Origin of the sequence: Candidatus Vicinibacter affinis, from assembly GCA_016714365.1 — a bacterium.
Taxonomy (GTDB): domain Bacteria; phylum Bacteroidota; class Bacteroidia; order Chitinophagales; family Saprospiraceae; genus Vicinibacter; species Vicinibacter affinis.
Genome location: JADJNH010000005.1, coordinates 346,029 through 461,371, shown reverse-complemented (window position 1 = coordinate 461,371; position 115,343 = coordinate 346,029). Strand labels below are relative to the sequence as shown.

At 36.0% G+C, this 115,343-nt stretch carries 76 protein-coding genes and 1 tRNA gene (2 of these 77 cut by a window edge); 36 read left to right on the top strand and 41 right to left on the bottom strand.

All coding sequences use genetic code 11. The features are described from left to right. The 3 genes from IPJ53_02150 to IPJ53_02140 all read left to right on the top strand — a co-directional run. Window positions 1–534, top strand: partial view of an insulinase family protein gene (locus IPJ53_02150; protein MBK7797891.1) — the end only. It extends 2,244 nt beyond the left edge of the window; the window shows 534 of its 2,778 coding nt (coding positions 2,245–2,778); its start codon lies beyond the left edge, outside the window; its stop codon occupies window positions 532–534. A 171-nt stretch (window positions 535–705) separates the two neighbouring features. Beyond that, a complete protein-coding gene (locus IPJ53_02145) occupies window positions 706–2,100 on the top strand; it encodes a Gfo/Idh/MocA family oxidoreductase (protein ID MBK7797890.1) in 1,395 nt (464 codons plus the stop codon). A 16-nt stretch (window positions 2,101–2,116) separates the two neighbouring features. Continuing rightward, the gene (locus IPJ53_02140; GenBank protein MBK7797889.1) at window positions 2,117–3,133 is read left to right on the top strand and encodes a tetratricopeptide repeat protein; all 1,017 of its coding nucleotides are present in this window, start codon (window positions 2,117–2,119) and stop codon (window positions 3,131–3,133) included. Between the two features lie 518 nt (window positions 3,134–3,651). Here the strand turns inward: IPJ53_02140 and IPJ53_02135 are convergent. From IPJ53_02135 to IPJ53_02120, 4 genes are all read right to left on the bottom strand, one after another. Further along, on the bottom strand, window positions 3,652–13,683 hold the full coding sequence (locus IPJ53_02135; protein MBK7797888.1) for an HYR domain-containing protein: 10,032 nt from the start codon (window positions 13,681–13,683) through the stop codon (window positions 3,652–3,654). A gap of 356 nt (window positions 13,684–14,039) precedes the next feature. Continuing rightward, a complete protein-coding gene (locus IPJ53_02130) occupies window positions 14,040–22,424 on the bottom strand; it encodes an HYR domain-containing protein (GenBank protein MBK7797887.1) in 8,385 nt (2,794 codons plus the stop codon). Between the two features lie 476 nt (window positions 22,425–22,900). Beyond that, window positions 22,901–31,894 (bottom strand): M36 family metallopeptidase, encoded by an 8,994-nt coding sequence (locus tag IPJ53_02125; protein MBK7797886.1) that lies wholly within the window; start codon window positions 31,892–31,894, stop codon window positions 22,901–22,903. Window positions 31,895–32,135: 241 nt separating this feature from the next. Continuing rightward, window positions 32,136–33,638 carry a polysaccharide biosynthesis C-terminal domain-containing protein gene (locus IPJ53_02120; protein MBK7797885.1) on the bottom strand — a complete coding sequence of 501 codons (1,503 nt, stop codon included), beginning with the start codon at window positions 33,636–33,638 and terminating at the stop codon, window positions 32,136–32,138. Window positions 33,639–34,121: 483 nt separating this feature from the next. Here IPJ53_02120 and IPJ53_02115 point away from each other — a divergent pair, with 483 nt between their 5' ends. Beyond that, on the top strand, window positions 34,122–34,355 hold the full coding sequence (locus IPJ53_02115) for a hypothetical protein (GenBank protein ID MBK7797884.1): 234 nt from the start codon (window positions 34,122–34,124) through the stop codon (window positions 34,353–34,355). Window positions 34,356–34,358: 3 nt separating this feature from the next. Continuing rightward, window positions 34,359–34,607 (top strand): 4a-hydroxytetrahydrobiopterin dehydratase, encoded by a 249-nt coding sequence (locus IPJ53_02110; protein MBK7797883.1) that lies wholly within the window; start codon window positions 34,359–34,361, stop codon window positions 34,605–34,607. A gap of 76 nt (window positions 34,608–34,683) precedes the next feature. On the opposite strand, the gene IPJ53_02105 is transcribed toward IPJ53_02110, so the two are convergent. From IPJ53_02105 to IPJ53_02080, 6 genes are all read right to left on the bottom strand, one after another. Further along, window positions 34,684–35,442 (bottom strand): hypothetical protein, encoded by a 759-nt coding sequence (locus tag IPJ53_02105; protein MBK7797882.1) that lies wholly within the window; start codon window positions 35,440–35,442, stop codon window positions 34,684–34,686. A 2-nt stretch (window positions 35,443–35,444) separates the two neighbouring features. Next, a complete protein-coding gene (locus IPJ53_02100) occupies window positions 35,445–36,239 on the bottom strand; it encodes a Nif3-like dinuclear metal center hexameric protein (GenBank protein MBK7797881.1) in 795 nt (264 codons plus the stop codon). 67 nt (window positions 36,240–36,306) lie between these two features. Continuing rightward, on the bottom strand, window positions 36,307–37,386 hold the full coding sequence (locus IPJ53_02095) for a flippase-like domain-containing protein (GenBank protein ID MBK7797880.1): 1,080 nt from the start codon (window positions 37,384–37,386) through the stop codon (window positions 36,307–36,309). A 2-nt stretch (window positions 37,387–37,388) separates the two neighbouring features. Further along, window positions 37,389–37,742 (bottom strand): aspartate 1-decarboxylase, encoded by a 354-nt coding sequence (locus IPJ53_02090; protein MBK7797879.1) that lies wholly within the window; start codon window positions 37,740–37,742, stop codon window positions 37,389–37,391. A gap of 59 nt (window positions 37,743–37,801) precedes the next feature. Then, complete coding sequence (locus IPJ53_02085) at window positions 37,802–38,659, bottom strand: pantoate--beta-alanine ligase (GenBank protein ID MBK7797878.1); 858 nt, start codon at window positions 38,657–38,659, stop codon at window positions 37,802–37,804. Between the two features lie 168 nt (window positions 38,660–38,827). Continuing rightward, a complete protein-coding gene (locus IPJ53_02080; protein MBK7797877.1) occupies window positions 38,828–39,433 on the bottom strand; it encodes a hypothetical protein in 606 nt (201 codons plus the stop codon). Between the two features lie 141 nt (window positions 39,434–39,574). Here IPJ53_02080 and IPJ53_02075 point away from each other — a divergent pair, with 141 nt between their 5' ends. Together IPJ53_02075 and IPJ53_02070 are read left to right on the top strand one after the other, a co-directional pair. After that, window positions 39,575–41,875, top strand: a complete 2,301-nt coding sequence (locus tag IPJ53_02075; protein MBK7797876.1) for a beta-N-acetylhexosaminidase — start codon at window positions 39,575–39,577, stop codon at window positions 41,873–41,875. A gap of 210 nt (window positions 41,876–42,085) precedes the next feature. Continuing rightward, window positions 42,086–42,529, top strand: a complete 444-nt coding sequence (locus IPJ53_02070; GenBank protein ID MBK7797875.1) for a DUF417 family protein — start codon at window positions 42,086–42,088, stop codon at window positions 42,527–42,529. Window positions 42,530–42,931: 402 nt separating this feature from the next. On the opposite strand, the gene IPJ53_02065 is transcribed toward IPJ53_02070, so the two are convergent. Beyond that, window positions 42,932–43,720 carry an SDR family oxidoreductase gene (locus IPJ53_02065; GenBank protein MBK7797874.1) on the bottom strand — a complete coding sequence of 263 codons (789 nt, stop codon included), beginning with the start codon at window positions 43,718–43,720 and terminating at the stop codon, window positions 42,932–42,934. A gap of 143 nt (window positions 43,721–43,863) precedes the next feature. Here IPJ53_02065 and IPJ53_02060 point away from each other — a divergent pair, with 143 nt between their 5' ends. The 3 genes from IPJ53_02060 to ppsA all read left to right on the top strand — a co-directional run bounded on the left by IPJ53_02060 (window position 43,864) and on the right by ppsA (window position 47,609). Further along, the gene (locus IPJ53_02060; protein MBK7797873.1) at window positions 43,864–44,226 is read left to right on the top strand and encodes a hypothetical protein; all 363 of its coding nucleotides are present in this window, start codon (window positions 43,864–43,866) and stop codon (window positions 44,224–44,226) included. 43 nt (window positions 44,227–44,269) lie between these two features. After that, window positions 44,270–45,037, top strand: a complete 768-nt coding sequence (locus IPJ53_02055; protein ID MBK7797872.1) for a sulfite exporter TauE/SafE family protein — start codon at window positions 44,270–44,272, stop codon at window positions 45,035–45,037. Window positions 45,038–45,194: 157 nt separating this feature from the next. Continuing rightward, on the top strand, window positions 45,195–47,609 hold the full coding sequence (gene ppsA, locus IPJ53_02050) for a phosphoenolpyruvate synthase (GenBank protein MBK7797871.1): 2,415 nt from the start codon (window positions 45,195–45,197) through the stop codon (window positions 47,607–47,609). Between the two features lie 122 nt (window positions 47,610–47,731). On the opposite strand, the gene IPJ53_02045 is transcribed toward ppsA, so the two are convergent. The 5 genes from IPJ53_02045 to IPJ53_02025 form a co-directional block, all read right to left on the bottom strand. Further along, a complete protein-coding gene (locus IPJ53_02045; protein MBK7797870.1) occupies window positions 47,732–48,262 on the bottom strand; it encodes a rhodanese-like domain-containing protein in 531 nt (176 codons plus the stop codon). Next, window positions 48,259–49,290: a diphosphomevalonate decarboxylase gene (locus IPJ53_02040; GenBank protein ID MBK7797869.1), complete on the bottom strand. Its 1,032-nt coding sequence runs from the start codon at window positions 49,288–49,290 to the stop codon at window positions 48,259–48,261. Before IPJ53_02040 ends, IPJ53_02045 begins: the two co-directional genes overlap by 4 nt. Continuing rightward, window positions 49,287–49,889, bottom strand: a complete 603-nt coding sequence (locus tag IPJ53_02035; protein MBK7797868.1) for a DUF4294 domain-containing protein — start codon at window positions 49,887–49,889, stop codon at window positions 49,287–49,289. The genes IPJ53_02040 and IPJ53_02035 overlap by 4 nt, the downstream gene beginning before the upstream one ends. Window positions 49,890–49,988: 99 nt before the next feature. After that, complete coding sequence (locus IPJ53_02030) at window positions 49,989–50,297, bottom strand: rhodanese-like domain-containing protein (GenBank protein ID MBK7797867.1); 309 nt, start codon at window positions 50,295–50,297, stop codon at window positions 49,989–49,991. Between the two features lie 79 nt (window positions 50,298–50,376). Continuing rightward, window positions 50,377–51,225 (bottom strand): hypothetical protein, encoded by an 849-nt coding sequence (locus tag IPJ53_02025; GenBank protein ID MBK7797866.1) that lies wholly within the window; start codon window positions 51,223–51,225, stop codon window positions 50,377–50,379. Between the two features lie 361 nt (window positions 51,226–51,586). On the opposite strand from IPJ53_02025, the gene IPJ53_02020 reads away from it, so the two are divergent. The 7 genes from IPJ53_02020 to IPJ53_01990 all read left to right on the top strand — a co-directional run bounded on the left by IPJ53_02020 (window position 51,587) and on the right by IPJ53_01990 (window position 56,264). Further along, a complete protein-coding gene (locus IPJ53_02020) occupies window positions 51,587–52,102 on the top strand; it encodes a DUF177 domain-containing protein (protein MBK7797865.1) in 516 nt (171 codons plus the stop codon). Between the two features lie 11 nt (window positions 52,103–52,113). After that, the gene (rpmF, locus tag IPJ53_02015) at window positions 52,114–52,317 is read left to right on the top strand and encodes a 50S ribosomal protein L32 (GenBank protein ID MBK7797864.1); all 204 of its coding nucleotides are present in this window, start codon (window positions 52,114–52,116) and stop codon (window positions 52,315–52,317) included. A gap of 119 nt (window positions 52,318–52,436) precedes the next feature. Then, the gene (locus IPJ53_02010) at window positions 52,437–52,817 is read left to right on the top strand and encodes a RidA family protein (protein MBK7797863.1); all 381 of its coding nucleotides are present in this window, start codon (window positions 52,437–52,439) and stop codon (window positions 52,815–52,817) included. Between the two features lie 11 nt (window positions 52,818–52,828). Beyond that, complete coding sequence (trpS, locus tag IPJ53_02005) at window positions 52,829–53,824, top strand: tryptophan--tRNA ligase (protein MBK7797862.1); 996 nt, start codon at window positions 52,829–52,831, stop codon at window positions 53,822–53,824. Window positions 53,825–53,866: 42 nt separating this feature from the next. Continuing rightward, window positions 53,867–54,475, top strand: a complete 609-nt coding sequence (locus IPJ53_02000; protein ID MBK7797861.1) for a fumarylacetoacetate hydrolase family protein — start codon at window positions 53,867–53,869, stop codon at window positions 54,473–54,475. Window positions 54,476–54,582: 107 nt separating this feature from the next. Further along, the gene (gene rmuC, locus IPJ53_01995) at window positions 54,583–56,079 is read left to right on the top strand and encodes a DNA recombination protein RmuC (GenBank protein MBK7797860.1); all 1,497 of its coding nucleotides are present in this window, start codon (window positions 54,583–54,585) and stop codon (window positions 56,077–56,079) included. Window positions 56,080–56,179: 100 nt separating this feature from the next. After that, window positions 56,180–56,264 (top strand) — tRNA-Leu (locus tag IPJ53_01990). A gap of 451 nt (window positions 56,265–56,715) precedes the next feature. Here the strand turns inward: IPJ53_01990 and IPJ53_01985 are convergent. The 14 genes from IPJ53_01985 to IPJ53_01920 all read right to left on the bottom strand — a co-directional run bounded on the left by IPJ53_01985 (window position 56,716) and on the right by IPJ53_01920 (window position 72,820). Continuing rightward, window positions 56,716–59,775 carry a glycosyl hydrolase gene (locus IPJ53_01985; GenBank protein ID MBK7797859.1) on the bottom strand — a complete coding sequence of 1,020 codons (3,060 nt, stop codon included), beginning with the start codon at window positions 59,773–59,775 and terminating at the stop codon, window positions 56,716–56,718. Window positions 59,776–59,887: 112 nt separating this feature from the next. Continuing rightward, window positions 59,888–60,607, bottom strand: a complete 720-nt coding sequence (locus IPJ53_01980) for a hypothetical protein (GenBank protein MBK7797858.1) — start codon at window positions 60,605–60,607, stop codon at window positions 59,888–59,890. A 187-nt stretch (window positions 60,608–60,794) separates the two neighbouring features. Then, complete coding sequence (locus IPJ53_01975; protein MBK7797857.1) at window positions 60,795–62,000, bottom strand: acetyl-CoA C-acyltransferase; 1,206 nt, start codon at window positions 61,998–62,000, stop codon at window positions 60,795–60,797. After that, window positions 62,000–62,425, bottom strand: coding sequence for a hotdog fold thioesterase (locus IPJ53_01970; protein MBK7797856.1), 426 nt, complete (start codon window positions 62,423–62,425; stop codon window positions 62,000–62,002). The genes IPJ53_01975 and IPJ53_01970 overlap by 1 nt, the downstream gene beginning before the upstream one ends. Before the next feature lie 3 nt (window positions 62,426–62,428). After that, entirely contained in the window at window positions 62,429–63,586 is a 1,158-nt protein-coding gene (locus tag IPJ53_01965; GenBank protein ID MBK7797855.1) for a 3-hydroxybutyryl-CoA dehydrogenase, read from the bottom strand. A 13-nt stretch (window positions 63,587–63,599) separates the two neighbouring features. Continuing rightward, window positions 63,600–64,115: a phenylacetate-CoA oxygenase subunit PaaJ gene (gene paaJ, locus IPJ53_01960; protein MBK7797854.1), complete on the bottom strand. Its 516-nt coding sequence runs from the start codon at window positions 64,113–64,115 to the stop codon at window positions 63,600–63,602. Between the two features lie 36 nt (window positions 64,116–64,151). After that, window positions 64,152–64,910, bottom strand: coding sequence for a phenylacetate-CoA oxygenase subunit PaaC (gene paaC, locus IPJ53_01955; protein MBK7797853.1), 759 nt, complete (start codon window positions 64,908–64,910; stop codon window positions 64,152–64,154). Between the two features lie 3 nt (window positions 64,911–64,913). Beyond that, window positions 64,914–65,195 carry a 1,2-phenylacetyl-CoA epoxidase subunit B gene (gene paaB, locus IPJ53_01950; protein ID MBK7797852.1) on the bottom strand — a complete coding sequence of 94 codons (282 nt, stop codon included), beginning with the start codon at window positions 65,193–65,195 and terminating at the stop codon, window positions 64,914–64,916. An 11-nt stretch (window positions 65,196–65,206) separates the two neighbouring features. Beyond that, window positions 65,207–66,142, bottom strand: a complete 936-nt coding sequence (gene paaA / locus IPJ53_01945) for a 1,2-phenylacetyl-CoA epoxidase subunit A (GenBank protein MBK7797851.1) — start codon at window positions 66,140–66,142, stop codon at window positions 65,207–65,209. Window positions 66,143–66,208: 66 nt separating this feature from the next. Continuing rightward, window positions 66,209–67,273, bottom strand: a complete 1,065-nt coding sequence (locus IPJ53_01940) for a 2Fe-2S iron-sulfur cluster binding domain-containing protein (protein ID MBK7797850.1) — start codon at window positions 67,271–67,273, stop codon at window positions 66,209–66,211. Window positions 67,274–67,448: 175 nt separating this feature from the next. Then, a complete protein-coding gene (locus IPJ53_01935) occupies window positions 67,449–67,802 on the bottom strand; it encodes a carboxypeptidase-like regulatory domain-containing protein (protein MBK7797849.1) in 354 nt (117 codons plus the stop codon). Window positions 67,803–68,711: 909 nt separating this feature from the next. Then, window positions 68,712–69,701 carry an alkaline phosphatase gene (locus IPJ53_01930; protein ID MBK7797848.1) on the bottom strand — a complete coding sequence of 330 codons (990 nt, stop codon included), beginning with the start codon at window positions 69,699–69,701 and terminating at the stop codon, window positions 68,712–68,714. Between the two features lie 145 nt (window positions 69,702–69,846). Beyond that, on the bottom strand, window positions 69,847–70,950 hold the full coding sequence (dprA, locus tag IPJ53_01925) for a DNA-protecting protein DprA (protein MBK7797847.1): 1,104 nt from the start codon (window positions 70,948–70,950) through the stop codon (window positions 69,847–69,849). Then, window positions 70,943–72,820 carry a hypothetical protein gene (locus IPJ53_01920; GenBank protein MBK7797846.1) on the bottom strand — a complete coding sequence of 626 codons (1,878 nt, stop codon included), beginning with the start codon at window positions 72,818–72,820 and terminating at the stop codon, window positions 70,943–70,945. Before IPJ53_01920 ends, dprA begins: the two co-directional genes overlap by 8 nt. Before the next feature lie 370 nt (window positions 72,821–73,190). Between IPJ53_01920 and IPJ53_01915 the strand changes: the two genes are divergently transcribed. The 7 genes from IPJ53_01915 to IPJ53_01885 all read left to right on the top strand — a co-directional run bounded on the left by IPJ53_01915 (window position 73,191) and on the right by IPJ53_01885 (window position 84,012). Then, on the top strand, window positions 73,191–73,508 hold the full coding sequence (locus IPJ53_01915) for an RNA-binding protein (GenBank protein MBK7797845.1): 318 nt from the start codon (window positions 73,191–73,193) through the stop codon (window positions 73,506–73,508). 293 nt (window positions 73,509–73,801) lie between these two features. Beyond that, window positions 73,802–75,559: a DEAD/DEAH box helicase gene (locus tag IPJ53_01910; GenBank protein ID MBK7797844.1), complete on the top strand. Its 1,758-nt coding sequence runs from the start codon at window positions 73,802–73,804 to the stop codon at window positions 75,557–75,559. 765 nt (window positions 75,560–76,324) lie between these two features. Then, the gene (locus IPJ53_01905) at window positions 76,325–77,980 is read left to right on the top strand and encodes a M28 family peptidase (GenBank protein MBK7797843.1); all 1,656 of its coding nucleotides are present in this window, start codon (window positions 76,325–76,327) and stop codon (window positions 77,978–77,980) included. 286 nt (window positions 77,981–78,266) lie between these two features. Then, complete coding sequence (locus IPJ53_01900; protein MBK7797842.1) at window positions 78,267–79,307, top strand: AI-2E family transporter; 1,041 nt, start codon at window positions 78,267–78,269, stop codon at window positions 79,305–79,307. 303 nt (window positions 79,308–79,610) lie between these two features. After that, window positions 79,611–80,984, top strand: coding sequence for a tryptophanase (locus tag IPJ53_01895; GenBank protein ID MBK7797841.1), 1,374 nt, complete (start codon window positions 79,611–79,613; stop codon window positions 80,982–80,984). Window positions 80,985–81,137: 153 nt separating this feature from the next. Continuing rightward, window positions 81,138–83,147 (top strand): M1 family metallopeptidase, encoded by a 2,010-nt coding sequence (locus IPJ53_01890; GenBank protein ID MBK7797840.1) that lies wholly within the window; start codon window positions 81,138–81,140, stop codon window positions 83,145–83,147. A gap of 124 nt (window positions 83,148–83,271) precedes the next feature. After that, window positions 83,272–84,012, top strand: a complete 741-nt coding sequence (locus IPJ53_01885; protein MBK7797839.1) for a hypothetical protein — start codon at window positions 83,272–83,274, stop codon at window positions 84,010–84,012. A 3-nt stretch (window positions 84,013–84,015) separates the two neighbouring features. Here the strand turns inward: IPJ53_01885 and murI are convergent, their stop codons facing one another. From murI to scpB, 5 genes are all read right to left on the bottom strand, one after another. Then, entirely contained in the window at window positions 84,016–84,834 is an 819-nt protein-coding gene (gene murI, locus IPJ53_01880) for a glutamate racemase (GenBank protein ID MBK7797838.1), read from the bottom strand. A gap of 3 nt (window positions 84,835–84,837) precedes the next feature. Next, window positions 84,838–85,350 carry an OmpH family outer membrane protein gene (locus IPJ53_01875; GenBank protein MBK7797837.1) on the bottom strand — a complete coding sequence of 171 codons (513 nt, stop codon included), beginning with the start codon at window positions 85,348–85,350 and terminating at the stop codon, window positions 84,838–84,840. Between the two features lie 56 nt (window positions 85,351–85,406). Beyond that, window positions 85,407–85,931, bottom strand: coding sequence for an OmpH family outer membrane protein (locus IPJ53_01870; protein MBK7797836.1), 525 nt, complete (start codon window positions 85,929–85,931; stop codon window positions 85,407–85,409). A gap of 180 nt (window positions 85,932–86,111) precedes the next feature. After that, window positions 86,112–86,636 carry a DUF2480 family protein gene (locus tag IPJ53_01865; protein ID MBK7797835.1) on the bottom strand — a complete coding sequence of 175 codons (525 nt, stop codon included), beginning with the start codon at window positions 86,634–86,636 and terminating at the stop codon, window positions 86,112–86,114. Continuing rightward, window positions 86,629–87,255, bottom strand: a complete 627-nt coding sequence (scpB, locus tag IPJ53_01860; protein MBK7797834.1) for an SMC-Scp complex subunit ScpB — start codon at window positions 87,253–87,255, stop codon at window positions 86,629–86,631. The genes IPJ53_01865 and scpB overlap by 8 nt, the downstream gene beginning before the upstream one ends. Before the next feature lie 448 nt (window positions 87,256–87,703). Between scpB and radA the strand changes: the two genes are divergently transcribed. The 7 genes from radA (at window position 87,704) to IPJ53_01825 (ending at window position 97,459) form a co-directional block, all read left to right on the top strand. Beyond that, entirely contained in the window at window positions 87,704–89,083 is a 1,380-nt protein-coding gene (radA, locus tag IPJ53_01855; GenBank protein ID MBK7797833.1) for a DNA repair protein RadA, read from the top strand. A gap of 78 nt (window positions 89,084–89,161) precedes the next feature. Continuing rightward, window positions 89,162–90,400: a fumarylacetoacetase gene (gene fahA / locus IPJ53_01850; protein ID MBK7797832.1), complete on the top strand. Its 1,239-nt coding sequence runs from the start codon at window positions 89,162–89,164 to the stop codon at window positions 90,398–90,400. A gap of 13 nt (window positions 90,401–90,413) precedes the next feature. After that, complete coding sequence (locus IPJ53_01845; GenBank protein ID MBK7797831.1) at window positions 90,414–91,436, top strand: DUF1028 domain-containing protein; 1,023 nt, start codon at window positions 90,414–90,416, stop codon at window positions 91,434–91,436. 295 nt (window positions 91,437–91,731) lie between these two features. Then, window positions 91,732–94,872, top strand: a complete 3,141-nt coding sequence (locus IPJ53_01840) for a hypothetical protein (protein MBK7797830.1) — start codon at window positions 91,732–91,734, stop codon at window positions 94,870–94,872. Window positions 94,873–95,156: 284 nt separating this feature from the next. Beyond that, complete coding sequence (locus IPJ53_01835) at window positions 95,157–96,128, top strand: GyrI-like domain-containing protein (GenBank protein ID MBK7797829.1); 972 nt, start codon at window positions 95,157–95,159, stop codon at window positions 96,126–96,128. Between the two features lie 80 nt (window positions 96,129–96,208). Beyond that, complete coding sequence (locus IPJ53_01830) at window positions 96,209–96,901, top strand: M15 family metallopeptidase (GenBank protein MBK7797828.1); 693 nt, start codon at window positions 96,209–96,211, stop codon at window positions 96,899–96,901. Continuing rightward, the gene (locus IPJ53_01825; GenBank protein MBK7797827.1) at window positions 96,902–97,459 is read left to right on the top strand and encodes a thioredoxin family protein; all 558 of its coding nucleotides are present in this window, start codon (window positions 96,902–96,904) and stop codon (window positions 97,457–97,459) included. 251 nt (window positions 97,460–97,710) lie between these two features. Here IPJ53_01825 and sprA read toward each other — a convergent pair whose 3' ends face one another. After that, window positions 97,711–105,018: a cell surface protein SprA gene (gene sprA / locus IPJ53_01820; GenBank protein ID MBK7797826.1), complete on the bottom strand. Its 7,308-nt coding sequence runs from the start codon at window positions 105,016–105,018 to the stop codon at window positions 97,711–97,713. 130 nt (window positions 105,019–105,148) lie between these two features. Beyond that, window positions 105,149–105,739, bottom strand: coding sequence for a Holliday junction branch migration protein RuvA (gene ruvA, locus IPJ53_01815; GenBank protein ID MBK7797825.1), 591 nt, complete (start codon window positions 105,737–105,739; stop codon window positions 105,149–105,151). Window positions 105,740–105,902: 163 nt separating this feature from the next. On the opposite strand from ruvA, the gene IPJ53_01810 reads away from it, so the two are divergent. Genes IPJ53_01810 through IPJ53_01800 form a run of 3 tightly spaced genes read left to right on the top strand, consistent with a single transcriptional unit; the run spans window position 105,903 to window position 109,760 of the window. Further along, window positions 105,903–107,933, top strand: a complete 2,031-nt coding sequence (locus IPJ53_01810; protein MBK7797824.1) for a BatA domain-containing protein — start codon at window positions 105,903–105,905, stop codon at window positions 107,931–107,933. Between the two features lie 2 nt (window positions 107,934–107,935). After that, entirely contained in the window at window positions 107,936–109,204 is a 1,269-nt protein-coding gene (locus IPJ53_01805) for an amidohydrolase family protein (GenBank protein ID MBK7797823.1), read from the top strand. A 13-nt stretch (window positions 109,205–109,217) separates the two neighbouring features. After that, window positions 109,218–109,760 (top strand): DUF4199 domain-containing protein, encoded by a 543-nt coding sequence (locus IPJ53_01800; GenBank protein ID MBK7797822.1) that lies wholly within the window; start codon window positions 109,218–109,220, stop codon window positions 109,758–109,760. A gap of 517 nt (window positions 109,761–110,277) precedes the next feature. Here the strand turns inward: IPJ53_01800 and yidD are convergent. Then, on the bottom strand, window positions 110,278–110,511 hold the full coding sequence (yidD, locus tag IPJ53_01795; GenBank protein ID MBK7797821.1) for a membrane protein insertion efficiency factor YidD: 234 nt from the start codon (window positions 110,509–110,511) through the stop codon (window positions 110,278–110,280). An 8-nt stretch (window positions 110,512–110,519) separates the two neighbouring features. Continuing rightward, window positions 110,520–111,878 (bottom strand): alkaline phosphatase family protein, encoded by a 1,359-nt coding sequence (locus IPJ53_01790; GenBank protein ID MBK7797820.1) that lies wholly within the window; start codon window positions 111,876–111,878, stop codon window positions 110,520–110,522. Between the two features lie 96 nt (window positions 111,879–111,974). On the opposite strand from IPJ53_01790, the gene IPJ53_01785 reads away from it, so the two are divergent. Both IPJ53_01785 and IPJ53_01780 read left to right on the top strand, forming a co-directional pair. Further along, entirely contained in the window at window positions 111,975–112,616 is a 642-nt protein-coding gene (locus tag IPJ53_01785) for a carboxypeptidase-like regulatory domain-containing protein (protein ID MBK7797819.1), read from the top strand. Window positions 112,617–112,721: 105 nt separating this feature from the next. Further along, window positions 112,722–113,624, top strand: coding sequence for an ROK family protein (locus IPJ53_01780; GenBank protein MBK7797818.1), 903 nt, complete (start codon window positions 112,722–112,724; stop codon window positions 113,622–113,624). 12 nt (window positions 113,625–113,636) lie between these two features. Here IPJ53_01780 and IPJ53_01775 read toward each other — a convergent pair whose 3' ends face one another. Next, on the bottom strand, window positions 113,637–114,488 hold the full coding sequence (locus tag IPJ53_01775) for an Omp28-related outer membrane protein (protein ID MBK7797817.1): 852 nt from the start codon (window positions 114,486–114,488) through the stop codon (window positions 113,637–113,639). A 9-nt stretch (window positions 114,489–114,497) separates the two neighbouring features. Beyond that, window positions 114,498–115,343, bottom strand: the 3' portion of a protein-coding gene (locus tag IPJ53_01770; protein ID MBK7797816.1) for a hypothetical protein. 792 nt of this gene lie beyond the right edge of the window; the window shows 846 of its 1,638 coding nt (coding positions 793–1,638); its start codon lies off the right edge, out of view; the stop codon is at window positions 114,498–114,500.

The following is a 115,343-nucleotide window of genomic DNA, read 5'->3' as shown; positions in this document are numbered from 1 at the left end:
GGATGCAATCTTCAAATTAAAGATAGTGACCCGGAATACGCGGCAATGGTCATGGGTAATTACATCCTGGGAGGCGGCTTTCTGAATAGTCGATTGGCAACAAGGATACGCCAGAAGGAAGGTATTTCCTATGGTGTTGGTTCCATGTTTTCTGCGGATGCATTAGACAAATCTGGTAATTTTACGGTTTATGCGATTTATGCTCCTGAAAACAGGGATAAATTAGAAAAAGCATTTAAAGAGGAAATTGGCAAGATGCTTAATGAAGGTTTTACTGCCAAAGAACTTGAAGATGCTAAATCCGGAATACTGCAATCAAGAAAGGTCAATAGATCTCAGGACAACAGTTTGGCAAACTCCTTGAACAGATATAACTTTTTAAATCGCAATTTTACATTTGATGAAGAGTTAGATAAAAAACTTTCTACTTTAACGGTGGAGGAATTGAATCAGGCAATGAAAAAACACATTAACCTCGACAAAATCAGCTTATTTAAAGGTGGCGACTTTGCAAATAAAATTAAAAAGCCATAAAAAGTATCATAAAAAGTAAACTTGAGAAAAGCGGCATTTGGATAAATCCAAATGCCGCTTTTCTTTTAATGTATTTTTGTAAAATGTTGAATCAGGATTGAGCCCAAAAAAATAAAATTTAATATGCATTCTTGTATTTATAATTTTTACTTTTACTAAAACTAAAGAAGTATGTCAAATCAATACAGTAGGAGAGTATTATTAAAGCTTTTTGGACTCAGCGCAGGTTCAATTACATTTCCTTTTAATGATTTGAAAAATACTGTTGACGCATGGTTTGATGCTATTGACAAGTATCCGGTCAAACCAGTCGAAAGAAAAATTACTGCCATCACCTTAGGTGCCGGAGCAAGAGGGAATACATATGGAAATTATGCCATTGATTTTCCAGATCAGATTCAAATTATTGGGGTAGCAGAACCAATTCCTATTAGAAATGAGCGATATGCGACCAAGCACAAAATTAAAGAAGAAAATAGATTTGTTACCTGGGAACATGTCTTCCAAAAACCAAAATTTGCTGATGCTATTATCATTACCACACCTGACCATTTGCACTTTGAACCATGTATGAAGGCTCTTGAAATGGGTTATGATGTTTTGTTAGAAAAACCCATGGCTCAGTCAGAAAAAGAATGTCGTGCAATTCTTAATAAGGTAAAAATGACCAAAAGGATCGTTGCTATATGTCATGTATTGAGATATGCGCCTTACTTTATAAAACTTAAAGAACTTATTCACAGTGGTGCTATCGGAGAACTGATCAGTATTCAGCATTTTGAACCGATAGAACACATCCATATGTCGCACTCATTTGTAAGAGGTAACTGGCATAATTCAAAAGAAACCACTCCCATTATTCTGGCAAAGTCCTGTCATGATTTAGACATCATGAGATGGCTTATAGGCAAAAAATCAAAACATATAGCAGCCTTTGGAAACTTAAAATGGTTCACTAAAACAAATGCTCCGGAAGGTAGTACCAATAGATGCATGGATGGATGTAAAGTGGAATCTTCTTGCCCATATTCGGCTAAGAAAATCTATTATGATAAAAGATCATGGACATATGTATTTGACCTACCCATAAAAAAAGAAGAACAGGGAAATGCCATTTTGGAATATTTAAAAACGACAAATTATGGAAGGTGTGTCTACAGAATGGAGAATGACCAACCTGATCATATAATTTGCTCAATTTTATTCGACAATGATATTACAGCAAATTTTAGCATGGAAGCTTTCACGTCCTATGGAGGACGTAGAACCAGGGTTATGGGAAGCATGGGTGACATTGTGGGTGATATGTCCAAATTTACCTATACCAATTTCAGGACTGGAAAGGCTATAGACTGGGATAACTCCCTGATAGAAGATGGAGTTTATAAACATCATGGACATGGTGGCGGTGATTACAGATTAATGAATGATTGGGTAGCAGCTGTTTCAGCACAAAATGAATCACTTTTAACTTCCACTATTGAGGATTCTATTGAAAGCCACATCATGGGATTTGCAGCTGAAAAAAGTAGGTTGAAGAAAAAAATTATTCCTATAAAACTATAAACTACCGTTCGAAAAAATGCGAAAAATAACATTTCAGATTCTGATAAGCACCTTAACCATTGCGTCTATAATAGAAATAGTTGGCTGTAGAGAAAAAAATAAGGAAAGTCAGCCACTTGGTGATAACAATGATCAAGTCTCGATTCAATGGATCAGTCAACAAATAAATCAGAATCCAAATTCTGATAGCCTTTTTATTAAGAGGGCCAACTTGTACCTGGAATCACAACATGCTGACTCAGCAATTCTTGACGCAAAAAAAGCAATCGAATTAAATCCAAAGAATCCTGAATACTATTACTTCCTTTCTGATGCTTACATTCTTGCCTTGGATTCAAAGAATGCATTGTCGGTTATGGACACTGCCATCCTACTTTTTCCGGAAAATTTGGAAACGCTATTAAAAAAAACCAGACTTCAACTTATTCTAAAGCAGTATATGAATGGTTTGGCTACTCTAGACAAGATATTTTTAATGGATCCACAAAATGCATACGGATACTATCTCGCAGGACATATATTTTATGAATCAGGAGACACTGGCAGAGCTATAAACAGTTATCAAAAAGCAACAGATATTGATCCAGAGTTGCGCGAAGCTTGGATTCAACTAGGAGACGTAATGTCCATTCTTAAAAATCCATTATCCATTCGATATTATGACAATGCAATTCGCCTAGACAGTAATGATGTTGAAACCTTGCACAATAAAGCTTTTACTCTACAAACACTCAATAGAAAAGGAGAAGCTATTCAACAATATCTATCTAATATTAAATCCTTTCCCGACTTTGAACTTAGCTATTACAATTTGGGCTTATACTACCAGAGTCTAGACTCTATCGATAAGGCAATAACATACTTAACACATTCTATAAATCTCAACCCGAGTGAACCAACAACTTATTATCAAAGAGCCAAATGTTTTTTGGCGATGAATGAAAAGACTAAAGCAAAATTGGATTTAGATGAAGCTATAAAATTAAATCCAGAATATGTTGAGGCAAAAAAGGAACAGCTAAAATTAAAATAAATTTTTTTTTACTGGCTACATGTAATTAATCCGGAGTTGTAGACATGTCTAAAAAATAAAATTTTCACACATTTAAATAGCATACTTTGCTACCACTCTTGAATAGTTAAATGTGGTAATCTTTAGTTATCTGATATTTTAAATTCCTTCATTGACAATATTTATTTCAAAAAAGGTCATACGGAAAACGAATTTTAGTATTGTCTTATATTTTAAGAATAGCAAAGTTTATTTCGGATTAATTATGCGTTTTTCGCTACTGCCTCATAGTTAAATTAACCGCTATGTCTGAAAAAATTCAAAAGCAAACGCTATACCGAACGTTCAGGTTTGTTGGCACTAAATCTCAATTTCAAGTTGCCGATCTCGAAATAAACATCGGGTATCTAACTAAGGTGGGAATAAATTATTCATTAACTTTTTTATTTAAAAAGTTAACTGAAAGCTCAACAATTAAAAGTAAATAAAAAAAGGCCTGCATTGCTGCAGGCCTTTTATTTAAAAATATTTCGTCAATATTACTCTACTGAAATCATCTTTCTGGTAGCCGTATGATCTGCGGCATCCAGTTGATAATACAATACTCCGGTGGCATTCAGGTCTCCTTTACTGATCTGCTGATGATTCAATCCTTTCTGACCTTTCATCTCATACACCCGAAGTACTTTCCCTGTTACATCGTATACTGTCAATTTCACAGCACCTGATTCCGGTAATCGATAGCTCACCACAGTCTCTTTGCTGAATGGGTTCGGTTCGTTTTGATACAATTCGAATACTCCGCTCTCTACGATACCCTTATCTGTCCTTACAAACATTACAGGCTCCAGTACATTGTCCTTCTCATCGTAGGCCTGAGCACTCGTCAGGTTGCTGTTAATTGTAAGTAGACTGCTCAGCTTTCCATTTCTGGTCGCTCTGAAGTTAACTACAAACAATTCTTCCTCCTTACCATAACTTATTCCCTTATCGGCATTCCAGCTGGTCGTCAACATTCCCTCAGATATCCTCTTTGTTCCAAAGTTGGCTTCTGTAGTCTTCAATACACCAGACTCTATTCCCTCATACATCAAACTATTCTCGTCAAACTTCAACGTAAACTGATATCCGGAAATATTTCTGAAGTCTGATGACTTGAAGCTCACCCGGTAACTTTCTCCTGCGATCACTTCCTGGTCTTTGATTTCAAAACTCAACTTGCCGCTTGTCCTGCTCTGACTGCTCTGGGCTCCGTTTGCTCTGGAATCTCCTGTTACATCTCCCATTTTTACTGAGATAAAGTCTATCACCTTACTCTTATCCAACATCAGATCAGCACTTCTTGGTGCATCCCATGGTGATTTTGGATCCGCGAATGCATAGTCTGCAGGTACAAACGTCCAGCTCTTCACATTCTTGAACTCACTGTTGATTCCCAATATCAATTTCCTCAATTCTGCCATATCCGATGCAGTGATCGTTTTACTTGCATTTACATCTGCTGCTAGCAATTTATATGGATCTGTAATCTCTGCCAGACCGAGAATGTGTTTCTGGATCTTTACGATATCCTGTGTCGTTACTCCATTTGCATGTTCATCGTTACGCTCTGGTTTAACACTGTATGTGGTATTCATGGCCAAATCTCCGAAGCTATATGGACTTCCCATCATCTGTCTCATCATAGATCCATTGTGGAACAAGCTCACCTCAACAGGTTTTGTCTCTACACCGGTCTCCGTCTTAATGTTACCGGAAATCTTTCCTTTTGCTGAACCTTTATCTGGACAAATGTCCTGATTATCCTGAACTACAATTATAGTTTTGCAATAATCTTTGTTGCCTTCTTCATCTTCAACCCAAAGCTCTACATCTATAATTAATTCATCATTTTGACCTGCATTTACAAAGTCATCACAACAAACAGTTATTGATGTTTTGGTAGGATCATTATCAAAATACAACTTCAGATTTTCCTGGCTTGTACAGTTGTCATAACTTCCCTTATCCAGATCTTTGGCCCAAATGTCCACACATCCGCTGCTCGGCATCGGCACGGTAATCACTCCGGTCAAACAATATGGTGTCGGTGCCTTACAATCCTTGATCTCAAACAAACTCTCACATACACCAACATTACCACATCCATCCTCCACAAACCATTTTATCTTATGGATTCCTATCGGATACGTACCACTCGCATTGAATGGATTATGACTGTCATCCGCAAATGGATTGTGACTATACTCCACTGTATCTCCTGCTGCATATTGTTTGCTCGTCAAGGTTCCTACACGGAAGTCATAGCCTCCATGTACGCCCTTGCCATCATTGAACGCATCGATCTTATATTCCCAGAACAACCAGTCTGCTGGCGTGCAATTATCTGTAGCACTTGCTGTCAAACTGATATGACCTACACATACGCCCAACTTGCTGTCGATCTTCGCAGGCTCACATGGTCCTACACTGCAACTTACCACCGGACGGTTTTGATCTCTCACTTTGATCACCTGTAAAGCCTCCCATCTTCCATGATCAGGATCGATGAATGGGTCATACTGACACCAGTCGATCACCACCCATCTCCTCAACACCTTGAAGCACGCATCCGGCTCTATGTTAAACTGCTCGTCAAAATATTCTATTGACAACAATGCGCAGTTGTCATCTGCATTATTGATCACCTGTGGACGTCCCAATTGTGGATTGTCCGGTGAGATATCTGCGCCACAACCATCCAAGGTTACCGGCGTCTGTGTACACACTCCGTTTGGCCACAACAAGTCCGTATATCTTGGATCGTTGCAAGCCACATCATCTATATAAAATGGATCGCAGTCTACTACCCAGATCGTCTGTATCGCCGTTACATTGATGTTGTTAGGTCCCGTCGTAGAGATGATCCTTTGGATCACACCCTGACCACATTCTCTCAGGTCATTGACCGTAATCGTAGGGGTCGATCCACATGGACTCAATACATATCCGTCAAAACCCCAGGTCAACTCATACTTCCTGTCCCAATGCGCCGTATCAAAATACTGATAATAGTATTCACACGCCTGGTTCGGTGCAGGTTTCGGTTGTGCATTCGTCTGTACATATCCAGGGTAACCTGTATAATCATTGCGCTCACAGAATTTGTAGCATACCAAATCCTTGGTCACCACTTTCCTTCTGTCTGTTAAGCTCGTTACTACTTTACCAAAGGTCGCATCATTCGGATTCGTCAACTTCGTTACATCAAACCAGAACCAACAGCTCACCACGATGTTCGGTGGTGCGATTACCGTAGGCACTGCTTTGTTTTGTACTTCTACTTCTACCATACAGTCGCTGAATCTTCCGTTCAACACACTGCTCGTACTTGTCATCCTGATCGGTGTCACCGGTCCTGCTCCCGGATCTACATCAAACACTCGCAACACGACCATCACCTTCGTACCTACATCCGCACAGCAGAAATCTGTATAATCATCAAAATAGATCTGGTTTCCTGCCAATATGCTGTTGTCATCTCCATTGCGTCCCTGACATGCTACCACATTGTTTGAATTACTTCCATTATTCGTTCCCAGTAATTCTGCCATTCTGATCACCTTGAAGTAAACATGTGGCTGACAATTGTCAAAACTTCCTTCATCCAGATCCTCTGCATGCAATCTCGCATAATTCGTCAATGGACTCTGATTTCCATTCAGGCTCACTACTGTAGCTGTTCTACATACTGCCTGCGGTGGTACTCGGTCTATCACATTCAATACTATTCGCTTCTTCGTAATGTTGCCACAGCAATCCGTCGCTACTATATAGCCATTGTATATTCCCTCAGGCATATCCAATACCACAAATCCTGCTGTCTCATCTCCCAACACTGTTCCATTGTCTACTTCTACCGTATAGTGTACCTCATTTGAACAATTGTCCAGTATCCATGGCGCAGGAACTTCCCAGCGTCCTGTACACGTCCAGCTCTCCATATTCACACGCGCACTGTCCGGATACAATACCTGCGGTCCTTCATCGTCTATCACCTTGATGATTTGGTTATGACCACCCAACTGGCTGGTACACCAATCCATCACTGTCCACTGTCTCAATACCTTGTAGCATCCTATCGGACCTGCATCACATCCCGGCGTAGCCAGGTCAAATACAATGTCCTTGTATGTTACCGTAAGGTTTGAACACTCCGCTCCTCCAGGTCTTCCTGTTCCTACCCACATGATGTGGCGGTCAGGGCCCCAGCACAATGGATTGTTCGGTGACCATTGTCTGTGTTGTGGATAATACACCGGATCAGGACTTGGATGTCCAAAGTGCGGATCATTCACATCATCTATACAATTCCAGCCCAACACTCTCGGTAACCTCCTGTTTGGATATTGGTCAGGTGCATTAGGATTGGCTAACCAGAACGCAGAGTCTAATATATAACCGTCCACGCACTCAGGGAAATCCGCCATGTGTGGGGTTACATTCTTATTCCTGTCTATCTTCTCATCACATTCCAACGCAGGCTGATCCAAATTGTCATAGTTCGCAGGCACTGTTACCTCAAACAAATCGCCAATTTTTACAGTAATCGTTTGAACACAAACTGATTTATTACCGGAGGCATCTGTAGCTGTCCAGGTTCTGGTAATTCTTCTTGCATATCCTTCCGGACATCCCCCCTGAACTTCACTGTCATGATAACCTATATTCGCTCCTCCACAATTCTCGTAAACACTTGGCTGACCTGCTACACTTGGTGCTGTACTTGATGCGCAAGACAAGCTTACATCTGGAGGGCAAGTCATCCTCGGTGCGATTTTATCTTCTACTCTTCCATGGCCCCAACAGCTGTTGCCAGTAACCGGATCTATGATCGTTATCTTTAACTCTCTTCCTATGTCATTTCCATTGATTTGTACCCCTCGTCTGTTAGGCTCACGGTCAATCAGTGGACCTCCTTTCCAATCTCTTACTTCTACTATGTAGTCATCATAGCAAGAGTATGGACCTCCTTCCAACACCATATCAGGGTAAATGGTAGCTCTGCAGCTATCGTCCAGACTGATCTGGATGTCATCATTACATGCCAATGCTCTGGTTGGATTTGCGTATTTATTCACACAAACCTCAAATTCACATGTGCCTACATTGCCCGATGCATCTGTCGCACGATAACACAGCTTTGTACATCCTATCGGAAAGAAACATCCTGGTCCATATGGCGCTCCACAAGTTTGTACCAATGGCACTCGATTCGAATTCGCCAGATTGTATCCTATCACACCCATCCAGTTGGCTCCTCCAAATCCAAATGAGCTGTTGATAAATGGCGCTGCAAACTGTCCTCCAGTATACGTCGCTCCGTTTATAGGTGTATTGATGTTTGCATCTCCCATTGGCCTTGCCGCACAGCCACTGAACAAAGATGCGTTTGTGCCGCCTGTGCCCGGTGCATGGATATAGATTCCTCTGGTCTCCCCAGGTGCCATCGTCAAACAGCCTAAGACCGTAGTCTCAGTTTGGATCGGCGCACAACGTTTAATAGTATCCGTTCTGGTGCCCGTCAACAATCTAAAGCTGTCGATCACCGTGGTGAATTGTGCTCCTGATGTCGGTGTCCGAGTAGCACACAATGTCCAAGCATTCGGCGTAGCCACTACCGGCGCGTGGCCACCAGGATTTGTTGTATAATAAATGTTGTGGGGTACGTTCGCAAATGCTCGTTCTCCCAACAACTGTAAATTTAATAAGCTTCCTGAAGTATTGACCAAGTCAAACATCACACCCCAGCTCGCAGCTCCTCCGGTAATAGACCAGTAAGAAGCAGGTGGTAAACATACAGTAGTCGTATTTCGGTTACCAAAGTATGCGCCTGCAGGACAATTGTCCATAGCCATGAATGGCGGTGCATCCCAACTGGCTTCACACTCCCCTGGGCCAAGGTTTATGGTGACAGGTGATTTCGTAGGACAACCCATAATTACCGGTGGCAAATTATCCACAACCGTAACTACAGCTAAGCAGGTGCCTACGTTTCCGCACTCATCTGTAGCCCTCAAATTAACATTGTTTGGACCTATGTTGGCACAAGTAAAGGTGGATGGAACAGCAGTTAATACGATCGCTGGAGTAGCTGTACAATTGTCAGAAACACTGGATAATAATTGCTGTGGAGTGACGGTCGCATTGCCGTTTGCATCCAGGAAGATGGTAACATTCCTGCACACTACAACCGGTGCTGTATTGTCGAATACGGTTATAATCTGAGAGCAAGTAGCCGAGTTGCCACATACATCTGTTGACCTATACGTTCTGGTAACAGTAAATCTGTTGGCACAAGTCTGACCACTGATCACATCTCCCACGTGGGTAACTACCAGACCGGCATTTCCACACAAGTCTGCGGTTATTACTGTATTTACGTCTACTGGCGGCACTGCACTGGCACACTGAACGGTAACAGGGGCAGGACAAATAACAGAAGGGGCAACATTATCAAAAACAGTAATAATCTGAGCACAAGTCGCTGAGTTACCACATGCGTCCGTAGCTCTATAAGTCCTTGTTAAAGTATATCTATCTCTGCAAGTTTGATTTGTGATTACATCCCCAACATGAGTAATAGTAGGTGTTCCTCCACAATTATCAGATGCACTTCCAGTGAAAGGAAGAGCCGGTGGAACAAACACCGCACAAGTAACAGTTGTATTTCCCGGACAAGTAATAGTTGGCGGGACCAAGTCACTTACGGTGATAATCTGAGTACAAGTGGCGGAGTTACCACACTCGTCCGTTGCTCTGTAAGTCCTTGTTATGGTTTTTCTGTTGACACAAATCACATTGCTTTCTACGTCACTTACAAAAGTAACAGTTGGTGTTCCACCACAATTATCGCTTGAACTTCCTCCTGCAAAGTTTGCTGGGGGAACTTGAGAAGCACAGGTAACGGTAACTGGCGGAGGACAAGTAATAGTTGGCGCAGTTACGTCATTTACTGTGATTATTTGAGTACAGGTGGCTGAATTTCCACAAACATCTGTTGCTCTGTATGTTCTTGTTAAGGTATATCTGTTGACACATGTTTGGTTTGAAATCACATCACTTACCCAAGTAACTGTAACAGTTCCACCACAATTGTCTGATGTTGGCGTTACTGTAGCCGGGTTAGGTGCCGGTACATCCCTGGAACAACTTACTGTTAGTGGGCCTGGACAAGTTAGAGTTGGAGGTGTATTGTCAAAAACGGTAATTATCTGAGCACAGGTGGCTGAATTTCCACAAACGTCTGTCGCTCTGTAAGTTCTTGTTATGGTATATCTGTTGGCACAAGTTTGGTTGGAAATTACATCATTTACCCAGGTAACAGTTACTGTTCCAGTGCAATTGTCAGAAACACCAGTTACTGTGTTAACATTCACCGGTGGTACATCTGCAGCACACTGCACGGTAGTATTCGCTGGGCAAGTTAACGTCGGTGGAGTGTTGTCGAAAACGGTAATTATCTGAGTGCATTGAGATGAATTTCCACACACATCAGTTGCTCTATAGACTCTTGTAACTGTAAATCTGTTTGCACAAGTCTGATTTGAAATAGTCTCAGAAATAAGGGTAACAGTTATCAAACCCGAACAATTGTCGCTGGCTGTTGCACCCGGCAAAGGAACATTCGAGGCGCATTGTACAGTTAAATTTATTGGACAATTTATAACAGGTGGTGTATTATCAAATACAGTAATTGTTTGAGTACACTGACTTGAATTACCGCATTCATCTGTTGCTCTGTATGTCCTGGTAAGTGTAAATCTATGAGTACAAGTCACATTGGATCTTACCTCAGAGATGAGAGTAACGGTAATCAAACCATTGCAATTGTCGCTGGCTGATGCACCTGGAAGAGGAATATCTGTATCACATTGTACTGTAACATTTGTTGGACAAGTTAACGTAGGTCCGGTTTGATCATTTACAATAATGATAGCAGCACAAGTTGCTGTATTTCCACAAGCATCCGTGGCTCTGTAAGTTCTGGTAATGGTATATCGGTTAGTACAAGTTTGGCCACTTATTACGTCGCCGACATGAACAACGGTTGGTGTTCCACCGCAGTTATCCGAAACCGTACCACCAAAAGGAAGTGGCGGAGGAACCTGATTTGCACAACTAACAGTAACTGTTGTTGGGCATGTAATTATAGGTGGGACAGCATCACTAAGGGTTATAATTTGTACACAGGTTGCTGTATTTCCACAGGCATCTGTGGCCAGATATGTTCTACTAATTTGACATGGTGCAGAACTGTAAACGTCTCCCACATGAGTTACCGTTGGAGTTCCTCCACAATTGTCAGATGCCGATCCGCCTGCAAAATTTGCTGGTGGTGCTCCCCCTGCACAAGCAGTAGTAACATTTGGCGGACAAGTGATGGTTGGTGGGGTTACGTCATTGACAGTTATTGTTTGGGTGCATGTTGCAGAATTTCCACAATCGTCTGTTGCTCTGTATGTTCTGGTAATTGTATAGCGGTTGGCACAAGTCTGATTACTTATAGCATCACCAAGATGAGTTATGGTTGGAATTCCATTACAATTATCAAATGCATTAACCAGGGCTCCGTTGTATATTGAAAAATTACGAATGCAACCGTTATGAGCTCTTCCATTAGAAAAGTCATTTGTAGTAAAATTTAGATTTCCACCAGTATTAAGTGGCCCTACAACTGAAGTTAAAACGGAAACACCATCTAATATTAGGGTTACACTACCAGCATCATAAGCTAATTTAGCAGAGTACCACTTGTTCAGTAAAACCGTTGTGGAGGAAAACACAAGATTACTATTGTTGTGCTTAAAACCTAATGCTCCTGAAGGTGAAACATAGATCCCAATCCAGCGAAAACTATTACCCCCCATGATTACTGGATTTCCTGGCGCGGCTCCATATCCATTTAATTGAAAATCAATATTCAGAATGAAATTATTGGTATTTAATGATCCGATATTTGGAAATGTAACATTCTGTCCATTTGGGTTACTAATATATATCCCGTTTTGGCATAATGGAGTTCCAAATGTTGGTGGAACAGGTGGTGTTGGGTTTCCAGACAAGACTGCAGGTCCAAAAGTTCCGGTGGCATCTGTTAGATTAGATATTAAAGGATAATTCGCAAGTAAAGTGGGCCCACTTACATTTGGAACTGGAACTAAAGAAGCACAGCTTACTGTAGTATTTGCAGGACAAACAATAACCGGAGGTGTTTGATCATTTACGGTAATTATCTGCGTACACTGAGCAGTATTGCCGCATACATCAGTGGCTCTGTAAGTTCTTGTTACAGTAAATCTATTCGTACAAGTTTGTCCGGAAGTTACATCACTAATATGGCTTATAGTAACAGTTCCCGGACAATTATCACTTACACCGGTTACAGAGTTTGTATTTACAGGAGGAATTTCAGGTGCGCAACTAACCGTAATTGGTCCTGGACATGTCAATGTTGGAGGTGTCTGATCATTAACAGTGATAATTTGAGTACACTGTGCGGTATTACCACATACATCAGTTGCTCTGTAAGTCCTTGTAAGTGTATATCTGTTGGCACAGGTCTGACCACTGATTACATCACTTATGTGAGAAACTGTAACTGTTCCAACACAATTGTCGCTAACCCCGGTTACAAGGGAAATATTGGGTGGAGGTACATCAGAAGAACAGCTTACGGTCAAAGGACCCGGACAGGTTAAAGTCGGAGGTGTTTGATCATTCACTGTGATAATTTGGGTACAAGTAGAAACATTACCACAGATATCGGTAGCTCTATAGGTTCTTGTCAGTGTATATCTGTTGGCACAAGTTTGTCCGCTGATTACATCGCTTACGAAAGCTCTTGTTATTGAACCACCGGTACAACCATCGGAAACGATGACAAGGTTTGTATCTGGTGGAGGTACTTGAGCAGCACAACTAACAGTGAGAGGTCCTGGACAAGTAATTGTCGGACCGTTGTTATCATTAACAGTAATTACCTGACTGCAGGTAGCAGAGTTACCACAACTATCGGTAGCTCTGACGGTTCTTGTTAATGTAAATCGGTTATAGCATGTTCTATTGGTGGTATCAGTCATAATAACCATGACCATAGCACCATTACAATTGTCACTCTCCTGAACTGAAAATAATGGAATATCTGTAAAACACTGAACCGTCGTATTTGGTGGGCAAATTACGATAGGAGGGGTTTGGTCATTAACCGTAATAATCCTCTGGCAGGTAGCTACATTGCCACACTGATCTGTTGCCCTGTAGGTCCTGGTTAAGGTATACCTGTCAGCACACGTCTGGTTGGAAATTACATCGCTTAAATGAGTAACCGTGACTGTGTTAGGAACACATGTGGTGGTTGCGGTCCCCGTAAATGGAAGAGTCGGAGGAATCTCCATAGTACAACTGACCGAAAGGTTAGGGGGGCATGTTAAGGTGATTTGGGAGAATAATGGTTTAAAGGAAAAAAATCCTAAAAAAACCACCATTACACATAACTGGACAGCCCTATGTCCTTGAAAATGGATTTTCATGAGAGAGAGTTTTGGTCTATTAAAATGCTTCGTAAATACCTAATCTGTTAAAAACGTATCTTTTTTATATTAAAAAAAATAAATATATAACTGCTTCATCATTACAAAGATAATGGGCTGATTGAATTGTGCAAAATTATTATTCCATTTTGCAACTTTTTTTTGAGATAGAAATTGAAAATACAATTAATAGGGTAATCCACTTATCAAACAAATCAATAATGTATAGGAATTATACACACATTTACTCTCAAACTTATTGAAAATCAATATTTTATGCAAAAATATAATAAGATTTGTGAATTCATAAAGGCTTATTGTATAAGCTTTAATAAGCCTTTATGAATCAATGTTAATTAGTTTAATATTACCATTTTTTTCGTCGCAGTATGAACAGGTGTATCCAATTGATAATATAAAACCCCAGATGTATTTAACTCGCCAATGCTCACTTTGTGTTGGTTGAGTCCTTTTTGTCCCTTGATCTCTTGAACACTAATGACCTTACCCGTTGCATCATAAATGGTTAATTTAACTACTGATGTCTCCGGCAATCTAAAGCCTATGCTGGTCTCTTTACTAAACGGATTTGGTTCGTTTTGTAATAATTCAAACACACCGCTTTCCACACTTTCTTTACCGGTATTAGCGGTCAATACAGCTTCAAGAATGTTATCCTTGTCGTCATACGCTTGTGCCAAGGTAGGGTTTCCGGTAATCACCATCAAATTGCTCAGTTTACCACTTTTTATAGCCTTAAATTTCAGAATAAACAACTCGTCATTCTTGCTTAAGGTAACTCCTTCATCAGCATTCCAACTGGTATTAAGGATACCATCTGATATTCTTGTCGATCCAAAATTTGATTCAGTGATTTGTAATGCTCCTGGCTCAACACCTTCATACCTTAAACTCAGCTGATCAAATTTTAAAGTAAACTGGTAACCAACAATATTTTTAAAATCTGATGATTTAAACCCTATTTTATAAATTTCACCGGATACTAAATCCAAATCATTAACTACAAAATTTAGTTTTCCAGATGATCTGGTAAAAATATTCTGAGCTCCATTGGCCTTAGAGTCCCCGGTAATGTCTCCCATTTTTATGGAAACAAAGTCAGCAATCTTATTGCGATCCAATAACAAATTAGAGCTTCTTGGCGCATCCCATGGTGACTTTGGATCTTGAAACTTATATTCCGATGGAACAAAAGTCCAACTCCTTACATGTTTAAAGTCACTATTGATTCCTAAAATCAATTTTCTAAGTTCTGCCATGTCCGAAGCTGTTATGCTTTTAGTGGCGTTTACATCAGCAGCCAACAACTTGTATGGATCTGTGATTTCTGCCAAGCCCAAAATATGTTTTTGAATTTTTACAATGTCGTTTGTTGTAACCCCATTCAAAGGATCGTCATTACGATCCGGGCTGACTTGATAGGATTGATTTAGTTTCAAATCGCCAAAACTGTAAGGACTTCCAGACATTTGACGCATCATTGAACCATTTTGATAAAGCATTACATCAACTGGTTTTGTTTCCACTCCGGATGAGGTTCTGATATTTCCAGTGATGGTACCTTTTATTGGACCTTTGTTGGGACAAATATTCTGATTGTCTTGAATAATGATTAGTGTTTTACAGAAATCCTTATTTCCCTCTTCATCTTCCACCCATACTTCTACTTCAATTACCAATTCATCGTTTGCTTCAGCTTCTATAAAATCATCACAACATACCCGAATACTTGTCTTTTTTGGATCACCATTAAAATACAATTTCAAATTTTCTTGTTTGGTACAGTTATCGTAACTACCCTTATCCAAATCCCTCGCCCAAATATCAATACATTGGGAAGTTGGCATTGGAACAGTAATGATTCCACTCAGGCATTGTGGTGTTGGTGCTTTGCAGTCTTTGATTTCAAATAACTTTTCACAAACACCAATATTTCCACAACCATCCTCCACATACCAAATAATTTTATGAATACCTAATGGATAAATACCGCTTGCATCAAATGGATTTCCATGATAATCCGCTGAAGGGTTAAAATTAAATTGAACAGTATCACCAAGTAGAAATTGTTTTCGGGTCAGAGCACCAACTCTGTAATCATGATTACCCAATACACCTCTGTTATCATTAAATAAATCAATTTTATACTCCCAGGACAACCAATCTTCCTTGGTGCACAAATCACTAGCTTCAGCTGTAAGTTGGATATGCCCTGAACATATTCCCGACTGGGATTTAATATCGGCTGGTTCGCAAGGACCCGCAAAGCATTTTACTTCAGGCTTTGTTTGATCCATTACTTCTATAACCTGAGTTTGTTCCCAACGACCTTTGCCAGGATTAAGATGAGGATCATACTGACACCAATCAATAACCACCCACTTTCTTAATACTTTATAGCAAGCATCTACTTCAGTTGTGAAAACATCATCTGAGTAATTAATTGCAATTAATGAACAATGGTCATTGGAATGATTCACCACCTGTGGTCTGCCCAACAATGGATTATCGGGGCTTAAATCTGCTTTGCAATCATTAATTCTCACAGAACTATTGTTGCAAACTCCGTTTGGCCAAATAATGTCAGAAAACAAAGTATCGTTGCAATGTTTCAGATCTACATAAAATGGGTCACAATTGACTCCCCAAATGGTTTGAGTTGCTGAGACTACAATATTGTTAGGACCGGTAATACTGAATATACGTAAAATCTTTCCTTGACCACAGTGCCTGAGATCTTGCACCGTCAGTCTTGGCGTTGCACCACAGCCTCCCCATATATAACCATCAAAACCCCATGTCAAGTCGTATTTATTATTCTTATGGGTAGGATTAAATAATTGTTGATAAAACTCACAGGCCTGATTGGATACTGGTTTTGGAAGCGGATTTCCTGATATGAACCCTTTGTAACCCGTAAGTGTATTTGGCTCACAATATTGAGCGCATACCACATCGTTTGTTTTAACTTCTCTTCTATCAATATAATTACTGACCACACGTCCAAAAAGTGAATCATTTATATTCGAAATGTTGTTCACATCGAACCAAAACGCACAACTTACGACTACATCAGGAGGAGGTATAATACTTGGAATTACTTTATCCTGTACATCAACTTCCACCATACAGTCGCTAAAATGTTTGTCCAGAAATCCACCCTGATTCATCAATCCTGGAATAACAGGTCCTGTTCCTGGATTTAAATCAAAAACTCTAAAAACAACCTGTATTCTCTTTCCGATATCCTCACAACAGAATTTGATTTCATCATCGAAATATATTTGATTTCCTAATACTCTATTATCATCATCTCCATTTAAACCACTGCAAGAAATTAGATTGGAACTCTGCGAACCATTCCGGGTTCCCAATAATTCAGACATTCTGATTACTTTAAAAAATACATGCGGATTACAGTTGTCAAAAGATCCATCATCAAAAGAAACTGCATAAGCCTTACCGATTGGATCAAATCCATGGCTTGACACAATACTCACCACTGTTCTGGTTTGACAAACAGCTTGTGGTGGAGTTTCATCCAAAATATTTAAGACAACTTGTTTTTTTGTGACATTGCCACAACAGTCAGTCGCCACAATGTATCCATTCTGAATTCCTGGTGGTAAATTCATTGCCAGATATCCAGTCACCTCATCACCGATAATGGTTCCAAATTCTACTTCTACAGAAAAATGAATTTCATTGCTGCAATTATCAGCAATCCAAGGTGTAGCTACCTGCCATTCTCCTAAACACACCCATGGGCTCATATTAACGGTGATGCTATCTGGATATATAATTTCAGGACCAATTTTATCAATAACTTTAATAATCTGATTTAATTCTTTTACCTGACCGGTACACCAATCAAGAATTGTCCATTGTCTGACAATTTTATAACAACCAGCAACACCGGCTTTACAGCCTGGAGTAGCCAAGTCAAAAAATATGTCCTGATAGGAAAGCGCAAGATTGTCACAACCGTCAACTGATGGCCGGCCAGTACCATGCCACATGACGTGTTGGTCAGGACCCCAACAAACAGGATTTTGAACATCCCACGCGTGATGAGTAGGATAAAATACATCATCAGGACTAGGGTGTCCAAAATTTGGATCCGATTGATTCTGAATCCAGTTCCATCCTAAAATTCGTGGAATTCTTCTATTTGGGTAAATATCAGGTTGACCAGCATTTGCATTCCAGTAAACTGAATCAAGCAAATACCCATCAACACATAGTGGTGCATTAACCATGTGATTTACTATCCTCTTTGATGTGTCTCTTTTTTCATTGCAAGACAAGGTTGGTTTGTCATGATCATCGTAATTATGTGGATCTTTAACTTGTGTCAAGTCCCCTAAACTTATGGTTAAGTTTTGAACACAAATTGATTTATTGCCAGATTCATCAATAGCAGTCCAAGTTCTGTGGATGATGCTTTGGTACCCATCCTGGCAAGACCCATGAATTATATCATCTTTAAAAGTAAGTGAAAAAGAGCCACATTTTTCAATGACTAACGGTGTTCCTGTATTCAATGGAATTGGCTCTACGCTGCATAAAATAACTGCATCTGGAGGGCAAATAATCTTAGGAGCCAACTTGTCTTCAACAAATGCCTTGCCCCAACAACTGTTTCCTGTTCTAGGGTCGATTATGGAAATTTTAAGTTCCTTACCAATATCCCTATAATCAATCTGTACTCCGGGTTTATTTGGATTACGGTCAATTAATGCTCCGCCATTCCAAGGTCTTACCTCAATTATATATTTGTCATAACAACCATATTGGCCACCTTCAAGTACCATGTCTGCGTTGATGGTCACTTCGCAAGAATCGTCAAGACTTATTTGAACGTTTCCATTGCATGCCAATTCTCTGCTTGCATTTGGAAACTCGTTTACAGTTACCTGAGCACAACAACTTGCAGTATTGCCTGCACGATCAATCACTATATAACATACCTGATGTACTCCTACCTTAATGGGTCTACCTATCATGTATGTATTTGAATCAATTGTATTTAAATATGGATTGGCATTACAAAAAGAATTGGTTACTAAGGGTACATAATTAAGAATTGCATCACATTCTCCGGGTGAAAGATTTATTGATTGGTTGCTACAAAATATTCTGGTAGGTGTAGTATCCAAAACTGTAATTTGAGAATTACAGACGGATTGATTTCCACATACGTCGGATACGGTTAATGTAACGCTTAAAATACCAATATCGTCGCAATTGAACATGGTATCGCTTGCCACAATTGATATTCCATTTTGGCTACAATTATCATAACTTCCCCCATCTAATTGAGAACTCAAAATTTCCACGTTACCGGAGTTGTCCAAATAAACAATCAATATGTTTTTGCAAATTGATACCGGTGCAACATTATCATTCACAGTAATAGTCTGGGTGCAAGTCTTCGTATTTCCACATACATCAGTTGCTTGATAAGTTCTTGTAACAATAAAATTGTTTACACAACTTTGATTGCTGATTTCATCACTTACATGTGAATTTACAATGCCTGAATTACCGCAATGATCTGCCGAAATAATTAATCCTGGGTCCACGGGTGGAACATCGGCCGCACAAAATACAGTCAAGGGGGCTGGGCAAATCACACTTGGTGCAGTTAAATCATTCACTAAAATAGTTTGTGAACAACTATCCACTATAATACCAGAAATTTGAATTCCATAGCGTCTCGTTAAAGTATACCTGTCACGACAAGTTTGATTTGATACAACATCTCTTAAGTGCACGACATTACCAGAGCAGTTATTGACAAAGCCTACCAAAGAAGGGTCCGGATTTAAAAGATCTACCGTACATGAGACATTTTGTATAGGTGGACAAACCGGATCCGGATTTTCTAAATTGATACTGTAAACTACCCAATCTCCTGGACACTCATCAGTATCTATCAAATTATTATTATTCGCATCATAAAAAACCTTAAACCTAAGAGTGAGTGAACCAGGAAGTAAAGGGTTTATTAAGCCAATGGTTCCAGTCGCACCACTAAATGAAGCCAGGGCAGCCGAGCAATTTGAACAAAATGGATATGAGACATTTATAGCTCCTAAAATTTCCTGGTAAGCCTTTAATGTTACACCTGAATTGTTAAGATCATTAAAGAAATTAAACGTCAGATTGTTTGTTGTACCATTGCAAAGAGTCAAACTAGCAATATCATCAATCCCGTCATTATTACTATTTACTATCACGCCGTTTAGAGACGTCTGCAATCGTGGGTTAATAACATTAACATTGTATTCCAACCAATCTCCAGCGCAATCACCCAAATCGAAAATATTGTTATCATTTGCATCAAAAAACAACCTGAAACTCATACTCAATGTTCCAGGTAATAGTTGGTTCACTAATGAAGCATTTCTACTGAACGCTGGTGAAAAGGAGGATAACGCAAATATGGAATTTACGGGGCCAAATAAAACATTATTTTTTACAAATGACTGTTCAACTTTTAGCAAGTTTGATGGAATGGTATTATTAACATCAATAAATTGAGTAAAAAATAAATTATTTGTTTGAGAATTACAGATAACTAACGTACCATTTTCATCCAAACCATCATTGTTCGCGGTGAGTTGTAATCCATTAATTGTTGTTTGTAATACTGGGGCCGGTGAAATAATATAATTAATAATTATTGGATCTCCATAACAATCAATTGAAGGGTCGAAATCGCCGTTCACATCAACATCATTATAAAATCTCATCACTTGTGTTGCCGTCCCTGTGTTAAGAGGATTTAATAAATTTAAGGAATTAGTTGATCCATTAAAATAAGCAGCATTTAATGAAGCTACTGTACCATCAAACTGTTCAATTTCAGTAGGTGGTGGACTTTGACTCAGTCCAGCAATATTTCCATTAGAAGAAACCTGTGCTATATGTACATGAGTTGCATTGGAAATAATTGAGTTCCATTGATAATTACCTCCATCACAAATATCAATAAATATTTCTTCTGCAGGATCTACTAAACCATTGTTAATAATATTTGCTATTTGAGCCGGTCCCCCATTTTCGGAAAATGTAAAACTTGCGATTGCATTTGTTTCTACCCCAAAAGGCGGCGGTCCATTTAACCATGGACAATACAATACATTAGAAGATACCATTACCCCATTACCCGCTCCAACAGAAGATGGCCCTGATGGATGATCCCAATAATTAGATTCAGCATTAATTACATTCTGGCTTAAGTTATTAACTCCAAGAATGTCCCCTGCAAACCAATTGTTGCCGGCAGCATTTACCATACCACCTGTTAGATCAATCAGGAGATCTGTCGCATTATCTTGATTATCATTAAAATTATTACCTACAACATTTCCATAACCAAGATTAATAAAACGTATTCCTGTTTCATTATTATAAATGTGATTATTGTTTATATCAGCATAGGAACCATCTACCTCTATACCGATTTGAAATCCATGAATAGAAGCATCGTTGTCCATTACAAAAACGCTGGCATTCGTTCCCGAAACATTTATACCAGTTCCTAAGTTTGAAGAACCAAAGATTTCACAATCATTTTTAATGACAGCTGATACTCCTGCATGAGAACTTAAAGGGCTATCTGTTATTCTCACCCCGACAGAAATATTATTGATACTTAAATTACTTATTTCACAATAAGCACCATTTGGCGCATCGGAACTGTATCCTTCAAAATTATTTACAAATACTCCTGTAGTCACACCCCTGACATCACCTCCACTTATAATAACCGGACTTAAAATATCAACATTCCAAACTTCAATTCCTTCTGTGGGTTTCCCCAATATTGCACTTCCGTCTATGTTATTATCAGTTACATTTGAATTTACAGATTGAGAAGCAATTAATAGTCCATCCCAAACTAATTCATCAATATGATTAATGCCGACTATTGTATTATTATTGATTGAAAAAGGTGAAGCAGTGCCATAAAATAAATTATGAAAAATTCCTCGCCTTCTTGCTGCAATAAAATTGTTAGAAATATTTTGGAAGTTTATTGAACCTGGATTTGTAAGATGAAAATTACCAGTTTGAACCCCTATGCGAACATTATCCATGCAATTATGGGTAACTTCAGCATATTGGTTATTATACAACAACACTCCACCTCCCCAATAGGCTACGCCAGAGTTAAGGTCATAGGTTCCTAAATTAATGAATTTATTATTTTCAATTAAGTGCCCGCTCGAAGGAATAGCAGCTGGAAAATCATACAACGTAACTCCAAAATATGACAAATTTTGAAAGATATTATTTGAGACTTTCAAATTATTTACTCCTGTCTCATAAACTGTCACCCCTTCTGCAGCATCTAGATCAGCACCATTGGTTCCAAGAAATCCACTCATCAAAGTAGTGTTGTCTCCATCAATTGTAAATCCTTGTATGGTAACATTAGAAGCAGCAACATGAAATATTTCAGCTGTGGAAACTGAGCTCAAGCCAGAAAAAATTATTGCCTCTGCAGCACGTATTCCACTGCATGGGTCGACGTTTGCGTTTGGTCCAAGGATTGAAACTGACTTGCTTACTACAATATTTTCTGCATAAACTCCTGCCAAAACAGTAATGGTGTGTCCATCTAGAGTTGTAACATCATCAATTGCAGATTGAATTGTGGTATAAATATTACCGGTATTGATATTTTTAATTTGTGCCTGTATTTTCATTTGTACAAGTACAATGAAAAACAAAGCATAAACCATCTTTTTACTTATTGGCAATAAGTAATTAAAGCAGGGGGTTGGTTGCAAATACGCCATATGATTAAAATTCGTTATTTTAATACAATAGGTATCTTACCAAAATCTCAGATATAAGATTATTACAACAAATTAATTTTTTGACTTAAGTCAAAAATTAATTTGGCAAATTCTTAAATTAAAATCAAGATTGGATTTGCTCCGTCTTTTGAACCTAACTCAGAATTTGGTAAAATACTCTGAGATTGAGCAATGGATGCGTAAAATTAGTACATGTTACCGAAGTTCATCCACTACATGAAACATTTATAAATATTTTTTTTTAGAACATATTTAACATTGTAACAGAAAACAATTAATACCTGATTAAAAAGTTATATTAACAAAAAAGGGTTGCATTTGTGCAACCCTTTTTAGGTAGAAATTTTTTCTGAATATTAATATTACTCTACAGATATCATCTTTCTGGTAGCCGTATGATCTGCAGCATCCAGTTGATAATACAATACTCCGGTGGCATTCAAGTCTCCTTTACTGATCTGCTGATGATTCAATCCTTTCTGACCTTTCATCTCATACACCCGAAGCACTTTCCCTGTCACGTCGTATACTGTCAATTTCACAGCACCTGATTCCGGTAATCGATAGCTCACCACAGTCTCTTTGCTGAATGGGTTCGGTTCGTTTTGATACAATTCGAATACTCCGCTCTCTACGATACCCTTATCTGTCCTCACAAACATTACAGGCTCCAGTACATTGTCCTTCTCATCGTAGGCCTGCGCACTCGTCAGGTTGCTGTTAATTGTAAGTAGATTGCTCAGCTTTCCATTTCTGGTTGCTCTGAAGTTAACTACAAACAATTCTTCCTCCTTACCATAACTTATTCCCTTATCGGCATTCCAGCTGGTCGTCAACATTCCTTCTGATATCCTCTTTGTTCCAAAGTTGGCTTCTGTAGTCTTCAATACACCAGACTCTATTCCCTCATACATCAAACTGTTCTCGTCAAACTTCAACGTAAACTGATATCCGGAAATATTTCTGAAGTCTGATGACTTGAAGCTCACCCGGTAACTTTCTCCTGCGATCACTTCTTGGTCTTTGATTTCAAAACTCAACCTGCCGCTTGTCCTGCTCTGACTGCTCTGGGCTCCGTTTGCTCTGGAATCTCCAGTTACATCTCCCATCTTCACGGATATGAAATCTATTACCTTACTTTGATCCAACATCAAGTCAGCACTTCTTGGTGCATCCCATGGTGATTTTGGATCCGCAAATACATAACCTGCAGGTACAAACGTCCAGCTCTTCACATTCTTGAACTCACTGTTGATTCCCAAGATCAACTTTCTCAATTCTGCCATATCCGATGCAGTGATTGTTTTGCTGGCATTCACATCTGCCGCAAGCAACTTATATGGATCTGTAATCTCTGAAAGTCCTAATATGTGTTTCTGGATTTTTACGATGTCCTGAGTTGTAACTCCATTGGATGGTTCATCTTCACGTTCTGGTTTAACCGTATAGTTTTCGTCCATTATTAAATCACTAAAGCTGTATGGACTACCCATCATCTGCCTCATCATTGATCCATTGTGGAACAAACTAACTTCAACTGGTCTGGTTTCAACTCCAGTCTCAGTTTTAATGTTACCAGTGATTTTACCTTTAGCTGATCCTACATTAGGGCAGATATTTTGGTTGTCCTGAACAACGATGATGGTCTTACAGTAATCTTTATTTCCTTCTTCGTCTTCAACCCAAAGTTCTACTTCAAAGATTATTTCATCGTTTAACTTCTTGTCCACAAAATCCTGACAACAAATCGTAAGTGATGGTTTGGTCGGATCTTCATCGAAATAAAATTTAAGATCTCCCTGGCTTGTACAGTTGTCATAACTTCCCTTATCCAAATCCTTAGCCCAGATATCCACACAGCCGCTGCTTGGCATTGGCACAGTAATCACGCCGGTCAAACAATATGGTGTCGGTGCTTTGCAATCCTTGATCTCAAACAAACTCTCACATACTCCCACATTGCCACAACCATCCTCTACAAACCACTTGATCTTGTGGATTCCTATCGGGTACGTACCACTCGCGTTGAATGGATTGTGACTGTCATCTGCAAATGGATTGTGGCTGAATTCTACCGTATCTCCTGCTGCATATTGTTTGCTGGTCAAGGTGCCTACCCGGAAGTCATAGCCTCCATGTACTCCCTTGCCATCATTGAATGCATCTATCTTATACTCCCAGAACAACCAGTCCACCGGTGTGCAATTATCTGTAGCACTCGCCGTCAAACTTATATGTCCCACACACACGCCTAACTTACTGTCGATTTTCGCAGGCTCACATGGACCCACACTGCAACTCACCACCGGACGGTTTTGATCCCTTACTTTGATCACCTGTAAGGCCTCCCATCTTCCATGATCAGGATCGATGAATGGATCGTACTGACACCAGTCGATCACTACCCATCTACGCAACACCTTGAAGCATGCATCTGGCTCTATGTTAAACTGCTCATCAAAATATTCTATCGACAACAACGCACAGTTGTCATCTGCATTATTGATCACCTGTGGTCTGCCCAATTGTGGATTGTCTGGTGAAATATCTGCTCCACAGCCATCCAACGTCACCGGCGTCTGCGTACATACTCCGTTTGGCCACAATAAATCCGTATATCTTGGATCGTTGCAAGCCACATCATCTATATAAAATGGATCGCAGTCTACTACCCAGATTGTCTGTATCGCCGTTACATTGATGTTGTTAGGTCCCGTCGTAGAGATGATCCTTTGGATCACACCCTGACCACATTCTCTCAGGTCATTGACCGTAATCGTAGGGGTCGATCCACATGGACTCAATACATATCCATCAAAGCCCCAGGTCAACTCATACTTCCTGTCCCAATGCGCCGTATCAAAATACTGATAATAGTATTCACACGCCTGGTTCGGTGCAGGTTTCGGTTGTGCATTCGTCTGTACATATCCAGGGTAACCTGTATAATCATTGCGCTCACAGAATTTGTAGCATACCAAATCCTTGGTCACCACTTTCCTTCTGTCTGTTAAGCTCGTTACTACTTTACCAAAGGTCGCATCATTCGGATTCGTCAACTTCGTTACATCAAACCAGAACCAACAGCTCACCACGATGTTCGGTGGTGCGATTACCGTAGGCACTGCCTTGTTTTGTACTTCTACTTCTACCATACAGTCGCTGAACCTTCCGTTCAACACACTGCTGGTACTCGTCATTCGGATCGGCGTCACAGGTCCTGCTCCCGGATCTACATCAAACACTCGCAACACGACCATCACCTTCGTACCTACATCCGCACAGCAGAAATCTGTATAATCATCAAAATAGATCTGGTTTCCTGCCAATATGCTGTTGTCATCTCCATTGCGTCCCTGACATGCTACCACATTGTTTGAATTACTTCCATTATTCGTTCCCAGTAATTCTGCCATTCTGATCACCTTGAAGTAAACATGCGGCTGACAATTGTCAAAACTTCCTTCATCCAGATCCTCTGCATGCAATCTCGCATAATTCGTCAATGGACTCTGATTTCCACTCAGACTCACTACTGTAGCTGTTCTACATACTGCCTGCGGTGGTACTCGGTCTATTACATTCAATACTATTCGCTTCTTCGTAATGTTGCCACAGCAATCCGTCGCTACTATATAGCCATTGTATATTCCCTCAGGCATATCCAATACCACAAATCCTGCTGTCTCATCTCCTAATACCGATCCATTGTCCACTTCCACTGTGTAGTGTACTTCATTTGAACAATTGTCCAATATCCATGGCGCAGGCACCTCCCATCTTCCCGTACATGTCCAGCTCTCCATGTTCACTCGTGCACTATCCGGATACAACACCTGTGGACCTTCATCGTCTATCACCTTGATGATTTGATTATGACCACCCAACTGGCTTGTACACCAATCCATCACTGTCCACTGTCTCAATACTTTGTAGCAACCGATCGGACCTGCATCACATCCCGGCGTCGCCAGGTCAAATACGATGTCCTTGTATGTTACCGTAAGGTTTGAACACTCCGCTCCTCCAGGTCTTCCCGTTCCTACCCACATGATGTGGCGGTCAGGACCCCAGCACAATGGATTGTTCGGTGACCATTGTCTGTGTTGTGGATAATACACCGGATCAGGACTTGGATGTCCAAAGTGTGGATCATTCACATCGTCTATACAATTCCAGCCCAACACTCTCGGCAACCTCCTGTTTGGATATTGGTCAGGTGCATTAGGATTGGCTAACCAGAACGCAGAGTCTAATATATAGCCATCCACGCACTCAGGGAAATCCGCCATGTGTGGGGTTACATTCTTATTCCTGTCTATCTTCTCATCACATTCCAACGCAGGCTGATCCAAATTGTCATAGTTCGATGGAACTGTTACTTCAAATAAATCTCCGAGTCTAATCCGGATACTTTGAATGCATTCTGATCTGTTTCCTGAACCATCAATTGCAATCCAGGTACGCTGAATGATGCTTGAGAATCCAGCACCGCAACTACCGTAAGTTGTCAAATCCCTGTATGTCAAACTATATCCACCACAATTTTCTTCGACAGTTGGTAATCCAAGTGGTCCCCCAGGATTAGTATTTGTTCCACATGATACATCATTGGTAAGCGGACAAGAAATCTTCGGAGCGAGTTTATCTTCTACTCTTCCATGGCCCCAACAGCTGTTGCCGGTAACTGGATCTATGATCGTTATTTTTAACTCTCTTCCTATGTCATTTCCATTGATTTGTACCCCGCGTCTGTTAGGCTCACGGTCAATCAGTGGTCCTCCCTTCCAGTCTCTTACCTCTACTATATAATCGTCATAACATGAATATGGACCTCCTTCCAATACCATATCAGGGTAGATTGTAGCTTTGCAGCTATCGTCCAGACTGATCTGGATGTCATCATTACATGCCAATGCTCTGGTTGGATTTGCGTATTTATTCACACATACCTCAAATTCACATGTTGCTACATTACCCGATGCATCTGTCGCTCGGTAACATAGTTTCGTACAACCTATAGGGAAAAAACATCCCGGTCCATATGGCGCTCCACAGGTCTGTACCAATGGCACCCGATTTGAATTCGCCAAATTGTATCCAATAACACCCATCCAGTTGGCTCCTCCAAATCCAAATGAGCTGTTGATAAATGGCGCTGCAAACTGTCCTCCAGTATACGTCGCTCCGTTTATAGGTGTATTGATGTTTGCATCTCCCATTGGCCTAGCCGCACAGCCACTGAACAAAGATGCGTTTGTGCCGCCTGTGCCCGGTGCATGGATATAGATTCCTCTGGTTTCTCCTGGTGCCATCGTCAAGCAGCCTAAGACCGTAGTCTCCGTTTGAATCGGTGCACAACGTTTCAGCGTATCTGTTCTTGATCCAGTCAATAATCCAAAACTGTCTATCCTGGTGGTAAACTGCGCTCCAAACTGTGGTGTACGTGTCGCACACAGCGTCCACGCATTCGGCGTAGCCACTACCGGCGCATGCCCACCAGGATTCCTAGTATAATATATGTTGTGGGGTACGTTCGCAAAAGCTCGCTCACCCAACAATTGTAAATTCAATAAACTTCCTGAGGTGTTTACTAAGTCAAACATCACTCCCCAACTGGCAGCTCCTCCGGTAATAGACCAGTAAGATGCCGGTGGTAAACATACAGTAGTCGTATTTCGGTTGCCAAAGTATGCGCCTGCAGGACAGTTGTCCATAGCCATAAATGGCGGTGCATCCCAACTGGCTTCACACTCCCCTGGACCAAGGTTGATGGTAACAGGTGATTTCGTAGGACAACCCATAATCATTGGAGGTAAATTATCTGCCACCGTAACTACTGCCAAGCAGGTGCCAACATTTCCACACTCATCAGTGGTTGATAAGGTCACATTATTAGGTCCAATGTTGGCGCAAGTAAATGCTGTCCTACTTGCAGTTACAACAAGTGAACTCGTTGGAGTACAATTATCCGATATGCTTTGAGTAATCTGTGAAGGAGTTATTACTGCATTGCCTGTCTCATCCAAAAGGACGGTAATATTTCTGCACACGACTAAAGGAACTGTATTATCAAATACAGTTATGATTTGAGTACAGGTTCCAGAATTACCACATGCATCAGTTGATCTGTATGTCCTTGTTATAGTAAATCTGTTAACACAGGTTCGGTTGGTAATTACATCCCCTACATGGGTAACAACAAGCCCAACATTTCCACAATGATCAGCGGTGATTACACTACTTGTGTTTACAGGTGGCACAGCACTTGCACACTGAACATTAACCGGCGCAGGACAAACAACAGATGGAGCAGTTACATCATTCACCACAATAAGTTGGATGCACTCTGCAAAATTCCCGCACGGGTCTGTCACTCTATAAATTCTGTGTACATTATATCTGTTCGGACAGGTTTGATCTGTTATTGAATCTTTTCTGTGTGTCACAACCAAAGTCCCTTGACAAGTTCCATTAGAAACTCTTGGGGCTCCAATATTTACAGCAGGTATATCAATTGCACATCCCACTGTAACATTGGCTGGGCAAGTAATTGATGGACCAGTTCCATTGGTCGCTCCGAAAGTGATACATACGCGACCATTACCTAAATTTACCCCCGGAGTAGTATTACCACCGGTTACTCCACCAATATAAGAAGACCCTCCTCCACCATGTGCATCAACAGAACCTGCTCCTCCTCCATAATATCCTCCGCCCCCAGCTCCCGAATGCAATGAACTACCTGCAACTAAACTAGAATTACCACCTTGACCGAGGGTTCCATTTTGACCTCCTCCGTTTGGCCAACCACAATTAGCTCCAATGCCGCCAATTCCACCTGCAGATTGTGTACCCCCAGTTGCATCACCAACTGAACAATCACCACCGAGTCCATTGGAACCAACAAGTCCGCCTCCTGCTCCTCCTCCTTGATTTCCACAAGAAAACTCAGCTCCACCTCCACCACCTGCAACAATAACTCTGTTTGCAAGTCCTGAACCTCCTTTTCTTACGTCAGAAGCTCCACCTCCACCACTACAAGTACTGGGGTCGTTGCATCCGGATCCACCACCATTAAAGGCATTTCCAGGACCATTAAATCCCTTTTGGCCAACAAAAATATTTAAAGTTTCTCCAGGTGTCACAGCCAATGTTCCTGTAGCAAGTCCTCCTCTTCCTCCTCTGTCTGGAGATCCTCCACAAACATTTATACTTGACGGTGCAGTTGCACCCTCAGCACCATTTGCCTCTATTGTAACAGATGTGACCCCTGCAGGAACTATCCAAGTCTGCATTCCGCCAGTAAAGTCAAAACACACAGTCTGTGGTGCTTGAGCCATACAGGCAGGCGGAATATCAAAAGCCTGAGTTCCATCAGACCTGCTGCCAGAACTTGCCTGAAGTGCACTGTATCCCAATCCTCTTTTTGCAAAAGCTTTCCAAATCAAGCATGCATTCTGGGCATTATAAAGAACTGTGTCAGCTTTGAGTATTGCATTTCTTGCATCGACAAAACCAGGAGAACATGGTTGTAACTTCAATGCTTCTGTCACCAACTTTAACGCGCGATTATTACCACCGTTTCCGGTATAAAAATTAGGGTCAAAACCATATTGGGCGATTAAATCCCAGGTAACTTCCCAAAGCATGGCACACCAGACTGAGCCAACTCCATGTGGTACCGCAGCGGTCTTGATATTATCATAAGTATGAGGATTTACAGCCAAGTTTGTACTGTATGGGTATTGTCTAATACCAGGACCGGTGGGAGGTTGTCCAAACAACCATGTTCCAATTCCTCTTGAATTAGGACCGGCATCTCCGGTTCTCATAGTCAACATTAATCCGTACCAATCACTCCATCCTTCTCCAGGTTGTTCTTGATTGTTCAAACAACTTGAGTTAAAAGGACCACCTGTTAATCTGATGGATATCCCATGACCATATTCATGAATAATAACTGCATTGTCAAGGTCACCATCACGATTTCCACATACATACATTTGCATCCTGGGTCTGTTACCTTCTATAGGAGTGGCAAAATTTGCATTACAAGTACCAGAGCCATCTTGGGCTTCAGCCATTACGTCGTCATTCCCTGTTCCCCCTCTTCCATAATTATTTACCTGAAAATTTCCAGCTGCTTCGGTAAAACCATATTGGTAAATTACATCATGAATAATGTTTGTCCAATAAAACAAATTTGTGATGGCAGCAGGTTCTGATTCATCAACCCCCATAGTATAAACTGTATTTATGGGATAGTCAAAAGTCAAACCACCACCACCATCCGGACTAAAACCTGGATTGTTTCCATCCTCGTAGGAATGGGTGTTATTTCCTCTTGTAATTGTAAACTCTGGTCCGGCTGCGCCATTCGTGTCATGCCATCCAAAGGGTGACGCTAAAGCGTTGTCTGGGTTCAGTACCAGGGTTCTGCCACCATGACCCGGAGATTCAATTGGCATGGCATATACCCTGTAACCACCTACCATAGCAGGGGTAGGAAAAGCTGGGACTGAATATTTATTGCTTTTCTCTTCGTGTAATTCAATATTGCAATGTTCCGAATGATGTGCATCACCGAATCCGCAATTCACCACCAAATTATTTTTAAATAAAATTTTCCCGGTGGTGGCATCTGCCAATATATGCCAATAGTTCAATTGGTTTGGCTCATAGATGTACATTTCCCAAGCAAGAACTATGTTATCCTTTACAGTTGAATTTGAAACGGTGCTTCTGGTTCTGAAAGGAAAGTACTTCAATTTGACTGGAATGTCCTCAATTGAAATTTGACCTCTTGCAATTATGGATTTTTGTTCTTTTCCCCCCAGATATTGCATCACGAAAAGATTACCAAGTTGCTGGTAACCTAGCTCAGCCGAAACTTTTTCTATAGCTTGGACAGGGGTTAAATCAGGAGTGCCATCTCCCTGGATAGATTCCTTTAAATCTGAAATGAACAGATTATTAGCCGTAAATAAACTTCCTGTATTTTGAAAATGTGCAGAGCTCTCCGTCGTAAAAATACTTATTCCAGCATATCGCTGAGTAAAGTAGATATGTTGAATACCAGAAACGGAGCTTACATGGTGCGAAGTAATTTCGAAATCACTCATGTCTCCACTTTTCAAACCATAATAGGCTGAAGTATTCTTTAAATAGCTTGTAACCTTCTCCTGAGGTGACTGAGCAAATAAATAATAAAAATTGGTAAACAGTAACGTGAAAACCAGTAAAAACTTTGTGTTCTTTACTGACCTTAATTTAAAGGTACAATTGCCGTTCATGAGAGCAGGTTGGTTTTGGTTATAAATCGTCTTTTCATCTAACCCACTGTCAATCAACACATAAGTGTGGTAAACTTATTTTAATATGTTGATTTATAAAGGATTAGGGTTCAAAAGTAATAAATTTTATGATTTTATAAATGTTTTTTCAAATTAGTAATAATTTATTTCTCAGTTGGACCTTCATTGCCAAGAGGAAATAGTCGAAAATAATTTTGAGGAAAAGACAAAATCAAAATTACTTAAATGATGAATTGAACATTTAATGCAGGAATTAGCACATTAAATATTGATAATCAACCTATAAAATAGAATTATGATCTATAATTTGAAATCGGTGGGACAAAACCTCCTTATGATAAACCCAATAGGTGTACATCATCAAAATTCCAATAGAAGTAATCATTCTGGTAATATTTGAAAGTCCTAATGAACTGAAAATGATATTAGTGAGATAAACTGCCAAAACGCTAAATATCAAATAAGCAAACATTCTTCCCAAATGATATGGAATGGGCATATTTCTTTGCCCTTGAAGATAGGACAATGCTGAAATAAAAACATATACCGTAAAGGTAATCCATGCAGATGCGTTGATACCATACCGAGGAATGAGAATAATAAAAAGTATTGAATTTAAAATCATACCCAGCATACTTATCATTGCAGCAGTTCCTGTCCTGTCTGACAATTTATACCATACGGACATATTCGTATACATACCGGCAAAAATATTACCCATCAGTAATATTGGCACAAGGTTAAGAGCATTCCTGTAGGAGGGACCTAACAAATTTGCAAACAGTCCCAGATTCAAACAAGTAAAAATGTATATGGCTCCTGCACAAATAATAAAAAATAATGATATCGATGCATAGGCCTCCCCGGAATTCTTTTTTCCTGCATATCGAAAAAAGAAGGGTTCTACCCCATAGTTGAAGGCCGTAACAAAAAGATTCATTATGACAGCCAGTCTTGTAGCAGCAACTAAAGAGTCGCTCATTTTTAGGTTATCTAATGATTCACCTGGAAGAATGTATTTTAAAAAACTGGTATACCCATTTTGGATAATGGTGTAACTCAAGGTAACCAATATCAAAGGCCAGGAATACTTCAAAACTGGTCTTAAAAATTGCCAATTCACTGATTGAAGTCCAGTCCTAATTTCCTTCTGAAGAAGCAACAAACTTAATAAACTAGCTATAAGATTAGCTAGGAGTACCATGTATAATTTCTGGGAACTGGTAGAAATTAAATCTATAAAGGATGGGTAAAAAAGTGGCAGGCATTCAAAAAAAAATATCACCAACACAATGTTTAACAATAAACCAGACAACTTAATCCATGCATACCTTCTGGGCCTCTTTTCATACCTCAATTTTGCAAAAGGCAGCGAACTTAAAACATCGCAAATTAATATGCCAAGCGCAATGTAAAGATGTCCACTAAAATCTCCTTCATAGTTTAGAAAATTAAGTATGTGTTTTTCCCCAACAATTATTCCTGCAGCAAAAAAAAACGAAATCCAAAACACAGCTTGAGTTGCAAGAGGATATATCGCGGCAGCATATTTATCTTCAGAGACATACCTAAAATAAGTAGTCTCCATTCTGAGGGTCAAAACTCCGAGTAGCAAGCCTATATAAAAATATAAATCCTGATATATAGCAAAATATCCATCTTCCCCAGTAAATACCCTATAAGTTAAATAAGAGGTTACCAACAGAAAATTAATTACCCTACCCAAAGAGTAGCTCAAACCATATATCATGGTTTCTTTAGCTAAAGATGCAATTATGGACACTTATCTTAGTCTATTACCTGTAAAGATTAAAAAAATTAATTGCTTTTGAAAAACCCATTAAATAATACTCCTTAATTGAACAACTTAACACTTGCCAAAAAAGGAAATTTGACAACCAATTTAATCGAATTTATTACTATAATCTGGTTGTTCAATGTAAGAATTAGTTATTTAATGCTCCTTCAATGAAGTTCTAACATCCGGAATTGTTCAAATTGAAATTTTAAAAAACTATTTGAATTGCCATATGAACAGCTATAAAAACGGACTGTCTCAATTTATTTATTCAAGAAATGAATACCAAAGGCCAAGAAATTAATAATTGTTCAAAAGAGTAATCCTTCTGTTTAACATTACCATACGCCAATTAAAAGTGATGTCTAATGAAGCCGTCAGGCAATTGTGTCAGGAATCTGCATTCAAGAGCCCGGACTCTTGTGCTTTGGATGATTTTTTAATACCAAAGTTTCATAAAATAATGAGATGGATCAAAAGAAAATATGGCAATTTGAACTGTTAGCTCAAGGAGTTCCTAAACCTGCTCCTAATGTGATTTTATTTGTTGGAAAAGCATCTCCTGAAGAGAAACTTAAATACCATCATGTCAATTTTGTTCAAGAAACAAAAATAGTTCATATATATTTTGTAAAGACTATCAAAAAATTGAATGAGGTAATGCCAAAAAATATACTTAATTTTGAAATGAAACGTACATAAATCATGTGGAAAGAAGAAAGTAACAAGTTGTCCATTCACCTCGAGTTTAAAGATTTCGCTGAGGCCATGGGTTTTATTATTGAATTAAGTATAAAAGCTGAAAAGATGAATCATCACCCAACGTGGAATAATACCTGGAATAAAGTTGATATTTACTTATGTACACATGATGCAGGCGACTCAATAACTGCAAAGGATAGAATACTTGCCAAATATATTGACGAAGTTTTAGTCAAATATCAACTTAAATAGGATAATTAGCCTACCTAGTTATTAAAATTTGTGTACTCAGGAAAATTTAAAAATAGCGGGGAAACTTGAAATCAAATTAAATTTCTACTTCCTGTATAAGGTCATCCACCAAGACTCGACCACAATGTTCGCAAGCAATAATTTTTTTACGGAGTCCAATTTCCAATTGAACTTGTGGGGGAATTTGATTGAAACAACCGCCACAAGCTGACCTTTTCACCATTACAACAGCCAAGCCATTTCTGTAACGCTTTCTGATGGTATCATAGGCATGAAGCAGTCTAACTTCAATTTTCTTTCGATATTTATCTGACTTTGCTATTAGCGTAGTTTCCTCCTTGTCAGTCTTTTCAATTATTTTATCTAGTTCCGTTTTCTTCTCTTCAAGATCTTTTTGTCTGGTAGTTTGCTTCTCAACTATTGCATCAAGAGTTAGCTTCTTAGCTTTAGCTTGCTCTGCGGATTCTTTCATTTTCTTTTCCGAAAGCTGGATTTCCAACCTTTGAAGGTTGATTTCTTTCGTCAAAGCATCGTACTCACGGTTATTTTTAACCCCATCCAGCTGTTTTTCATATTTTTTTATTGCATCTTCAGCCGCTTTTATATTAGACTTATGCGCTGAAGCCTCTTTTTCTAATTCAGTGACGGAACTTTGTAGTTTGCCAACCTTAACAGCAAGACCAGAAATTTCGTCTTCTAGGTCACTTACCACCATTGGCAGCTCTCCCTTTAGAACTTTGATCTGATCTACCTCAGAATCAATTATTTGTAATTCAAATAATTGCTTTAATTTCACCCCAATTGGTATTTCAGAAACCGGAATTGTTTTTGCCATAATCAATAATATTGTATCGGGTTTGTATTAATTTTTGTGCAATGGGTTGCAAAATTAGGAAAATTCTTTGAAATCAAGCTAAATAATAAATCTACTGTAAATTGTTCACTTTCGAAATGGCCAATATCGATTAGAAGAATTTGTCCATTAGCCTCAAAAAAATCATGATACTTGAAATCGGCGCTGATCAGTACATCGGCTTCCTGTCTGATCGATTCGCTAATAAGAAAAGATCCAGAGCCACCGCATAAAGCAACCTTATTGATGGGTCTCCCAAGGTCCATTGTATGCCGAATTGATTTGGCTTGTAATTTGTCTTTGACCAATTTGAGCAGATCCTGACAGACAAGTGGCTGGACAGTCTGCGCCAATAAACCTGCACCAACACCTTTTTCCGCGTGGTCCTTAACCAGTAATATTTTTTGATTAATCAAGCCCAACCTATTAGCAATAGTCTCATTTACTCCGTTGACCAATACATTATCTAAATTCGTATGAATTGCATAAATGGCAATATCCTCTTTTATAGCCTTGATAATTACTCTGTCTACATAATAATTGACATTTAACTTCTTGAGAGCCCTGAAAATTATAGGGTGATGGCTTACAATAAGGTTACATCCCTTTGACTTAGCCTCTTGCAGAATCTCATCAGTAACGTCCAGACAAGTTAATACACCGGAAACTTTCCAATTAGGATCACCGGTAATTAGTCCTGCATTATCATACTTTTCCTGATAACTTAAGGGAGCAATTTCCTCAAGGAAGTCAGTCACATCGGTTATTTTGTTATCCATTTTCTAATTAAATGTGATTGGTATACATATTGTAATGATTTCAAGTGACCTCTACTAAATTGCTAAGCTACCCTTGAGATTGAATTATATTATTTGCATTATCGGATGCCATTTTCTTTTTAAGTCGGCGGTTAAAAATGTACATTACTAAAAGTGCTGCAAGGCCCAGTATTACATTGTCTGCAAATTGTGCACAGAAGAAGGATATGTTCGCGAAGGAAAATGCATCAACTGGGTTTATATTGTAATAAGCCAGTACTAAAATAATCAGGTAATGATAACTTCCCATGCCTCCTGGAGTTGGTATCAACATTCCTAATGACCCGAATACGTAAATCACCAGTCCGGCTATCATCGAAAGTTGTGATGTGGGCTCAAAAGATTTTAAGGCAGCAAATAACATAACATAAAACCATATCCAAATAAGGAGGGTGTACAACAAAAATGCACGTGGTTGTTTGATTTTTTTAATCACTACCAGGCCTTCATAAAATCCTCTTATCCGGTTTTTCAAATTACTGAAAAATAATAGATTTCTCCACTTGTTTCTGGTCAAGTATAAAACCACCAAAAATAATATGGACAAGATAGGTAGTATTAGTTTTTGTGTAAGTGAAACTTCGGAAAGATATTTATCGTAAAAAACATTAAATGTGGATAATTGAGTTAAAATGGTAATAAAAATAATTATTGCCATAGAAATCAAGTCGACCATCCTGTCCAATACTACTGTGCCAAAAGCTTTATCTAATGGGATTTTCTCATATCTGCTAATTATTGCAGCCCTAACAAACTCTCCGCTTCTAGGTATTCCAAGATTGGCAAAATAAGACACTAAAACAGATCCAATTGCATTGATTTTATGTGGATGGTAGCCCAACGGCTCTAATATAATCAGCCATCTAAGTGCTCTGAAATAATTGCTCAAATAAAAGGAAAGGAATATGATAACAATGTAATACCATTTAACCTCCAATAAATCATGAAGCATTTTTTTCCAAAGTATACAGTTCTCCGGACCAATGCCATTTTCTCTACAATAAGCTTGATAAGATTTATCCTGGGTGACAAAAACCCAATACATTATTCCAACGCCCAAGGCCAGAAAAAACAGAAATTGTAAAAACTTCTTAAAAAAATGTGACAAAGCTATATATCTTTAACCCGATTCCTATCATCCACAAAAATGGATATGGGATGAAAATTTTGGGCCTCTTCAGGAGTCATGATTGCATAAGAAATTACAATGATGATGTCTCCTATTTCAGCCTTTCGCGCTGCAGCACCGTTTAGACATACCATTCCGGAATCTTTTTCACCCTTTATAACATAGGTTTCAAAACGTTCCCCATTATTGTTGTTAACTATTTGAACCTTTTCTCCTTCATACAGATTGGCAGCAGTCATAAGGGTTTCATCAATAGTTATACTTCCAACGTAATGAAGGTTGGCTTGGGTAACCGTAGCTCGGTGGATTTTGGATTTAAAAAATTGCAAAAGCATGAGGCAAAATTAATTAAATTGTCTGACAACCATAATAAGTCATTTTCAGAGAAAAAAGTTTAATTGGGGTGTCCCTTTAAGATCATATTGTCAATTAGTCTTACATTTCCAGCCCATGCAGCCACACAAGCTACCAAATAATCAGAATTGACGTGTTTTTGGACCTTTTTTAACGTAAAACCATCCACAATTTCAAAATATTCAGGTTTTAATCCTACTTTGGTCAGTTTGTCAATACACATCTTCTCTAACTCATTTAAATCTAAACTCATATAATGCTCCTTAGCAAATAACAATGCTTTGTTGATTTCAGGCGCAATTTTCCTCATTTCCCCACTCAATCGCAAATTTCTGGAACTCATTGCCAGTCCATCATTTTCACGCATAGTTGGTCCAATTACTAACTCTATCTTAGGTTTTAACTCATTAATCATTTGATGCACCAAAGTAAATTGCTGGAAATCTTTCTGCCCCATATATAGGTAATCAGGTTTCACAATGTCTAAAAGACGATGCACTACCTGAAGCATTCCATCAAAATGGCCAGGTCTAAAGTGACCTTCCATCACTCGATCTCGGCCATTTAGATCTACCGTAACAGTTGTATTAAGATTTTTTGGATAAACTTCATCCACTTCAGGTATGAAAAGAAAATTGCATTTTGCTCTTCGCAAAAATTTACTATCCTTTTCAACCATCCTGGGGTATTTTTTTAAATCTTCAGAACTATTAAATTGACTTGGATTGACAAAAATACTAACCACAACAATATCAGCTCTTTGAGAAGCAAGTTCAACCAGACTGATATGACCCTCATGAAGCGCCCCCATAGTTGGCACAAAAGCAATTCGCTTTCCCTCCACTCTACATTGATCCAGCACTTTCTGTAAACCTTTAACTGTTTTATACGTCTTCATGAAAGTTAGAAAGCAAGTCGTTTTTAATAATTTTCCACATTTATCAAAATTATAAACCTACAAATGAAATGAACTTTACTATCCATTTAGTTATCAATAAAAGTAAGGTTGAAAAAATTACTTGAATTTAATTGAATCTGAAATAACTAATTATATTTTAAAATTTACTTATCTCATTCTGGGGGTTCTCCTTTTACCCCCTGGGCGGAACATCATTCGCTGATCCATTTGGCCCATCATTTTCATTTTACCTTGTTGTCCAATAACCTGATCAATCATTTTTACTTGTTCTTTGAACATCTCCTTGGAATAATTTAACTTCTTTAATTCCCGGTAAGTATTGTTCGCTTGGGTCCATCTGCTTTTTGAAATATGAATATTGATCATTTGTATTAAAATCATGGCTTTCTCATTATCTGAAGGAAGCTTTAAGGAAAGGGCTTTGTTAAACCACCCTTCAGCTTCATTATGACGCTCCCTTTGGACATCAACAGAACCTTTGATAAGATAATAATAGGCTCTGTTTGTTACATATAACCATTCTGGCTTGATGGTTAATGCCAGTCTTTTCTCACATGATTCAAAATCCATGGTTTGCATGAATTGGGCTGCAGATTGTATCGTGCCTAGAAAAATATAACTTAAGAGAAATAAGACACCAATTAACAGTATAGGGAAAGCATACCAAAAGCCAATTGTGAAAGCCAAAACAACGCCTCCAAGCAAACAAAATAGGATAATTGCTATCTTTAAATAAATATTAATTACAAACATAATATTTCAATTTTGATAGTTCAAAGGTAAAAATAAAACTATTGTTCTGGTTAAATTGCAGAATATAACAAAACTATGGTTTCTTCGTTCTGATGTTTTCTTAGCTTTATACCTCAATATTATATGATGCATACTACGTATATGAAAAAGATATTGCTTTTATTATTTATTTGTAATTGTTTAAAGGTCACTTCTCAAAATACCTTTATTCACAATATCATACCTCAACCGAAAACAATTAAGGTTGCAGGGGGGAAAATGAGGATAGACGATATTTCAATTATAAGTATTCCAAAACAAAATAAGCAATGTAAAAGAATCGCTCAACTCTATGTAAATGCATTGAATTTAAAAAAAGTCAAAATTTTAGAATCTCCAAAACCTGTTTTCGGTAAGTCTAAATCCATAGTTCTTCAACTTAATTTAAAAGAAAATAATCCTGACCAATATTCCTTGACCAGTAGCAAAAGCGGAATACTAATTATCGCATCAACTGAAAAGGGATTATTTTATGCATTGCAAACATTGCTCCAATTGATCGAAGTTGAAAACCAATTAGTTGACTCTAAAACAATGGTTCCATTCATTAATATTGAAGATGATGCAGCTTTTAAGTATCGTGGTTTGCATTTGGATGTTTCTCGTCACTTTTTTTCATTGCAAACGATCAAACTCTATTTGGATTTAATGTCAAGATATAAATACAATACATTTCACTGGCATCTAACGGATGATCAAGGGTGGCGTCTGGAAATTAAAAGGTTTCCCGAACTTACTGCAACTGGTGCTTATCGGGATGAAACGCTTATTGGTCATTATAGCGACCAGCCACATAAATTTGATGGCGTGAAATATGGTGGCTTCTACACTCAAGAGGAAGTAAAGGAAATTGTTGCTTATGCCGCTGATAGGTTTATTGAGGTTATACCTGAGATAGAAATGCCGGGTCATGCCAGTGCTGCTCTTGCATCCTATCCTATATTTGGTTGCAGTGGTGGACCATATAAAGTTGAAAAAGTATGGGGTGTTTTTAATTCGGTATTCTGTACCAAGGACACCACTCTTTGGTTTATGAAGGAAATTCTTGAAGAGGTTTGTGACCTATTTCCTTCTAAGTACATTCATATCGGTGGAGATGAGGTTCCAAAATCCAGCTGGAGTAAATGTTCTAATTGCAAGATAATTAAGCAAAGACAAGGGCTTAAAAATGAAGAAGAGTTACAAAGTTATTTCATTCAGCAGATTGATATTTATTTAACAAACAAGGGTAAGAAACTCATCGGTTGGGACGAAATCCTTGAAGGAGGACTATCGCCAAATGCGACCGTAATGTCTTGGAGGGGTGTGAAAGGTGGAATACAAGCAGCAAAGGAGAATCATGATGTAATCATGTGTCCAGGTACACATTGTTACTTTGATCATTATCAATCTACCCATTCAAAAGAGCCGTTAGCAATTGGTGGTTATACATCACTTGAGAAAGTCTACAATTTTAATCCAATTCCAACTGGCTTAACTGAAGGTAAAGAAAAACACATCCTTGGAGCGCAGGGTAATCTTTGGACAGAGTATATACCCAACGAAAATCACCTGCTTTATATGACCTACCCAAGAGCAATCGCTCTTTCTGAGGTGAATTGGAGTACTAATGAGGGAAAAAACTATCAGGATTTCCTTTTGAGACTCAAGGCGCATGCCAAATGGTTCAGAGATAACAAATTACCTTTCTCACTTGCATATATGGACCTTAAATATAAAACTAAATCTAACCCAAATGGGGTTGAATTTTATTTTATTAAACCCAATAATAAAGGAAGTGTCCTGTTGGAAAGAGAGAGTCCTGATGAAGGTATCATACAGGATAATAGTTCTCAGGATACCTTTTTACTAGACAAGTCAATAGATTTCAATGCCTGGTACCAGGATGAAAACAAAACATTGGGAAGACCTTTAAAGTTAAGCTACAACCACCATCTTGCAGCCGGGAAAAAAATTAGTCTGATCCAGCAACCATCTGAAAAGTATTTTAATGGAGAAAGTGGTTACCTTGTTAATGGATTTAAAGCCCCACAAAACAAATTTTCAGGAGATGAGTGGGTGGGTATGGAAGGCAAAGATTTTGAAGCTATTATTGAATTTGATAGCATTACAGAAATTCAATCCATTGGCTTTCAATTTTTCTCAAGTCTTGGCTCTTGGATACATTTTCCAACTGAAATTTTAATGTATAAATCCAATGATGGTAAAAATTTTATTGACTTTCATAAGGAGCAAATTATACCTTCAAATAAAAAATGCATTGAACCTGAAATCTTATTTAAAGAAAAGAAAGCAACTAAGTTTTTGAAAATCTTGGTTAAAAATCATGGCGAAATTCAAGAACCACAACCTGGAGCTGGTCATAAAGCTTGGCTATTTATAGGGGAAATCACCATATTATAAATTTATAAATATTTGATCAAAAACCTGTAATTCATCCATTGATAAATCTCTTTCAGCAGTTAATTTTACATAAATAATAATGTCAAAATGGCGATTGTCCTATCCATTTAAATAGGAGTTTCAAACATTATTTTGTGTATTTCGTCAATTAATCAACCAATCCATTTTGGCTGAAACCTAACTTAGCGCCTATAATTTAATACCTGACCAATGAAAATTTTAAGCCTAAGCCAGACCAGTAGTACATCAGATTCCAAAGATCTGATTTTATTTATTAATAGATTTTCTCTGGCCATAGTTTTCTTTTGGTTTGGTTTTCTCAAAGTGATCAGCATTTCACCTGCTGAAGGACTGGTCAAAAGTCTTTATTCGGCTACCCTTTCCTCCTTTATAGAAATTAACTCCTTTGTTTTCATTTTGGGTGTCATTGAGTGTATTATTGGCATAATGTGGCTGTTTCCGAAATTAACTAAATGGACTTTTGCATTATTTTCCTTTCATATGTTCACCACATTTCTTCCCTTGATTTTTCTGACACAGGAAACCTGGCAAACCGATTGGGCACTAACATTAACCGGTCAATATATTGTAAAAAACGTGGTATTGGTAGCTTGCGCTCTTACGATTTATATGTCTGATAGTAAGAAATTTTAGTAGACGATACAATACTAAGATAAAAAACAGATTCTGTAATTCAGAAGTCTGCTTTTTAAAAATATCAATTGATAACTTCATAAAAATTGCAATAAGTTATCATTATTTTAAATAATTTGTCTTCCAAATTATTAATCATAAAACAAGCCTCTGATCAATCTCACTGTCGGAATATTTAATGCGTGATTCCTTATAATTTCTTTGCAATCTTAGCCAAATATTTTTTAAAGCTTTGGTATTACTGAAGGTTTAGAAATAATCGAAATCATAATGTATCAATATCGTGGAAATGACAAAAAGTGCAAAGAATTTTTAATCAGAAAGTCTCTGGCTAATTCAATAAAGTCTGAATAGGGTACTTAGAAGAATAAAAAGAAAGTTTCAAGAACCAATGTATTGTCACTAAAGACTTTTAGTCCTACCACCGTCTACTGGAAGATTAATTCCGGTAATGTAGGTAGCCAATGGGGATGCTAAGAAAATTGCAGCGGCTGCAATTTCATCTGGCTGGGCAAATCTCCCCATTGGTATGTTGCTTATCATTTTTTTTGAAATTTCTTCGGTGGAAGTATGAAGAGTATTGGATTCACGCTCAATTATGGAGCTTAACCTTTCAGTCATAGTTGCCCCTGGAAGAATATTGTTTACAGTAATTTGATAAGGGGCCAATTCATTTGCCAATGTTTTTGCCCAATTTGCTACAGCTCCCCTAATAGTGTTTGATACACCCAAATTATCCAATGGCTGCTTAACCGAAGTAGATATAATATTTATAACCCTTCCATATCCTTCTGACTTCATCCCTTCAATAAACAAAGAAAGGATTATTTGATTTGCTAAAACATGCTGTTGAAAAGCTGACTGCAAAAATTCAATTGGAGCTTTACATAATGGACCTGCCGGTGGACCTCCAGTATTGTTAACAATGATATGTATCCTCATTGCATGAGCTAAATTTGACATAATTGTCTTTAGTTCATCAAGATTGCTCAAATCAGCGGTTAAGGCCATATGGGTCTGTCCATTATTTTTTGGCAATTCTGAGACCAATAGATCCAACTCAATTTTATTCCTTGAAACTGCTACAATTGTAGCCCCGGCATCTGCCATTCTCAGGGCAATTGCTCTACCAATACCTTTACTTGCACCACAAATTAATGCTGTCTTTCCTTCTAAATTAATTTGAATCATATCTTGTTCTTTAAATTCCTCTTTATCTAACTCAATTTTCATGTAAAAATATTCTAACTTTCAATAATATAATAAATTAATAATTACTGATTCAAATAAAATATTCATTCTGAACTATCTTTAATCAAAAATTTAGCCTTCGAATGGGCCAACAAATATGGAATATCATGGACATTACCGGGGAAGAATATGTCCTGGGAATATACCATGGTGAAGACAGTGGCCATGTTGTTGTCTATTTAAATAATAACATTATTATAATAGATTTTAAAATCCTCATGAGTAAAACCTATCACTTTTTTATTGGACATGAATTCATGCAATTAAAAATTGTTAAAAATAAAGAAGAGTATACTTATTCATTAGAAGTAGATACTGAGGCTAAAACTCCATATAATCTCCAACTCAAAGCGCGAGAAGAAATAGACCAAAGAAATATGATGATTGGACTTTTTATTATAATTGTACTTTTAACAATATTTCTATACTTTAGAAACTTTAAATAGTTCTAATTAAAAAATAAAAGTTTTCAGTTACAACCTGATGGGAATTGAAATTTTACTAATAAGTATTGTATGCTTTGTAGGATCTCTGCTTACATTTTTTTCAGGATTTGGTCTTGGGACCCTTCTGTTACCGGTTTTCAATCTATTTTTTCCAATTCACCTTGCCATTGGGATGACCGCGATTGTTCATTTTCTGAACAATGCATTTAAATTAGGTCTAATGACAAAATATATAGATTGGAAAATGGTTAGGCTTTTTGGATTCCCTGCAATGCTGGGAGCTTTTATAGGAGCCATTGCCCTGAAACAAATAACAATACAAAATCAGGAGATTCACTTCGCATTACTTAATATGGACTTCACAAATTCATTAATTAAAATTTGCATTGGATCCTTGTTAATTGTTTTCTCAATTCTAGAATTATTTCAAAAATCAATTAAGCCAATTACAAGCTCCTATTGGATCATTCCTGGAGGACTTATGAGCGGATTTTTTGGTGGATTATCTGGCCATCAGGGAGCCCTTCGGTCAATTTTTTTGATTCGCACTTCAATTAGCAAAGAAGCTTATATCGGAACTGGAATTATGATAGCCTGTTTAGTGGATATCAGTCGAATTAGCCAATACATTCAACACATCAGAAATGTTGATTTAAACTTCTATTACATTCTCATTCCTTGTCTGGCAGCATTTCTGGGAGCTTGGTTAGGTCAAAAATTTCTTCACAAAACAACATTCCCGTTATTAAAATACTTAGTGGCTTTTTTCCTAATTCTATTTGGTTTGTTGCTATTACTTGGTATAATTTAAATCACTTAATACACCTTAATTTACATTAGCGACAATATTATGTGTAAAAATGACAATTATCATTAATAAACAGTTCTTAAAATCTTACTTTCATCCATTGTAGTGGATGCTTTTGCAGATATACTTAAGTTGATTTCAAGATTAAATTTTCAATCATATGTCAAATTCTGGTAACATTTTGTTTTTTAGTGAAATTCATTTATCAGATATTGCAGAGGTAGGAGGTAAAAATTCTTCCCTTGGAGAAATGTATAATATCTTAAATCCAGACGGCATCAATATTCCGAATGGATTTGCTATCACTGCAAATGCTTACCGACAATTTATAAAGGAAAATGACTTAGAGTTACCATTAATTGAAATGTTGGATTTACTTGATACTCAGGAATATTCCAATTTGAGTTTTGTTGGTGAAAAATCAAGAGCTTTGATATTATCTGGAAAAATTCCGGAAACCGTTCAAAAAGATGTAAAACAGGCATATCAGGAACTTTGCAATAAATGCGGAAAATCCAATTTGGATGTTGCTGTAAGGAGTAGTGCAACAGCTGAAGATTTGCCTACAGCAAGTTTTGCAGGTCGAATGGAATCTTTTCTAAATATTAGTACAGAATCCCAATTATTAGAAGCGGTACTGAGATGTTATTCTTCTTTATATACTGATCGGGCAATTAAGTACAGGCATGATATGGGTTTTAAGGAATTAGATATTGCTTTGTCAATAGGCGTCCAACAAATGGTCCGAAGTGATTTGGCTTCTTCTGGAGTTGCATTCACAATTGATCCGGACAGTGGTTTTCAAAATGTTATTATCATTAATGGGTGTTTTGGTTTAGGTGAAAACATTGTGCAGGGAAGGGTGAGTCCTGATGAATGGATTGTTTTCAAACCTACTTTGAATGATCCAAGTTTTAACCCAATTCTTAAAACCTCATGCGGCAAAAAAGAATTCACGATGACTTATGGTCAAAATTCTTTTGAGACAAAAATTGAAAACAAAATTGTAAATCATTCAACACCACTGGTTAAAATAAATCAACTTTCCCTAACAAAATCTGAAGTAATATTACTGGCTCAGTGGTGCCAAATAATTGAAAACCATTATGGTAAACCTATGGATATTGAATGGGCGAAAGATGGTCAAACCGATCAATTATTTATTGTTCAGGCAAGACCGGAAACAGTTCATGCTAAACTAAAAAAGAATATTAAAAAAATATATATTCTAGAAGAAAAAAGTGAAATACTAACTAAAGGCATAGCTCTTGGCGATAAAATTACATGTGGTAAAGCAAGAATTTTAAATAGCCCTGCGCAAGCCGAATTACTGCAACCCGGAGAAATCCTAATTACAGATATGACCAATCCGGATTGGGATCCTGTCTTAAAAAAAGCCGGTGCCATCATAACCAATAAAGGAGGAAGGACCAGCCATGCAGCTATTGCAGCTAGAGAACTTGGAACAGTAGCTATTGTTGGTTGTGAAAATGCAACTGAACAAATATCAACAGGGCAGGAAATTACTGTCTCCTGCGCCCAAGGGACGATCGGGAATGTTTATAAAGGCTATCTTAAGTGGCACGTTCAAGAACAGGATTTTGGTGATTTAAAAATACCTAGAACTCATCCCATGCTGATTCTGGCTGATCCGGATAGGGCATTTGAACTAAGTCAATATCCTAACGAGGGCGTTGGACTTTTGAGGCTTGAATTCGCTATTTCAAACAGTATTAAAATCCACCCTTTAGCACTTTGTGATCCACAAAAAATCATTGATGAAAAAATCAGAAAAGATATAAATGACTTAACTAAAGATTACAGGGATGGTAAAGACTTTTTTATTGATAAACTGGCTGAAGCTGTTGGTGTTGTTGCAGCTGCATTTTACCCAAAGGACGTTATTGTCCGTATGAGTGATTTCAAAAGTAATGAATACGCAAATCTTTTGGGAGGAAAATATTTTGAACCAGTTGAAGAAAATCCGATGATAGGTTATCGGGGAGCATCACGATATTATAGCAATTTCTATCGGAAAGGATTTGCATTGGAATGTGCTGCAATGAAAAAAGTAAGAACCCAAATGGGTTTAAAAAATATCAAACTAATGATCCCTTTCTGTAGAACTACCGAAGAGGCTCACAAAGTATTGGATGAAATGACACTGAATAATTTAGTTCAGGGAGAAGATGGGTTAGAGATTTATGTAATGATTGAAATTCCAAGTAATGTTATTTTAGCAAATGAATTTGCTCAAATATTTAATGGATTCTCAATTGGGTCCAATGATTTAACCCAACTCACTTTGGGGTTGGATCGAGATTCATCTTTTGTAAATTATTTATTTAATGAAGAAAATGATGCAGTGAAATTGCTTATTCACCAGGCAATACAAGCAGCTAAACAAAATAAAATTAAAATAGGTCTCTGTGGGCAGGCACCCAGTGACATTCCCACCTTTGCAAAATTTCTGGTTGAAGAAGGAATCGACAGCATTTCATTTAATCCAGATGCATTAATAAGAGGTATTGAAAATATACTGGCTGCTGAAAATAATTTGCCTGACGTCCACTAATAACTCACAAATATATAATATTTAATAGAGCTAAAATAAACCTGTCAATTAAGGAAAATCTAAAAAAGATCAATAGTTCTGTGGTTGACTAAAATGAAATATTTTGAATTTTTTCTCGGTATCTATTTGTACACTTTTACATAAGATTTATTATTCATATAACGTCCCCACAGTTTTGAGAATCCATGTATGTAATTTGTCAATTTTCCATCACTGCCATACAATGGATACCCCAAATTTGCCCACTCAAAAATACTGCCATATAAATTTGAAACATCATTAAATCCATTTGCTTTAAGTTGTTCACAGATTTTCTCACTACGATATCCAACTGAACAATAACAAACGATTGGACAATCTTTATTAAGGTCAATTATTTTTTGAATTTTAAAGTTGTAATAACCTACCCACCTTGCACCCCTTAAATGACTAATTTCATACTCTCTTAATTCCCTTGTATCAAGTAAAATAAATTCATCCATTCGAGTAACCAATTCTGTTGCATTTATTTCAGGAACAGAATGTTTTAATAATGTATTTAATAACCTATCATAAGAATTGTTCTTAACTTTTGATCCTTGTGCTGAAGCATTGCCCTGAGCACAAATGTTTGATATTGTAAAAATAATACCTAATAATATTTGAATTCTCATAATATTATTTGTTTAGGACCCTTTCCGATTTGATCAAAAATTATTTTGCCATGATTATAGTAATCCCCAAAACTAGTCTTGCACCATGAGGCTACTTCTGACATAAATTTTTGAGGGAAAAGCATATGTATGTTAGGCCCTGCATCTATACTGAAACCAATATTAATATTCGTTTCATTTCTGAACTTCCTGATAGCTTGAATAATTCTAATGGAATCTGGTTCAAGCAAAAGATATCCCGGTCTCGAACTCATCATCAATCCATGCAGAGTAAGTGCTTCCTCCTCACATATATCGATAAATCCATTCCAATCTCCCTCCGATAAAATTTTGATCAATTTATGAATATTGTCATTTGCCTGTTGGATCCTTGCATCCCTATATGGATGTAGCTTCATGAGCTCATGTCCTGCAGTAGAAGACACGGATTTTTCCTCTTTGTTAATGATGAAAATCCAATCCTGAATATCTTTAAAATTATTATGAACATTTGCAGACCAGTCAATTCCATATTCATCTGAAGATTGTGGTACATTTGGAATTCTACCCCAGAGTGATGCTGTTGAAAATAATGACCTGCAGGCTGACCCACTTCCTAATCTAGATCTATATGAGGCCATTTTTAAAAATTCATCTGATCGTATATCTCTTCCTTCAAGGTTAAATTGCAACTCTGTAATACACAATGCTATTGCACTCATGGCCGATGCCGAAGAGGCAATGCCGGCAGAGTGAGGAAAAGTATTTTTACTGTCTATCTTCAAATCAAAGTCATTAATAAAATAAAGCTCCAGTGCATTTAAAAATCGTTTTACTTTATTAGCAAACTTTTCATTCTTACTCCCATCATAAGTAAATTCAATGTTCCCTTTTCCTTGAGTTAAAAGCTCTATTGTTGTCTCGGTATAACTTCTATCCAAAGTAAAGCTAATGGAGGGATTCATTGGAATTTGCATTCCATACTTCCCCCAATATTTAACAATGGCAAGATTTGATGGACTTTGCCAGCATACTTTTTTGGTAATCATTGTTGAACATCTTTCATTACATCAAAATCTTCTAGTACTGCATCCATAACTGGATCTGCTCCAAAAATGTATTTATCCTTTAGTCGATATCCATAAACTTTACTGAACTCATTATAATATAAAGCTGAAAAACCACCTTTAAATTCCTTTATGATATCATAAAATGATCTATCTATTGCCTTCTCCATCATCTTGGTTAAAATTAATCCCTGAGTCCTACTCAAATTCTTTAAAGGTGTTTCAAATTCATCTTCAAGCCGTTTGGATATTTCCTTATATAAACGTTTCCTTTCGCGCTTTGATTTGCCTTCGGTTTCTTTTGATAACTGAGTATACAATCTAACTCCTTGAACAGCATAAGGATATACGACAGCAGCATATCTTCTGTACTTTGCATATCTTTCGCGTTCATCAGAATAATCGAATTCCTTAGGTGCAGTAATCGATATTCTTTCCAATTGTGCAACTACGATTGTATCTCCCTCCATTACTAAAACCCTGACAACTTCACCATCAACAATAGTCGTATGCTCAGTATATTGCGCATTCAGACTTAAGGTTAAAAGTCCAAATAAAATAAAAAGCTTACTAACTCTCATTGGTGCTTTAACGCTTCTTAATCAAGAAATAAGATAAGAACCGGTTTAATTTTGAACATAATTTTTCAAGTTCAATAGGACCAAGTAATTATAACTTTTCTAAGCTGGTAGGTTTTCTTTCCATGAAAGCATCCCCCCTAATAAATTACGTACCCTCTTAAATCCTGCCTTTTCAAATAATTGCTTTGCTAAACCACTTCTGTTGCCACTTCTGCAATAAACAATTATCTCATCATCTTCGTGTCCAGCCAATTCCAAAATTTTTAATGGCAAATCTGTTTGTAAGGTTGCCAATTCACCCCCAATATTAAATTCCTGATGCTCATGGGTTTCTCGGACATCAATTAAGATAATTTCTTCCTTTTTCTTGAGCCTTTCATTCAATTCCTGTACAGAAATATCGTCCATATATCTTTTCTATTTTAAGTTAATTTCTAACGGTGACCTCCATTTTTGCGTATAAAAAAAGTCCAAATTAAATTACATTCTATTGATTATCACAGTCTTGAGGTTTATTTTGGTGTATGGTAATGCTAATTCTTTCGCCTAACTTAATGGAACTTCCGGATTTATACATGGGCTCCTGCTTGATAACATAAGCTTCTTCTGGTTCGTCAATTTCACCATCATAGTTAATATCACCTAACAGAAGTTGTGAGGCTTCAAGTTCAAACCTTACTTCTGTCAGCGTTTTACATTTTAGGTTTGGTATTTCAATTTCCCCATCCTTTTGCTTAGAAATTATTATTTGCAAGGTATCGCCTTTAGATATTTTAATCCCCTTTTTCTGTATTTTGGAGTCTAATATCAGTTCTCCATGATACAATACTTTCAATATATGTCCTGTCGGACCGGGATCATATTCTGCACCTGCAATCTTGGTTTTAAGTTGAAATAAAGACTCTAGCTCAGCTCTCTTATGTTCATATTTTTTTCCATAAAGGCCAATAAGTTCCTCAGAATCAATAATATCTGGATTATACCTTGTGATACTTACATATATCTTCCTGCCTCTTTTAACCAATGACCCGGGTTTAGGCACTTGTGAAATAATAACCCCTCCTCTTTTGCCAATTAAATGAATTGAATCTGTTACTATAATTTCAAAACCTCTTGGATCAGCATGTTTTTTTGCATCGATTAGGGGGATTCCAACATATTTGCCCAATTTAAGTTTCTGTCCATGATTGGTGTAAAAAGTAAGAATAAATGAATGCGCAATCCAAAGTAATAACAGAAAAATTCCTATACGTATAAGACTATACTTGAATAACTTGCTTCGTAAAAACAAGCCCATGTCTGCAAACGTAAAAGAACTGTTATCCTGGTCTTTCATGATTAAATTGTATGATTGTTCCTTCAATCAGCCATAAATCTAAAGCCATTTATGGAAAAAAAATCTAAATCCTAGTCGTAAAAAATTTAACCGGAAATTTATGTCCGGGTTGACGCCAATTCTTGAAATTTAATAATGCCCAAGGCCAACCTAACCTAGGTTGACCGTTTAAAAATTTCAAGAAAGCCCGAAATTTCAACTTTGAAATGGGGTGCGTCAACAACTTTTTTTATCATTTGATTTTAATTCATATAGGTCATATAGGTATAGAACTACTCAAAGATAAGTTTTTTACAAATTTTGATTGATTTTTAGGAATTAATCATACCTTTGCAGTCCAAATTTTGGAAACGTTCATTTTATGGATTTCTTAAAGCAGTTTGCAATACCGGTCAAAGGGCTGTTGGATGGATCTCATCAATATGAGTTCCGTTTAGAAGATGAGTTTTTTAAACATTTTGAGGCAAGTCCTATCGATAGGGCTCAACTTGTTGTCAAACTTAATCTTGACAAGCAGGTTGATCTTTTGGTAATAAACCTGAATATTAAAGGATTTATTCCCACTTCCTGTGACCGATGTCTTGCTGATATCCAACTTCCGATTGATAAATCCTATAAGTTGGTTGTAAAAAGGGCTGAAGGTTTATCGGACGATCCGGATCTTGTCCATCTTGCTCCTGATGCACACGAGTTGGCCTTTGGAGAATTGCTTTACGATTATGCTTGTCTTTCGGTCCCGCTAATTAAGCGATTTGATTGCTCTTCTTTAGCTGAACCACCTTGCAATCTGGAAGTTCTGAAATATATTCAAAAAGAGGAAAAAACTAAGGAAAGAAATCCCATTTGGGATGAACTTAAAAAATTGAAAACTAATTAAAATTAAAGATTATGCCTAATCCAAAATGGCGACATTCGAAAACGCGCAAAAGAAAAAGAAGAACCCATTATAAGGCAGAAACTCCTCAATTGGCGACTTGTAAAACAACTGGTGCAATACATATCATGCATCATGCACACTGGCACGAGGGTAATTTGTACTACAAAGGGCATGTCGTGATCAAAGCTGCTGAAGAGGCAACTGCCGAGGCATAATAAAGCCTTTAAAAGTTTTTAATCAAATAACCTTTATATTGTATATTTGATTACGAGATATATTATTTATATCATGGAAGCCCCTATTAGGGGCTTTCTGACTTTAAACCACATCAACCATGAGAAAAGTAATTTATACAGAAGATGCTCCAAAACCTATAGGACCTTATAGTCAGGCAATACAGGTGGGTCATACATTATATGTCTCTGGACAAATTGCCTTGGACCCAAAGACTAATGAATTGATCACTTCTAATATTGAGGTTGAGACTCATCGTGTACTTGATAATTTGGGGGCCATTCTTCATGCTGCTGGAATGGATTTCGAACATGTTTCTAAATGTTCAGTATTTGTCAAGGACATTAAACAGTTTAACAATATTAATGCGGTCTATGCTACCTACTTTCCAACTCAAGGTGCTCCTGCAAGAGAATTGGTCCAAGTTGCTGAGTTACCAAGAGGTGTAAATGTTGAGATATCATGTATAGCCTATAAATAATTTTCAAAATCATGAGTCAAAAAATAATTCTTTCAGGCATCCAACCTACAGGTAATTTGCACTTGGGAAGGTATTTTGGAGCTGTCCAGAATTGGGTAAATCTTCAGGAAGATTATAATTGTGTATATGGAATCGTAGATTATCATGCCATGACCATGCCTTATAATCCCGCTAAGCTTCGTGAAAATGTTTGGGAGCTTACCATCAATTTGCTTGCGTGTGGGATTAAGCCAGAAAACCTCTTTATTCAGTCTATGATCCCCGAACATGCGGAGCTAGGATGGATTTTGGGGTGTATGTGTAGTTATGGCGAATTAAGCAGAATGGTTCAGTTTAAGGATAAGTCCGAACAAGTGAAGGAAAAAGATAAAGATATGTTTATTTCCTCTGGATTATTTACATATCCGGTGCTTCAAGCTGCAGATATACTTATTTATAAAGCCGACTATGTTCCTGTCGGAAAAGATCAAGATCAACACTTGGAACTTACTCGTAACATTGCTCAAAGGTTTAACAACGTAGTAGGTAAAGATTACTTTGTTATGCCTGAACCAATGTATACAGAAATACCAAAAGTAATGTCCACCGCTGACCCTTTAAAAAAAATGAGTGCCAGTGCGGGAGATAAACACAACATCAATGTTTTTGCTTCAGAAGACCAAATTAGAAAACAAATCCGTTCAGCTGTGACTGATGCAGGAAACGATCCTACAAAAATGGCTCCTGGAACCGAAAACCTCTTTTCCATTTTAATTGCGTGTGGCCGAAAAGATTCATACGATGAGCTATTAAGTTCTTTTAAATCCGGGAATCTAAAATACAGTATTCTAAAAGATACCGTTGCTGATGCAATCATTGATCTGGTAAAGCCAATTCAAGCCCGGAGAGAAATAATTCTTCAAGACAAGAAGGCAGTCAAGGATCAAATCAAAAAATCTTCTGCTGAAATTAGATTGCGGGCTGCTGAAACATTGAAAGAGGTAAAAAACTTATGCGGTTTGTCATAGTTAGTCTATTTGACACTCTGTTAATACTTAGATATTCATAGTATGACCATTTTTTGTATTGGAAGAAATTATCTTGAACACGCAAAAGAACTAAATAATCCGGTACCAATCAAACCGGTTATTTTTTGCAAACCTTCAACTGCACTTCTTAGAGAAAATAAGGCCTTTTACCTTCCTGATTTCAGTAAGGATATCCACCATGAAATAGAGATAGTCTTAAGAATTTCAAAACCAGGAAAACAAATACCTTTAAATAAAGCTGTAGAACATTATAGTCATATCGGACTTGGAATAGATTTTACTGCCAGGGATCTCCAACAAGAGTGTAAAAATAAGGGGCTTCCTTGGGAAATTGCAAAAGCTTTTGATAACTCAGCTGTTTTGAGTGATTTTATTGATAAAAAAGAATTTGACCTTCAAAATATTGAATTCTCCTTGTTAAAAAATAAAGAATTGGTACAATCCGGAAATACCAGAGAAATGATATTTTCCTTTAGTGAAATCATCAGTTATCTCTCCACTTATTTTAGGTTAAATGCAGGAGATCTCATTTACACTGGAACTCCTTCAGGTGTGGGATCGGTTCAATCTGGTGACTTTCTTGAAGGATTTATTGGCGATCGCAGAATGTTCTGGACTGAAATAAGATGACTCTTTTCAATATATAATATTCTCTTAAGCATTGTTATCTTTAACTCTTGATAGCCGTTAGGCTTTTAATTTTTGAGAATATTTATTTTAATTTCAAACATACCCCTATGCCCATTGAAATATTGTATCTCCTTATTGGAATATCAATAGGAATTGTTGTACTACTCATCTATAAATCAAATGTAGTAAGTAAAGATATATATCTGGAATTAGAAAGAAAAAGTCATGACCTAACTACTCAAAACCAAATTTTACAAGATCAAAATAATAGAGTTCAATTTGAATTTTCTCAAAATCTTCAAAAATTGGAAGAGACTCGTTTAAATTTCACTAATCTAATTGCCGAAAGATCTACTCTTCAAGCGACACTTGAAAATGCGCGACAACAATTCAGTATTTTGAAAAGCGATCTTGACGAACAAAAAAAAACGAACACCATTCAACAATTTGAAATTACAGAATTGTCAAAAAAGCTTAACACAATTGAATCGGATAATCGCTATCTACTTGAGAAACTGCAAACACATAAAAAGGAAATTGAAGATTTTAGAAATCAATCTATGACAGAATTCCAAAACATGGCGAACAAAATCATGGAAGAGAAATCAATAAAATTTACTCAAACTAATAAAGATAATATCGAAAACCTGCTTAAACCACTCGGCGAAAATTTAGATAGTTTTAAAAAAAAGGTGGAAGAAACTTATGACAAAGAATCCAAACAAAGATTCAGCCTGGAAGATCGTATAAAAGAATTGATTGAACTAAATAACCGACTGAGTAACGATGCAAAAAACTTGACTTCTGCCTTAAAAGGTGATGCCAAAAAAATGGGAAATTGGGGCGAAATTATTTTGGAAAGTATATTGGATCAATCTGGACTTCAGAAAAATAGGGAATATGTAATTCAGGAAAGTTTAAAGGATGAAGAAGGTAGGGAGTTCAGGCCCGATGTTATGGTCTACCTGCCTGAAGAAAGAACTATTGTAATTGATTCAAAAGTATCACTTGTTGCTTATGATCGCTTTTGCAGTTCCGATTCAAAAGAAGAACAAACAGAAGCTCTTAAACAACATATTCAATCTATTAAAAATCACATAGAAGAATTGAGTCGTAAGAAGTATGAACAACTTGCCAAATCTCTTGACTTTGTGATGATGTTCATACCAATTGAACCCGCCTATATGGTTGCAATCCAGGCAGATAGGGACCTATGGTCTTTTGCCTATAACAAAAGAGTGTTGTTAATCAGTCCAACTAATCTTATTGCAGCTCTGAAACTGATTGCTGATCTTTGGAAGAGGGAAAGTCAAAATCGTAATGCAATAGAAATTGCAAAACAGGGGGAACGCTTATTGGACAAATTCCTTGGTTTTGCAGAAAGTATGGAAGAAATTGGTAAGCATCTAAACAGATCAAGCGAGGCTTATGGTGAGGCCATTAAAAAACTTCGTGATGGTAAAGGCAATCTGGTTGACCATGCCATGAAACTTAAGAAACTTGGCTTAACTAGTCGGAAAAGTTTGCCCAACAGTCTTTTGAGTTTTGACCAGGACTCAGATGATACGGATAATTTAATATCTGAAGAACTTAGTCAAACCTGATTATTCAAATCATTGAGGCTAATAATTGCTCAAATTGATTTATTTATTTCTTCAGTATTGGAAAATCTTTATTTTTGCTCCCCGTAACAAACCCGCCTGCACCGAAATGGCGGAACTGGTAGACGCGCTGGACTCAAAATCCAGTGACCTTTAAAGTCGTGTGGGTTCGAGTCCCACTTTCGGTACAAAGCCAAAAAGGCGCTCATCTTTCGATGGCGCCTTTTTTGGTTTCATTCATTCATTCACTCAAGTATTTCTAATCGAAGTACTCCAAACCTGTAAAGGGCATAACTCACTTGCTCTATAATGGATTCCTAAATGGAAACTTTTCCAAAGAAAAAATCTTATAAATGTTAAATCTAATTGGGGTATAACCTCTTGTTTACCAGAACTTATGGCTAAGTCTTTGGTCAATCTTTGACCCAAACAATACAAATAAAATAATATAGGTTCCAAATTAGATCAATTTAAACAATCGACTTCCACTGCCGATTGTTTCATTCATTCATTCTATTTGGCAACAAAAATTATACCAAGCTTTAGAATTTCTTGAATTTTATTGGAATCCTTTCAATGTTGGCTAATATTCCTCTGGCTTTGATTCGTAAGCAATCTCAAAACTTAAACTTTCAGTTATTACGATTTTAAAGGCAAATTAAGCCCTTCATCTTTCAGATGCTTAAGAAATTTGGATCCTTGTTTATCCTTTATTTCCTGAAAAGTCGCTTTGGACTGGTCGATGCGTTTTTGTAAAACTGGTATTCGTTCAATGGATAAATTAGATGGTCTTTGTTGACTTTGCACTACTGCACCATAGGCCTCAGTTATCTCTTCCCGCAATTTGGTCTCATCGGCAAAAATTGATTTTTGTTTGGTAGCCAACAATGTTGATCTAAGATTTTCAAGTTGATCAAAATATTGATCAGCAGCTTCTTTTGATTTTTTAGATTTAAATTTCTCTTTAGATTCTTTAATCAGTTTCTGTTCTCTATTAATGTCATCTACTGTCTTAGCCAAGTCCTCATGCATCTTGAAATACTTCATTCCAGCCTCATATTGTAACTTCCTGTCTTCCAATGTATAATTCTTCTCATCTCTATGAATCAAGATAATCTGGTCTTGTAATTCTCTGTCGCCAACTTTAAGCTTTACTGAATAAGTTCCCGGTAAAACCTGTGGTGCTAAAAATCCTCCAAAATCCAATTTAGTCCCTCCTTCTGCCACTTTTGGGGGTTTCATTCTAAAATTCCAATAAACTTTATTAATTCCTTTTCGCTTTCCTCCGGGAATGCTTTGTACTAATTTTTTATCTTGATCATAAATTTCAATCTTTACATCTCCATCCATAAGTCGATCTTTAAGATAATATTGAATTGGAACTAACTCCTCCGGATTGGGTGCATTCCACCCTCCTGAAAATGGACTTCCTCCTCCATATTTACCGTCTGAAAGCACCATCTCGCTAATTTTAAATAGATGGATTTCCTTTTCAGCTACTTCCTTATTCATGGTCCTTAAGGCAGATATATCATCAAAAACATAAACCCCTCTACCATGTGTCCCAATAATCAAAGCATTCTCAGAGGGATGTACCTGAATGTCTCTTACCAAGGCAAATTCAGGAATGTTATTTTTCATCCTGAACCAATTATTTCCGGCATCTAGACTGACAAACATCCCCATTTCCGTTCCAAGAAATAGTAAATCCTTGTTCATCCTATCCTCAGCAATTTTGTGCGCAAATCCTGTAAATTCAGAATTATTCAGTCTATTCCAGGTTTTTCCACCATCTTTTGTTTTTATTAGATATGTGTTGTGGTCTCCATACATGTGATTATCTAAAGTGACATAAACTGTATTCACATCAAATCTGGATGGTTCAATACTTGATATCCAGGTTTGTGCAGGAATGCCTGCTTTTATATATTCTTCCGATACATTTTTCCAGGTTTTTCCACCATTAAGGGTTACCTGTAGATTGCCATCATCTGTTCCCACCCAAATGATACTTTCGTTTAGTGGAGACTCCGCTGCAGTAAATATGGTACAATGATTCTCAGCACTGGTATTATCTGCACTTAATCCTCCGGAATTTTCCTGCTGCTGTTTGTTTTTATTATTGGTGGTGAGATCTGGGGAAATTCGAATCCAATTCTGTCCCTGATCAGTTGATTTATAAAGATATTGCGCACCTACATAAAGGTTTTTTCTATTGTTCTTCCCGTTTATTATAGGAGTATTCCAATTCCACCTCAACTTATCCTCCAGTGAAGTTTGCTTTGGTTGAATTGGATAAGACTTAAACGTATTGAGATCTATTCTGGCCATATTTCCTCCTTGTGCTTCCGCATATGCTGTTCCAGCATCAGACATATCTGGTATCGTCCAAAATCCATCACCCCAATACAATCCTTTCCAATCACCATTGGAAACTCCGCCTGGTTTTGCAGATGGTGCGATCCAACTTCCATTATCCTGCAACCCTCCATAAATATTATAAGGTTTCGCATCATCAACCGCAATGTGGTAAAATTGTCCAACAGGTAGATTTTGGCAAAAAGTAAAGGTTGCTCCGCGGTCGTTGCTTAAGTAAACTCCACCATCCGTTCCCAAAACTAAAAAGTTAGTATTATTTGGATTAATCCATAAGGCATGGTGATCTGAGTGTACCCAACCTCCATCATTGGAAGCATCATTGAATGAATACCCTCCATCATCAGAATAAGAAAAATTAAAAGCCGGCCTGTATACTCTCTTAGGATCTTTTGGATCTACCACAATTGTGGAAAAATAAAAAGGTCTTGACACAACATTCATCGTTGCCGATTGCTGTTTCCAGCTTTCGCCAGCATCAGAAGATATATATAGCCCTGTTTTATTGGATTCTACAATTGCTATAAGATTTTGAGGTGCGCTAGGGGCAAGTGCAAGTGCAATTCTTCCAAAATCACCTTCAGGAAGGCCTTTGCTTATCCTTTTCCAGTTTTTGCCACCGTCGGAAGATTTATAAAACCCACTTCCTTTTCCACCGGAATTAAAGGAATATGGCGTTCTCCTGAATTCCCATGTGGTGGCATAAATAATTGAAGGATTGTTGGGGTCTATTGCTATATCTGCACATCCTGTCTTCGTGTCAATAAACAATATTTTATCCCATGTTCTTCCTCCGTCCATTGATTTATATAATCCTCGGTGGGGGCTATCTGACCAAAGTGGTCCTGGGGAAGCAACATAAATCGTATTAGAATTTTTTGGGTCCAATATCACCTTACTAATGTGTTCTGTGCTATCAAGTCCTAATTTTATCCAATTGGCGCCGGCATCGTTTGATTTATACAAACCTGTTCCAATTGAAACAGAGTTCCTCATATTGCTTTCTCCTGTACCTACGAAAATGTTTGAAGGATTCATTTGATCAATAGCCAAAGCTCCAATAGATTGACAATACTTGTCAAAAATTGAAATAAATGAGGCCCCAGCATTTGTACTTTTCCAAACACCCCCTCCGGCAGTTCCAATATAAAGTGTCTTCCCATCCTGATTCACCCCTTCAATCGCCGTAATTCTACCACTCATAGTTCCAGGACCCATCGCCCTGGCTTCAATAGCCCCAAAAGTTGCGGAATTGATCTTCACCTGTGAATAAAGACTATCTATTAGAACTAGACAAAAGAAAATATGCATTGCAATTTTCATAGGAATTTGAAATTTGTATAGGATTAATTAATGAGTTAATATTAAAGGATTGGCCTAATAAAAAAGACACGCCAAACTTTCATTTGTCGTGTCTTTTTTTCTTACTTAAAAATTAATTTGCTGGAGAGAAAATACTTTCATCTACATTTCCATTTACAGTAATCTTTTGAAAATCAACGGGTCCATTTTGACTTGCAACTGTATGTGGAAAAATATATCCCCCATCTACTGGCTTATAATTGCTGTAATCTGCTTGTACATCAAACTCTTTTCCACCAGCTTTTTGCTTGGAAATTGTTCTGACAATGTAATAGGTGGTAGGATCAATAAATTGGTAAGTGGTTTTTCCTGATTTAGTGATTGTCTTAAGCTTAAAACATTCTGTTCCTTCCACATCGTCCATTCCCAAATATTCAACCGAATGGCCCTTTTCTTTAAAATTACATAAGGTGGATTCAAGGTCTAATTGGTCTAATTGCTCCTTAATTGCATCCGGTGTCATTGCATCCGGTGTGGTTTGTCCTTGAAAAGGCATGAAAACCCACCCGGAATCAGGTCTTAAAATCATCCAGCCTTTCATACTCATCAATTCAATGTCCATCCGCCATGCCTTGTTGTGCATTGTTGTCATATTGACTGCAATTTCCATATTAGGTGCTGTAATTTTACCTTCCATCACTACCGATTTTATGGATTTGAGTTTTTCCACACCGCCCAAAGCAGATAAATGCTTTTGTACAATTTCATCCGCTGTTTGTGCCTTTGAAACAGATACAGAGATTCCTAAAATAGATGCAATCAGCAGATTGAGAAAAATTTTCGTGTTTATCATGTTTAAATTTTTTACAAAAGTAACCCCGGTATAATTTGTTGGGTTAATAAGTATACCAATTTCTTAATATTTAAGATAGATTTAATAGTTTCAACGACAAATCTCAAAAGCTACATAAATCAATTTAATTATTAACAATGAAATGTGGAGTTTGAAAAAGTGATTCTATTCTTGACTATGCTCGGCATCAAACGCGTTCTAAAATGACTGCGTACCCCTGACCAACGCCAATACACATGGTACACAAGGCATATTTTTTTTGTCTCACTTGCAATTCTTTAGCTGCTGTAAGAATGAGCCTCGCACCACTCATACCTAAAGGATGCCCTAAAGCAATAGCCCCTCCATTTGGATTTAAACGGGGATCTTCATCTTCCAATCCTAGGTTACGCGTACAAGCCAGCACTTGAGCAGCAAATGCTTCGTTTAACTCAATAATATCCATTTCACCAATTCTTAAGCCAGCCTTATCTAATGCCCTTTTACTTGCTTCCACAGGTCCAATACCCATGATCCGTGGTTCTACTCCCACTACACTATTTGAAACAATACGTGCTATTGGTTGAAGATTTTGTTGAGATATAACTTTTTCTGAAGCAATTAACAAAGCTGCAGCCCCATCATTCAAGCCGGATGAATTACCGGCAGTGACAGTTCCATTTACATCAAAAGCTGGTTTTAACATTGACAATTTCTCCGGCGTCGTTGCAGGCTTGGGAAATTCGTCATTCACCATCCATATGGTATCCTTCTTACCACTTTGAACCTCAATAGCTCCAATCTCCTTTTCAAACCGATTTGATTTTAAAGCCTTATTATATTTCATTTGAGAATTATAGGCTAACAAATCCTGGTCTTCTCTGGAAATTTGGTACATTTTTGCTAAATTTTCAGCCGTTTGCCCCATACTATCGCAACCATAATTTCTTTCCATTAAAGGATTAATAAATCGCCATCCAAAAGTGCTGTCAAACATCTTTGCATCCCTCCCAAAAGCTGAACTTGTTTTTGAAATAATCCATGGCCCTCTGGTCATCCCTTCTACACCCCCCGCAATAAATATTTCACCATCTCCATTTTGAATTGCACGGTGGGCGTTAACCACTGCTGACATACCTGATGCGCAAAGCCTGTTAACTGTTTCTCCTGGCACATGAGTCGGCAGTCCAGCCAGTAAAAGGGCCATTCTAGCTATATTTCTGTTGTCTTCACCGGATTGATTGGCACAACCCAATATTACATCACTGATTAAAAATGGGTCAAGGTTTTTAAATTTTTCCATTAATTTCTTGATCACATGGGCCGCAAGATCATCTGTTCTAACGGTCGATAACATTCCTCCCAAAGACCCAATTGGTGTCCTGACCCCATCAATTATATAACTTGTTTTCATTATTCTACAACTTGCTTTTCTGTACGGTAACAAATTCCATTAAATACAGCTACAATTTCATTATTTTGATTCTTAATTAATACTTGATAATTTCCAATCTTATTAGACTGGGTGATCATTTTTGACTCAGCTGTTAACACATCATCTTCAACTATTGGTTTAGAGTGCGATATTGAAGTCTCAATGGAAAGACTTAATTTGTTGTAACTATTACAAGAAAAAGCAAATGCACTATCAGCCAATGAATACGATATGCCACCATGTGCTACCATAAACCCATTCAACATCTCTTTTCTTACTTTCATTCTTAAAATGCAATGGCCTTCCATTATTAAGACTTTTTCAATTCCTAACCATTGACTAAAACCATCTTCGTTAAACATTCTCTCCAGTACCTTTTCAGGAATTATATTTTCTCCGGCCATATCTTATTTAAAAAACATTTTACCTTCATAGGACATCTTACGAAGAATTGAAGAACATCTATATCGATCTTCATGATAATGGTTGTACAAATGATCCAACCTTTGTACACATTCCTCTATGCCAATTTCATCTGCCCATTTTAAAAGTCCCTTTGGGTAATTAACACCTTTTGTAATTGCTATTTCTATATCATCTCTAGAAGCAATATTTAAGTGAAGTGCCTCAGCGGCTTCATTTATTAACATCACAACTATCCTGTTTTTGATTTCTTCACCCAAATTTAAATTATATTCTATTTTGGAAACAGGGATTGGCTTACTATAATCATAGAATCCCTTTCCTGTTTTTCTTCCCAGATAGCCGGCTTCAACTAATCTTTTTTGTGTAAAAGAAGGCTTATATCGTGGGTCGTAATAAAAATCTTTAAAAATAGTTTCAGTTACGTGATAGTTTATATCATGACCTATAAAATCCATTAAAGTGAAAGGTCCCATTTTAAACTGACCAAGCTCTGTCATGGCCCAATCGATGGTGTATATATCTGCAATGCCCTCTTCTAAAATTCTCAATGCCTCTCCATAAAAAGGTCTTGCAATTCTATTGACTACAAAACCTGGTGTGTCCTTAACCTGAATTGGAATTTTTCCAAAATTTTTAATAATCTGTAAAACACTCTGGGTAAGCTGTTCTTCAGTCTGGACAGCGGGAATTATTTCTACTAAAGGAAGAATTTGTGCGGGATTAAAAAAATGGATTCCAATAAATCTTTGCGGTAATAATACACTGGATGCCAAAGAGGTAATTGATAATGAAGAAGTATTGCTGGCTAAAATACATTGATCGGAAACTATCTTACTTAATTCCCCAAATAATTTTTTTTTGGTATCTAAATCCTCTTTTACTGCTTCTATAATAAGTTCACAATTATAGAGTTCATTTAAGCTATGACACCAATGATACCTAGAGTTAATGACTTTTGCCCGGTCTTCACTTAATTTTGACTTGTAGACAAGATTATCAAGACTCTTAGTTAATTCTGCTTTGGCCTTTTCTAACATTGGCGCAAAGGCATCAAAAACCACAACCTCACAATCAGCCATTGCTGCAACCTGTGCAATTCCTTGACCCATAGCACCCATTCCTACAACACCAACTTTCATTTGCTTGGAATTTTTAATGGCATTTAAAATAATCAAATGGTTCAAGACAAGCCTTGCATTGATACATTGATTTACATGCTGTCGAACCATATTCGCTCACCAGACGAGTTTGATTTGATAAACATCTTGGACAAATGATCGATTCTTCAGAGTCAAACATTTTTCTGATCCTTGCTTTTGTTTGTGGTGGAGCAATACCGTACTCTTGAAGTTTAATTTTACCTTGTTCTGACATCCAGTCTGTAGTCCAGGCAGGATCTAATATTGTCTTAATTATAAAATGTTCTATTCCCGCTTCCTCTAGGGCAGCTTGGATGTTCCATTCAATAACATTCATGGCTGGACATCCATTATAAGTAGGTGTAATTTCTACAACTAAAATACCATTTTCCCATTTAATGTTTCTCAAAATTCCAAGATCAATAATAGACAAAACGGGAATTTCAGGATCAAATACATTTGATAAAACCTCATTAATTTTTTTTAATGTTAAAGGATCGACTTCTCCTAGATAATCGTTTGTCTTCATTTGTATTTGAATCGTAAACAAAGTCTTTATAACAAATTACCAGTTTAATCCTGGAAAAGCTCGCTGCATATACTGCATATCTGCAAGTATATAACCAAGTTTTTCCGTATGATGTCCTGCCTTGCCACCACTTTGTTGATATTCTCTGTTTGGAATAGAAATGGTTGCTTCGGAAAAAATCTCCTCCACCCTCCTCTTCCATTTAGGCTTGAGTAACTCAAGTGATGGGACAACTCCTTCATTTGCCAAAATAATTTCTGATTCAACTGGTATAAAAAACTCTCCTGTAAATTCCCAAATTTCATTTACCGCTGTTTGCATTTTAGCATGGCTTATTTCTGTTCCATCTCCTAATCGTATAAGCCATTCGCTGCTCCATTTATAGTGGTAGGAAGTTTCCTTAAGCGATTTTGTTGCAATTTGCGCAATTCTTTGATCTGTGGAATTGGTGAGCCCTTCCAATAGATCCATATAATAAGAATCAAGAAAAAATTGTCGGGCTACAGTAAAGGCAAAATCGGTATTTGCAAATTCCGCAAGTAGAAGATTTTTATATTCATATTCGAATCTTAAAAAAGCCAAATCATCTTCAGTTTTAGAATTTCCATCAATTTCTCCTGCATATTGATAAAGCAGTCGAGCCCTACCAAGATGATCCAGGGCAAAGTTAGTCATGGCAAGGTCCTGTTCTAAAACAGGGCCATGTCCGCACCATTCACCTAATCTGTGTCCAATTATGTTTCCGGTATCTGCATGAATAAGCAAAAATTCCAATAAATGCTTTTTATCCATCATATTCTACATGTGTTTGAGGGCTTCCGGAAGCTCATAAAAAGTTGGGTGACGGTATATTTTATCTTCTGCCGGCTCAAAAAATGCACTGCTTTCTATTGGATCTGACGCGGTAATATGGTTTGATTCCACGACCCAAATACTAATTCCTTCTTGTCTTCGAGTATATACATCGCGAGCATTTTCGAGTGCCATGTGGGCATCAGCAGCATGTAAACTTCCTACATGACGATGGTCTAAACCATTTTTACTCCTGATGAAAATTTCAAATAATGGCCAATTTTTCATAAAGATATTTATTAAGCGGTTTTACGTGATCGTTTTTCAGCATACGCGACGGCTGCATCCCTAACCCAAGCTCCTTCTTCATGGGCTTTTATTCTAGCCTCAAGTCTTTGCTTATTACATGGACCATCTCCCTTCACCACTTTATTAAATTCGACCCAATCGATTTCACCAAAATCATAGTGTCCTCTTTCATCATTCCATTTAAGTTTAGCGTCCGGTATGCTCAAACCCAATATTTCAGCTTGTGGCACAGTCATGTCCACAAATCTTTGACGCAATTCGTCATTGCTGAATCTTTTAATCTTCCACTTCATACTTTGCGCTGAATGTGGTGAATTTAAATCATTGGGCCCAAACATCATCAAAGACGGCCACCACCAACGATTAAGAGCATCTTGAGCCAATTTGATCTGTTCTCTAGAACCCCTTGAAAGTGTAAGTAAGATATCATAACCCTGCCGTTGGTGAAAGCTTTCTTCTTTGCATATTCTAACCATTGCTCTTGCATAAGGACCATAGGAAGTTCGGCACAAAGCCACTTGATTCATTATGGCTGCACCGTCCACCAGCCAGCCTATCGCCCCCATATCCGCCCAACTGATAGCAGGATAGTTAAAAATGCTGGAATATTTTGCTTTACCCGAATGAAGTTCATCTAACAATACATCTCTTTCTACTCCAAGAGTCTCAGCGGCCCCATATAGGTAAAGACCATGACCCGCTTCATCCTGAATTTTGGCCAAAAGAACAGATTTTCGTTTTAAACTAGGTGCGCGCGTTATCCAATTTCCTTCTGGTAACATCCCAACAACCTCCGAGTGTGCATGTTGAGAGATTTGACGTATTAAAGTTTTTCTATAATCCTCTGGCATCCAGTCTTTTGCTTCAATTTTCTCTTCAGCATCAATTCGACTTTGAAATTGTTCTAACAGTTCCTCGTTTGACATAAAAGTTTTCTTTTGAAATCTAAGTAAATTTGGTATCAAATACCCACATTCAACAACTCTAAATGATTATTGATCAAAGTCAACTGAAATTTTAGCAGTCTTTGGAAATGATTGACAAGTTAAAATATACCCAGCCTCGATTTCTTCTGGCTCTAATCCATAATTTCTGGCCATTTCAACTTCGCCCTCAAGAAGTTTAGCCTTACAAGTACAGCAAACCCCTCCCTTACATGCAAATGGAAGATTGACTTTGTGTTTCAGAGCCCCGTCCAAAAGACTTACGGAATTGAATGGAAGATTAAAACTAACCGTTCTCCCATCAGTTTTGAGCAAAACACTGGCTTCTGTCTCAGAACTTAAACCAGTCACAATTATAGGCTTGGATATAGCCTTTGTTCCAAATAATTCTATATGAATCCTTTGGGAGGAAATACCCTGTTCTTCAAGTGCTGATTTTCCTTCCAAAATCATTTCCTCTGGTCCACAAATGAATACTTCATCAATTTCATTCGGTTCATATAATTTCCCCTTGAAGAATTCAAGTTTTTCTTTGCAAATCCGACCATTAAAATATGGTTCTTCCATTAACTCTCTACTCAGTATAAAATAAAGACTGAACCTGTCGATGTATAAATTTTTCAGGCCCATCAACTCTTCTAAAAATATAATTTGATCGGTCTTTTGGTTCCCATAAATCAGGCAAATTTGGCTTTGCTCTTCGGTTTTAAGAATCGTCTTGATAAGGGAAATGATTGGGGTTATTCCACTACCTGCGGCTAAAAACAGGTAAGATTTACGTTGTCCAACTTTGATTTCTCTGGTGAATTTACCATTAGGAGGCATCACATTTAACAAATCTCCTGCTTTGAGATATTTATTGGCATAAGTTGAAAATACTCCACCTTCCAGTTGTTTTACAGCAACCCTCCATTCTTGATCCAATGGACTGGAACACAGAGAGTAGGACCGGTGAAGTTCTTCCCCATCTACCGTTTTAATAAGATTTACGTACTGCCCTGGTGCGTACTTAAATAACTCCTTCAAGTCATCAGGTATGTCAAATGCGATCGAAACGCAATGGTCTGTTTCACGCCGGACCTCTTTAATTTTAACGGGATAACTATGTTGCATCTATGCTGCAAATATATCAGATATAGATGAAAATTCAATGGCAATTGAAGAGAAATGAACTAAATTATATCATCGCAAAAAATGATTTTTATTAGTTGCTCCCAGAGTAATGTATTTAAAAAAAAATACCCAGCCTTTAAGGCCAGGTATTACTATTCTCTTTCGTAAAGTTGTTTTAATAGCAGGTAGTAAGATGCTTAACCCTTTTTGGCTCTAAACCGATATGATATTCCACATCACTTACTCTATTCACTTGTTCGAGTATTTTATCTTCATAACCAGTCATTGAAATGACAACTTTGAAGTTTGACTTTGGTGCACCAGGTACAATGAAAAAACCCTCTTCATCTGTCATTGTTACCATTTCTCCAAGTGGAGAACTAATGGTCAACAATGCCCCCTCAATTGGTTGATTGCTTTTTAGGTCAAAAAGAACACCGCGGAAAATTTCTGGATGCGTTTCACTATTCAACTGTGCATTTGAAAACGCGCTTAAAAATAACATACCTAATAAAAGAAACTGTTTCATAAACTAATATTTAAAATTAAAATCATTGAATTCCAAATTAATGATCATTGGATCAAATTAACGTTGCAAAGTTTTGCATTTTTCTACTATTCAGACAAATAATATCGACCAAAGGTTCTAATTTTTATACGAACTATGGAATTTTTGAATTTTGTTAACAGCGCACTTTTCTTGTATAATGTTGTGAATATGAGGATCTTTTCATATTAATTAATATATTAATATGTATTTAGGATAGTCCCTTAATTGAAATTCTAATTGGGTAATACCAATTCTCACATGTTTTTAATTCTGCAATAAGTATTCAATGCAAAAAAAATTATTAAAATATATTTACTTTATTTTTTGTTAAAAAAACCAGTTCATCGCTACCGAAATTGTGGTAAAGAAGAGCATGTTAATATTGAGTTAATGATTAGATTCAATTAAAATTTAGAGGTTCGATTTATAGCTAAAGAATAAGTTAGGACTTGCAATTCACCTAATTAAAAATTTACTAAAATTTTTTTTACTTTTTCTATAAATGTTGAGCTTTTGAATAAAGAATGAACAAGAAACTGGTATCCTGATTATAACATCCAATTGGCCTTGATAAATTTTAAAATACCCAAATATATGCAACCCAAAAAATACACCTGACAAGCTGTATAAATTTCACAACCGTTTATACTTGAAATCAACTTAAAAATTGAAATGCAATTGTAAATGATACTCCCTAAATTTAAATTAGATAATTACAAAAAAACGAAATATCGACTTATTGTTGAGAAAGGTAATTTTAAGACTTATTTCTCAATCAATCACTCATAAATGGAGATATTTTGAAGGAAGCTTTTCCTGAATAGATTTGAAAATGTTAAATCTGGCAAAATGATGGTTTTATAAATGCCTTGAAATATTCAGGCAATTTCAATTGTTTCGGAAGAGAAGTTTTCTCATTTTATGGTAGATTTCTGTGTTCTCATAAATTCCGGCAAATTGTTCTGCTCCAGGGCCAAATGCAAATACTGGAATTAAATCGGCAGTGTGTTTTTTTGTTGTAAAAGCAGTCTTCAATTTTCCCATTTCTGATCCTGGTAAAATTGAATAGCCACCTGTTTCATGGTCTCCAGTTACAATGACCAATGTACTTTTATCTCTGCGAGCAAATTCAAGTGCCTCATTCACTGCTTTGTCAAAATCCAACACTTCAGTGGTAATATACTCACTGACATTATCATGCCCCCCCCAATCAATCTGGCCTCCTTCTACCATAAGAAAAAATCCTTTTGACCCTTGGTTCTTCAAAAACCTTATACCATCTTTGGTGGCTTTAGACAAGTAATCTCTGCCCCGCATAGCCGGTAATGGATCACCATCCGCTGTAAAAAAGCAAAATTTGTTAATTGGTGGAATTTTATACGTTGCATAGTCTTCCTCAAAATAGTCTTTAACCATATATCCTTTGGCGATTAGAAGATTGATTAAATTGAAGCTATCTGTTTTTCTTCTTTCAAAATACTTTTTCCCACCACCAATTATTAAATTAAAATCAACATCCATCATGTCTTTGGCAATTGATTCATATTTTTCCCTATCCGGTTGGTGAGAAACAAAAGCAGCAGGGGTAGCATGCACAATACTTGTTGTTGTTATTAATCCTGTACTAAAATGTCTTAAAATGGACTCTTCCAATATTGTCAAATGGGTGTTTCCGCTTGAATCTACACCAAGGAACCCGTTTTTCGTTTTTAAACCAATAGAAAATGCGGTTGCTCCTGCAGCTGAATCAGTAATCAAACTATCTGCTGAATAAGATTTGTGCAATCCGATTATTGAAAAGCCCTCTAAACTTAAATGATTTCCATTTTCATATAATCCGGCAGAAATTTGGGTCAATCCCATTCCGTCACCAATCATTAGGATTATGTTTTTAGGATAGGGTTCATCACTCACTACCTGTACTATTTCAGGTTTTGTACTTTGAATCGACTTAGGCGTGCGACAACTATAAAGCAATGTTAACCCAATAACAACCGATACACTGATAATATTTTTAAACATTTTATAAGATAAGTGTGTACATTTTTCCAGGTAATTCCTGAACTACTCCCTTAAATTGAAGATTAAGTAAAATACTCGCTAATTCACTCGGCGTAAAATTAAAACATTGGGACAACAGGTCAATATTAACTTTTTGTTTACTCTTGATGGTTTGAAAGACCTTATCTTCATCATCTGAAAAGCTGACAAAAAGCTCTCTGGTAAATTGCACAGGTTTTACTTTTCCCGGCTTTTCCCATCTGAGAACATCTGTTAAATCCTCTCCTCCTTCTATTAAATGGGCTTTGTGATTTTTGATCAAATGGTTACATCCTGCAGATAATTCATCTCCAACTTTTCCTGGAAAAGCAAAAACATCCTTATTGTATTCATTTCCAAACTCAGCGGTAATTATACTTCCCCCTCCTGATTTCGTTTCAACCACCACTATTGCATCTGACATTCCTGCAACTATTCTGTTTCGCATGGGAAAATTCTGTCGATCTGGTTTTGTATTACTACAAAATTCAGAAAGGATACCTCCATTTTTAATCATTTTGTTGGCTAAACTCTTGTTTTCAACCGGATAAATTCTGTCAAGACCATGTCCAAGCACTCCTACAGTTGGTAATTCATTCAATATTGATGATTTGTGAGCTGCTGTATCAATTCCATAGGCCAGGCCGCTCACAACTAAAACTTCAAAATTAGCCAAATGCTGAATAAGCTGTTCGGTAAGGTGCTTTCCATATGGACTTATATTTCTGGTACCAACAATAGCAACAACATGCAAGGAGTTCAAATCAGCTTCACCTTTAAAAAATAAAACTAATGGGCTGTCGGGATAATGTTTTAACCTATTTGGGTATTGGCTGTCTGATTGAAGAATAGCTTTGATGTTTTCATTTTGGATAAAGTTAAGTTCCCTTTCTGCTTTACTAATGTTCTCTTTATTTTTCAAACGCTCCACGGTTTGAGGTCCAACTCCCGGGATTTTTAACAACTTATGTGCCTTTTCTTTAAATACGGCTTCTGCTCCACCACAATATCCAATAAGTTGTTTGGCGATTACAGGTCCTATGTTTTCAGTTTGGGTAAGTGCTATTTGATAAAGTAAATCATTCATTTTTGGGTTCCATAAGTGTATTTTGTAATCTTAGAGCGTCCACTTTTTTCTTCATTTCAGCTGCCTGCTGGGGATTTATACCTGGTCTGGTTAAGTATGCATCTAATATTTCAACCATTTCTTTACTTACCTCAAGATTGTAAGGGCGCATCTCATGGGCCTGATTAATGTATTGATAAGCAAAATCATATCTTTTCATTTTTTTAAATAGAACCTGATACCCCATTTCCCTTAAAAATAAATACATCTTATGCTTGTTTTCCTCCTGCTTGCTGATGTAGCTGATGTATTCATTTACAAAACTCAAATCTGGTTTAACTATTATTACTTTTTTGATGCCATCAAGGAAATTTTCTAAATCACCCGACATTTTATGGTATTCTGCTAAAATACCCGCCTTCATATTTAAGGCTTGTCCATAAGCTGGGAATATAATTAATGCTCTATCAATATACCTATTTGCAATATCCAAATGCTCCTTTTTCTTAACAGCATCCGGTTCTTTTTCATACAAATGAAAATAACTAACTCCTGTGAAAAGATTTATTCTTGCACTATTTTTTGATACCCCAGCACCAGCTAAATTAAGTGTCATGCTATCCTTCCAATCAGGGACTCTAACAACTGTTTTAAATCCATAAAGAACCATTGCCAAACCCAGTATACTATATATCAATATTTTTGAAGTCTTGCTTCCAACTTCCAAACCTTTTAGCGACAAATAAGCGCAATAAAATGAAAAGCCTAATGATGGCATAAATAAAAACCTTTCATTCATAAAAGTGCCTACTGGAAACACAAGATTTGAAACAATTGAAACAGTGATAAAAAAATAGAGCACATTAAACCACGCTACTTTTTCCTTCTTTCTAAAATAAAAGGAGATTGAAACCAAGGCCAAAATGAGCAAAAGAGATAGAATAGTCATCAAGTCTGTTGGATTCATTTTGGGAACATGATATGGGTAGTAATCATGTGTAAGTGGGTGTGGAAATACAAGCAACTTAAGATACCACCCAACACAATAAACTATTGTAGATATTTTTTGAAGAGGGTACATTCCTATGAATGGGTCGTTCATTAAGTCGGTGATTTTTATTCCGCTGTCAAAAAAGAAACCTATGACTTTTGTACGGATTATTAGAAACAAACCAGCAACTATCCATAAAAACCATGTCTGTCGCAAACTTGACAAAAGCTTTTCTCCCCTAAAAAACACAAGGATAAGTGGTGTAATGAGAAGAAAAGTGATTGCATTTTCCTTTGACATCAGCGCAAGGAAAAAGCAAAAAGAACTTAAAATCAAATATTTTAAAGCTTTAGAGTCAAAATATTTCAAAACATTTATTGCAGTTAACAGAGAAAAAAGCAGGCACATGATTTCATCACGACCCTTAATATTGGCCACTGCTTCAGTATGTATCGGATGGCTTAAAAATAATATACCAAAAATCAAAGGGAACATTTTTTTCCAACCCATACTGGAGCCAAGGTTCATTAATTCACCCATCCGGTAAATAAGCCATCCACAAATTCCGTAAAGCAGTATGTTAATTAGATGGCTGAGCCAAGGTTTTTTACCAACAATCCCTTGTTCGACAGCAAAACTCACAATAGAAAGAGGTCTATATCTTGCACCGGCAACCAGATTCTTCTGCTCCCCAAAATAACCAGTAAAACTTTCTGTGCTTAAAATATCCCAAATTCCTGAAAATCCTTTAGCAACAAATTTATTCTCGTCCAGGACTATGGTATCATCTAAAACATAGCCAAAAGAGATACTTTGCCAATATAATGCCAGACTAATAAACCCAAAAAAGAGCGCTACAAATGTTGATTTATGCCAAAACTGAGACTTTTGAGTATCCATATTAAATAAAATTCCAACAAAATTAGAGGTTATAAGGATTCACCAGAGTAAAATGATCAATATAACTCAGTTTTTTAATAAATTATATATATTTAAATTTATATAACATTGATATTATAACATTTATATGTATTTATGACTTATTAATGCCTGTCAATTTTAATGAATTTAAACTGTATTCTCCCTTTCTTATAAGTTAAAATGCCACTCTTCCCCAACACAATTTTCTAAATTTTAATAATTACGGCTTTTATTCATACTTTTTCATATTTTTGTGGAACGAAATTTGTATTTAATTGGTTTTTTAGGAGAATGCTCGGTTTTATTATCTCACCATTGTAATTTTTTTTTATCTCTAATATTTTTTATAATGAATCTTTATGTAGGAAACCTTGACTACTCCGTCAAGGAACAACAACTCTCTGCCATGTTTTCTGAATTTGGTGAGGTTAGTTCTGTTAAAATCATCACTGACAAGATGACCGGCCGATCAAAAGGCTTTGGATTTGTCGAAATGCCAAATGACGATGAAGCAAGAGAAGCGATCAAAAATCTTGATCAAACTGCTATCAAAGACAGAAACATTTCTGTTTCAGAAGCTCAACCTCCTGAACAAAGAGAGCGTAAACCATTCCGTCCGAATAACAACGGCGGTGGTGGTGGTGGCAACCGTTTTAGAAGATTCTAAAGACGGATCCTATAAATCTTTTGTTCTCTTTTCTCGATTTGATTTGGATCCAGGAGTCTCTACTCACTTGAGTACAATGAATTATTAGATAAGCAAACAGTAAAGATTTATATTTGAAAACCTGCTGTTAAGTTAACAGCAGGTTTTATTTTATTTCCAAAATCGCCTTACTGACATTTTTCTGCACACGCAGCACAGGATTCGGGTGTCGTTTTAGATCGACTAAACTTATAGGGTTCTGGTAAATGAGGCAAGCGATTTGCGGGTATTTTATCATTTAACCAATTTAACCAATGAATCCATTTGCATCTTTGGGCATCCAGCCCGCACTCTGTACCGCAGTTACTGAACTCGGTTTTGAACAACCAACTGAAATCCAGGAAAAAGCAATCCCAATCTTTCTTGCCCAAAATACCGACCTAATAGCACTGGCACAAACAGGTACCGGTAAAACAGCCGCTTTCGGTTTACCTATTCTTCAAAATATTGATCCAAACAACCATTTTACCCAAGCCCTTATTATTTCTCCTACCAGAGAATTATGCATGCAAATCGCTAATGATTTAGCTAAATTTTCTAAAAATCTTAGGTCAATTAGTGTTGTCGCCGTTTATGGTGGGAGCAGCATTCTTAAACAAATTAAGGACATTAAAAGATCAGCCCAAATTATTGTAGCTACTCCCGGCCGATTGATGGATCTAATGGAAAGAAAGGTCATCAAATTGAACAACATCAATACAGTTGTTCTTGATGAGGCAGATGAAATGCTTAATATGGGATTCCGTGAAGACATGGAAGCCATACTTGCACAAACACCAGAAGATAAAATTACAGGTTTGTTCTCAGCAACCATGTCACCTGATATCCGCAAAATTGCCAATACCTACCTTAAAAATCCTGCAGAGATAACGATTGGCAAAAAGAATGCAGCACAACAAAATATTTCACATCAATATTCTGTTGTTCAAGCCAAGGACAAATACACTGCTCTTAAACGAATCATAGATTTTCATGAGGACTTTTATGGAATTGTATTTTGCACCACAAAGGCAGAAACTCAGGAACTTAGTGATCACCTGGTAAGAGACGGATACTCTGCAGATTGCTTACATGGTGATCTCGCACAGGCTCAACGAGACAAAGTAATGCATCGCTTTCGTCACAAAGCCATCAAAGCTTTACTTGCAACAGATGTAGCTGCAAGAGGCATCGATGTCAAGAATATCACTCATATCATACATTACCACCTTCCGGATGATATTGAAAATTATACACACAGGAGCGGACGAACTGCCCGCGCAGGACAGAAGGGTATTTCAATCGCATTACTGCATATAAGAGAGGCTTATAAATTGCATCAAATAGAAAAACTGGCAGGGGTCAAGTTTGAAAAATACATGATTCCTACTGGTGAAGATGTGATCCATGTAAGAATCAACAACTTTATAGCTTTTTTCAAAAATCAGGATGAAGGAGAAAATAAAATAAAGTTTAAAAATGAATGGATTTGGCCATTAATGGAAATGGAGAAGGAGGATTTGGTGCATAGATTACTCACCCTTGAAATGAAACGATTTGGAATTCAATATAAAGATTCTCCAGATATTAATATCGATGAGAAGGTAAGAGAACCTAGATCTTTTTCAAAAACTTCATCACATTCGGATGATTCAAGAGGTAATAATACCAGAAGTAAAAGCCGAAGGGACGGAGGAAGAAATTCATCCGAAATGGTTAGGTTATTCGTAAATGTTGGCAAAAAAGACCAACTCAAGTATGATGAGGTTAGGGAGCTCATTTTCAAAAACACGAAAGTCAGTGGGAGAGCAGTAAGAGATATAGAAATGAAAGGCGTATATTCATTCTTTATGACTGACCGCGATAGTGCAGATCAAATGTGCCAGGTAACAAGCGCAACATTTAATGGAAGGCCGTTCAGAATTGATGAAGCTTCAAAACAAAAAGAAGGAAGATCAGAATTTAAAGAAGGAAGGTCAGAATTTAAGGAAGGAAAATCTGAATTTAAAAGCAATAAGCGACGAAGAAATTAGTCAGACTCAACATAGAATAATTACAGAATTTCCAATTTTAAAATGTTCTATCGCAGATTGGAGTCAAGCCTAATGGTGTTTTCTTTATTTAACTTTTAAGTTTAACTTCTAAAGTACCTTAACATCATGAGTATTTTGATTTAGAGGACTTTAACTCTCTTAAGGAAATTCCAATGCCAAATATGGAATGATTCAATCAACAGCTGTGAATGAAAATGCGGGGTGTATTGCGAAATCTTTAAGTCCATTATAGGTGTGGATATCAATAAATTTTAGTTGGTACTTTCGCTAATTATCTGTGCCGTTATAATACCAATGTTGCCTTCACAAATAATAAGAAGATAATCTTTTGTAGACTTTTAACTAGTTATGGATGTTTCAATTACTAATTCCGGTAATAATCCAAAGCATCCCAGGTAATATTCTATTCAATTATGGATTAGCCAATAATGCATCCTGTTAGTTAGCTTTTATGATATTCTCTTTCATATATAATTGATTCGAATCGCCTATCCTCCTCCCTTATTTCAACAAAATTAAGGCATCTTATATAATGTTAGAAACCTCGGTGTAAATTGGTATTTAAAATATATTATACTGATTAAATACAGAACGCTAAATTTTTCTATATTTACAAATGCAGTCTGTAATTGTATGAATCATAAAAAGTCAATGAAAAAATCTTTATTATTTATTTTCCTGGCAAATTTCTTTGTATTCTATACCAAAGCTCAGAGTAACTTCAAACTGTCAGACCCTTTCTGTATGGAACTCTTAAAAGGGAACTTTCCAGCCGACAGCTTTTCATCGAGACCTATACTCTCTAATAGAATTTTACCTATTTTATTAAATAAAAATATTAATAGAGATTCAATCGCATATTTCTTGAAAGGTATAGTATCGTTTCAAAATCGAAATACAATATATGATTTTAACGAAAAGCCTAATCAAGGAATAAGAGGTGCTAGAAATTGGATTAAATCACATTTAGATAAATGGTCAGATCAGCCGGGCGCGGATCTTTTTTCATGCGAATTTGAATTCGATTACTTGATGTGTAACCGTACAAGACATTCACAATTACTGAGCATTATTCCAGGTCACGGTCCTTTACGCAAAGAATTAGTAATTCTTGAAGCACATTTAGACAGTCGTTGCGAATCCCTCTGTGATACAATTTGCCTTGCCGAGGGTGCAGATGACAACGGGTCAGGATCTGCTTTACTTATGGAAATCTCTCGAAATTTATGCCTGTTCAGTCTTTCGAGAACAATTGTAATCCTTTGGGTTACGGGAGAAGAACAAGGACTTGGTGGGTCTCGTTCATTTGCTACCTTTTGCAAACAAAATGCTATTCCTATAAAGGCAGTATTTAACAATGATATAGTTGGAGGCATAGAATGCGGAAAAACGTCTTCCCCTCCAAGCTGTCCAGGACCATATCAATATGATAGTACGAGATTGCGATTATTTTCTTCAGGTGTAACCAACAGCATGTCAAAAAATCTTGCTCGACTTAGTAAGCTGATTATTGATGATGCGTCAAAAGACTCTTCATTCCATTTGCCTCAAATTGATGTAATGTTTGGTGAAGACAGAAGTGGCAGGGGTAGTGACCATATCCCTTTCAGAGAACTGGGTTATAGTGCGGTACGATTCACATCGTCATATGAACATGGAGATGGAAATCCCAATCAACCAGATTATACCGACCGACAACATAGTTCCCGTGATATCTTAGGTCAAGACATAAATGGAGATGGAATATTAGATAGCTTTTATGTTGATTTCAATTATTTGAGAAATAATACCCTGGTTAATGCTATTTCGGCAGTAAATGCGGCCTCGAGTACATTCGATCCATACAAACTTCAGCTTATTCCTGATGTTAATTCTTTAGTCGTTAAAATTGAAAATCCTCAAAATGCTCTTGAATATATAATTGGAATCAGGAAAATAAATTCCGCCTATTTTGATACTATAATTTTTTCAAAATTTCCAGAAATTACAATCAATGATCTAAATGCCAGCACTTATTATGTGACTGCAGCAGGTCGGGACAGCAATGGTTGGATTGGAATGTTTGGACAGGAATATAATGCAAGGATACTCTCGAATACGAATAATTTATCATTCGCTTCTCCAGTCGAATTACTTCAAAATAGACCTAACCCCTTTGACGAATTAACCTTGATTCCTATTATAATTAATGATCCTCAGTTTGTGAAAAATGCCCAACTTGAAATATACACAGAATCAGGACATCCTATAAAATTTATAAAACTTGATTTGAAAACTGGTCTTAATGAAATTCTTTATGATTATCAACGGAACAATTATAATTCTGGAAATTACTTTTATTCTTTAAGAATCAACGGTAAAATAATCTCGACTAAGAAAATGATATTGGGTAACTTTTAAAATACATCCGAAGAATATATTTTGAATTGTTTAAAATTATTAGTCAGTATACGAAATTAATATTCTCTTTTGAAATTGTAAATATAAACTTAGCTTAATGTTTTATTTATCATTAATTTAAGGGATGAATATTGATTTAAAAATTATAAAAGTGTCCTAAATAAATATATTTCACTATATTGTCTTTTATCAACTTTAAATAAATTTTTCTTTACAAGTAAACACCAGAAGTTACAAATTTTTAAATATAAAAAATATCTCAATTTTCATATTCAATAATTTATAAATGCAACAAATTCCAAATTCTCTAACCCGTCAGGTGCTTCTAATTCTAGTAATTATCACATTGGTAGGTTTAATATTCTGGAACCTCAAAGAATTTGTACCTTCTTTTTTAGGAGCTTATACATTATATATACTTTTGAGAAGGCCGATGTTTTACCTCCATATTGAAAAAAAGTGGCCTAAGTCTGTGTCAGCTATTATACTTATGGTACTCTCCATGATTCTATTCATTCTCCCTATAAATGGACTTTTCCAAATACTAGGCTCCAAATTTTTGCCATATCTTCAAAACTCTGAATATCTGTATACCATCATTCAAGATTTTATTGGAGATATTGAAAAAAAGTATGGCGTTGAAATTATGACTCAAGAAAATATCAGTACAATCGGAGATTGGATAGTAAAGGAAGGAGGTATTGTAATCAATGCTACTCTGAACAGTGTCGGAATTCTAGCCTTGTTATATTTTATTTTGTACTTCCTTATGACAAATGGAAATCATATGGAAGGCAGATTCCTGTCAATGTTGCCACTAAATGAACACAGTCGTAGATATTTAAAAAAACACTTGCAATCTTTGGTTTACAGCAATGCCATAGGGGTCCCCATGGTTTCTTTATTTCAAAGTCTTGTAGCTTTGCTGGGATATTGGATAGCGGGTGTAGAAGAACCATTTCTATGGTTTGTGGTAACATTTATTGCCTCATTTGTCCCAATGCTTGGGGCAATGTTAATTTATGTGCCTCTTTCTATTATTCTACTTTACAATGGTAATATAACAGGTGGGGTTTTTCTTTTATTCTTCGGATTACTAGTGGTGGGATCTGTTGACAATTTGTTTAGATTTTGGTTACAAAAAAAAATTGGAGATACCCATCCATTAATTACAATTTTAGGAGTTATCATTGGCCTTAAAATATTTGGTTTCATTGGATTGATCTTTGGACCCATTTTGATTTCAATTGTACTTTTATTATTAAATCTTTATAATCGAGAATATAGCTCTTCTCAAACTTTTAATGATGTGGGAGGTATAAGTTAACTATCAGAAAAATAAATCAATCTAACTTCATCATAATTTTATAAAATGGACACCTTTTATTGGTTTCGAGTTTTGGTTGTTTTGAATTTATACCAGACTTTCCTTACATTTCATAAATGATATCAATATCATTCTAAACAATGACTATCATCATTGGTCAAAAGAAGATAAAGTAATTGTATTGCACAATTATTCTTCATAAAAAGTATAATTTAGTAATATACTTTTTAATAAGTAGGTTAAAGATTAACTTCCAGAACAGCAGAATGATTACTTCGCTAATTAGTTTCATAAACAAATCAAATGAAAACAATAATTGAACCATTCAAAATCAAATCAGTAGAACCAATTAATTTTACCTCTAGGGAACAGAGAAAGTCCATCATTAAGGATGCGTTCTATAATCCATTCCTAATTAAGGCAAAGGATGTAATTATTGACTTGCTTACCGATAGTGGAACGAGTGCCATGAGCAGTGCTCAATGGGCCGGTATTATGATTGGAGATGAATCATATGCTGGAAGTCGAAGTTTCTTCCATTTTGAGAAAACAATACAAGATATAACAGGAATGCCCATTGTTATACCCACTCATCAAGGAAGGGCATCAGAAAAAATTTTATTTTCAATTATGGGTGGTGAGGGTAAATACATTGTAAGTAACACCCTTTTCGACACAACCAGAGCCAATATTGAAGCCAGCGGTGCCATTGGAATCGATCTATTGTGTAAGGAAGGCAAATTACCATCTGTTCCAGCTCCATTTAAAGGAAACTTGGATGTGGAGGCATTGGAAAGTTTTATTCTTGAAAAAGGCTCTGAAAATATTCCACTCTGCTTGATAACCGTTACCAACAATTCGGGGGGAGGACAACCAGTGAGTATGGAAAACATAAGAGCGGCCAAATCAGTATGCAATAAATACGATATTCCATTATTTATTGACGCATGCCGTTTTGCTGAAAATTGTTATTTTATTAAATTAAGAGAACCTGAATTTGAGAACAAATCTGTTAAAGAAATTGCTAAAGAGCTGTTCTCTTACGCCAATGGTTGCACCATGAGCGCTAAAAAAGATGCATTTGCAAATATTGGTGGATTTCTTGCTTTATACGATGAGAAATTAGCTCAATTATGTAGAAATCTTCTAATTATAACTGAAGGATTTCCTACTTATGGTGGGTTGGCAGGTCGGGATCTTGAAGCTATATCCATTGGTCTTGAAGAAGTTATGGATGAAAATTATTTGCACTATAGAATTCGCACGACTGAATACCTTACAGAAAAACTTATAAAAGAAGGGGTTCCGGTTATGCAACCTGCTGGTGGGCATGCAGTTTATATTGATGCAAAAGAATTCCTGCCACATATCCCAACCCATCAATATCCTGGCCAATCATTGGTTGCTTGGCTATATTTAGAAGGGGGAATCAGGAGTTGCGAAATTGGATCACTTATGTTTGGGAAGTATGATGAAAGCGGAATTTTGATTCCGGCAATGATGGAACTTGTAAGGCTTGCAATTCCTCGACGTGTATACACACAGAGTCATATTGATTATGTAGCTGAGGTTATTATTGATGTGTTTCATAATAGAAATTTGGTGAAGGGGATGGAAATCATTTTTGAGGCACCCTCATTAAGGCACTTCACAGCCAAACTAAAAGAAATAGAATAGTTAAATCAATAAATGTTTTCTTCAATTTCATAAGGTACATCTTATATGAAATTCCTAATTTAGCATGATTTTCTTTCGGTATGTGACTTATTTATTTTGTGTTTATTGTAATCACAATATTTGTCATTGTACCTAACTGTTAATTTCAACTAAATGAAATTCTCCTGGTTCATATTTATCATTTGGATTATTATAGGATTACCTCCAATATATTTGAAGGCTCAATGCGCAGACTCAATACATTATGCTCTAAGCAAAAGAACGACCAACTACAACATTAAAACAACTCTTGATGATAAAAATAATTTATTAGAAAGTATACAAACCATTCATTTTGTGAACCAAACAAATGTGGATATCACAAGTTTGCAATTCTACATGTATTTAAATTCATTTAAAAACACAGAATCAAGTTTTCTTAAAGGAACAACCAAAATCTTCGGAAATCAATTTTCAAATCGCAGGCTTGATGAATGGGGTTGGATTTCAATTGAAAAAATTACGCGCGATATACATCTGAACAATGTTGACTTGACTGAAAATCTCAAATATATTCAGTGTGATGATGGTAACTTAAATGATCAATCTGTTATCGAGGTCCTTCTTAATGATATCATTGCTCCTGGCGACACGGCCATCTTTCATTTAAAATGGAAAGCAAAAATTCCTAAAACAATAGCAAGATGTGGGTATAGTAAAGACTTTTACTTTCTTTGCCACTGGTTTCCACAATTAGGTGTTTATGAGAAAAATGATAATGGCCTTTGGGGTTGGAACTGTCATCAGTTTTTAAGGTCAACAGAGTTTTATGCAGACTTTGGAAATTACAATATAGAAATAACTGCTGATGAAAAATTCGTCGTCGGTGCCTCAGGATGCTTAATTTCTGAAATAAAAAATCAAGATAAAACAATAACCAGGTGTTATAGGGCCAATGATGTTATTGACTTTGCATGGACGGCCTATCCAAATTACATTGTTAGAGAAGAAAAATGGAAAGGAATTGATATTAGACTATTATTACCATCAGAATATACTGTTCAAAGTAATCGGTATATTCAAATACTGATCTTCGCACTTGAATACATGGAAAGTAGAATTGCCAAGTATCCATACCCATCAATAACGGTGGTTTGCCCTCCACTTCATGGTTTGAAATCTGGTCTAATGGAATATCCCACTTTAATCACTACAGGTAGTGTTTATGGAATGCCCAATAACATTAGAACAACTGAATCCCTTGTAGTTCACGAATTCATACATCAGTATTTTATGGCCGTTGTGGCCAACAATGAAAAAGAAGAACCTTGGCTAGATGAAGGCTTTTCTACCTATTATGAAGACAGGATTATTGATACCGCATTCGGCAAATCAAAATCACTTGTGGATATTTTAGGAATCAGGTTTGATAATCGTGAATTAACACGTTTAGAATACACAACAATGCGAAACCCTAGAGAAGGTATAATTGCAAGACCAGCATGGTTTTTTAACGAAACTAATTATAAATCCTTGATATATAGTAAAACTGCTACCACATTACATACTCTCCAAAATTTGATTGGAGAGAATAATATCGATAGAATTATACAAACCTATTACAACAATTGGAAATTTAAGCACCCAAAAGGCCTAAATTTTATAAACTTAATGAAATCAGAATTATTGAATAGATTAGATTCCTCACTGGCACGGCAGTGCTATGAACTTATAAAGACCAGTATTTACAATGGTAAAGTTCTCGATTATTCCGTTAGCAATATCACAACAGAAATTTCACAAAATAAAAATGGGATTTTTGACGCAACAAATCAAATAAATGAAATATCTAATTTTAAATTAAATAAAATTATTCATTCTAAAGTACAAGTTGAAAGATTAGGAGATTGGATATTTCCTGTTGAAATTCTCCTTATTTTTGAAAATGGTTCCTCTCAAACTATATATTGGGATGGAGAAGAGGGTAGAAGTGATATTGATATTTACAATTCTTCCAAAGTAATTTCTGCTCATATTGACCCAAACCAAAAAATTCTTCTTGATATAAATTTAAATAACAACAGTTATACAATACAACCTGCCAGATCTGTCCTAATGTGGTATAGTAATAAACTAATGTTTCATTTACAAAATATCCTTCAATCTATTAGCATGCTTTTATAGTAATATGATGAACTTATTAATAAATGAAATAAAAAAAATATTGGAAAAGTGGCCAATTACGCTGATAGCATATGTAGTTCAACTAACAATAGTAATGCCTTTTGGACTCGATTTATATGCAATATTGAAAAATTCAATTGGAAATTCAATACAAATTAATGAGTTGACCAACCATTATAATCATACTGTAATTTCTGACTTTTTAAGCCAACAAGGATCTTCCATTAAGTCCCTTTTGAATTTAATAAAATACACCTTAGTACTCTGGTTGCTAATAAGCACTTTTCTCAATGCAGGGATTTTATTTTCTACAGTAAATAATAATATAAAAAATGGCGCATCTTTCATTAAAGGTTGTGCCCTGTACTTTATATCTAATTTAAAATTTAATTTAATTTTCCACTCATTAAATGTGATTGTAATTACTATTTTATTTGTTCCCTTTGCATTGAACTTAGAATCTTTAATAAACTATTTTTCTTCAGAAAAGTATATTTTTATCTTTCTAATGATTTTGTTAATCACTTATGCCTTTTTATTCATTGTTATTTTCTTATGGTCTACTGTTAGTAAATTGCATTTTATTCAAAATAATTTTTCTATTGGAAAATGTATTCTTCTTGCACAAAAATCAATAATTAACCATAAGCTTAAATTGTTCCAATTAATCTCTATAATTGCGATTTTTCAAATCGGACTATTTTACCTGTACTTTGTCTTGCAGTCCCTATTGAATGATGCATTAACCATTATTTTACTTTTCCTGCTTCAGCAAAGTTTTATGATTTTAAAGATCCAAATAAAACAATTGATCTATTCGGGAATTTTTAGACTGGTTAATTTGGAAAATAATATATTAAATTAATCTTTATTCCGAAATTGTAATCTTTTCTAAGGCGATTGCTTCGCCATAAAATAGTTTAGTAGTTCTTTCAAAGTGAACACTATAGTCAGTCACAAAAAAGAGATTCTGTTTTTTATTATTTGTGATATTGAGCATATTTTCTTTTTCCAAAATGGTTTTTAATTTTTTTGCAACCACTTCAGCTGAGTCAATTACTCTAACTTTTTGATCATAAAAAGATTCAATCTCATTTTTAATCAGTGGATAATGTGTGCATCCAAGGATCAGACTGTCAATTCCCTTGAGTTCAGCCATATCAAGATACTCATGAAGGACTGCATTGCTGATGGTATTATTATAAAAACCTTCTTCAATCATTGGGGCCAACAAAGGGGTTGCCAAAGCAGAATACTTCAGGTCCTTTTTTCTTCTTGAAAATTTTTCTTGATAGATTCCAGACTGAATAGTGGTTTTGGTTGCAATAATTCCAACATGATGAATATTTTCCTGATTGATGACAAACTCAACCATGGGGTCAATTACATTAATCACCGGAACTTTTCCTTTGAGTTTATCCCTAAGAAATTCATAAGCTGCTGCAGATGCAGTGTTGCAAGCAATTACCAGGGCTTTGCAATTGTAAACATTCAAAAGGTACTCTGAAATGCAGAAAGAGAAATGTCTAATTAAATCTATAGACTTGTCACCATAAGGCATATGGGCTGTATCTCCTACATAAATACATTGTTCCTTAGGAAGTAAGCGATTTATTGCCTGGGCGACAGTAAGACCTCCTATACCTGAATCAAAAATTCCAATAGGCCGATCTTGAAAATTAGACAAATCTTAGATTCCCAATTTAGTTTTAACTAAAGCAGTAACATCCATCGATTCTTGTGCATATAATAGAATTCCCGCGCTTGAATCAAATATGTAAGTAAATTGATTTTCTACTGCTACTTGTTTTATTATATTATTAACCTTGTCTAAAATAGGCTGCAAAGTTTCTTGCCTTTTCGCCAAAAGCTGCTTTTGCATTTCTTGTTCGTATTTCCCCAAATCAGCCTCTTGTTCCTTAAGCTTTTTAGCCTCCTCTTCTAATGCCTTAGGCGATATTTCTCCTGACTGCTCTTTCCTTTGTAGGTCCTTATATTTATTCTCAAGTTCGGAAACCATCTGCTGACCTTTCTTCTCCAATTGTGCTTGCAGTGCTTGTAAATTAGCATCTGCTTGCTTCACCTCCGGTAATTCCGACAAAAGCGCTTGGGAATTTAGATAACCAAATTTCTGTGCAAAAGCTGGTGAGGTAAAAATTAACAGGAAAGCTAGTGTGAAAAATTTTAATGTGTTGATTTTCATTTAATTGTGTTTTAAAAACGGGCAAATATACATATTTTGGAAAAAGTGTAAGCAGCTTATTTAGGTGTTACTCTGAATTTTTTAAGAATTTCATCTGTTTTATCCAAATCCTTACTATAGTATATGATGCCAGCTGATCCGCTGGTATCGAAAATTGCTTCTAATCCTTTAGAGGTAGCATAATCTTGGATAGCCGTATAAACTTTGTCTTGTATAGGTCTTACAAGATCTTGTCTCTTTTTAAATAATTCACCCTCCTCCCCAAATTTGTCTTTTTGTAGCTTTCTAGCTTCCTTTTCTTTACTCATGATTTCTTCTTCTTTTTGTTTTCGTTGTTCATCAGTTAAAAGGACCTGTTCTGCCTGATATTTGTTGTACATGGCTTTAATTTTGTCATATTCTACAGCAATTTCTTGCTTCCACGTTGCAGCTACACGATCTAGTTCTTCTTGGGCTTTTTTATAGTCGTCAAGATTTTCAAGGATCTTGTTCACATCAACTAGTGCAAACCTTTGAGCATATGAATAATTTGTACCCAAAACGATTAGGAAAATTAAAGCGAATTTTTTAATTGAATTCATAGATTTTATGTTGGTTTTTAATAACAATTAGTTCAAATAACGCAGAATTGAAAAAAAATTAAAGATAACCCTGCATTATTGGACATAACTTAAATTTTGTTGTGTTTGTTTCAGGCAATTTAGATTTAACCGGGATTTAACTTAGGATTAAGGTTTTTATATGAGTTAATCTCCTTCTATTTAAACACTGGATTTTGGTTGCTTAAAAACTGGAACAGTTGAACATGGCTCTCCATACATAATACTTGAAGCATAAGGCAGAAGATGACTGGTAACCCTCAAATAGGCAGAAGGTGGTACGGGTTTATCACTGCATCCTTTAATAACCATTTTAGCCCCTTGAAATTGTTTCCAATCGAACTTATCCAAAATTTGATTATAATATTGGATAAGCGCTTGATTTGCGTTTCCAAAAAAAATCATTTCAGCATACTTAGAGGCGTGTGTTGAAATAAGCATATAGGCCCAGGTTGGAATTATCGCATCGTTGGAACAAAAAACTGCAAGAATTTTACCTGTGTAATTAGCCCAATTGTGATTTTGCATGGACTCTCGAAAGTTTAACTCTTTTAAAATCAAATCTTTATAGAGAAAAGGCTTAATATCGAACTCGATTATCTCAGCTTCAGGGTAAAAATCTTCAAGCTTGATAGTGATTAAGTTGCTGGAAGCAACTCGATTAATCAATTCTCCACCATTATTCATCTTCTCCAAGTTTATTTAACTTTTGCTGGTCTAACAATTCAACTGTTTCTTCAATAGGCGCGGGCTCTCCAATTTCATTTTCCGGCATTGCTAAATCCTTCAACTTGGGAAGCTCAGAAAGATTTTTTAATCCAAAATATTCCATGAACCTATTACTTGTGCCCAAAAGAATTGGTTTCCCTGGACCCTCACTTCTTCCTGTAATTTCAATTAGTTCTTTTTCAAGCAGTTTTTGAATTGAATGGTCGCTATTGACACCTCTAATTTGCTCAACTTCAGATTTAGAAATGGGTTGCTTATATGCAATAATGGCCAAACTTTCCATTGCTGCCCTGGATAATTTTTTTCTGTTGTTTACTTTTATGTATTCTGCAATTAAAGGAAAGAATTCCGGTTTTGAAAGAAATTGGAATCCACCTGAAATTTCTTTTAGCTCTATTCCAAAATCAACGTTTTGATATCTTGATGTAATTTGATGAATACAGCCTTCAATTTCCTCAATTCCAATACTTATAGCATGCGTATTCTCAAGACAATATTTAATATCTGCAATTGTAATAGGAGTAGGAGCAGCAAAAATTAAACTTTCGATGGCTGGAACAAAATTCGTAGTAATCATGATACAAAAGTAATTACTAAAACGATGAATCTGTCATAATAGTTGAGTATTTAAGACCAAAATACTAAATTTCTATACTCAATAATAGAGATATTCAAATCCATTCAAATATTCCAAACTCTTGAAAACAATATTATTGTAACAACAGAAACTAACTCCTTGTGAACTAGGTGATTTCAAAATCACTCTGCTAAACCATGGTGTAATTATAATATATTAAATATTTTTATAATATAATTGTTGGCTGAAAAAATGACTATGTATTGAAAAAATGTACCCCTATTTATCAAATAAATCCGCATCAAATGATGTCTCATCAGCGATATCCTTTGATGGAAATCGTAAAATCATGTTTTATTTATTAATTTTGGTCTTAGAATTTGAGTTGCCCAAAAGATTTTGGTAAATATATTATTAAGGTTTTAATAAAAAATTTTAAACATTTCACTTGTCAAAAGCTCGTATAATATTTGTTTGTTCAAATTGTGGTGCAAATTCACCAAAATGGATTGGCCATTGTCCTTCGTGTGGCACATGGAATAGCTATCAAGAAGAAATCCTGGAAAAGAGAGAAGAATCCGAACCTGGTTGGAAGACTATTAAAGAAGACCATAAAAATCTAAAATCTGTAAGGCTCGATCAACTTGAAACAGGTAAGTTGCTCAGATTGGATACACATGATAAAGAATTAAACAGAGCTCTTGGTGGAGGTTTAGTTAGAGGTTCAGTTACCTTATTGGCTGGTCAACCTGGAATAGGAAAATCGACCTTGCTCCTCCAGTTAGCTCTCCAAATACGTCTTCAAGCAGTCCTTTATGTTTCCGGAGAAGAAAGTGAGGAGCAAATCAAAATTAGAGCCAATAGGCTTAACCATTCTCAAGAAAGTTGCTTTTTATTCTCAGAAACCAGAATAGACGTGATCCTTTCAGAAACCGCCAGACTTAAACCGGGACTATTGATTGTTGATTCTATCCAGACTCTAAGTTCACCCCAACTTGATTCAGCCCCAGGGACTATTTCACAAATTCGAGAGTGCACAAATGAACTTATCCGCTTCGCAAAAGAAACAGGAGTTCCAGTTTTCTTAATCGGCCACATTACCAAAGAAGGAGATATAGCGGGACCCAAATTATTGGAACACATGGTGGATACTGTTTTGCAATTCGAAGGGGACAAACAATATTCATTTAGGATACTCCGTACTTTAAAAAACCGATTTGGGTCTACCGATGAATTAAGTATTTATGAAATGGATGGCACAGGTTTAAAGCCGGTAGAAAATCCAAGTGAATTGCTCCTTTCCCAACACGAAGAAAGATTAAGCGGAAGTGCAGTTGCCTGCACCATTGAAGGCTTACGTCCAATTTTAATTGAAACCCAAGCTCTTGTAGGAACGGCCGTATACGGAACACCTCAAAGGGTTGCCACAGGTTTTGATAGCAGAAGGCTCTCCATGTTACTTGCCGTTCTTGAAAAAAGATGTGGATTTCAATTCGGAAATCAAGATGTTTTCATAAATCTTGCAGGGGGTATAAGAATTAATGATCCGGCAATTGATCTTTCTGTGGTTGCATCATTAATTTCATCTTTGGAAGACCATGCGTTACATCGCCAAATTTGTTTTGCAGGAGAAGTGGGACTCTCGGGTGAGATTAGGGCGGTTTCTCGAGTAGATACCAGAATACAGGAGGCAGAACGACTTGGTTTTAAAGCCATCTGCATTTCTAAATACAACGGAAAAATTGACATGGCTAGAAATACAAAAATAAAAGTAGTCCTCCTTTCGACTGTGAACGAACTTTATGAAAAAGTTTTTTCGGGAGGTTGAGTAAATCTTCCAAATTTTTTCAACTGACTTTTCTAACTTGCCAATTAACTTTGCACTTTAATCTTTAATACCTTAGCTATGGAAAAATCAATTCCTGCATCAATGAAATCATGGATCCCATATGACCGGGAATGTGATTTTCCCATTCAAAATCTGCCATTAGGCATCTTCAGCATTGACGGAAGACAAAAAAAAATTTGCAGTATAATTGGTGATCAAATAATTGATCTTAGTGATATACCAGAGATTGCAACGAAATGTGATGTCCCACAAACCATTTTTTATAACGATTATTTAAATCCACTCCTGGCCTTAGGTAAAACTAAGGTTAGTTCAATTAGAAAAGAATTGGGCATACTATTTTCTGAGAATTCCAATAAATCCAAAGAATCTTTAATCTCTGCACTCAGACCCGTGAGTTTAGCCAAGCTCCATTTACCAATAAAGGCCGGCGACTATACGGATTTCTACAGTAGCAGAGAACACGCCACCAATGTAGGAATTATGTTTAGGGATCCTGCAAATGCCCTTTTGCCTAATTGGCTTTATTTACCTGTTGGTTACCATGGTAGAGCCTCTTCAATTGTAGTAAGTGGAACCCCTATCAAAAGGCCTCACGGACAAATAGTTATTAAAGATGGCGAGCCACCTATTTTCAATGCCAGCAGACAACTCGATTTTGAACTTGAAATGGCCTTTGTAATTGGTAAAGAAAATTCATTAGGCGAACCCATTACAATTCAAAAAGCTGAAGAACACATTCAAGGTCTTTTACTTTTTAACGATTGGTCTGCCCGAGATATTCAAAAATGGGAATATGTACCTCTTGGACCTTTTCTTGGAAAAAATTTTGCATCTTCAGCCTCACCATGGTTAGTTCATTTGGAAGCATTAGAAGAATTCAGAGTGAATGGACCCGAACAAGATCCTGCCCCATTAGAATATCTTAGACAAAGCGGTGCAAATAATTTTGATATCCAGTTGGAGGTTTGGTTGAACAACAATTTAATTTCCAAATCGAATATGAAATATTTATACTGGAGCATAAAACAACAACTCGCACATCACACAATCAATGGGTGCAATATGCAAATTGGGGATATTTGTGCTTCAGGAACTATTTCTGGTCCGGACCCAAAATCCTTTGGTTCTATGCTTGAGTTGTCATGGAAAGGGACCAAACCAATAATTTTAAATGATGGAAGCAGTAGGACTTTTCTTCAAAATGGAGATCGCGTTGAGATGAAAGCTTATGCCCAAAGTAAAGATTACAGAATAGGCTTTGGTTCATGCTATGGAGAAATATTAGAAGAATAATATACATTGCAAAATGTTTCATAAAATAATTCTATTCTTATTTTTACAAATTTGCCTATCCACCAATTTTCAAATTTTAAATGCGCAGGAAACATTTTCTATTATTGCGGTTGATACAGTAACAGGAGAAATTGGTTCTGCCGGGGCATCTTGTTTAGACCTATTTAATCTTCCGTATGATACTGATTTAATTGCTGATGTAATTCCTGGAATTGGAGCAATTAATACCCAGTCATACTTTATTGCGGCTAATCAAATAAATGCCCGAACAAGACTCCTTGCAGGTGATTCTGCTCAGCAGATAATAAATTGGTTGTTTAACAATGATGTAGAGGATAACCCTTCAGTCAGACAATATGGAGTGATTAGTCTTATTAATGGAAGGACTCAAGTTGCTTCATTTACAGGGGATAACTGCTTTGATTATAAGGGCCAAAGAATTGGTAAAAATTATTCTATACAAGGAAATATCTTAATTGGGCCTGAAGTATTGGATAAAATGGAAGAGGAATTTCTTAAAGCAAAAGGCAACCTTCCATGTAGACTCATGGCTTCATTACAAGGTGCAAATTTTCCAGGTGCGGATTCAAGATGTATTCAAAATGGGACCTCGGCACTTTTTGCTTTTCTCAAAGTTGCTAATCCAAATGATGATTATAAGAAACCCACTATCAAAATCGGTGTTAAAACAAAATCGAATAGTAAAATTGAACCCATTGATTCTCTCCAGAAAATCTTAAACGAATTAAATTTAAATTGTTTACCCATTTCAAACAAAAACATAGATAAATTTAGCGGTAACATCAAAGTATTTCCGAATCCCTTTTGTGAAAGTTTCACTGTTGAAGCACCAGAAATAAAATTTAGTCCACTTGAAATCGTCTTAAGAGATCTACTTGGAAAGCAAGTTTCATTAGAATATGTTAGTAACGACGGAAATGTGACTTGTATTACGCATAATCTTCCCTCTGGATTTTACTCTCTGTTGATACGTTCAGGAAACTTTTTTACTTTGAATAAAATCATTAAAAAATAACTTTTTGCTTGGTGAAACTAAATAAGAAATATAAATTACAGACTGAAATTTGATTCAAATTAAAAAAGCTTAAGTTGAATGAAATTGTTTTCCAAAATTAATTTATTAATTTATCTAAACAATATAAAACAACTGACTAAGCATTTCATTACCTAATTTTCGAGATATATTTCAAGAATGATAAAGTTTGTCATTTTAATATTAATAATTTAACGGGAGGTAATCTAGGCAAACAAATTGCCACATTTAAATCACAATTTAATAACTAAAAGGGTCTATTTAAAAAACTATTTATATGATTTATCGTGCAATTATTATATTTCTTGGACTTTCAATTATTACATCATGTAAAAATGATGAAAATCAAAAAAAAGAATTGGACAACAAGACCCCTAAGGCGGAAAAGAATTCAACTATTCCTGAGTTTTGGAATGATCCAAACATATTTGAGTTTGGGCGAGAGATAGCCAGAACGGATTTTCATCCATTTGAGTCTGAACTCAAATCCATTTCTGATCATGCCGCCAATAGCAAATATCATAAAACATTAAACGGCTTTTGGAGATACCAATATTTCGCCGGTCCGGATTTTGTCCCTGCTCAAATTGAAAAACTAGAATCCACAAATACATGGCTAGAGATGAGTTTTCCGGCATGTATTGAGTTAAAAGGATATGGAAAACCAATATTTAAATATTTTGACTTGCCTTTTAAAGGGAACTATCCATTTGTTCCCAGAGACAGCAACTCAGTCATGGTTTTAAAACGAAATATAGATATCCCAACCGACTGGAAAAACAGGGATATTTTTGCCTTATTCGAAGGTATCAGTTCAGCGTATTTCCTTTATGTAAATGGACAATTAGCAGGATATAATGAAGATTCGAAAGCAATGTCTGAGTTCTTGCTAAATCCATTCTTAAAAGAAGAGGGTAATCAAATTACACTGGTTCTTTACAGATGGAGCGATGCTTCCTATTTCGAGTCATATAACAAATGGCATTTAACAGGTATAAACCGAGATGCATACCTAATATCAAGACCAAAATTCAGAATTAGAGACTTTTATGCCAAAACTGATTTTAAAGGTAATAATGCTTCATTAGATTTAGATATACATCTTAAAAATAGTACAGGCAGAAAAATCAATAACTATAAATTGGAAATTAAATTGTTTAAAGACAGCAACCAATTAATATTTGATAAAATATTACCACTCAATGATCTAAATTCGGAAGAAACATTTAGAAACACCAAAGCATATTTCTCTAACATTCAACCATGGTCAGATGAAATACCAAAACTATATGATCTTAGAATAATACTTACAGATTCACTTGGAGTATGTACCGAAGCAATTCAATACAAAATAGGATTCAACTCAATTCAATACCAAAAAGGAGTGTTATTGGTGAATGAACAAAAAATAAAAATAAAAGGTGTCAGTTGTCATGAATTTCATCCTCTAAATGGTGCGATTTTAGATGTACCTTGGATGGAAAATGATGCAGATGTTCTTAAACTATACAACATCAATGCAGTAAGAAATAATCATTACCCCTTTCCAATTTCTTGGTATAAAATCATGCAGAAATTTGGACTTTATATTCTGGATGAGAGTAATTTGACTGCATCGGTATTTTCTAAACAAAACATTCCTTTTCCTGATGACTCAATTTGTTCAGCCATCTACCTTCAAAGAGTACAAAACATGTTTGAAAGGAATAAAAATTATTGCAATATTATTTGCTGGTCACTTGGCTATCAGTTAAATCAGACACCTTCTATAACTAAAGCTTACGAATGGATTAAATCTAAAGATAAGAAAAGACCAGCCTCGTGGATTTCATTAAATCAAAATTTTGGAGATGTAACATTTAATACTGGTGAAAACTTAAATATTAAAAAAAATAAACCAGTCATTCTTTATTCTATGAGCACCAATAAAGGAAATGGTTTAGGTGGTTTTAATGAATGTTGGGATAGGGTTAAAAAGAATGAAAATATAGCGGGTGGATTTATTGAGGATTTTACAGACCAAACATTTTATATGAAAAATAAGAGCGGGAAACTATTCTTTGCATATGGTGGATCTTTTGGTGAGACACAATCTGATTCCTTTCTTTGTGTCAGTGGAATTATGACATCTAATAAAACGCCAAAACCATCTTCAAAGGTAGTAAGTACGGTTTTTAATTGGTTTGAAACAAAAGTGATAGATATCGAAAAAGGACAATTTGACATTTATAATAATCATAAATTTATCAAGGATACGATTTTTAGCTATTTTTGGAATGTATCAGAAAACGGAGAAATTATAAAAGAGGGGAAAATTGATAAATTTCATCTTTTGCCTGGTGATCATAAAGCGATAAATATCGACTATGGCCCCTTTGATAGGGCTCCAGGAAAAGAGTACACAGTAAATATTACAATCAATAAAACCAGTAAGTTCAAGGGAATGTTTCGATTTCAACTTATGGCTGTTGACCAATTTATATTTCCCAGAATCAAAGGTCCAAATCTCAATCTCAACAACTTTGACAATTTGAAAATTAATTCAGATACAAAGCACCATGTCATTGAGAATAATACATATAACATTAAGATTGATCGAAATAATGGAAACATTGTCTCCATAAAAATGAAAGATAAGGAGATGTTAAAATCCACAATTAAACCAATTTTCAGTAGAGCCCCAACTGATAATGATATTTTCTTTGGTAAAAGAGCTGAACTTTCTTCATGGTGGCTATTATCCGATCAAATTACTGTAACAGCTGAAAATCTAGAACGAATAAATGATAAAGTCATTCAATTTTCGTTTGCAAGTAAAATTAACTTTAAAAATGATTTAGGTCTGAAAGTTAAATATTTAATTTATGCGAGTGGGGACATTGAGCTTAATATGGATGTGATCGCAATTAATGATTCCACCAATCTACCACCAAGGCTAGGATGGATATTTGATATTCCAAGCTCTTTTGGTACAGCAAGATGGTATGGTAGGGGACCCTATGATTCATATCAAGATCGAAAAGTAGGAATGCTTATAGGCAATTTTAAAAGTACAGTTACAGAATTTAATGTGCCTCAGGTCAGACCACAGGAAATGGCAAATAAATCAGATGTAAGATGGTTAAATCTAAGTACTTTTGATGGAATACAATTTCTTGCCACCGGCAAATCACCCATCGACGTAAATGCATTGCCATTTAAATACGAAAGGTTATATGGCCAATTTAAGTATGGGACAGATTTACCTATTGATCCTTCAAATTGTATAATCCTTGGATCATCACAATGGCCTCTTGGAGATGGACTTCAAAATAATTCAAAATTTAAATCAATACTTAACGCAAATGTCAGGATCAAATTTTGTGAGGCCAAAACAACAAATGCTGAGGATATCTATAACTTTAGTCTTCCTGATTAACCAATAATATTTCAAAATTCAATAAGTTTTAATATCCCAAATTTCCAAAAATATATTTTTATATTTGCGTATTAAATTGCTTCCATTGGAAGTTGAAATTTTGGTTAATGTAATCAGAGCTCAAGAACTTATAAATATCACGTATGCCAAATAAAATAATTAAGATCCTTCTTGCCATTTGCCTTTTGATATTCCTCTATATTATAGCGTGTTTTATTTCTCCATCATCAATGTCGCAAACTAGTGAAATTAAGATTAATTGCTCTAAAGGCTTAATGTATGTCATGATAAACGACATTAAAGAATGGCCTAACTGGATTAGTTGGAAAAAAGAAGACTCTGATCTAAGTTTCTCTATGGGCGGTAGACAAGTAAATATTGGTGCCAATTTTACCTTTGAAGGTAAATCTTTTGGGAAAGGTATAGTTGAAGTTCAAGAGTCACATAAAGACTCTCTTCTTGCCTCTTTTATTACTAATAGTAAATGGCCAGGTAAGGTGTCTACAACTTGGCAAATTATCCCTGAATCGCGAACATCAGTCTTGTTAATCAGTCGTGACCGACTACTAAGTAAAATACCTTTTTTCAAAAGGCCACTATACAGATCTTTTGAAAAGGAATATTCAGTCAGACATCAAAATGATTTAGATAACTTAAAGAGTTATATTGAAGGAATGATCAATACCCAGTTTGGGATTAAACCATCCTCCTTTAAAAAGCAAGGTTATTTTGGCATGAAAGCTCCGATCTACAATGCTAACATTCCAAAGTTTTACGCAGAATCCTATCCAAAAATATACAAAACTTTAGATTCTCTAGGTATCACGCCAAGTGGGCCACCTGTTGGCATGATTTACGATTGGGAAGGTTCTTCCAATTACGTTTACATTATGGCTGCCCTTCCTGTAGATCGTGTTGTTCGCCCACCTCTTGGATTTGACTATGAGGAGGTTCCAGAAATACCATGTTTAAAATTGGAACATTACGGGTCATACAGAACTCTTAAACATGCACATTCAAAACTAGATTACATCATGAGTTCTTCAAACTTTGTTCTGTATTCTCCAATTATTGAAGAGTATGTAACTAGTCCTTCTCAGGAACCGGATACTTCAAAATGGTTAACTAATATCTATTATCTTCTTGACAATACTGGATCCTATTCCAAAACTCTTCAGAAAAAGAAAACTATTGAAGAAATGATTCAAGAAGAAGAAGAAATTAGAAAAAAGAAACTGGAAAGAGAAAATAGATAGATATCAAAAAACTCAAACTCTTACTCGTTTGCTGGTTGTATTTAACTTTGGTTAAATCTCAGTTCTATTCATTTAGTCCAATGCCAAATAATTACAATAATTCTTATAAATTTATTGAAGAAGATAATTTCATCTATGGAAAGTTTCAACCTGATGATCATCCATATTTTGTGAAAATAGAGGATTTGTATTGTGATAAAAATTCCTACATGCTTGAAGAGGCTTACGAGGCCTTTGTCTCAATGGCAGAGGCAGCTAGATTAGATTCAATACAGTTAAAAATTATTTCGGCTACTCGAAATTTCGAATACCAAAAAGAAATTTGGGAGAAAAAATGGTTGGGTCAGACCTTGGTCGATAATATGAAACTGAATAAATCTCTTAAAAATCCTTTAGAAAGAGCACGTAAGATTCTAGAATTTACTGCACCCCCTGGTTTTACGAGGCACCATTGGGGAACGGATATTGATATTAACTCCGTTGAAGAGGAATATTTTGAAACAGAAGAGGGAATTAAGGTTTATGAATGGCTCAAAAGCAATGCAGCCAAATATGGATTTTGCCAAATCTATACTGAACAAGGGGCCTTAAGACCTTCCGGTTTTAAAGAAGAGAAATGGCATTGGTCCTACATAAAAATAGCTCATAGAATTTGGGTTAATCAAATGGATCGATATTCTGAAAATAACCTTTCCAGCTTCAAAGGTTATCAATACGTTAGAAAATTAAATTTTGCAAAAGAATATCTCAGTTCAATAAACACTTGTCATTAAATGTCATATAAAGAATCAAATATGATAGAACTAGGAACTAAAATTCCTGAGTTTTCACTTCTTGAAGTTCAAAATAATGAAAAAATAACCATAACTACCGATTTCCAATGCAATGGAATTTTGATTATGTTTATCTGCAATCACTGTCCTTTTGTGATCCATGTTTTGCCAGAAATTGTAAAAATTGCCAGAGACTATTCACCTAAAGGAATAAAAATTATTGCAATTAGCTCAAATGATGTAAATAAATATCCTGAAGATAGCCCTTATAAGATGAAAGAACTTTCACAAAAATGGAAATTCAATTTTCCCTATTGTTACGACGAAGATCAAAAGGTTGCACAAGCCTTCGAAGCTGCTTGTACACCTGATTTCTATCTGTTTGATGACAAGCTTCGATTAGTTTATAGAGGAAGAATGGATGAATCAAGACCAGGAAATAATATCCCTCTTACAGGAAGTGATCTGCGTTCAGCAATGGATCAAATCTTGCTTGGTAAAAAGCTACTTGGTGACCAGTTTCCAAGTGCTGGATGCAACATTAAATGGAAACCATAAAACAATTAGGAAAGTTTTATATTAAATAATTGTATTAAAAATAGTTTTCAAAAGCCAAAACCAAACTTGGGTATTTCTCAAAAAATAATTTAATTTATTTTTGGTAATAACTAGGACAATAATATTCAATTAAATTTTTAAAAGATTCTGCAACCAAGTTGATTGTATTGAATTTATTTAATTCTTACAATATTGATTTTTTTAAATGTTCCAATTAAAAAACAAATGCTAAAATTCAGTTGGTACTAAAATCAATTGAGAAGAAATTGCACTGTTAAGCCTCCATTTATTCTAACACTTTTATATGAATTTTGGACGTATGGAACTGATTTAGAATAATCAACAAAAAGTCTTAAGTTCAAACTCTTGTTAACATTATACTGAACCGAAGGAGTAAAATTTATCTGCTTCGAACCTTCAAAAGCCTGTGCTTCTATATTTTCATCTAAACGAAATAATTTAGAAATATTATCCCTGATTCCAAAATCAACACTTATAACCAAATCATTTCCTTTTGGTTTGTTAGCTGTAGCCTCCTTTGGGTCTTCACCCTTCTTTTTCTTCTTTGAGGATTTTTTCTGCATCTTTTTTGCACCAGGTATAAAAGATAGATATACATTCTTAATGACATATCCGGCTTTAAAAGTGTAATTTGTTGAGTTTCTTTCTTCAAGTTGACCCTCAATTCCATTCTTTAATTGAAGATTTCTTGTCTTATTCAAATCAAAACCCAATTCAATTCCATTCTTAGTTTTAATATTGATGCCAATCAGAGGACCAAATGATTCATTAATAGAAATTTCTGGAATTTCATATTGAGCATAATAAGATGCAATTATAGTATCGCCTTTTCTTCTAATCGGAACTTCAAGTACGCTTTCCCGATAGTCAAGGTTTGTTCGGTAATTATTCATAGTGAGTGTGTTTTTATATGCATGGCGAATAGAAAAATCTTGGAAAATATTTTTCATTCCTTCCAATCTTGATAAACCAGAATAGTTTATTTGCCAATTTGGCAATGGGATCGTTTTAAAGATGTCAAGATTTGATTTTTCAGGATTCGCATGACTATAAGTAGCAAGGAATGCTGGTAAAACTACATCTTGATGATCACCCAAAAAACCATCAATATAGTCTGGATTCACTGTGCTCCGTTGAGTTATACCATATTGTTCACCTACACGCCTGGACATAATTTTTCTCATGTCCGAAAAACTATTGAATAACTTATTAATATCTTTAGTAAACATGGATTGAAACGAGACATAAGAAATGGTAAACTGCCCGTTTTCAAATGGTGTGAAATGTTGGAATGCCAATTGATTATTTGATCCTAAGACAGAATCAAATTTAAATGTTTCTGTATAGTCTCTAGTAAAATTTCTATCAATGTTTAAATCAATATTAAAATTCTTAAAAATTTCCAACCTGACTTTTGCTCCAGTAGTTGTTGCATGTCTTTGAATCATTTCTCTATTGAAATATCTATTGTCTGTTATCCAACCTTTACTTGCAATTTGATCAAGATATCGACCAGGTTTAAGATCCGGCTTAAGGCCAGCAACAAATTTCCATCCTGGAGCAGCCAAACTTTTATCCATTCCAAGCAATTCCGGAGATTGCATAAACCCAGGAATAATGGTTGAGTTATTCTCTGAATAATTGAATTGGACTCGTCGCACAGACATTAAGGGTCTTATAAGTATTTTCTCAGCCAGCGTTGGGATCCTGCTTGAATTTCTTTCAGATTCCTTGTCCTTCTTTTTAACATCTTTCTTGTTCTCATTGTCCAAATTTTTAGGTTTAGGTACTTTCGAAGGGGTAGGTTTCTTTTTACCTGTAGGTGTATTCTCCCCGTTTATTGCTCTTAAGTATTTTGATTTATTATACAGTGAAACTAAATTAAATTCACCACTCAAAGAGACACTCTGCGAATTAGATATTACACTACCTAGTGTATCTATTGTTCTAATAGAACCAGAAGCCCAATTGAAAGTTGAATTATATTGCCCTCTTACTTGAATCCAATCAAGAATTGGAATTAATCTGGTAGGAAGTGTATAACTCAATCCCAGGCTGTGTTTATAATCTCTTGTCCGACCAAAATTTCCTAAACTCTTATATAAAAATGGTTTTTTCTCAGCACGTGAAACCAACTCGTTACTCAGTGGATCAACATAAGATTGTCTGAGAGGATTATAAGTAATTTCATCTACCGTGGCTTCATTCTGAGCACTAAAATTCAATTTAATAGAACGGGTGAGATCCCAATTAAGATTATAATCTCTTAACCAAATAAACTTGACGTTTTCCCAAGTAGCATATTGAGGAGCTGCAAACCTATATACTCTATTTGAATATCTTCTGTCAAGGTTATTCCTGACAGCAAATGAATTTGGTATAAAATTAAAATTAATATCTGAAATAAATTTAAGGCTCTTGTTTGTTACTATTTTTTTTAATGGTTCTATATATTTCGGTGTCAGGCTAAAATTATAATCAAGACCTCCTCTTTTAATATTTTCCTTATCCTCTGCAACAATTGGGTTTCTTTTAAAGGTAGTCGATTGTCCATAAGACAAACTAAAATTTTCTATATTCCAAGGCTTGGGTTTCCCACCTCCAGATCTATTTTTCCGAACATTATTAAATGCAAATCCTGTCACCCTGGTATAATCAATTGCTCTTTCTTTAATTGAATCCCTTTGCTGTTTATTTAATGCTTGATCAAATTTGTCATCCAATTTAACATCAAGGTCATTTGGGTCAAACTCTGGGGTTTTTGTGCCTTGTGAATATTGAGCACTAAATGGAATTACAATATTGGCCTTTTTGGGTAAAAATTTACCCAATTCCAAAGTTGTAGTTGCATCATATTGCTGAATTTTTTCAAGAGATCGTTCGGCAAGTCTTTGATCAATCCCGCCCCAAGCCAATGAAGTATAACTACCCGCTAGACTCAAGTTACCTAAGTCTGCAAGTTGAACCTCCCCCCTTGCTAATGCTGCAAAACCACCTCTGTTTTCTAATCCAGTTAGACGCAATTCATTTACCCATACTTCATAATCTGATATCAATGTATCTGTATTATTTCTAAACCCGATTTGGATACCACGAACCAGCCCTATGTTTGGATTTCCTACTATTTTGATGGTGTTTTGAGGTTTGTCTGGGTCTGGCATTGAAAATAATGTGCTGTATGGAATATTATTAAGATTTCTTTTGTTTTTTAAATCAATCAATGCTTGTAAAGGAAAATCAAATTCATTCTCTTTAAGCCAAATAGTATCTTGGTCTTTTATAAAACTTATATTTCCTTGTGGAGAAATACGAGCTGGAATTTCATATTCATAATAATTTTGAGTAAAATCTTTTCCCAATCTGATAAATACAGAAACGTCACCTTTTTGTAAGTTCATTGAGCTTTCCGTGTGACAGAACATTTTGAGTCTCTTGTAACGTCTGATGTCAAGATCAATTACCCTGAAAACTGATTGTTCGCATCGTGGTGGGAAAATTTCCTTTCTTAGCAAAAGACTGGTTTCATTTTGAAATAAATCAGCAAACTGTGTACTGAAAAAACGCTCTCGTTGAATTCCTTTTGGTAATACATAATTGAACGGTCTCTTTGAGGAATTTTCTTCAATATCTATTTTATCTAAAATAAGAGGTTTCTCAGGAATATCATTTGTACATGCTTTATCAAAATTTCTTCTCCAGGTATTTCTACCCAATTGAAATTTTATCAACCTAAAGGTAATCTGCTCATCGAAGCCAGTCATTAATAACCTCATAGATTGAATTGATCTGTAATCACTTATTTGGCCGGCTTTATAGTTCCATCGTGTAATTGGAATTCGGAATCTGTACCATGTCTCATTTCCGGAAGGTTTAGAAACTATTACTGAATCTGTGATAAAAGGGTTCCGTCCCAAACTGTTATTAACATTATTAATTGGAACTTCATAACTATAATAGGACTCAATTTCATTTAGCGATTTGTCGAAGTTAAGGTCTTCCATATCGGGTGTAGCAGTATAAGCAGTAGACTGCTGATTTCCCAAATCAATTTGGGAATTTCCTTCTGGCATGTTAAACCTCTTATATTTTTCCAGAACTGTGGTTCCATTTGGAAATGAATTGTCCCGATAAGAAAGATAATCATCATTTGATGGGTCCCTTTGGATTTGGTTGAAAGCCTGTGGATCCAAAAAATTTCTCATTCTTTCAAGATAGTCATTGAAATGACTACGTTCGGTTTGGGTTTGGATAGGATTGATACTGTTTAAGCCATCAAGTCCAAGATCTTGGGTTTCTCGATCTCTAACTTCAAATGTATTAGTAACCGGAGGCTTTCGGCTAATCTTACCAAAAATACTGTTATCAGTAGGTAGATTTAAATTTGGTGTTGGCAATCCATGTTCAAACTGCTGCTTGCCATCCTTAAGTATATCTTCCGAAAAGGTGCCTAACTGAAAAAATAGCTTTCCACTATTTGATACTTTACTGCCATTTGCTTTTGGTAAAAATGGATTCAGAAGCCAAAAATCTATGTATTCTACGTTTGCCAGCTCAAAATCATTTGTATTTAGCTTAGACATTATGCCTGCCCATCTGGTTTCAGGGCGCCTTAAAGTATTGTCAGCATTAAGGCCTTGAGTCATAAAGGTTGAATCACCACTTTTAATTCCCTCTGGTAATTCATAGTTGTATGGACCTTTTTCATATGGATAATAGGTGAGGTCAAATGTGAGTTCGGTGGCAAATCCTACAGGCCTTTGACGCTGTGGAAATATTTCAAGTTCATCAACTAATCTGGAGTAGGTAGAAGCCGCATCCGGCGCACCTACTCTTGCAAAATCATCAATTCTGTACCATGATAAGAGAGCTCTGTTTGAACTGGTATAAAAGTTATTGTATACATTATTTCCACCAAGATTCCCGTCTACAAAATTTGACGTAGGTGGAGTCGCCAAAATCCATTGTGTCGTGTTAAAATACAAACCTATTCCTGTCGAACTTCCTTCAAAATCATCAATATAAACTACTCCTCCTTCGCTTCCATCTTGATTAATCGCTCTCGAATACCCAGGCTGAAGTAAAGCTGCTTCTCCTTGCAATGACCATCTGGAAGGATCCTTGGTGCTGTAAAGTGGTAATTTATCAAGTGTTCTAGTTATCCAAGGTGCTGGCTTGGTAATCCCAAAGTCAAGTCCATATATGTTGTTATTGATGGGGTCCTCACCTAAATTTACTTTTTGGGTAAAAGGCCTTTCAAATAACTTCATAAATGTGGTTCCAATATAAACGTCCTTACTCTTTGAGTATTCAGCTCTGAAACCAAGCATGGTTCGGGTATTAAAGTTGAAAAGGGCGTTGTTTTCAAAATCCACACTGATATTAGTATTTGATTGCAACAACGACTCATTTAGAATCGTAACTTTTCCTAAGCTTCGATCAACTGTGTAATCTATACCTTCAGTTAATACCAGAGATCCTGCGCGAACAATTATTTTGGCATTTGGGTCAGATCCAAAAGTATTTAAAGGAATTTCATTTGACTTCCCGGCACGATAACTTCCCCTGAGAATAAATTGATTGGATTGCAAATTTTGTCTTGCTGAAGTAACTGAGGTGTCATAAAGCTGTGGGTAGGCATATTTTTTATAAATAGCTTCTATTTTGGCCGGATCATTTTTAAGAAATTCAAGCTTGGAAAGTAGGTTCTTAAAAGACAATCCAAATGGCTCCAAAACTGGAAAAATAACACTTCCGCTGCTAGGTATAATTGTTTGACCATTTACCCAGTCAAATATCCCGTCTGGTTGCGGATCATTAGTTCGGTTTAAATTGTCAAGTTGAAAAAGGTTTAACAATGGGTATCCATCTATTTCTTCAATAAATCGCCTTTGGGCTCCATCCTGAGACTCGTAAAATATGTCAAATTTAAAGTCTTCTTGATTCAAATTGAATCCACCAATTGGGTACACATTCTTCATCATCAGATCAAAAGATGGGAGAAAAGTCACTTGGTTGGAGGATTTTAACATCTTCACAAACATGACTTTGTAGTTTAATGAATCTGACTTTACCTCAGCCGAAAATTCACCAACTTTAAGTTGTGTTTGTGTTCGTGGATCCATGTCTTTGCCGTTGTAGGTATAATGGTAGGCGACAGCAAGAACTTGATTTGGTCTGGGGCGCACTCTCAATGAAATAAATCCCAAATCAGGATTAAATGTGAATTCGTTTGGAGTTAGTCTTTTTGCCCTAATCTTTTCAAAATCCCTTCCCTGTAATAGATTTAGTCCATTTGGATCAGAAAGCACTCTTACTACTTCATTTAAATCTCGGGATCCAGGAAGGGCAAGAATTTGCTCTAAAAGTTGATTTGAAGTATTGGAGGGTAAAGGTTTCCCGTGCAAGTCTCGTGGTACCGCTTTACCCGGAAGAAATCTAGCTTGTTGATTGGTCGACATATCAAAAGGCAGCCCATCCGGCGTGCCAAGATCAGCTAAAGCAATAATATCCCTTACATTGGTTTCTCTTGAATTTTGTCCATCTTCTGTTAACCATACCTCAATGTCCTTTATCCTAAATTGACTGTTAACCTCAGGAAGATTGGAAAGAGATACTTCATAGTTTTCTCTATTATAATGGCTTAGAAAGAAGTGTCTGTTTTCGTCATAATTATCTGGTCTAATTTGAAATTCCTGGACAACACCCCCTCCTTTGGTTTTAATATTTTCCTGTCTTGACCTTTGCTGAGAAACAAGCCCGGTTAAACGAAGATGACCAAACTGCCAATCTGTCTTAAATCCAAACAAATTTTGGCTTCCTTTAATCAAAGTTGATCGCAAAGGCAAACTGACGTTTCCGGCTTCAATTTTTTTAATTATGTCATCCTCTGAAAACTTCTCACTATCGTATTCAAGTTTAAGTTTATTTTCAAAGTCAAATGAAGACTGTGTATTGTAGTTCGTGTTCAATTTTAGCTTATCGCCTATATTTCCAGCCACTTCCATTTGAATATCCATGTCAAAATCGGGGCCAGCTTGCCACCGTTGTCTGATAGGAATGTTAGGAATATCAGTAAAATTATAAAAGCCACCTACAGTCATGTCAATATTACCTCTGGGTTCAATTTGGATTCCCAATCCCCCAAACAATCTGTCTACTAAATTCCTTTTAATGTCTATTTTACTTACAGGATCAACAAGACCGCTGAGATTTCTTTTGCCAGAACTTATTCCGGCAAGAGACCTCATATATTCCTTGTCCTGTTGTTTGGATTTGAAATCCATGTACTGCTCAAAGGTGAGATAAGACGACGGCCTGTAATGGTCATTTCCCACCTTTTCAATTACACGATATTGACCAGTAGCTGGATCATATTCTATGCTTTGTTCAATTACCTTAGGATCTTTTAGATCAAAGGGGTTTTTAGTATCTGAATCTGTAAAACTTCCAGTTCGGTCTTTTAAAGGTATAGTATCAGAATACATATCCTTGCCAACCTGTAGAGGCTCCGGAAGTTCTTTGCCCCCGGCTAGGAGCATTTTTTCAAATAAAATACAAATAAATAAAACTAATAAAAGACTTCTCATATTCTGGAACAAAAAACTCCCGGCTTTTAAAAAGGAGTAATTAGAACGATATTTTTATATAAAAGGTATATTTTTAGAGCTTTTATGATAAATTTTTTAATGCCTCCTTTATCAGATTTTCCAAACTCATCCCTTCAGATGCAGGTCCCGGAATTCGGTTTAGTGCCTGTTCTATTTGTGGCCTTCCAAAACCAAGAGCCAGAAGCGCAGATTGAGCTTCCTTCCTAAGATTAAAGGTCGAAACAAAGGAAGAACCTGATTCATTCACTGAATCTTTGGTTAATTTATCTTTTAGATCAATAATTATTCTTTGGGCTGTTTTGGGGCCTATCCCTTTGACTCTTTTAAAAGTGGTGTCGTCACCAGTAATTATTGCATTCCTAAGAGCCGATGCATCAAGTGAAGAAAGTATCAGCCTTGCTGTATTAGGTCCTACTCCATTAACGGAAATCAGGTGAACAAAAAGCGATCTTTCATCATCCTTAAAAAAACCATACAAACTCTGACCATCTTCCTTATAATGTGCATAAGTAAGGATTTTCAATTCCTTTAAACCATTAATTTGGCTGAAGGTATTCAGACTAATAAAAACCTGATAACCAACTCCTGCTGCCTCAACCACCACGTGTGTTGGGGCACATTCAGTAACAATTCCCTTTATATATGCTATCATACGACGCAAAATTACATAATTAATATTAAATTATTTTATAATGCGTAATAGTTGACTTATATTCGATGGTTTATTATAAACAAGAATTTAGATATTTCTTTGTCTACAAAATTATTTTGCCCGATAATTAATTAGTTTTACGCCTTCAAACGTTTAACAGAACATGCAGTTCTTATTCCCCGGATTTCTTTGGGCCTTGAGCCTCTTGGCTCTCCCTATAATCATTCATCTTTTTTATTTCAAGAGGTATAAAAAAGTACTTTTTACTAATGTAAGGTTTTTAAAAGAACTGGTTGAAGAAACTTCGAGTCGAAATAAGTTAAAAAATCTTTTAATTCTATTAACTAGATTGTTAGCCTTATCTGCCTTGATTTTGGCATTTGCTCAACCCTATCTGCCCAAAAGGGTCGATGAAAATATTCAATTTAATGCAGTGAGTATCTTCATAGACAATAGCCATTCTATGAGTGCTGACTCTGAGGAAGGTTCTTTATTTTCACTTGCAAAAAAGAGAGCTGTTGAAATTATCAATGGCTATACTGAATATGATAAGTTTCAAATTATAAGTCACGATTTAAGCGGTAAACAACTTAGACTACTCTCAAAGAGCGACGCACTAACTGCTGTACAAGAAATTAATGAAGGACCTGTTGTCAATCTGATGAGCAGGATCCTCAAAAAACAAAGCCAGACTTTATCCGGAATAGAAGGATTCAAAAAGGAGTCATATTTAATTTCTGATTTTCAAAAATCAATCGTTGATGTTAGCACTGACCAAATAGATTCTACAATTAACTTTCATTTAGTTCCACTTCAAAGGATCAATGAAAATAATCTAAGTCTGGATAGTGCTTACTTTGTTTCACCGGTTATCATTCCAAATCAAATAAATTCATTAGTTTTTAATTTGCATAATCACGGAATTAATCCTATTGAAAATGTGCGTGTAAGTTATTCATTGAATGGGCAAGAATTTCCTCATAAAAGTTTGAATATAAATTCTAAGCAGAATTTAACAGACACTTTAAAAGTCTTTGTTGACAATTCCTCTAATCAAAAACTAATAATAAAAATTAAAGATTACCCAATTCTATTTGATGATGAATATTTTACTTCCTTTCAAGTAGATCAGGAAATAAATGTCTTGGCTATTTACGACAACATTATCCCACAGGCTCTTTTCAATGCGTTGTCTTCAATGCCTTATTTTAAGCCAGTTTTTGTAAATTCAAATTCTCTTGATTACAGCAAGTTTAGTAACTTCAAGCTGATTGTCCTTTGTGATTTAAATGAACTTTCATCAGGATTTACAAAAGAATTGTTCAAGGCTACTTTGTTAGGAACTAATATTATTTTCTTTCCAAAACCAGACGCTAATGCACAGACTTACCAAAGTTTGGAGAATCAATTTAGTCTAAATTCAATAAGCAACTTTGAAAAAACAAGAAAGGAGGTGGGTTCAATAAATCTTGAAAGTGAAGTTTTTTCAGATGTTTTCACGAATCCAAATGCGAACATAAAACTTCCTTTTTCAAATGGTCAATATACATTGAGAAAGGGTTTATCATCCGAAACCATTCTAAGTTATCGTGATGGTTCTCCTTACCTTATAAAGACTCAAGCAAACATAGGGTATATTTATACTTTTGCTTCCCCTTTAGCGGAAGAGTATGGCAATTTAATTAAAAGTCCTGAAATTTTACTTCCCTTTATTTTTAAAGCAGCTATCAGTGGTAATTCAAAAATAAATCTCGCTTATACCATTGGTCAGGATGAAGTTATTTTGTTGCCAAAATCTCAGGAAATTCCAATTACCGAAAAAGGGCTTACTCTTTCAGGTCCGGAAGAATTTATTCCTTCAATAAGACCTGCTGGTAATCAAATAGCTCTTGAATTATATGATCAAATTAAGAAACCAGGTATATATGAAGTTAAAAACCAAAATAAAATAATTGGTTTAATTGCCTTTAATGAAAATCGGTTAGAATCAAACTTGGACAAGATACCTGACGTTCAACTAAATGAATATTTTGGTATAAATGCTGAGATAATTAACCAAAAAGGATTGACTGATTTGGGTATCGCAATTAAAGAATCTAAAAGCAAAAAATCTCTTTGGTGGATTTTAGTAATATTGAGTATAATATTCTTAATTTTGGAAAGTCTGTTGATTAGACTATGGAGGAGTACATGAATATGAACTGTTTATTAAAAAAAGTAAAAATTATTGAACCAGGTCATAAACTACATGGGAAAGTTCGTGATCTATGGATCAAGGATGGACTGATTTTTAAAATTGGTTCCTCCATTGAAACTCCACGAAATGTTAAAGTGTTTGACCATCCTGGCTCATACATCTCTCCTGGTTGGGTTGATGTGGGTAGTTACACAGGAGAACCTGGTTTTGAAGAAAGAGAAACACTTGTAAATATTAATGAAGCCGCAAGTTCTGGTGGCTACACAGCAATTTGCTGTATGCCCAATACCAAACCTGCATTACATTCCAAATCTGAAATTCATTTCATTCAGAGTAGGTCAAAAGAGTTAAATATTGATATTCATCCCATAGGCGCAATCAGCAAAAATACTCAGTCTCTCGAAATGGCTGAAATTCTTCAAATGCATGAAGCTGGAGCTGTGGCATTTTCAGATGGTAATATGGGGATTCAAAAATCTGGCCTTTTATTAAGGTCTTTGGAATACATTAAGAATATACCTGAAAGCATGATCATCAATTCTTCCTTTGATCAGGAGTTAGGCACTTTAGGTCAGATGCATGAAGGCGAATCAAGTACCTTCTTAGGTCTAAAAGGTATTCCATCACTGGCAGAAATAACGGCTGTCAATAGAGATTTGGAAATACTAAAATATTCAGAATCTAGATTGATGATACATAAAATTTCAACAACTGAGGCTGTAAACCTTATCAAGGTGGCTAAGAAAAAACTATCTGGATTATTTAGTTCTGTTTCGATTTTCAATTTGGTTTATGAAGACACTGACTTATTATCTTTTTCACAAAACTTGAAACTTATGCCACCAATTAGGTCTAAAAAGGATAGACTAGACCTTATTAAGGGATTACAAGAAAACGCAATTGACATTATTGTGAGTGACCATACACCTATGAACCCCGAGAAAAAGGATTTAGAATTTCAGGCGGCTGCTTTTGGAGCTATTTCTCTAGAAACTGCTTTCAGTTTAACCCAAACATTTATTCCATCAGAAATCAGTGTCGATTTATGGGTAGAGAAAGTATCTTTGAATCCTAGAAAAATATTCAAATTAAATGATGCCAGTCTTACCGAAGGAAAAATAGCTAACATTACTTGGTTTCATCCAACTGAAAGTTGGAAATACAGTGTTGAAAATATAAAATCTGTTTCTAAAAATAGCCCTTGCATCTCAACAAATTTACAAGGAAAAGTTTTGGGAACTTTTTATAAAAAAATATACATCAATTAAATATTTTTTATAAATGGAAAAACATATTATCGCAATTCGGTATGGTTTAATTTGGTCCGCAGTTTATGTCGTATTAACAATGGCCTTGTATTTATTCGACCACACTATGATACAGAACTTTGGTGTTGGCATAGTTTTATTTTTAATTGGCATTGTGTTTATGTATTTTTCCGGTATGGATACAAGAAAAGAATTTGGTGGATTTATGACTTGGAAAGAAGCTTTGATCCCCTGCTGGGTAAGCTCCATTGTTTATAGTCTAATTTCTGTTTTATTTATGGCAATTCTCTATAACTTCATCGACCCTGATCTTGCGGAACAACAAAAAGAAGCCCAAATAAAATGGATTGAAAACTTTAGAGCAAGCATGGGAGATATAGAAGCAGAAAAGGCAATTGAGAGAATTCAAGAACAAAATCCATTTGGTTTTGGTAACTTATTAATTATATTAGCTTCCTCGTTGTTGATTTACTTTATCATTTCATCCTTAATCGCATTGGTTTTAAAAAAGGAAGATCCGAATAAGATATTTAACACGTACCAAGAAAAAATTTAATTTGAATAATTAAATGCATAATTTTTATTTTGAATATAACTCTAATTAAACTTAAGTCGGAAATAATTTGGTGGTTATTTTCTATACTATTTACTATCATTATTCTTTTTCCAATTTATTATTTCAAAATTCCTTATGATTTTTATTTAAGCAACTTCTTTTTTATTCTGGGCTTTTGTATTGGTATGCGTTGGCTCTTTTTATGGCACTTGACACCATATGCAAGATTTCAGATTTTAAAAATTGCTCTGGTTTTCATAATGTTGCCAACCTTCTTCTATGGCATTTATGCATTTTCGGATTTTAAAAATTTTCTTGATGAAGTTGGAATTCAAGAAATACTAAATGATATTCCGGAAAGAGAGCAAATTTCAATGGCCATTTATATCAGAAGCCAAATGATCTTCTTTGCAATATCCTGCCTTATAGGAATTATATTGATCCCATTTAAACTTATTTGGAATATTTGGAAACAACACAATATAGGAGAAGTATAACAAGCTTCTGGTATTTTGACTTATTGTTTATTTCGTTTAGGCACCGCGTCATTCCCGTGCCCACCCCATGGATGACATCTGCTAATCCTTTTTAGACCAAGAAAAACACCATAAAATACTCCCCACTCTTTGACTGCCTCTATCATATAATTCGAACAGGAGGGTTGAAATCTGCAGTTCTTTCCAAGTAATGGAGAAAGCAAATATTGATAGAGACGTATAGGAATGATAATTATCCAATTGAACCAATTCATTTTGAAAATTATTTTAAGTTATAACTTAGTTCATTTTCTTTAATCACAAATTCCTTTCGAGATTTTCCATGCATATCTACAAATTCAATTTTTATCATTCTCTCTTTACTTGGACCTGATATTGAAAATCTTCCATAATTATGCTCCTCCAAGATAAGATTCTTAACTCTAAGGGGATTGTTAATTTCTTGTCCCCTAACTTTACTAATTCCTGCAGTAAGCGAAGAGGTTGTAATGTCATACAATGGATAATTGTTAGGTCTATCTAGTTTGACAATTTCACTGATATGTTTATCTCCCGAAAGAAAAAGCACTCCACTTATTTTGTAAAGTTCCAAAAAATCCAATAGCTCTTCCAACTCTACTGGATAATTAGCCCAACAATCTCCTCCCGATGTTTTGTTAAGAGATTGAGAGCCGTTTACAATTATCTTAAAGGTATTTGTACTATTTAACAAACTATTTTTAAGCCAGTTCATCTGTTCTGTTCCGAACATCCTCTTTTCTGGATTTGGTTTTCCCCCTACATATGGATTCATATTATCAGAACTTCTCCAAGTTCGATTATCCATTAAAAACAGATCTACATCAAAGTAACTAACTTTTGTATAGATACCTTTTCCATAATTACCAAAACTCGGATTAGGAAAATATGCTTTGAATACCTCTCTGGCATCTTCCTTTAAATGATATGAAATTCCTTCATTGTTTGGTCCATAATCATGGTCATCCCAAATCCCAATATGTGAGGTTGATTTTAAAAAATTTTGCAAAACTGGTGTGGCACGGTCATGTGAAGCTCGTGCCCACAATCCCCATTTGCTTTGAAAATCAGCCTCTCTTGTATACCAACTATCTCCCAACCATAACATAAAGGTCGGCTTCTCTTTTGCCATGGTTAAAAAAATGGTTGAATCAGATCCATATGGCCTCCCAGGTCTGTCATATTCAATGTCATTAACGTAATTACAACTACCTGCTAGGAAACAAAAGTCCGGTGCTGATTTTCTCCACTTCCAGATTTCCTGGGTTTTGAAATCACCCTGAGCAGCCGGAATTTTCATTTTCTTTTGATAAACTTGATAATGATAGTCCATTCCTGCTTTGAGATCAACTAAATCAAATTCTACAGTTTCAAAAGAATAAGCTTTATGAATTGTTTTAAAAGCTTCTTTTGCTTCATTTGGTAAATTTGCTGGCCAATATCTTAAAACTAATGAAACTTCTCCTTCGACTTCACACCATATTTTGGCGGTTCTGTGCTCAACATATGCCAACATTGGTCCGCTCTTAAGCTGCGCGCTAATTTGATTAAAAGAATAAAAAACAAACAAACAAAACATGAATACCTGAAACGATTTTAACATTTGATCATCTTTATTTATAGGTAAATATACGACTATGGTAGTTAGTCTTCTCTGCCAGATAGAATATCTGTTTTATCTTTACGTTAACTTCACGAAATGAGAAAGTTTCTTTTAATAACAGTAATTATTATTGGCTGGACTGATATGGTTTATACCCAAAGCTATAAACTTGTTCAGCTCACTGGAATGGTTATGACTGATTCTGATGGAGATCCTAAGCCATTACCTTTTGCTGAAATTAGTATTTTAAACACCAACAGAGGAGTTTATTCTGATGGTAAGGGTTTTTTCTCACTTGTTGTTCAAAATGGCGATACCCTTATTTTTAATTATGTTGGATTTAAACCCGCCTATTTTATTGTTCCTGACAGCCTTCATAAAGAACATTACACAATCTTTCAAATAATGACTCAGGATACTATTTTTCTTCCACAGACTGTGGTTTATCCTTGGCCAGATAAAGAATTTTTCCGTCAAGAGTTTCTAGCAATGGACATTTCCAAAAGTCTTGAGGATATCGCTGCTGCAAATCTTGCTCAGGACAAAATAAGAAGATTAATGGAAATAACGCCTGCGGATGGTCGCGAAACTTCAAGCCTATATCTCTCTCAAAATGCACAGAAATATTATTATGCAGGTCAGTTTAAACCTATGCAGATTCTAAATCCTATGGCATGGATAGAATTTTTCAAAGCCTGGAAAAGAGGTGATTTTAGAAAAAAAAATAAGTTTAACTAATACCTTTCGAAAATATCGATTTAATGTTTTCTATAATATATTTTAGAAAAATATAGTTCAATTATATACTTTTGACAGATCTAGCTTACCTTCAAAAAAATATTTATGGCGGATCTTTGTTGGGGAATTGATATGGGTGGAACTAAGATAGAAGGTGTTGTCTTAGAATCAAAACCTAATTTTAACATTATCAGCAGACTAAGAGTGCCTACCGAACAAGCAGGAGGTTATGATCATGTCTTAGACCAATTTAAAATACTGGTAGATATGTTAAGAGAACAAACTGGTAAAAAACCAGTTAGAATAGGCGTAGGAACACCAGGCATAATTGATACAGATACTCAGCTGATTAAAAACAGTAATACTCAATGCATTATTGGTAAACCCATGAAGAAAGATTTAGAAAAACTTCTGGGTATTGAAGTTCGAATGGCTAATGATGCAAACTGTTTCGCAATGGCTGAAACCCATCTTGGGGTTGTTCCGGATTATGTTATAAATCCTGAATCTGTTTTTGGTGTCATTATGGGTACAGGAGTAGGAGGAGGAATTGTAGTACATGGTAAAGTATTAAATGGAAAACATGGTATTAGCGGCGAATGGGGACATAATTGCCTTGATGAATCTGGAGAATTATGTTATTGTGGACGGAGAGGTTGTGTAGAAACTTTCCTAGCCGGACCGTGGACTGAAAAATATTTCCATAAAATCAGTGGTGAACAAAAATCAATGAAAGACATTTATAGGTTATATCAAGCAGGTGATGAATTTGCCATACAAACAATTGATAGATTAATTCACTATTTTGGTAAAGCTGTAGCTGTAATTATAAACATAATTGATCCTGACATTATCGTTTTCGGTGGTGGATTAGGCAACCTCGATGTGCTTTATGAAAGGGGTAAGCCTGAAGTAAAAAAGCATCTTTTCAATAATGATCTCAAAACTATTTTTGCAAAACCAAAACTTGGTGACAGCGCTGGTGTAATTGGTGCTGCACTTTTATAAAACAGGAATATCTCAACGTTTGATTTTACTTTCTGCTGCCTGTATAACATACTTTTCTTGTTCGGCATAGCTTATAAATCCAACCGTTGCACAGTGTTCTGCAACCCAAACCCTGTCTTGAGGTGGAAGAATATAAGTAAATGTTTTACTAACACTCTTACCAACGTCTAGTGAATTGATCAATAATTCCCCCGCAACAGGAGTGATTAACTTGCGTAATACATGTTCATGCACATAATCCTTTAATATACCGGTTTGATTTTTCTGAGAAGCCGAAATTTCAGATTCTGTTATCAATGCGTGAATATAAATTGGCTTTGCTATGGTGCGCAATGCAGTGGCGGTTAGGGTGATTTGCAATTCGCGTGTTGTTGAATCATATTTATTGCTAATCTTAAGTTCAGCTTCATGCACTTCTTTCAACTCTTGTTCTACAAAAGTGATCCAGGTGTCGGGCTTACCTATTCTAATTCCATTTTGGTTGTTAAATTTCTTTCTGTTAAATGCAGCTTCTGGTTTTCCAAGCCAAGCACCAAGGAATGTCTCTATTGCTTGTGCTTCTGGAGTCCTTAAATCAACTTCTCCGACCGTTGCCGGTGCCGCCAGAAAATTGGAATGAATTCCAACTGCAACAATATTGTCAGGATATTTATCAATTATTCCTTTGAGTTCTGCAGTTCCTGATGGGCAATTAGGGCATGAGGCTCCCGTAAATTCTTCTACTAATAAAACTCTGGATGATTTAATTCCTCCGCTGTTAGGTAACTGGATAGGTTGTTCCCAATCAGAACATGAATTTAAAAATAGAATTAAACTAATATACAAAAAGCTGAATTTTAATATATAAATCATTTGCGTTTTCATAAATTCCAATTAAAAAGTTGAAGTAATTGAAGCCCTAAATCCACTAAAGGCCGGTTCAAGTCTGCATATGCCACCAGAACATACTATTCCTTGTATCTGCTTAACGTATCTTAACCCAAATCTGTTATTTCCATAATTATAAACTAATCCTGCGGTAGGATAATGCAAAGCTTTGGTACCTTTTGGAGAAAAGGTGTTATACATATTTGACAATTCAAATATCCAATGTGGAGAAATCCCTAATTCAACTAAGCCATAAACCCACGAGCCAATATCATGTTTATTATACATGTATTGTGATTCAATTCTTAATGAGGTTTTATCATTGACATAATATAGAAACTCAAAATAGGGGGTAATGGTCTTCACATCCTCTTCTCCGCCCTTTCCAAAATACAATTCTACATCTATCATTTGATGTTGAACCCCTAATATTATCTGATATGTCTCTTCCCTTTTATAAACCACTTCTGCATTAATTTCCTTATAAAATTCTCTTTTAAAATCTATATCCCTAATGTCTGAAAAGTTGACTGAAAGATTCCAATGTTTACCAAGACCATACTTAAGATCTACTTGATAAGCCATTTCATTTAGAAATTGGGTCGCCGGAAAATAATAAGCGGTTAATCTATAGGTATTAATTCTTGCCATTGGCGGAATATATGAAACCAATCCCCTATTAAGACTTAACTGCGGTTCTGCGCGGAAATCAAAACCATCCGTTCTTTTACCTTCAATGGTGATTCCTAAATTATGGGCAGCGTAACCTAGGCTCGTGTAATATACAGAACCATTGCGTTTAACAAATTTGCCAATACTTGACTCTCCTTTTGGTAAGGAGCGAATTGCATT

Bases quoted from the DNA above. Each gene is read 5' to 3' on its own strand.
- IPJ53_01965 (MBK7797855.1), bottom strand. From the start codon at position 63,586: ATGAAAGTTGGTGTTGTAGGAATGGGTGCTATGGGTCAAGGAATTGCA.
- rpmF (MBK7797864.1), top strand. From the start codon at position 52,114: ATGCCTAATCCAAAATGGCGACATTCGAAAACGCGCAAAAGAAAAAGA.
- IPJ53_02020 (MBK7797865.1), top strand. From the start codon at position 51,587: ATGGATTTCTTAAAGCAGTTTGCAATACCGGTCAAAGGGCTGTTGGAT.
- IPJ53_02075 (MBK7797876.1), top strand. From the start codon at position 39,575: ATGAAAAAGATATTGCTTTTATTATTTATTTGTAATTGTTTAAAGGTC.
- IPJ53_02105 (MBK7797882.1), bottom strand. From the start codon at position 35,442: ATGGCAAAAACAATTCCGGTTTCTGAAATACCAATTGGGGTGAAATTA.
- IPJ53_02100 (MBK7797881.1), bottom strand. From the start codon at position 36,239: ATGGATAACAAAATAACCGATGTGACTGACTTCCTTGAGGAAATTGCT.
- IPJ53_02045 (MBK7797870.1), bottom strand. From the start codon at position 48,262: ATGAGAATTCAAATATTATTAGGTATTATTTTTACAATATCAAACATT.
- IPJ53_01890 (MBK7797840.1), top strand. From the start codon at position 81,138: ATGAAATTCTCCTGGTTCATATTTATCATTTGGATTATTATAGGATTA.
- IPJ53_02135 (MBK7797888.1), bottom strand. From the start codon at position 13,683: ATGAAAATCCATTTTCAAGGACATAGGGCTGTCCAGTTATGTGTAATG.
- IPJ53_01935 (MBK7797849.1), bottom strand. From the start codon at position 67,802: ATGAAACAGTTTCTTTTATTAGGTATGTTATTTTTAAGCGCGTTTTCA.
- IPJ53_01835 (MBK7797829.1), top strand. From the start codon at position 95,157: ATGATAAACGACATTAAAGAATGGCCTAACTGGATTAGTTGGAAAAAA.
- IPJ53_01905 (MBK7797843.1), top strand. From the start codon at position 76,325: ATGGAACTCTTAAAAGGGAACTTTCCAGCCGACAGCTTTTCATCGAGA.
- IPJ53_01910 (MBK7797844.1), top strand. From the start codon at position 73,802: ATGAATCCATTTGCATCTTTGGGCATCCAGCCCGCACTCTGTACCGCA.
- IPJ53_01840 (MBK7797830.1), top strand. From the start codon at position 91,732: ATGATTTATCGTGCAATTATTATATTTCTTGGACTTTCAATTATTACA.
- IPJ53_02040 (MBK7797869.1), bottom strand. From the start codon at position 49,290: ATGATTACCAAAAAAGTATGCTGGCAAAGTCCATCAAATCTTGCCATT.
- paaB (MBK7797852.1), bottom strand. From the start codon at position 65,195: ATGAAAAATTGGCCATTATTTGAAATTTTCATCAGGAGTAAAAATGGT.
- IPJ53_01775 (MBK7797817.1), bottom strand. From the start codon at position 114,488: ATGAAAACGCAAATGATTTATATATTAAAATTCAGCTTTTTGTATATT.
- IPJ53_02085 (MBK7797878.1), bottom strand. From the start codon at position 38,659: ATGAAGACGTATAAAACAGTTAAAGGTTTACAGAAAGTGCTGGATCAA.
- fahA (MBK7797832.1), top strand. From the start codon at position 89,162: ATGGAAAAATCAATTCCTGCATCAATGAAATCATGGATCCCATATGAC.
- IPJ53_01870 (MBK7797836.1), bottom strand. From the start codon at position 85,931: ATGAATTCAATTAAAAAATTCGCTTTAATTTTCCTAATCGTTTTGGGT.
- IPJ53_02140 (MBK7797889.1), top strand. From the start codon at position 2,117: ATGCGAAAAATAACATTTCAGATTCTGATAAGCACCTTAACCATTGCG.
- IPJ53_01915 (MBK7797845.1), top strand. From the start codon at position 73,191: ATGAATCTTTATGTAGGAAACCTTGACTACTCCGTCAAGGAACAACAA.
- trpS (MBK7797862.1), top strand. From the start codon at position 52,829: ATGAGTCAAAAAATAATTCTTTCAGGCATCCAACCTACAGGTAATTTG.
- IPJ53_01875 (MBK7797837.1), bottom strand. From the start codon at position 85,350: ATGAAAATCAACACATTAAAATTTTTCACACTAGCTTTCCTGTTAATT.
- scpB (MBK7797834.1), bottom strand. From the start codon at position 87,255: ATGATTACTACGAATTTTGTTCCAGCCATCGAAAGTTTAATTTTTGCT.
- IPJ53_02035 (MBK7797868.1), bottom strand. From the start codon at position 49,889: ATGAGAGTTAGTAAGCTTTTTATTTTATTTGGACTTTTAACCTTAAGT.
- rmuC (MBK7797860.1), top strand. From the start codon at position 54,583: ATGCCCATTGAAATATTGTATCTCCTTATTGGAATATCAATAGGAATT.
- IPJ53_01810 (MBK7797824.1), top strand. From the start codon at position 105,903: ATGCAGTTCTTATTCCCCGGATTTCTTTGGGCCTTGAGCCTCTTGGCT.
- IPJ53_01785 (MBK7797819.1), top strand. From the start codon at position 111,975: ATGAGAAAGTTTCTTTTAATAACAGTAATTATTATTGGCTGGACTGAT.
- IPJ53_02010 (MBK7797863.1), top strand. From the start codon at position 52,437: ATGAGAAAAGTAATTTATACAGAAGATGCTCCAAAACCTATAGGACCT.
- IPJ53_02080 (MBK7797877.1), bottom strand. From the start codon at position 39,433: ATGTTTGTAATTAATATTTATTTAAAGATAGCAATTATCCTATTTTGT.
- IPJ53_01940 (MBK7797850.1), bottom strand. From the start codon at position 67,273: ATGCAACATAGTTATCCCGTTAAAATTAAAGAGGTCCGGCGTGAAACA.
- IPJ53_02130 (MBK7797887.1), bottom strand. From the start codon at position 22,424: ATGAAAATACAGGCACAAATTAAAAATATCAATACCGGTAATATTTAT.
- IPJ53_01970 (MBK7797856.1), bottom strand. From the start codon at position 62,425: ATGGCCGGAGAAAATATAATTCCTGAAAAGGTACTGGAGAGAATGTTT.
- IPJ53_01900 (MBK7797842.1), top strand. From the start codon at position 78,267: ATGCAACAAATTCCAAATTCTCTAACCCGTCAGGTGCTTCTAATTCTA.
- IPJ53_01865 (MBK7797835.1), bottom strand. From the start codon at position 86,636: ATGAATAATGGTGGAGAATTGATTAATCGAGTTGCTTCCAGCAACTTA.
- IPJ53_01930 (MBK7797848.1), bottom strand. From the start codon at position 69,701: ATGATTGGTGACGGAATGGGATTGACCCAAATTTCTGCCGGATTATAT.
- IPJ53_01825 (MBK7797827.1), top strand. From the start codon at position 96,902: ATGTCATATAAAGAATCAAATATGATAGAACTAGGAACTAAAATTCCT.
- IPJ53_01800 (MBK7797822.1), top strand. From the start codon at position 109,218: ATGGAAAAACATATTATCGCAATTCGGTATGGTTTAATTTGGTCCGCA.
- IPJ53_02145 (MBK7797890.1), top strand. From the start codon at position 706: ATGTCAAATCAATACAGTAGGAGAGTATTATTAAAGCTTTTTGGACTC.
- IPJ53_01895 (MBK7797841.1), top strand. From the start codon at position 79,611: ATGAAAACAATAATTGAACCATTCAAAATCAAATCAGTAGAACCAATT.
- IPJ53_02090 (MBK7797879.1), bottom strand. From the start codon at position 37,742: ATGCTTTTGCAATTTTTTAAATCCAAAATCCACCGAGCTACGGTTACC.
- IPJ53_02110 (MBK7797883.1), top strand. From the start codon at position 34,359: ATGTGGAAAGAAGAAAGTAACAAGTTGTCCATTCACCTCGAGTTTAAA.
- IPJ53_02070 (MBK7797875.1), top strand. From the start codon at position 42,086: ATGAAAATTTTAAGCCTAAGCCAGACCAGTAGTACATCAGATTCCAAA.
- IPJ53_01805 (MBK7797823.1), top strand. From the start codon at position 107,936: ATGAACTGTTTATTAAAAAAAGTAAAAATTATTGAACCAGGTCATAAA.
- paaA (MBK7797851.1), bottom strand. From the start codon at position 66,142: ATGTCAAACGAGGAACTGTTAGAACAATTTCAAAGTCGAATTGATGCT.
- paaJ (MBK7797854.1), bottom strand. From the start codon at position 64,115: ATGAAGACAAACGATTATCTAGGAGAAGTCGATCCTTTAACATTAAAA.
- IPJ53_01985 (MBK7797859.1), bottom strand. From the start codon at position 59,775: ATGAAAATTGCAATGCATATTTTCTTTTGTCTAGTTCTAATAGATAGT.
- IPJ53_01975 (MBK7797857.1), bottom strand. From the start codon at position 62,000: ATGAAAACAAGTTATATAATTGATGGGGTCAGGACACCAATTGGGTCT.
- IPJ53_02025 (MBK7797866.1), bottom strand. From the start codon at position 51,225: ATGAAAGACCAGGATAACAGTTCTTTTACGTTTGCAGACATGGGCTTG.
- IPJ53_01845 (MBK7797831.1), top strand. From the start codon at position 90,414: ATGTTTCATAAAATAATTCTATTCTTATTTTTACAAATTTGCCTATCC.
- ruvA (MBK7797825.1), bottom strand. From the start codon at position 105,739: ATGATAGCATATATAAAGGGAATTGTTACTGAATGTGCCCCAACACAC.
- IPJ53_01790 (MBK7797820.1), bottom strand. From the start codon at position 111,878: ATGTTAAAATCGTTTCAGGTATTCATGTTTTGTTTGTTTGTTTTTTAT.
- IPJ53_01920 (MBK7797846.1), bottom strand. From the start codon at position 72,820: ATGGATACTCAAAAGTCTCAGTTTTGGCATAAATCAACATTTGTAGCG.
- ppsA (MBK7797871.1), top strand. From the start codon at position 45,195: ATGTCAAATTCTGGTAACATTTTGTTTTTTAGTGAAATTCATTTATCA.
- sprA (MBK7797826.1), bottom strand. From the start codon at position 105,018: ATGCTCCTAGCCGGGGGCAAAGAACTTCCGGAGCCTCTACAGGTTGGC.
- IPJ53_01780 (MBK7797818.1), top strand. From the start codon at position 112,722: ATGGCGGATCTTTGTTGGGGAATTGATATGGGTGGAACTAAGATAGAA.
- IPJ53_02030 (MBK7797867.1), bottom strand. From the start codon at position 50,297: ATGGACGATATTTCTGTACAGGAATTGAATGAAAGGCTCAAGAAAAAG.
- IPJ53_02115 (MBK7797884.1), top strand. From the start codon at position 34,122: ATGGATCAAAAGAAAATATGGCAATTTGAACTGTTAGCTCAAGGAGTT.
- IPJ53_01980 (MBK7797858.1), bottom strand. From the start codon at position 60,607: ATGATAAACACGAAAATTTTTCTCAATCTGCTGATTGCATCTATTTTA.
- paaC (MBK7797853.1), bottom strand. From the start codon at position 64,910: ATGATGGATAAAAAGCATTTATTGGAATTTTTGCTTATTCATGCAGAT.
- yidD (MBK7797821.1), bottom strand. From the start codon at position 110,511: ATGAATTGGTTCAATTGGATAATTATCATTCCTATACGTCTCTATCAA.
- IPJ53_02065 (MBK7797874.1), bottom strand. From the start codon at position 43,720: ATGATTCAAATTAATTTAGAAGGAAAGACAGCATTAATTTGTGGTGCA.
- dprA (MBK7797847.1), bottom strand. From the start codon at position 70,950: ATGAATGATTTACTTTATCAAATAGCACTTACCCAAACTGAAAACATA.
- IPJ53_02000 (MBK7797861.1), top strand. From the start codon at position 53,867: ATGACCATTTTTTGTATTGGAAGAAATTATCTTGAACACGCAAAAGAA.
- IPJ53_02060 (MBK7797873.1), top strand. From the start codon at position 43,864: ATGGGCCAACAAATATGGAATATCATGGACATTACCGGGGAAGAATAT.
- IPJ53_01830 (MBK7797828.1), top strand. From the start codon at position 96,209: ATGCCAAATAATTACAATAATTCTTATAAATTTATTGAAGAAGATAAT.